Here is a 114,426-nt window from a genome sequence, read left to right as displayed (position 1 = left end):
ACGGCGAACGGTACGAACGGCACCGGGCGGCGGCGCGGGCGTTCCGCCGAGACCGGTGCCGGCACCTCCGGCGAGGGCACGGGTGCGGCCGGGAACGGCGTGAGCGAGGGTGCCGTGGTGACCGCGGCCGAGCATGCCGCGGGGGCCGCCGCCTCCGGTACGGGGCTCGGCGGTGCCGTGCCCCCGCAGGGCGTGCCCGCGCCCACAGGACGGCGCGCCCGGCGTGACTCCGGCGAGCCGCAGGCGGCCCTGCCGCCCGCGCTGCCCGCGGTCGCGGGCGGCGACGGGACGGGGCCGGACGGGGAACTCGTCCCGGCCGAAGGTGCGCAGCCGACGGGGCGGCGCCGCCGTGCGCTGGCCGCGGCGGCGGAGCGGGCCCAGGCCCAGGCGCAGGCCCAGGAGGCGGGCGGCCGTACGGTCTTCGCCCTGCCGCCGGCCGAGGCCGACCGCTCGCCCGGGTCCGCGGAGGCGGCGACGGCCACTGCTCCGGTGCCGGGTGCCGGCACCTCCGGCGACGGCCGCCATGACGCCGTACCGCTCGACCAGTCCGAGGACCACACTCCGCCGCAGCCGCATCCCGCCGCCGCGCCCACCGGCCGACGCCGGCGGTCCGTGGCACAGCCTGCGGGGGCCGCGCAGGGCGATGCTCCGGGTGTACCCGTGCAGGCGGGTGCCGCACAGGTGACTCCAGGTCAGGGCGGGCCGGGTCAGGTGACTCAGGCTCCGCAGGCGGCCGCCGCTCAGCAGGCTCCCGGCCACCCGACCCCGGGCCACGGCATTCCGGCGCAGGGCACGGCCGGCCAGGGCATCCCCGTCCAGATGCCTGCCCAGGTGCCTGGGCAGATGCCCGTGGCTCAGCCGGGTGCCGAGCCTCAGGCCGTCGGTGCGCCGCAGGCTGGTGTCGCGGCTCAGGCCATGCCCACCCCCGCCCCCGGTCAGCAGGCGCCGTCGGCCCACGCCGCCGTACCCGCACAGGGGACCGCCGGTCAGGGCGTCCCGGTTCCGGCCCAGGCGGTGACTCCCGGCCGACCTGTTCCGGCGCAGGGCATGCCCGGCCAGCCGGTTCCCGCACAGGGGACCGCTCCCGGCCAGCCGATCCCGGCCCAGATGCCGCCCGGTCAGCCCATCCCGGCCCAGGCCACCGCCGGCCAGCCGATCCCCATGCAGGTGCCGCCCGGCCAGCCGATCCCCGCGCAAGCCGCCGCCCCCGCGCTGCCGGCCCAGGCGCAGCAGCCCCCCGCCCCGCAGCCGCTTCCGGCGGAGGCCGGTACCGGTGCCGTGCCGGTGGGTCCGGCCGGTGGTACCCCCGCGGCCGGTGTCCCGCAGCAGTGGCCCGGCGCCGACGACACCTCCGGCGCGGGTACGCCCGCCCCGCAGGCGCCGCAGCCCGGTGCCGCCACCCCGGCCCCCGGTACCCCGCTGCCCGCGGAGCACACCGGTGTGCGGCCGTTGCGGGCCGCGCAGCCGTTGCCCGCCGAGGCCTCGGGGGCCGCGGTCGACCCGAACTCCACGCAGGGGCGGGCGATCAGCGTGCGGACGCTGGGGCAGGGCGTGCCGTTCGCCCGGCAGGCCGCGCAGGTGCAGCTGCCGACGGCGACCCCGCCCCCGCACGCGCCGGGCGGTTCCGGCCGCCGCCGCAAGCTGGGCACCCCGCCCGACCCGGCCGCGCGCTCGGAGGCACAGCCGGAGCAGGCGGCCCGTCCGCACCCGCCGGCCGAACCGATGCCCGCGCAGCCGTCGCTGGCCGGGCAGTCCCGGCTCGCCCCGGGCACCGAGGGCGGCGGGCGGTCGTACGCCATAGGGGCTCCGGACGCGAACGCCGCCGAGGGGCCCGAGCCGCTGGACGGTCCCGGCGGGGCCGTCGAGATCGCGGACACCCCGCGCCCGCAGCCGATGGACGACGAGCTGCCCCCGGAGCCGCTGGACAACCCGCGCCGGCTGCTGGTGTGGCCCGCGCCGGACGTGACGACCCAGCAGGCGCTGAGCGACCGCGGCTACCGGCCGGTCATCGTGAACTCCCGTGAGGAGGTCGACGCGCAGATCGCGGCGTTCCCCGCCGCGCTGTTCGTGGACCCGCTCACCGGGCCCATCACGCGGACGGCTCTGCAGTCGCTGCGGCAGGCGGCCGTCGCGGCCGAGGTGCCGGTGCTGGTCACGGCCGGGCTCGGGCAGGCGACGCGCGAGGCGGCGTACGGCGCCGATCCCGCCGTGCTCCTGAAGGCGCTGGCGCCGCGCGACAGCGAGCAGCATCCGCCGCGGGTGCTGCTGATCGAGGAGCACGCGGAGATCGCGCTCGCGCTGACCTCGACGCTGGAGCGGCGCGGGATGCAGGTGGCGCGGGCCGCGAGCGACGCCGACGCGGTGACGCTGGCGGGGCAGTTCCGGCCGAACCTCGTGGTGATGGATCTGATGCAGATGCACCCGCGGCAGGCCGGGTTCACCGGGATCATCGACTGGCTGCGCGCGAACGGGCAGCTCAACCGCACCCCGCTGGTCGTCTACACCGCCGCCGTCGACCAGGCCGAACTGCCGCGGCTGGCCTCGGGCGAGACGGTGCTGTTCCTCGCGGAGCGGTCCACCAGCCCCGAGGTGCAGACCCGGATCGTGGACCTGCTGGCGAGGATCGGCACGAACTAGGCGGACAGGCAGACCGGGCGGACAGAGCAGACAGGGCGAGGGCCGTCGGGCCCCCGCCCTGCTCGCGGGTCAGAGAGTCAGGCCGGTCAGAGCGTCGTCACGTCCAGATCGCCCTCCGCGTACTGCCTGCGCAGCACCTTCTTGTCGAACTTGCCCACGCTCGTCTTCGGCACGGACTCGATGACCGTCCAGCGCTCGGGGAGCTGCCAGCGGGCGATGCGGCCCTCCTCGGCGAGGAAGGTCCGCAGGGTCTCGAAGTCGGTGCTCGCGCCCTCCTTGAGGACGACCGTGGCCAGCGGGCGCTCGCCCCACTTGTCGTCGGGGACGGCGACCACGGCGGCCTCGGCGACGTCCGGGTGGGCCATCAGCGCGTTCTCCAGCTCCACCGAGGAGATCCACTCGCCGCCGGACTTGATGACGTCCTTGGCGCGGTCGGTGAGGGTGAGGAAGCCGTCGGAGGAGATGATGCCGACGTCGCCGGTCTTCAGCCAGCCGTCCTCGCTGAACTTGTCGGCGGGGCGCAGGGGTTCGGCGTCGGGGCCGTTGTAGTACGCGCCCGCGATCCAGGGGCCGCGGACCTCCAGCTCGCCGGCCGACTCGCCGTCCCAGGGGAGGCGTTCGCCACCGGGGCCGGTGAGGCGCGCCTCGACGCTCGCCGGGAAGCGGCCCTGGGTGAGGCGGTAGGCGAACTCCTCCTCGGTGCCGGCCGCGTGGGCCGGCGGGCGGGCCACCGTGCCGAGCGGGGAGGTCTCCGTCATGCCCCAGGCGTGGCAGACGCGCATGCCGAGCCGGTCGAAGGCCTCCATCAGGGAGGGCGGGCAGGCGGAGCCGCCGATGGTGACCTGGCCGAGGGTGGAGACGTCGCGGGGGCGGGCGGTGAGTTCGGCGAGCAGGCCCTGCCAGATGGTCGGGACGGCGGCCGCGTGCGTCGGCTTCTGGCTCTCGATCATCTCGGCGAGCGGGGCGGGCTGCAGGAAGCGGTCGGGCATCAGCATGTTGACGCCGGTCATGAAGGTGGCGTGCGGCAGGCCCCAGGCGTTGACGTGGAACTGGGGGACGACGACCAGCGAGGTGTCCTGGTCGGTCAGGCCCATCGACTGGGTCATGTTGACCTGCATGGAGTGCAGGTAGATCGAACGGTGGCTGTACACCACGCCCTTGGGGTCGCCGGTGGTGCCGGAGGTGTAGCACATGGCGGCGGCCCGGCGTTCGTCCAGCTCGGGCCAGTCGAACGTCTCCGGCTTGCCGGCGATCAGCTCCTCGTACTCGTGCACCCGCGCGCCGGCCTCCGCGAGCGGGGAGCGGTCGCCGGGGCCGGAGACGACGATGTGCTCCACCGTCGGCAGCTTGGGCAGCAGCGGCGCGAGCAGCGGGATCAGCGAGCCGTTGACGATGATCACGCGGTCGGCGGCGTGGTTGACGATCCACGCCAGCTGTTCTGCGGGCAGCCGCAGGTTGAGGGTGTGCAGCACCGCGCCCATGGAGGGGATCGCGAAGTACGCCTCGACGTGCTCGGCGTTGTTCCACATGAGCGTCGCGACCCGGTCGTCGCCCCGGACGCCGAGCTCGTCCCGCAGGGCGTGCGCCAGCTGGGCCGTACGGGCGCCGATCTCGGCGAAGGTACGGCGGTGGGGCTCGGCCTCACCGGTCCAGGTGGTGACCCGCGATGTTCCGTGGACCGTCGACCCGTGGGTCAGGATCCTGGAGATCAGCAGCGGTACGTCCTGCATGGTGCTCAGCACGGCGGTCCTCCCGGGCGACGTTGCCTACGCGGCGGTAGAGGGTTGCGTAGAGGGGTGCGCTGATTCTGCGCACATACCGCGCGGTATGTCACTAGGGAGTGCGCAACTGCGACTCGACCGTTTTCGGGGTCAGCGGACGAGTACCAGCTCAGGGTCCTCGCGCAGTTTGCCGAGCGCGCGCGACACCGCCGACTTCACCGTGCCCACCGACACCCCGAGCACATCGGCCGTCTGGGCCTCGCTGAGGTCCTCGTAGTACCTGAGGACGACCATGGCCCGCTGCCGCGCGGGGAGTTTGGCGATGGCGCGCCACATGGCGTCGTGCAGCGCCTGCCGCTCGGCGGGGTCGTCCCCGCCGGGCAGGGGCTCCGGCTCGGGCAGCTCGTCGCAGACGAACTCGTCGACTCTGCGCTTGCGCCACTGCGAGGTACGGGTGTTGAGCAGCGCCCGGCGCACATAGCCGTCGAGCGCCCGGTGGTCCTCGATCCGCTCCCAGGCGACGTACGTCTTGGCGAGCGCGGTCTGCAGCAGGTCCTCGGCGTCGCTCGGGTTCGCGGTCAGCGAGCGCGCGGTGCGCAGCAGGACGGGCTGGCGGGCCCGTACGTACGAGGAGAAGGACGGGTAGGCGTGAGTCTGCCGCGCTGGGGCGACGGCGGCCGAGGCGCTGGTGCAGACGGGTGTGGTCATGGCTCCACGCTAGGAGCGGACCATGCCGTGGCGGATCGGCCCCAGGTCCCGAAGGGGAGTCCCCCTCAGGTTGTAGGGGTGGTGCTGCCCCCACCTCCTGAAGGTGGACTGCGGGTGCGCCTCCTCTGCGGGTTCGACCCTGAGAGGTCAGCCGTCGGCCGCCAGGACCAGGCCGGATGTGGGCACCCCGGTGCCGGCCGTCACCAGGGTCCGGGACGCCCCGGGGATCTGGTTCACAGCCGTGCCGCGCAGCTGGCGCACCGCCTCCGCCACGCCGTTCATGCCGTGCAGGTACGCCTCTCCGAGCTGTCCCCCGTGCGTGTTCAGCGGCAGCCGCTCCCCGGCGACGAAGCCGGCCGCCTCCCCCTTCCCGCAGAACCCGAACTCCTCCAGCTGCATCAGCACGAACGGGGTGAAGTGGTCGTACAGGATCGCCACGTCGATGTCGGCCGGGCCCAGCCCCGAGGTCCGCCACAGCTGGCGGGCGACCACGCCCATCTCCGGGAGGCCGGTCAGATCGTCCCGGTAGAAGCTGGTCATCTGCTCCTGCGCCCGCCCGGACCCCTGGGCGGCCGCCGCGATCACGGCCGGCGGGTTGGGCAGGTCGCGGGCCCGCTCCAGGGAGGTCACCACGAGCGCCTGGCCGCCGTCCGTCTCCTGGCAGCAGTCCAGCAGGCGCAGCGGCTCGACGATCCAGCGGGAGGCGGCGTGCTCGGCGAGGGTGATCGGGCGGCCGTGGAAGTAGGCCGCCGGGTTCGTCGCCGCCCACTTGCGGTCCACGACGGCCACATGCCCGAACGCCTCCGGGGTCAGCCCGTACGTGTGCAGGTAGCGCTGGGCCGCCATCGCCACCCAGGAGGCCGGGGTGAGCAGCCCGAACGGCAGCGCCCAGCCGAGCGCCACCCCCTCCGCCGACGGCTCCCGGTGCGTCACGCCCGCACCGAACCTGCGGCCCGACCGCTCGTTGAAGGCCCGGTAGCAGACCACCACCTCCGCGACACCCGTCGCCACCGCGAGCGCCGCCTGCTGGACGGTCGCGCAGGCCGCCCCGCCGCCGTAGTGGACGCGGGAGAAGAACGACAGCTCGCCCATCCCGCAGGCCTGGGCCACCGTGATCTCCGGGCTGGTGTCCATCGTGAACGTCACCAGGCCGTCCACGTCTCCGGGAACGAGCCCCGCGTCGTCCAGCGCGGCCCGTACCGCCTCCACCGCCAGCCGCAGCTCGCTGCGCCCGGAGTCCTTGGAGAACTCGGTGGCCCCGATGCCGACGATCGCGGCCCGGCCGCCCAGGGTGTCGCGGGTGCGCAGGCTCATGGGGTGACCTCCGTACGGCTCATGGGGTGACCTCCCTGACCGTGAGTGTCACCGTGCCGCTCACATGCGTGCCGATGCCGTTGGTGCCGGTGACGCGCACGGTCACGGTGTCGCCGTCGACCTCCTCGATCCTGCCGGTCAGCACCATCGTGTCCCCCGGGTGGTTGGGCGCCCCCAGCCGGATGGCCACCTTGCGCAGCGTGGCCGCGGGGCCGAAGTGGTCGGTGATGTACCGGCCGACCAGGCCGTTCGTGGTCAGGATGTTCATGAACACGTCCGGGGAGCCGCGCCGCCGGGCCAGCTCCGGGTCGTGGTGCACGTCCTGGTAGTCCCGGGAGGCGATCGCGCCGGCCACGATGAGGGTGCGCGTGACCGGGATCTCCAGCGGGGGCAACTGCTCGCCGGCCCGCATCACCGCTCCACCACCCGGAACACCGGTACCGTCAGCTCCTCGTCGGGGGTCTGGAACTCCACTCGCACCGGCAGCCCGATGCGCACCTTGTCGTACGGCACCCCCACGACATTGCTCACCATCCGCACGCCCTCGGCGAGTTCGATCAGGCCGACGGCGTAGGGGCCCCCCGCGTCGGCGGCGTGATCGGATTCCGTGAAGGCCGGGAAGGGCGGGTGGTGCATCACCACGTACGAGTAGACCGTGCCCTCGCCGGTCGCCTCGACCGTGTCCCAGTCCGGGCAGCCGCAGGCGTTGCAGCCCGGCAGCCACGGGTGGCGCAGGGCCCCGCAGTGCGCGCAGCGCTGGATGAGGAGCCTGTGCTCGGCCACGCCCTCCCAGAAGCCGGCGTTGTCCCGGTTGACCACCGGGCGGGGACGCCGGGCCTTCGCCGTACTGCGCCGGGCCGGGGCGTACTTGAGGATGCGGAAGCGGTGCGTGCCCACCGGTTCGCCGTCCACCCGGACGTCCGTGCGGGTCGTGACGAAGTAGCCCGTTCCCAGCTTGGTGGTCTTGCGGCCGGAGACCGACTCGATCACCGTGTCGAAGGTGACCTCGTCGCCCGGGCGCAGGGGCCGCAGGTACTCCTGCTCGCAGTCGGTCGCCACCACGGACGTACAGCCCGACGCGTCGAGCAGGCCCAGGAGTTCGTCGTAGGCGCCGGTGCGACTCTGGTGGCCGCCGAGGCCGCTCATCGTCCAGGCCTGGAGCATGGTGGGCGGGGCGATGGCGTCGGGGCCCGTGTAGGCCGGGTTGGTGTCGCCCATCGCCTCGCACCAGTGCCGGATCATCGGCGCGTTCACCGGGTCCTTGCCGACGCCGGTCACGGCGGCGGGCCGCCCCTCGTACGCCTTGAGCCGCGCCCCCAGCTCGTCCGGTCCACCGCCCACCGCGGCCCCCTCACCACCCGACGGAACAGGTTTCTGACTGTCCGTCAGATTCTGGCTTCTGTCAAGGAACCCGTCGGCCCGCGAGCCAGGCACCGGGAAACGCCTGCGCGGCGGTACCGAAGTACCGCCGCGCCGACGCGTGACAACCCCGAAGCACACCCCACGAGGGCCCTCCCCACGAGGCCCCTCAGCCGAGGGTCACCACCACAGGGGGGTGAAGTGGATGGCCACGTTCTCGTTGCCCTGCTGGATGGCGGTCCACGCGGAGCCCCTCACCTGCGCGGTGTTGCTCTGGTTCGAGGCGCCGGAACCGACCGCGTTCTGCTGGGTGGTGGACGAGTTTCCGTTGTTGTTGCGGCCGACCCCGCTGCCGATGACGCTGGCCACGCCCGCGTTCGATCCGTCGTCCGCGATGGCGCCGTTGTCCGCGGCCGCCACGCCCGTGAACAGGGCGGCTGCGAGCGGCAGAGCGGAGACGGCGGCGAGAACGCGGGCGGTACGGATGCTTGCCATGTTGTTCCTCCAGAACCAAGCACTCAGGCCCAAGCGGCCGGAAGTACGTGAACTACGGCTTGCGTCAAGGCAGTTGGCCGACCGCCTCGACTTCGTGGACGACGTCGCGAATCCAGAGTTGCCCACCGAATCCCCGGCGAACCACACCGGAAGCCGCGATTAGCACGCAAGCGTGATGACAAGTCGATAAACCCCTATCGCCATTTTTAGATGGTTCTCGCCACAGGAATGGGCAGGACGGACCTTCATTCCCCAAGCGGCACAAGTGAGGAATCGTTCCCGCACTTTTCCGGCCAATTCGCCCCCGCACGGCGCGTCACGGCCGACCCCTCTTCCCTTTTTCGAACGTGCGTACGAACATGGAGGCATGGCCACCATCGACCGGCAGGCCACGACGCTGGCCCTCGCACACGCCCTGTCAGCCGCCGAACGCGGACTGGCCGTCATCCCCCTGTCCCGGACGAAACTCCCGGCCCTGCGCTCCCCGCACCGCGACGGCACCGGCCCCGTGGGACCGCCCTGCCACGGCGAGTGCGGCCGCTTCGGCCACGGCGTCTACGACGCCTCCACCGACCCCGTCCGCATCCGCGAGCTGTTCGCCGCCGCGCCCTGGGCCACCGGCTACGGCATCGCGTGCGGGCTGCCCCCGCACCACCTCATCGGCGTCGACCTCGACACCAAGACCGGCACCGACTCCTCCGCCGCCCTGCGCGAGCTGGCCCTGCGGCACCTGTTCACGATCCCCGAGACCGTCGTCGTCCTCACTCCCAGCGGCGGACGGCACCTGTGGCTGACCGGCCCGCCCGACGTCGTCGTCCCCAACTCCGCCGGCCGGCTCGCGCCCGGCATCGACATCCGGGGCGCCGGCGGCTACCTTGTCGGCCCCGGCTCCCGCACCGACCACGGCGTCTACGGCACCGCTCCCGGCACCGCCCGCCTCGCCCCCGCCGCCTGCTCGCCGGCCCTGCTCCGGCTGCTCATGCCCCCGCCCCGCACCGACCACCAGGCAGCGCCGCCGCACACCGGCGACCACGGCCGGGGCCTGGTCCACTTCGTCCTCACCGCCCACGAGGGCCAGCGCAACACCCGCCTGTTCTGGGCGGCTTGCCGCGCCTACGAGAACGGCATCGGCCCCGCCCTCACCGACCCCCTGGTCGAGGCCGCCCTCCACACCGGCCTGCCCGAGCGCGAGGCCCGCGCGACGATCGCGTCGGCGGCCCGGATGACGGGGCGCCGCCTGTGATGGACGCCGGGGAGACGCGGAAAGGGCGCCCCTCAGGCGAGGGGCGCCCTTCGCGATCGTGTGCGGGGCAGGTGGGCGACTACGGTGCGTAGACCTGCTCCAGCCGGTCGATGGAGCCGTCGGCGCCCGTCTCGTACTTGAACACCAGGCCGGAGTCGGGGTGCGCCTCGACCCAGTCGATCAGCTCCTGCACGCCGATGCGCTGGTTCGTGCTGCTGCTGACGATGGGGTTGGTGGCGGTGACGTACGCGGCCTGGTCCATGGCCCAGCGAGCGTCCTCACCGGTGACGACGAACGGCTTGCCGTCACCGTCCCCGCCGGCGCATCCCCAGGCGCCGTGCTGGATGACGAGGTTCACCTTGCCGGTGCTGCCGGGGAGTTCCTCGGTCCGGTACAGGGCGAACTCGTCGGGGTCGACGTGGTCCGGGTCCGGCGCCTTGGTGACGCAGTCGGCGGCCGGTGCCGCGCTCTTGCCCGATCCGGTGCCCTTGGAGCCGGGCGACGCGGCCGCGGTGGCACCCGTGCCCTTACCGGTGCCCGTGCCGGTGCCGGTACCCGTGCCCTTACCGGTACCCGTCCCCGTGCCCGTCCCCTTGGCCTTGTCCCCGCCCTTGCCGCCCGCCGTGCCCGGCGTCGAAGCGGCCGTCGTACCGGCGCTCGGCGTGCCGCCGGCCCCCGCGGCGGAGTCGTCTCCTTGGCACCCGGTGAGCACGGCGGCCAGCGCGGCGGCCGCGAGCGCGACGGCGACGGGTCTGAGGCGATTGGCGTTCATCTGGGACGTCCCCCCTGGTCATGTGGTCACGGGCGGCCCGAACGGCCGGCCCGGATCCGGACCGTAACGCCCTCCGGGTGCACGGCGCACCATCGAATCGGCCTGTGTCACGGGATCAGGACAATGCCGTCACGACGCACGGACCAAGTGACGTGCCCAGGCCGGAAGGGCCGGACCCCAAATGGCCCTCCCCCAGGGGAACATCGACGGCCCCGGACCGTCTCCCCGGTCCGGGGCCGTTCAACTGCGCGGAGGCGGTGGGATTTGAACCCACGGTGACATCGCTGCCACGACGGTTTTCAAGACCGTTCCCTTCGGCCGCTCGGGCACGCCTCCCCGCACCGCCCACCTGGGGCGGGGCGGGTACAGCGTACCGGGATCGGGGCCGGTCGTGGGGGCTGGGCGGGGCTCAGGCCGTAGGCGTGCGTGCTGCCGTGGCGGCCGTACCGCGTGTGTGAGGGGCGCCTCCCCCGAGAGAGGCGCCCCTCACGCGCGCGTGCGGGCCGGTGCGTCAGTTGTCGCCGACCCGGGAGCCCAGGGTCAGGGTCGCCGTGTGGTCCTGGCCGCCGCGCTTGTAGGTGACCGTGACCTTGTCGCCGGGCTTGTGGGTCCAGATCTCGCCGATCAGGGTCGGGCCGCTGTCGATCACGGAGTCGTCGAGCTTGGTGATGACGTCACCCGGCTTGAGGCCGGCCTCGTCGGCGGGGCCGCCGGACTCGACCGGTGAGGAGCCGCCCGCGCCCTGGTCGGTGATCTTCGCGCCGTCGGTGGACTCCTCCAGGGAGACGGAGGCGCCGATCTTGGCGTACACCGGCTTGCCGGTCTTGATCAGCTGCTGGGCGACGTACTTGGCCTGGTTGATCGGGATCGCGAAGCCCAGGCCGATGGAGCCGGACTGGCCGGAGCCGAAGCCGCCGCTGTTGGAGGACTGGATCGCCGAGTTGATCCCGATGACCGCGCCCGAGGCGTCCAGCAGCGGGCCGCCGGAGTTGCCCGGGTTGATCGACGCGTCGGTCTGCAGGGCGCTCATGTACGACGCCTTGCTGCTGGAGCTGCCGTCGCTGGAGGCCACCGGGCGGTTCTTGGCGCTGATGATGCCCGTGGTGACGGTGTTCGACAGGCCGAAGGGGGCACCGATGGCGATGGTCTCGTCACCGACGGCCACCTTGTCGGAGTTGCCGAGGGCGAGCGGCTTGAGGTCCGAGGGGGCGTTCTTGAGCTTGATGACGGCGACGTCGTAGCCCTGCGCGTGGCCGACGATCTCCGCGTCGTACTTCTTGCCGTTCGGGAACGTGGCCGTGAGCTTGCCGCCGTCGACGGCCTCGGCCACCACGTGGTTGTTCGTGACGATGTGGCCCTGGGTGTCGAAGACGAACCCGGTGCCGGTGCCGCCCTCGCCGTTGGTGCTCTCCGCCTCGATGGTGACGGTGCTGGGCAGCGCCTTGGAGGCCACGTTGGCGATCGTGCCGGGGGCGCGCTTGACCTGCGAGGCGCTGGTGTCGGAGGAGACGGTGGTGGAGCCCGTGCCGTCGTTGTCCTTGGCCAGGGTGTAGCCGATGCCGCCGCCGATGCCGCCCGCGACCAGCGCGGCCACCAGGACGGCCGCGATGAAGCCACCGCGGCCGTTGCGCGGCTTGGGGGCGGGCTGCTGGTACGACGCTCCCCAGCCGGTGCCCGCGGCACCGGAGCCGCCGTAGCCGGGCGTGGCGTGCGCGGCGGCGGGCGGGGGCGGCCAGGCGCCGGCGGGGGCCGGGCTGCCGTAGGGCTGCTGGGCGTCGGGGGCCGGGTGGCCGTAAGGCTGCTGCTGGGCCTCGGGGGCCGGGCTGCCGTAGGGGTGGTGCGCGTCGGGGGCCGGGCCTGCGGGCCGGGCCGCTTCGGGGCCGGTGGGTGCGGGGTCGCCGGCCGGGCTCGGATGGGCCTGAGCCGCCGGTGCCGCGCCCTGCTCCTGCGTGCCGGGGGTGCCCGGGGGCACCGGCGGCAGCTGGGCCGTCGGGGCTTCTCCCTCGGGCGCGGGGCCCTGCGGGGAAGCAGCGGGAGATTCCACCGGCACGGGAGGTGCGGACGGGGCCGGGGGTACCGCGTTGCCCTCGTTCTCGGTGCTCACAGCTCTTCTCCTCGATCCACGGCTGCTGTATGCAGTCAGCTTTTCCCACGGGCCGTCAGAGCACCATAAGCGGTGGCTGTGGGTCCGGCGCCACCCTTTATATAGAACTTTTCCGGCAAAAGTTACATAAGCGGGCAGAATGTATGCCCACGTTCGCCGCACGGACCGCCCACGCCGCCCCACGTACCCCGCGACGGTGGCACCATGACGCGGTGACCCACGCACCACAGCACCACATCCAGGTCGTCGCCCACCGGGGAGCCTCGGAAGACGCGCCCGAACACACCCTGGCCGCCTACCGGAAGGCGATCGAGGACGGTGCCGACGCCCTCGAGTGCGACGTACGACTCACCGCCGACGGCCATCTGGTCTGCGTCCACGACCGGCGTGTGAACCGTACCTCCAACGGCCGCGGCGCCGTCTCCGCCCTGGAGCTGGCCGATCTCGCCGCCCTGGACTTCGGCTCCCGGAAGTCGCGCGACGCCTGGCGCGGCCGGGACGAGGAGCCCGACTGGGAGCACCGGCCCGAGGACCGCGAGGAGACCTCCGTCCTCACCCTGGAGCGGCTGCTGGAGCTGGTCGCGGACGCCGGCCGGCGGGTGGAACTGGCCATCGAGACCAAGCACCCCACGCGCTGGGCGGGACAGGTCGAGGAGCGGCTGCTGCACCTGCTGAAGCGGTTCGGGCTGGACGCGCCGCCGTCGGCCGCCGAGTCGCCGGTGCGGATCATGAGCTTCTCGGCGCGCTCGCTGCACCGGGTGCGGGCCGCGTCGCCGACGCTGCCGACGGTCTATCTGGTCCAGTTCCTCTCGCCCCGGCTGCGCGACGGACGGCTGCCGGCGGGGGTGGGCATCGCGGGCCCCTCGATCCGGATCGTGCGCAGTCACCCGGGGTATGTGGAGCGGCTGAAACGAGCCGGCCACCAGGTGCATGTGTGGACCGTGAACGAGCCCGAGGACGTGGACCTCTGCGTCGAGCTGGGCATCGACGCCATCATCACCAACCGCCCGCGCGCGGTGCTGCGCCGACTCGGCCGCTGACGCGGGCGCGAGGGCGGCACAAGAGCGGGGTAAGGACCCGCTCGCGCCTCTTGACCCCGCCGCCGGGGCTCGGCCATTCTCCGTTCTCGGCCACACCATTGAAATCCAGCCACACGACGCCAGGACCCTCACGGGGAGTGCTCCGGCGCGTTCGGACCGTAGTCGCACGGTGCGAATGCGTCACCGGAAGAGGATTGGCCGGTTTCCGGTACAGGCCAATGGGGCATCCACACCGTGGCGTGGGGCAAAGGAGGTCTCGGGGGTGGCGTTGGTGGTGGCACAGGAGGTGCCCACGTCGTCGAGCATGGCCGTACCCCATGGCCCGGCGGGCGTGGGGAAGGCGAGACACCGGATGCGGGCGCAGCTGCGCAGCGGCGGTGTGTCGGAATCGGTCATCGACGACGCCGTACTGATTCTTTCCGAACTACTGAGCAACGCGTGCAAACACGGCCGCCCCCTGGGCGACGCGCTCGCCGGGGACGGCGCCGTCCGCGCCGCATGGCGGGTGGACGCGCGCGGGCGGCTCGTCGTGGAGGTGACGGACGGCGGCGGCCCGACCCGCCCCGCTCCGGCGACCCCGTCGGTCACCGCGCACGGCGGCCGCGGGCTGAACATCGTCGAGGCGCTCGCCGACGACTGGGGTGTACGGGACGACATCCAGGGCCAGGTGACGGTCTGGGTGGTGGTCCACGAGGACGTGCACGATCCCGACGCCGGGTGCCGCCGCGCCGGTTACGCTACGCGCGTCACGGCCTCCTCGGCCCCCGGGCTCAACGAGCTGGACTTCGCGGACGCCTTCGAGAACCTGGACTGAGCGGGCCGGAACCAGCGGGCCCGTCGCAACGGCGAGGTTGGTCCATCGGTTCACACCGTCGGCGCGGCCCGCGTGCCGGTTGTCCACAGGTTCCCGTCGGTCCGGGCTCGAACGGCTAGGCTCCCGCCGTACCAGAAGAGCCGTAACCGGGAGACACCCACGATGGCCAAGAAGCGACCCCAGACGAAGGCCAAGCGCCCGCAGATCACAGATGGAGAGATCCCGGTTGTCGGCGCCCGCGAACCCTGCCCCTGCGGCAGCGGCCGGCGCTACAAGGCGTGCCACGGCCGGGCCGCCGCGCACGCGGTGACCGAGCTGGTGCAGCGCCCGTTCGAGGGGCTGCCGGGCGAGTGCGACTGGGTGGCGCTGCGCGAGCTGGTCCCGGCCGCCACGGTCGAACTGACCCTGAAGGACGGGCTGCCCGAGGGCGTCCCGTCGGTCACGCTCGCCACGGTGCTCCCGATGGCCTGGCCCGCGCTGCGCCGCGACGACGGCTCGGTCCTGCTCGGCCTGCAGAACGACACGGCGTCCGGCGACATCAGCCGCGACCTCGCCGACACCCTCCAGCGCGCGCTGGAGGCGGAGCCCGGCACCCCGGTGCAGGGCCGCCGCGCCCCCGCCGGGGGTCCCCGGCTGCAGGAGGTGCTCGATCCCGAAGGCGCCTTCGAGCCAGTTGTGCACAGCGGCTTCGAGTTCTGGGTGCCGGACGCGGAGAACGCCACCCCGGAGGTGACCGCCTCCCTGGAGCGGGCCAACGCCGCCGCCATCCCGACGGTGAAGCTGTCCGGCGTGGACGCCGCGTACTGGTGCGAGACCCCGGAGAAGAACCACCTGCGCTGGGTCATGCCGCACCCGGAGGAGCAGCTTCTGGACGCTCTCGCCCGGCTGCACGCGGCGGGCCGCTCCAGCCTCGGCGAAGGCACCCGGCTCGTGGGGTCCTTCCGTGCTCACGGCCTCATCGTGCCGGTCTGGGACCTGCCGAGCGAGGTCCGCGCCGAGGACATCGAGAAGCCGGCCGCCGAGTTCGCCGAGCGCCTCGCCGCCGCCCTCGCCGCCACCGAGCCGCTCACGGCCGACGAGCGCCGCGCGCGCGGCGGACTGACCAACCGCCAGGTCACGCTCAGCTGACGCGGACGGAGGACACCGACGGCGGCTGACCGACCGGTCAGCCGCCGTCAGGACCCCGAGCCGGGGTGACTCCTGTCACAACTCCCGGCAAGAACAGGTAAATCGGTGTCCGAATAGCCGAGATCGAATTTGCGAACCGCCGATCTCTTGTTACCGTTCCAGTAGCCCGGTTGCTGGTGCATCCCCCGTCGCCAGCAACCGGGTCTTTCCATGTCCGCGTGCGCGGTACCGCGCGTCGCGATCGTCGACTCCCGCTCTGCTGCTCGTCAACTCCCGCTCTGCTGCTCGGAGTTGCTGCCCGAGCGCAGCAGCAGCGGCCCGTCGGCCCCGTGCCCGGCGAACTCGGTGACGGCCGTGTAGGCGTCCGGCCCGCCCCGGGTGCGCTCGCGCGGCGTCTCACAGGTGGCGGGCTCGTCGTCGGTACCGGTGGCACAGTGCGTCTGCACGGTCCGGCCGGCCGGTCCCATCAGGCTCAGCACGGAGTCCACGGCCTCGCCGGTGGTGTTGCGGTAGTAGGTGCGCGCCCAGGTGTCCTCGCCCTGTGTCAGCACACAGGTCTGCGCCTCGATGCCGTCGGGGGAGGAGAGTTCGGGCCCGCAGCGGGCGGCGGTGGCCAGGCCCAGACCGAGCAGACGGGGCGTGCCGGCGGGAGCGGCCGGGATGCCGGGGACCGTCCTGGCGTCGTCCCCCTCGGGCGCGTGGACGGGGGCCGGCGCGTCCTTTCCCGCGGTCCCCGTCGCCTCGCCCACCTGTCCCGTGGACGACACGGCCAGCGGCAGCGCGATCACGCCCGCCACGATGCCCACGAGGGCGAGCAATCGGAGCCTTCGGGGGTCCCGCCCGCCGTGGCGCGCCCGCCGGGTGCCTGGCCCCCCAGAAATTCGCAGCATGGGCGGAAGATAACGAGCGCGCAGGGACATCCAGGTCCGCCCGCGCCCGACACCCTTACAACTCGGGCGCGCTCACACCCGTACGAGTGAGGGCGTCGACCACGGCGTCCACCACGGCCTCCACATCGGGCACCCAGGGCGAGGCCGAGCCGGGCAGCGGGGCACGCTCCCAGCGGACCGCGCCCTGACCGGTCTCGGACGGGGGCATGGCGAGATAGCCGCCCTCGCCGTGGAAGCGCAGCGAGCCGGGCACGAAGTCCTTGGCGTAGAGCAGCTCGCCCAGCTGCTCCATGGAGTACGGCTTGACCAGCAGGAACCAGCGTGTCGGGGCGGCGATCACCGGGCCGAGGCGCATGCCCCGGCGGTCGAGCAGGTCGAGGGCACGGGCCGCGGCGGGCGCCGGCAGGCTGACCGCGCAGGGGGCCGTGCCGCCGGTCGCGAGGACGATCGGCGCGCCGGGGCGGTTGGTCCACCACCAGCGCACCATGCGCGCGTCGGTGGTGGCCGCGAGCAGCCCGGGGTCGAAGGGGTGCGCACCGGGCACCGTGCACTCCGGGTCGGGGCAGCCGCAGCGGGCCCGGCCCTGCGGGTCCGGGGCCACGCCCGGGAGTACGGGCCACTGCCATTCCGTCGCGAAGGTCAGGGCCGCGCTGATCAGCTCAGGCCTCCCGTCGTTCCGCCTGGACAGGAGCCTGCGTCGCCTTCCGAGGATCTCGCGCATGAGCGCTCGTTCCTTTCCGTTGCACCGCTGGCAACACCGTGGGCCACACCATGTGTCGATCACTTCACTGGGCGTACCTGTTGGCGCATCACACCCCTGCGCACGGCAGGGGGAACCCCTGGGGTTCGAGCATTGGCCGCGTCCGCGTCCGTCGTGCGTCTGCCGCGTCTATCAAAAGCACGGTTGCGGCGTGGGGGTGGCGAAGTCTGGCGTTTTGCCGTCGCGCGTGTTTCTCTCCGCCTCCGCCACGGGAGGATGGGGCTCGGCCGTCGGTGGCTATGACGCCCGGGTCCGTCGCCAGGTTCCGGGTGGCCCCCAACCACCCCTGGCCTTCACCGAGTACGTACCCATCACGACCGCTGTGACGCTCCGTGGAGCAAGCCCAGTCGACCGCAATGAACCGATACCCGAGGCAGTTTTCAGCCAACTTGGCAGTAAGGCAAGGGTTTCTGCGGAAACCCACTTCAGACCCATGGACACCAGGAATCCCGGCAGGACAATGCTGGACATCCCCTCACGAGTGCGTGTACATGTGGAGACACTGCTAGCGGCGCAGAATGACATGGGGGTTTGCGATGCTTTTGAGCAATACGCACCGGCCTGAAAGCCGGACGCCATGAACGCCCCGCACCCTCCGAAAGTGGCCGGAATCGATCCAACGGTTCCCACGCCCGCACACACTGTCGCGCCCGCCTCCCCCACGCACGACGCCGGACCCTCCGCGGACACCACCCCCTCCGTCCCCGCCCCGGCCGCCCCCGCGCCCGGCGCCCTGCTCCAGGACCGGCTGGCCGGCTGGGTCTCGGACCTCACGACCCTCCACGAACTCACCGAGCGCCTCTGCCGCACGGACGCGCTCGAACCGGCCCTCGAGGAACTGCTGCGCGCCGGATCCGCCCTCGTCGGTGCCCGCCGCGGCCTGGTCGTCCTGGAACCCGGCGACGGACTCGGCCCCCGCACCACCCTCGGCCTCGGCCTCGGCCGCGCCGACCTCGGCCACATGGAGACCGTGCCGCGCGGCTCCCTGCCCTACGGCGCCCTCCTCGACACCGGCGCGAACACCGGCAGCGGCACGAACACCGCCACCAGCACCGGCACCTCCGCCGAGATCGTGCACGCCGACCTGCTCGCCGAGGACGGCCTCGACCCCCGCCACCGCGAGGTGGCCGCCCGCCTCGGCTACGCCGCCAGCTACGCCCTCCCCCTGTCCGCCGCGTCCGGCCGCCTCGGCGCCGCCGTCTGGCTCTACGACGAGCCCGCCGAACCGGACGAGCACCGCCGCCACCTGATCGGCCTGTACGTCCGCCACGCCGCCGAGCACCTCGCCCTGCTGGTCGAGGTGGAACGCGCACGCGCGCGTACGGCGACCATCACCGAGGAGCTGCTCCCCTCCCGGCTGCCCCGCGTGCCCGGCGTCCAGCTCGCCGCCCGGCACCGCACCGGCCCGCGCGGCGGCGGCGACTGGTACGACGCGCTGCCGCTGCCCGACGCCGCCCTCGGCCTCTCCGTCGGCTCCGTCACCGGCTCCGGGCCCAGCGCGGTCGCCGCGATGGGCCGGCTGCGCGCCTCCCTGCGGGCCTACGCCGTGATGGAGGGCGAGGACCCGGTGGCCGTCCTGTCCGACCTGGAGCTGCTGCTGCGGCTGACCGAGCCCGCCCGCTCCGCCACCGCCCTGTTCGCCTACTGCGAGCCCGCCCTGCGCAAGGTCACCCTGGCCGGCGCCGGGCACAGCCCGCCGCTGCTGATCGGCGAGCGGCGCACCGAGTTCGCCGAGACCTCCGTCTCCGCCCCCCTGGGCATGCTCGCCTGCTGGGAGGCGCCCAGCGTGGAGGTCCAGGCCGAGGCCGGAGAGACGGTTCTGCTCTACACCGACGGGCTGCTGCACCGTACCGGCGACCCGATGGACCGCGCCTTCGCCCGGCTGCACGCGGCGGCCGCGAGCATCCCCCGCAGCCTGCGCTCCGACCCCGGGGCCATGGCCGACCACGTGCTGCGCACGGTCCTGCCGGGCGGCCTGGACGCGGCGGACAGCGAGGAGGACGTGGTGCTGCTGGCGGCGCGCTTCGACTGAGCGTCCGGACTGCATGACCGGGCATAACAGGTCATCCGGCCCGGGTCCACATGCGGTACGACCGTACGATGATGGAGGCCCCCGCGCGGTCACAGCCGCGAGCGCCGGGCCACCGGGGGAGATCACACGCCGTACCGAGGAGGATCACGTGGCCGACGAACTCACCCCGGAGACCCCGGAAACTGAGTCCGAGGAGCCCATCAAGCAGCGGAAGAACGGCCTGTACCCGGGCGTCTCCGACGAGCTTGCCGAGAACATGAAGTCCGGCTGGGCCGACACGGAGCTGCGTGACCTGAAGCCGATCCCGCAGGCCGCCGAGACCGCGCGCCGCCGCGCCGCGCTCTCCGCCCGCTTCCCGGGCGAGCGCCTGGTCGTCCCGGCGGGCAACCTGAAGACCCGCTCGAACGACACCGAGTACCCGTTCCGCTCGTCCGTCGAGTACGCGTACCTCACCGGCAACCAGACCGAGGACGGCGTCCTGGTCCTGGAGCCGAAGGGCGACGGCCACGAGGCGACGATCTACCTCCTGCCCCGCTCCGACCGCGAGAACGGCGAGTTCTGGCTCTCCGGCCAGGGCGAGCTGTGGGTCGGCCGCCGCCACTCCCTCACCGAGTCCGAGGCGCTGTACGGCATCCCGGCCTCCGACGTCCGCGAGCTCGCGGAGAAGCTGAAGGAAGCCACCGGCCCGGTCCGCGTGGTGCGCGGCTACGACGCCGGCATCGAGGCGGCCCTCACCGACAAGGTGACCGCCGAGCGCGACGAGGAGCTGCGCGTCTTCCTCTCCGAGGCCCGCCTGGTCAAGGACGACTTCGAGATCGGCGAGCTGCAGAAGGCCGTCGACTCGACCGTCCGCGGCTTCGAGGACGTCGTCAAGGTCCTCGACAAGGCCGAGGCGACCAGCGAGCGCTACATCGAGGGCACGTTCTTCCTCCGCGCGCGCGTGGAGGGCAACGACGTCGGCTACGGCTCCATCTGCGCCGCCGGCCCGCACGCCTGCACGCTGCACTGGGTGCGCAACGACGGCCCGGTCCGCTCCGGCGACCTGCTCCTGCTGGACGCGGGCGTGGAGACCCACACCCTGTACACCGCCGACGTCACGCGCACGCTGCCGATCAACGGCACGTACAGCGAGGTCCAGAAGAAGATCTACGACGCCGTGTACGAGGCCCAGGAGGCCGGTATCGAGGCCGTCAAGCCCGGCGCCAAGTACCGCGACTTCCACGACGCCGCCCAGCGCGTGCTCGCCGAGAAGATCGTGGAGTGGGGCCTGGTCGAGGGCCCGGTCGAGCGCGTCCTGGAGCTCGGCCTGCAGCGCCGCTGGACCCTGCACGGCACCGGCCACATGCTCGGCATGGACGTCCACGACTGCGCCGCCGCGCGGACCGAGACGTACGTGGAGGGTGTCCTGGAGCCGGGCATGGTGCTCACCGTCGAGCCGGGCCTGTACTTCCAGGCCGACGACCTGACGGTCCCCGAGGAGTACCGGGGCATCGGCGTCCGCATCGAGGACGACATCCTCGTCACCGAGGACGGCAACACGAACCTCTCGGCCGGCCTGCCGCGCCGCTCCGACGAGGTCGAGGCGTGGATGGCCGCCCTGAAGGGCTGACCGGGCGCTGACCGGGCTTCACGGCCGGGTGCTGGTGAGTTCCAGTACCCGGCCGTCTCGCGTCACAGACCGGGGGCGTGGTCGTGCAGGACACGCTGGAAGAGCCGGCAGTCCTGCCATCGGCCGTTGATGTGCAGGTACTTCGGGGCGAGCCCGATCGGTTCGAACCCGCACTTCCGCAGCACCCGCTGCGAGCCGGTGTTCCCGATGAGCGTGGACGCCTCGATGCGGTGCAGTCCGACCGAGTCCCGGGCGAGCAGGCAGACCCGCTCCACCGCGGCGGTGGCCAGGCCCCGGTTCTGCTGGTCGGCGGCCACCCAGTACCCGAGATAGGAGCTGCAGAAAGGCCCCCGGGTGATCCCGGACAGGGTGATCGCCCCGACGATCTGGTCGCCCTGCGCCTCGAACACCCAGGGCACCGCGGTTCCGTCGGCGCACTGGCGCAGCAGCCCCTCGATGCGGTCCGCCTGGCCCGCGGCGGTGAAGAAGGACTCCGGCCTGACCGGCTCCCACGGCTCCAGGTGCTTGCGGTTCTCCGTGTAGGCGGCGGCGAGCGCGGGGGCGTCGCCCCGGGTGAGACGGCGCATGGTCACGCCGACCGCTATCTCCTGGTCCGCGTGCTGGTTCTGAGGGGGTTCGGCATGCATGCGCGCACCCTAGCGGCGCGGCCTCCCTGCGGGGACCGTCATGCCGTCAGCAGGGACGGGTCCTTCTTCCACTTGAGGATCTTGTCGAAGCTGACCACCGTGCCGCCCCGGCCCGGCTTGGCGCCGATGTGCACATGATCGGCGAGCTCCCGGATCAGCCACAGGCCCCGGCCGTCCTCGGCTTCCGCGCGGGCCGGCCGGATGTCAAGGGCGCGGGCGAACCCGGGGCCCGAATCGGCCACCTCGATACGGCACTTCTCGCCGTCCAGATAGGCGGTCACCCGGTACGCCTCGGAGGTGCCCCCGCGCGCCGCGTCACCGCCGTGCTCGACGGCGTTCGCGCAGGCCTCACTGAGGGCGACGGACAGGTCGTAGGAGATGTCCGGGTCGACGCCCGCCGTCTCCATCGTGCCGATCAGCAGCCGACGGGCGAGCGGCACGCTCGCGGCCTCGCGGCGCAGATGGAGTGACCACCAGATGCTCATGCTCCAGCCTCCCGGCCGCGGCTCGACATACCGTTACGTATTGCCGTCCGTGCGCCCCTGTAAGCACCCCGTTGACGTGACTCGGCCCATATGGGCGATGCGCCCCGGGACGAATCGGTGTATGGGGGACGGCTCCCGGCAGCGTGCGTGGGGGCGCGCGGGGGCGCGTACCAGGGGCGCTCGATGGCTCGGCTCGCGACGGAGGGTGATCCTCCGAGCGGGGCGGAATCCCGGCTCGTGGCGAAATCCGGCGGGCCTGCCGCGTGGCGCGAGTGAGCGCAGTGCGATGATGAGCCCCGCCATGACAGCCCCCCACGCACGCACGACGCGCCCCGGACTCGAGGTCCGGATCCTGCGGGCCGCGGTGTTCGCCGCGGTCTGTGTCGTGCTGGCCGCGGCCGGGCACACCCTGGCCTCCTGCGCGCGCGTGCCTCTGTGGACGCTCGGCGCGGGCTTCCTGGGCTGTCTGCTGCTCGTCGTACCGCTCGCCGGGCGGGCCCGCTCGCTGCCGGGCATCGCCGCGCTCCTCGCGCTCGGCCAGACCGCGCTGCACACGCTGTTCGGGCTGGGCCAGCACGGGGCGGCGGCGGCCATGGCCTCCCAGATGCCGATGGGCTCGACAGGGGCCATGGGTTCGATGGGCTCGGCGGGGTCCATGGGCGGCTCGATGGGGTCCATGGGCGGCTCCATCGGATCGGCGGACGGAGCGCTGAGCGGCGGTGCGCTCGTGGAGCGGGCCGCACGGCTGCTGTGCGGGGACACCCCGTCGGCGCTCACCCCCGGGCACGCCTACCACCTCCTGCTCGACGCGCACCTCATCGACGCCTCGGGCCGGGCCGTCGGCAGCATGCCCGCCATGCACCACGCCGGCGACGCCACCGGATCCACGGCGGCACTGCTGCCGTCCCTGCCGATGCTGCTCGGCCACGTCCTCGCGGCCCTCGCCGCGGGCTGGCTGCTGCGCCGCGGCGACCTGGCCCTGCTGCGGCTCATCGAACTGTCGGCGCACGGCGTCGCGGAAGGAGTCGCGGAAGGGGCGCTCGTACGGTCCCTGCGCGCGGCGCTCGCGCTGGCGCACGCCCTGTGCGCCGGGCTGCTGCCCGCGCCCGGACCGGACTTGCGCGGCCCTCGTACCGACCGGGACGAGGTGCCCGCCCCGCACACCACCGCGCTCCAGCACACGGTGATCCGGCGCGGCCCGCCCGCCGTCGGCTTCGCTCTCGCCGCCTGACGCGACGCGACCACCCCTCCACCCCATCCGGCGGAGGAGAGAGGCCGCCGTCGCGTGGCCGCGCACGCGTGCGCCGACCGGCGCGACCCACCGACGAGTGGCCCGCCACGCGCACGCGTACCTCTCTTCATCACCGATCACCGGATCTCACTCAGAGTGGAGTGCTCCTGCCATGCAGGTTTCCCGTACCGCGTCCCGTGTCGCCACCCGCGTCGCCGCCGCCGCTGCCGTCGCGGGCTCGGCCGTCCTCGTCCTGTCGGCCCCCGCCTTCGCGCACGTCAGCGTGCAGCCCGAGGGCACCGCGGCCAAGGGCGGTTACGCGGTCGTCGACTTCAAGGTGCCCAACGAGCGCGACGACGCCTCGACCACCAAGCTCGAGGTGAACTTCCCCGCCGACCACCCGCTGGCCTCGGTCATGCCCGAGCCCATCGCCGGCTGGAGCGTGAAGGTCACCAAGTCCAAGCTGGACAAGCCGCTCACCCTGCACGGCGAGAAGATCGACGAGGCCGTCACCAAGGTCACCTGGACCGCCGACGGCAAGGGCATCGAGCCCGGCTACTTCCAGAAGTTCCCGCTCTCCCTCGGCGCCCTGCCCGAGGACACCGACCAGCTCGTCTTCAAGGCGCTCCAGACGTACTCCGACAACGAGGTCGTGCGCTGGATCGAGATGCAGCAGAAGGGCCAGGAGGAGCCGGAGAACCCGGCCCCGGTGCTGGAGCTGTCCGCCGCCGGCGACGACCACCACGGCGCCTCCTCCGACGACGACGCCTCGTCCGCCTCCGACGACTCCGACGCCGCCGGCGCCAAGACCGGCGACAAGACCGAGAAGACCGCTGCCTCAGACGACTCGAAGGGCGGCAGCGACACCACCGCGCGCGTGCTCGGCGTCGTCGGCATCGTCATCGGTGCCGCGGGCGTCGCCTACGGCGTCCTCGCCGGCCGCCGCCGCACCAACTGACCCACCGCTCCGCACCCGCACCGGGGTCGTGCGACGCTTTCGTACGACCCCGGTGCGGGCCGGACATTTCACATCTGGGACATTTTTCTATGCGCAAGAAGACGTTCGCCGCGGCCGCGCTGCTCGCCGCCGCCACCCTGACCCTCACCGCCTGCGGCAGCGGTGACGACGGCAAGACGCCCGTCGCCTCGGTCTCCGAGGAGAGCGGCTCGGGCAAGGCCTCCACCGTCCTCGACCAGCCGTTCGAGAAGCCCGACCTGGTCCTCACCGACACCCACGGCAAGAAGTACGACCTGCGCGCCGAGACCAAGGGCCACCCGACCCTGCTCTACTTCGGCTACACGCACTGCCCCGACATCTGCCCCACGACGATGAGCAACATCGCCGTCGCCAAGAAGGCGCTGCCCAAGGCCGATCAGGACGACCTCAGGGTCGTGTTCGTCACCACCGACCCCGGCCGCGACACCCCTGCCGAGCTGGGCAAGTGGCTCAAGGGCATCGACCCGGAGTTCGTCGGCCTGACCGGCGACTTCGCCACCATCCAGGCCGGCGCCCGCTCCGTCGGCATCGCCGTCGAGCCGACGTCGAAGGACAAGAACGGCAAGCTCGTCTCGATGCACGGCACCCAGGTCATCGTCTTCTCGCCGAAGACCGACGGCGGGTACGTCCTCTACGGCGAGGACGCCTCGGTCGACGAGTACACGAAGGACCTGCCCAAGCTCGTCAAGGGAGCGAACCCGTGAGGCGTACGGTCCTGAGCGCGGCCGTGCTGGCCGGCGCCCTGGCCCTCGCGGGCTGCGGAAACGGGGCGGACTCCGGGCCGGGAACCGACTCGGGCAAGGGCTCCGGCTCGGGCTCGGGTTCGGACGCCTCGAAGGCCGAGCTGTCCGTGAGCGCGTCGTACATGCCCCAGCCGGTCTCCGCCGACATGGCCGCCGGTTTCCTGACGATCAGCAACCAGGGCGGGGCGAAGGACGAGCTGACCTCGGTCACCAGCGACGTCGCCGGGCAGGTCACCATGCACAGCACCGTCGGCGGCGCCATGGAGGAGAAGACCTCCTTCGCCATACCCGCGCACGGTCGCCTCGTGTTCAGCAGCGGTGGCAACCACCTGATGTTCGAGCAGCTGAAGCGCAAGCCGGAGCAGGGCCAGACCGTCACCCTGAAGCTCGGCTTCGCCAGGTCCGGCCCCCTCACCGTCGAGATGCCGGTGAAGTCCGCCACGTACAACCCGTCGACCGGCCACTGAGGAAGGGACCACTGTGACGCGGACCATTGCCCCCCGCCTGCGGACCCTGGTGCTGCTGCTTCTCGCCGTGACCGGCGCGCTGCTCGCGGGCGCCGGGCCGGCCTCCGCGCACGCCGCGCTGACCGGCAGCGACCCCGCGCAGGGGGTGGTGGTCGACAAGGCACCCGCCCAGGTGTCGCTCACCTTCTCCGAGAAGGTGGCGATGAACGACGACTCGCTGCAGGTGCTCGACCCCAAGGGCGGGAAGGTCCAGGTCGGCTCGCCGGTCAACGTGAGCGGGACGACGTACGCCGTCAAGCTCAGGAGCGGCCTGGCCAAGGGCACCTACACGGTCGCCTACCAGGTCGTCTCGGCCGACAGCCATCCCGTCTCCGGCGCCTACACCTTCTCCATCGGGGCGCCCTCGGGGACCGTCGTCTCCGGCGTCGGGACCGCGGCCGGCGGCGGAGTCGTGGGCGGGCTCTACGCGTTCGGACGGTACGTGTCGTACGCCGGCTTCATCGTGCTGGCGGGCGGCGCCGCCTTCGTGCTGGCCTGCTGGCAGCGCGGCTCCGGCGTACGGGCCCTGCAGCGGCTCGTGGTCGGCGGCTGGCTCGCGCTCACCGCGGCCACCCTGTGGCTGCTGCTCCTGCGCGGCGCGTACACCACCTCCGGAAAGTTCGCGGACGTCTTCGACCTGGACCTGCTCGGCCAGGTGCTGCAGACCAAAACGGGCGCCGCGCTGGTCTCCCGGCTGCTGCTGCTCGCCGCCGCCGCACTGTTCATCGCCGTCCTCTTCGGCGCCTACAACCGGCGCGAGGAGGGCGAGGAGAAGCGGGACCTGAGCTTCGGGCTCGCCGTCGGCGGGGTGGTCGTCGCCGCCGGGCTCGCCGCGAGCTGGGCGATGGCCGAGCACGCCTCCACCGGGCTCCAGCCGGGCATCGCCATGCCCGTCGACGTCGTCCACCTGCTGGCCGTCGCCGCCTGGCTGGGCGGGCTCAGCGCCCTGCTCGTCGCCCTGTACCGGGCGCCCGCCGACGCCCCGATCGAGGCCGCCGCCGTACGCCGCTTCTCCCGGGTCGCCTTCGGTTCCGTGCTCGCGCTGGTCGCCACCGGCACCTACCAGTCCTGGCGCCAGCTGGGCTCCTGGTCGGCGTTCACCGACACCGGCTACGGGCAGCTGCTGCTGGTCAAGATCGGGCTGGTGGCGCTGCTGGTGGGCGTCGCGTGGATCTCCCGGCGGTGGACGGGACGACTCTCCGACGTCGCGGACAGGGTCGCCCGGAAGGTGAAGCAGCCCGAGAAGGAACCCGAGAAGGAACACGTCCCCGCGTCGAAGTCCGCGTCCGGTGACGCGAAGCCGGAGACCGGTGACGCGAAGGGGACCGGTAACGCGAAGGCGACCAATGACGGCAAGCGCGCCGCGCAGCTCGCCCGGCAGCGGGCCGCCATGGACGCCGCCCGGCAGAAGCGGCTCCGGAACGCCGACCGCAACCGGTTCGGGCTGCGCCGCTCGGTGTTCGCCGAGGCGGGCGTCGCGGTCGTGCTGCTCGCCGTCACCACCGCGCTGACCCAGACCGAGCCGGGCCGTACCGAAGAGGAGGCCAGGGCCGCCACCTCGTCCTCCGCCAGCTCCTCGGCGTCCTCGTCCTCGTCCGGCACGCTGACCCTGGACATGCCCTTCGACGCCGGCGGCACCGACGGCAAGGGCCTCGTCCGGGTCGACCTCGACCCCGCGCGCGTGGGCGGCAACGAGATGCACGTCTACGTGCAGCGGCCCAACGGCCGCGCCTTCGACATCCCCGAGGTGAAGGTCGCCTTCACGCTGGAGGCCAAGCAGATCGGGCCACTTCCCGTGAACCCGGACCACATCACCACCGGACACTGGTCGGCGAGCAGCGTGCAGATCCCCATGGCCGGCGACTGGAAGATCGCCGTGACCGTGCGGACCTCCGACATCGACCAGGTGACCGTCTCCAAGAACGCGCAGATCGGCTGACCCTCACCATGCCCGACCAGTCCATCCCCCAGGCCCGCACGCCCGAGTCCGACTCCGCCTCCGACTCCGGGGTGCGGAGGCCCGATTCCGGCGGCGGCCGGGGTGTCTCCCGGCGCGCCCTGCTCGGCACCGCCGGGGCCACCGGGCTCGTGCTCGGCGCGACGGGCGGGGCCGTCGGGTACGCCGCCGCGCCCGCGCAGGCCACCCCGCTGACCTCGCTCGGCGCCGGCCGCGCGATGTTTCACGGGAAACATCAGCCCGGCATCACCGAGGGACTGCAGGCCCGCGGCCATCTCGTCGCCTTCGACCTGGTGGCCGGAGCGGGCCGCAAGGAGGCGGCGGCCCTGCTGCGCCGCTGGTCGACGACGGCCGAGCGGCTGATGGCGGGCGAGGCGGCCCCGCATGACGACACCGACGTGGCCCGGGACGCGGGCCCGTCCTCGCTGACCGTCACCTTCGGCTTCGGCCACAGCTTCTTCGCGCGGACCGGCCTGGAGAAGCAGCGCCCGACCGCGCTGGACCCGCTGCCCGACTTCTCCTCCGACCAGCTCGACAAGGCGCGCAGCGACGGCGACCTGTGGGTGCAGATCGGCGCCGACGACGCCCTGGTCGCCTTCCACGCCCTGCGCGCGATCCAGAAGGAGGCGGGCGGCGCGGCCCGCGTCCGCTGGCAGATGAACGGCTTCAACCGCTCCCCGGGCGCCACCGCGCACCCCATGACCGCGCGCAATCTCATGGGCCAGATCGACGGCACCCGCAACCCCAAGCCCACCGACGCCGACTTCGCCAAGCGGATCTTCGTGCCCGCCTCCGGGGAGCCCGCGTGGATGGCGAACGGCTCCTACGCCGTCGTACGCCGTATCCGCATGCTCCTCGACGACTGGGAGAAGCTCTCGCTCACGGCCCAGGAGGCGGTCATCGGGCGCCGCAAGGCCGACGGGGCGCCGCTGTCCGGGGGCGGTGAGACGACGCCGATGGACCTGGAGAAGGCCGACGCCAAGGGCGAGTACGTCGTCCCGCTCAACGCCCACGCGCGGATCACCCGGCCCGACCGGAACAGCGGCGCGGCCATGCTGCGACGCCCGTTCTCCTACCACGACGGTTTCGACACGGACGGCACCCCCGACGCCGGGCTGCTGTTCGTCTGCTGGCAGGCGGACCCGCTGCGCGGATTCGTCCCGGTGCAGCGCAAGCTCGACCGGGGCGACGCGCTGTCGCGGTTCATCCGGCACGAGGCGAGCGGTCTGTTCGCGGTGCCCGGAGGCGCGGCGAAGGGGGAGTACGTGGGGCAGCGGCTGCTGGAAGGGTGAGCCGGGGACTCGTATCCGCATCGTCGGGGGGCGGGGGCGTATCCGGATCGTCCGGAGGGCCGTCTGAGTGGCGATCCGGGTTTGAAACCACCCGGTCGGGTGGCGTCCATGAGACGCGGGCGCCGCCTTCGCCGGTGGCCATTAGGGTGAGGACATGCCAGCGAGCTATGCGTATCTCGGTCCCGAAGGCACCTTCACCGAAGTCGCCCTGCGCACGCTTCCGGAGGCTGCCACCCGGGAGCTGATCCCGTACGTGTCGGTGCAGTCCGCGCTGGACGCGGTGCGGGCCGGCGAGGCCGAGGCCGCGTTCGTGCCGATCGAGAACTCCGTCGAGGGCGGCATCACCACCACCCTGGACGAACTGGTCGCGGGCGAACCGCTGATGATCTACCGCGAGGTGCTGCTGTCGATCACCTTCGCGCTGCTGGTCCGGCCGGGCACCGAGCTGTCCGACATCAAGACGGTCTCCGCGCATCCGGCCGCCCAGCCGCAGGTCCGCAACTGGCTCAGGAAGAACCTCCCGGACGCCCACTGGGAGTCGGCCGCCTCGAACGCGGACGCCGCGCGGCTGGTCCAAGAGGGTCAGTACGACGCCGCCTTCGCGGGCGAGTTCGCCGCCGCCCGGTACGGGCTGCGGGCCCTGGAGACCGGGATCCACGACGCGGAGAACGCGCAGACTCGGTTCGTGCTGGTCGGCCGGCCGGCCCGGCCCGCCGCGCCGACCGGTGCCGACAAGACCTCGGTGGTGCTGTGGCAGCGCGACGACCACCCCGGTGGCCTGCGCGATCTGCTCGGCGAATTCGCCACCCGTGGCATCAACCTCATGCTGCTGCAGTCCCGGCCGACCGGCGCGGGCATCGGCAACTACTGCTTCTGCATCGACGCCGAGGGGCATATCTCGGACCGGCGGGTGGCCGAGGCGCTGATGGGGCTGAAGCGAATCTGCCTCCAGGTGCGTTTCCTCGGCTCCTATCCGCGCGCGGACATCAAGCCGGACGAGGCCCCGCCGACCCGGCCTGGGACCTCCGACGGGGAGTTCATGGCGGCGTCGGACTGGGTGGCGCGCTGCCAGGACGGCCGGTTCTGACCGGTCGTACCTGCATATCTTCGTTATCCACAGAAGTTATCCACAGGTCCGCTTCTCGACCTGGGGACAAGTCGACAACAACGCACCACTCAGTCGACAAATCGCCCTAGAGGCTCCAAGAGAGGCCACCGGGGCGCACATCACCCTTCGTCCACTCGTTTCCTTAGATTCATCTTTTGGAGCGACGTCATTCCACCCAAAAGTGGGTGTCGTACCAGTTCAAGCCGGGAATTCTTCAGTCCGGTCAGCACTTCCGGAGTGATCAATTCCGGAATCCACAGACTTTCCGCACAGCCTGTGGATAACTCTTCTCGGGATGTGGATTCCTGTGGACAACCCCGCAGCCAAGTGCCGCTCTTCGCAAGGGAATCCGGTCAACCAGGGCCCGGCCGACTGCCCCGTTCCACGTAATGAGACGGTCTTTATTGACCTTGCCCGACACTCTGCGCAATTGCCTCATAACGCCACGTGCGGTGCGAGTCGCAATAGTGAGTCGTGGCCTGCGAGCCCGCAACGGTAGCCTTGGCCTCGTGATTGACCTTCGCCTGCTCCGTGAGGACCCCGACCGTGTGCGCGCGTCCCAGCGTGCCCGTGGAGAGGACGTCGCGCTCGTCGACTCCCTCCTGTCTGCCGACGAGCGGCGCAGGTCCTCCGGCGTCCGCTTCGACGAGCTGCGTGCCGAGCAGAAGCAGCTCGGCAAGCTGATCCCCAAGGCCTCCGCCGACGAGAAGGCCGAGCTGCTGGCGCGTGCCGAGCAGCTGAAGGCCGACGTCAAGGCCGCCGACGCCGAGCGCGACGCGGCCGACGCCGAGACCCAGCAGCTGCTGCTCCGGCTCGGCAACCTCGTCCACCCCGACGTCCCCGTCGGCGGCGAGGAGGACTTCGTCACGTTGGAGACGCACGGCACCATCCGCGACTTCGGCGCCGAGGGCTTCGAGCCCAAGGACCACCTGGAGCTGGGCCAGATCCTCGGCGCGATCGACGTCGAGCGCGGCGCCAAGGTCTCCGGCTCCCGCTTCTACTTCCTCACCGGCGTCGGCGCCCTGCTGGAGCTGGCCCTGGTGAACGCGGCGATCGCGCAGGCCACCGAGGCCGGCTTCACGCCGATGCTGACCCCGGCGCTGGTGCGCCCGCAGTCCATGGCCGGCACCGGCTTCCTCGGCCAGGCGGCCCAGGACGTCTACCACCTCGACAAGGACGACCTGTACCTGGTCGGCACCTCCGAGGTCCCGCTGGCGGCGTACCACATGGACGAGATCATCGACGCCGACCGGCTGCCGCTGCGCTACGCGGGCTTCTCCCCGTGCTTCCGCCGCGAGGCCGGCTCGCACGGCAAGGACACGCGCGGCATCTTCCGCGTGCACCAGTTCGACAAGGTCGAGATGTTCTCCTACGTCGCTCCGGAGGACTCGCAGGAGGAGCACAAGCGCCTGCTGGAGTGGGAGAAGCAGTGGCTGACCTCGCTGGAGCTGCCGTTCCGCGTCATCGACGTCGCCTCCGCCGACCTCGGCGCCTCGGCCTCCCGTAAGTACGACTGCGAGGCGTGGATCCCGACCCAGGGCAAGTACCGCGAGCTGACCTCGACCTCGGACTGCACCGAGTTCCAGTCCCGCCGGCTGCAGATCCGCGTCCGCGACGGCAAGCAGGTCAAGCCGCTGGCCACGCTCAACGGCACGCTGTGCGCCGTACCGCGCACGATCGTGGCGATCCTGGAGAACCACCAGCAGGCCGACGGCTCGGTGTACGTGCCCAAGGTGCTGCGCCCGTACCTGGGCGGCCGGGAGGTCCTGGAGCCGGTCGCCAAGTGACCGCCGGCTTCCCTTACAAGCTGATCGCCACCGACCTCGACGGAACGCTCCTGCGCTCCGACGAGTCGGTCTCGCAGCGCACCCGTGAGGCGCTCGCCGCGGCCACCGCGGCGGGCGCCGCGCACATCGTCGTCACCGGCCGCGCGGCCCCCTGGACCCGGCACATCCTCGACGACCTCGGCTACGAGGGCCTCGCCGTCTGCGGCCAGGGCGCCCAGGTGTACGACGCCGGGCAGCACCGCCTGCTGACGTCCGTGACCCTGGACCGGCAGCTGGCGGGCGTGGCCCTGGCGAAGATCGAGGCCGAGACGGGCCCGCTGTACCTGGCGGCGAGCCAGGACGGCCTGGACGGCGAGGTGCTGGTGGGGCCGGGTTACGCGGTCACGGGGCACCTCCCCGCCACGCCCTTCACGGACGCGTCCGACCTGTGGTCGGCACCCCTGAACAAGATCTACATCCAGCATCCGACGCTGAGCGACGACGAGCTGGTGGAGGTCGCCCGCCGGGCGGCCGGCGGTTTCGTCACGGTCGCCCTGGCGGGCGCGGGCATCGTGGAACTGCTGCCCCTCGGCCTCTCCAAGGCCACAGGCCTGTCCCTCGCGGCCCGCCGCCTGGGACTCAAGGCAGCCGACACGATCGCCTTCGGCGACATGCCCAACGACGTCCCGATGTTCGCCTGGGCCTCCCACGGCGTCGCCATGGCCAACGCCCACGAGGAACTGCGTGCGGTCGCCGACGAGGTGACGGCCTCCAACGAAGAGGACGGCATCGCCCTGGTCCTGGAACGCCTGCTGCTCTGAGCTGCCGTGAGCTGCCCTGAGGACGCACGGGGGTTCGCCGAGGGCCACTGCTACATTCGGCGGCCATGCGATCACGCGAGTACGACCTCGACTTCCGCGACCGCGCCTCCCGGACACGCGCCTGGGGCATCGCCCTGCTGGCCGTCGCGGGCCTGCTGTGGATCTGGTGCGCCGTCCTCCTGCTCACGCCGTACGACGTCGACCGGCACCCCGGCGACCAGTACCCCGACCACTGCGAGCCCCGTCTCCTGACCGACCGCGGCACCGCCAACGAGGGCCTCTACAAGGGCGACTACTGTGCCGACGAACGCGACTGGCCCGAGGCCCTCACCGTCCTGGGCCTCTCGATCCCGGCCTCGACCGCCGGCGTGGCCCTGTTCACCACAGGCACCCTGAGCCGCCGAATGAGCGCCCACGCGGAAGCGATGCGAGAACTGGACAGAATCGCAGACGAACGCGGCGTCTGAACGACGGAACCGACACCGCCGCCGAGGGCAGACAGCCGACCGCAAGGCATACCGCCAGCCGCATACCGGGGTGCCTCTTCTGGCATACCCCCAGCCCTGAATCCCGGCCAAGTCCCAGTGACAACGTCTCGCGGAGGATGCACGGATCGAACGTGCGCGGGGTCACCCCCGACCTTGGCTTAGCAAGCCAGTGCCTTACCACTCGGCCAATCCTCCGGGTGGGCGGCCCACGCGAGAGCGACATCGCGTGCTCGAAGCGGCCGCCCCGGGCAGTTCCCGTGGCTCTGCGGAGCGGTAACGGCTACTCCGGAGCCGGCCTCGGACTGCCCTGTCGGGAGCCGGGCGTACTGCCGTGCATCGACATCGCCCTGCTCCTCTCCCAGAATGCGGCGCCGGGACACTCCCGGCGGATGGGGCACAACCACTCTGCCCCGCCGCCGAGTTGGGCGCCACCGAATTAACCGGCGCCCACAACCGCCCTACCGGCGGCGCCACCTGCGCCGACGCGCCTTGCTGAAGAACCAGCCCGCCGGCGGCTCGTCGGAGCGCCATGGCTGCGGCTCCGGTTCCTCGGCGCGCCAGCGCGCGGCGAGCATCCGGGCCCGGGCGGACGGCTCGGAGGTCTCGGCGGACCGCATGAAGGCCTCGTCCAGGACCAGCTCGTCCCAGACATCACCGTCGGTCCGCCCGCGGGCACCGTGCTGCGGCGTCTCCTCTGCCATCTCTGCGGCCTCCCAGACCTGCCTCGACCCCTAGCCAGATGTCTGCTTTATCCAGTGTGTCCGGACCGAGGTGAAGCCCCCGTCAAGGCCGGGGCCGGTCACTCCTCGCCGGCGAGCGTCAGCGACCGCAGCTTCTGGCCGGCGTACCAGGTGGCGAGCACGGTGACCGCGACCAGCAGCACCGTCGCCGTGGGCAGTCCGACGTCCGAGGTCACCAGGTCTCCGCCGGCCACTTTGTGGGCGACGGCGAGCGACCACTGCTGGACGCTGAGGGTGCGTGCGCCGGACACCAGGGAGCCGAACAGGGCCTCCCAGACGAGTGCGTAGACGAGACCGAACACCACCGCGTGCCGGGACACCGTGCCGAGCAGCAGGAACATCGCCGCGTAGGCGATCGAGGCGACCAGTGCGGCCACGGTGTAGGCGACGGCGATCTGCTGCCCGTTGCCGTTGAGGATGAGGCCCGCGACGAGCGTCGGCAGGGCCGAGAACACCATCGTCACGGCGATCGCCACGATCAGCTTGGTGAAGATGATCGTCGGCCGCTTCACCGGCTTGGCCAGCAGGTACACCACCGAACCGTCGTCGATCTCCGGCCCGATCGCGCCCGTGCCCGCGATGACGCCGATGATCGGCACCATCGTGGCGAGCGCGAGCCCGCCCAGCAGGTCGGAGGCCGTCTGGTCGTCGGCACCCGCGAGACCGCGGACGACGACGGAGATCGCGATCAGCAGGACGGGCAGGGCGCCCAGGATGAGGGCTCGGCGGCGGCCGAGCAGGGCCCGGTAGGTGAGCCGGGCGACTGTGGGGTCGTACATCTTCGGCCTCCTACGCCGCGACCAGGTACGAGAAGACGGACTCGAGGGACTCGTCGGACGGCGAGACCGTGAGCAGCCGGATGCCGTGGTCGCGGGCGACCTTGGGCAGCAGGGCGGTGAAGCGGCCGAAGTCGACGGCCTGAATGCGCAGCGCGCCCTCGGTGACGTCCACCTCGATGCCGGACGTCGACGGGTCGGCGATCAGCGCGGCCGCGAGAGCGCGGTCGTCGCTGGAGCGCACCAGGTAGCGGTGCGGGCGGTCGGTCATCAGGCGGCGGATCCTGCGGAAGTCACCGCTGGCCGCATGCCGTCCGGCGACGACGACCTCGATGTGCCAGGCGAGCTGTTCGACCTCTTCGAGGATGTGGGACGAGAACAGCACCGTGCGGCCCTCGTCGCCCATCCGCCGCAGCAGCTCCATGAGCTGCATGCGCTGGCGCGGGTCCATGCCGTTGAAGGGCTCGTCCAGCAGGAGCAGCGACGGGTCGTGCACCAGGGCGCTCGCCATTTTCACGCGCTGGCGCATGCCCTTGGAGTACGTGGAGATCTTGCGGTCCTGCGCGTACTCCATCTCGACCGTGGCGAGGGCCCGTTGGGCGGCCTTCGCGCCCAGGCCGTGCAACTCGGCGTTGGCGACGACGAATTCGCGTCCGGTGAGGAAGTCGTACATCGCCTCGCGCTCGGGGACGATGCCGATGTGCTGGTAGATGGCCTCGTTGCGCCACACCGGCTGCCCGTCCAGGGTGACCGTGCCGGTGGAGGGGGCGAGGAAGCCGCCCATCATGTTGATGAGGGTGGACTTTCCGGCGCCGTTCGGGCCGAGCAGGCCGGTGACGCCGGGGCCGATGGTCATGGTGATGTCGTTGACGGCGACCACGTTGCCGAACCAGCGGGAGACGTGGTCGATGCTCAGCGTGGTCACAGGCCCACCTTCTTGTAGCGGCGGATGAGGAGGCCGTAGCAGGCGGCGACGAGGCCCAGGACGACGAGCACGTAGACCACGCCCTCCCCCTTCGTGGGACCGATCCCGCCGGGATACGACGAGGTCGCGCCGAGGAACGCGGACTGGACTCCGTCGATCAGCGTGACGGGCGAGAAGAGGCCGATCCACGGGATGGCGTTCGTGCTGTTCTGCGTCTCGGCGATGGCCTGGAGCGTGGAGACCGCCCCGTAGGAGATCGTCATGACGGCGATGACGGCCGCGATGCCGAAGCCGCGGCGCGGGGTGACCGAGGCGATGACCAGGCCGATGCCGGCGAAGAGCAGCGAGAGCAGCACCACGGAGACGACTCCCTGCGCGAATCCCTCGGTCTGGTCGGCGAAGTCGAGCTTGGCCAGCAGCGCGCCGATGTAGAGCACGAGCAGCGGGGCCGCGGTGAGGACGAACAGCGCGGAGGCCAGCGCCGCGTACTTCGCGCGCACGTAGTCGGCGGTCTCGATCGGCCGCGAGAAGTACAGCGGCACGGTCTTGAAGCGCAGGTCGCGCGAGACGGACTGGGGAGCCTGCGAGGCGACGTACAGGCTGATGACGGCCTGCATGATGATCGCGTAGCGGGTGTAGTCGACGGGCAGGTCCTTCGCCTTCGTGGCTACCGCGACGGCGACCATGATGGCGGCCGGCACGCACATCACCACGAACAGCAGCATCGGCAGCACCTTGGACTTGACCGAGCGGCCGAGGCCGTAGGAGCCGCGCAGGGACTGCGAGTAGAGGGAGCGGGTGGCGTAGGAGCGGCCGAGGCGGGGGCCGTCGTAATTGCGGTAGCCGATGTCGTGGATGCGGGTCTGGTCACCCGACGGCGCGACAGGTGTCCGCATGGGCTGCTCAACGGCCATGGCCGACCGCCTCCTTCCGCTGCTCTTCCTCGCTCCGGTCTTCCTCGCTCGTGAAGACCTCCGAGATGTGGTGCCGGCGCTGCTCCATGCGCACCAGGCCGAGGCCCAGGTCGGCGACGACGTCGCGCACCAGGTCGTACGTCTCCTCGCCCTGCGCGGTCAGCAGCAGGATGTGGCCGGCGCCCGGCAGGCCGCTGCCGGCCTCGACGGTCACCCCGCGCGCGTGGAGCGCCTCGCGGACCGCGTGGGTGCCGTCCGGGTGCTCGTCGCTGTCGGTGACCTCGATCGCGAGCGTCGTCGTGGTCTGGGTGAAGTCCGTGGTGGAGCTGGAGCGCAGCAGCTTGCCGCCGTCGATGACGACGACGTGGTCGCAGGTGCGCTCCAGTTCGCCCAGCAGATGGGAGGTGACCAGGACCGAGATGCCGAAGTCGGTGTGGATGCGGCGGATCAGGCCGAGCATCTCGTCGCGGCCGACCGGGTCGAGGCCGTTGGTCGGCTCGTCCAGGAAGACCAGCTTCGGGTCGTGCACCAGCGCCTGGGCGAGCTTCACGCGCTGCTTCATGCCGGTCGAGTAGCCGCCGATGGGGCGGTAGCGCTCCTCGTACAGACCGACATGGCGCAGGGTGTCCGCGGTGCGCTCGCGCGCGGCGGTGGGCGGCAGGCCGGACATGCGCGCCATGTGGACGACGAACTCGGTGGCCGAGACGTCGGGCGGCAGGCAGTCGTGCTCCGGCATGTAGCCCACGCGTTCGCGGATGTCGGCGCCCTTGGTGGCGACGTCGAGGCCGAGCACCTCGGCGCGGCCCTCCGTGGCGGGGGACAGACCCAGCAGGATCTTGATGAGGGTGGACTTGCCGGCGCCGTTGGCGCCGACGATTCCGGTCACACCGGGTCCGATGTCCACGGACAGCCGGTCGAGCGCGGTCACCCGGGGGAACCGCTTGCTCAGGCTTTCGGTCGCGATCACAGTCACGCCTTCGACGGTAGTGACCAAGACCACGCCAGTCGTCAGACCTCAGAGCCGTCTTCGCGTCAGTCTCGAGTATTACGGGCTCCTGCGCGGGGCCCTAAGGGACGCCCTGCGGGCCATCCCCGCCGGGCGTTGTCCAGGGCCCTTGATCCCGACCCTTGGTCCCGACCCTTGATCCCGCCTATTGACGCCGCCTCTAACAACTGCGACATTCACCAGTGTCAAGTTACGGACGCGTACCGCAGTCGACGGGACGGGGCGGGATGACGACGGCAGTGAACAGCGAACTCTCCGTGGAACTGCGAGGGTTCAGGCAGGTGCAGCGCCTCGCCTACGAGTGCGCGGAGGCCGTCGCGGCCCGCCTGGAGCCGGGCGTGACCGAGCGCGAGGCGGCGCGGATGCAGCGGGAGTGGCTGCGCGAGCGCGGGGTGCGGGACTGGTTCCACCTCCCCTTCGCCTGGTTCGGCGACCGCACGGCATTCGTGAACTTCCGCATCCCGCTGCAGTTCTTCCCGACCGACCGCGCCCTGGAGCCCGGGATGCCCTTCATCCTGGACATGGCCCCGGTCTACGAGGGCTGTGTCGCCGACATCGGCTACTCGGGCTCGCTCGGCCTCAACCCGGTGCAGGACCGGCTGATGGCCGATCTGGAGGCGCACCGCGAGCTGATCCTGCGCGAGGTGCGCGAGCGGCGCCCGCTGCGCGAGATCTACGAGGACGTGGACCGGCTCATGGTCCGCCAGGGCTACGCCAACCGGCACCGGGCCTACCCCTTCGGAGTGATCGCCCACAAGGTGGACCGGGTCAGGCCGCGGCGCTTCTCGCCGCATCTGTTCGGGTTCGGCACGCAGTCCCTGAAGGGACTCGCGAGCGACGCGCTGCACGGCCACCGCGAGGGCTGGTCGCCCCTGTGGTCGCCGTACCGCTTCTCCGACCACCCGCCGCAGCCGGGCCTGTGGGCGGTCGAACCCCACCTCGGCTTCCGGGGCACGGGCGCGAAGTTCGAGGAGATCCTGGTGGTCACCGACTCCCGGGACCCCGAGGAGAGCGCCTTCTGGCTGGACGACGATCTGCCGCACGTGCGGCGCTGGGCGGAGGACAAGTGACGCTGAAGGGCGCGCGTGAGCGCTGGGTGCGGACCGGCGGGATCGAGCTGTGCGTGGCCGAGCTGGGCGATCCCGGACAGCCGACGGTAGTGCTGGTGCACGGCTACCCGGACAGCAAGGAGGTCTGGTCGGAGGTCGCCGTCCGGCTCGCCGACCGCTTCCACGTCGTCCTCTACGACGTCCGGGGCCACGGCCGCTCCACGGCACCCCAGCCGCTGCGCGGCGGCTTCACCCTCGCCAAGCTCACCGACGACTTCCTGGCCGTCATCGACGCGGTCAGCCCGGACCGCCCGGTGCACCTCGTCGGGCACGACTGGGGCTCGGTGCAGTCCTGGGAGTTCGTGACGGTGGGCCGCACGGAGGGCCGTATCGCCTCCTTCACCTCGATGTCCGGCCCGTCCCTCGACCACTTCGGGCACTGGATCAACGCGCGCGTGAAGCGCCCCACGCCCCGCCGAGTGGGACAGCTCCTCGGCCAGGGCGCCAAGTCCTGGTACGTGTACCTGCTGCACACGCCCGCCCTCCCGGAGCTGGCCTGGCGCGGCCCCCTCGGCAGGCGCTGGCCGAAGATCCTCCAGCGGGTCGAGAAGGTCCCCGCCGGCGACTACCCGACCGCCTCCCTGCCCACCGACGCGGCGCACGGCGCCTGGCTGTACCGGGACAACGTGCGCGCCCGGCTGCTCCGTCCCCGCCCGGACGCGCACGCACACGCGCCCGTGCAGCTCATCACGCCCCAGGGAGACGCGTTCCTGTCGGAGCGGCTCTACGACGACCTGGAGCGGTGGGTCCCGCGGCTCACCCGGCGCACGCTTCCGGCCAAGCACTGGATCCCGCGCACGCGCCCCGACCAACTGGCCGACTGGATCGAGGAATTCGTGACCACCATCGAGGGAGGCCACACCGAGGTGAAGGCCACCGGCCGCCATGCCGACCGTTTCGGCGGGCAGTTGGTGCTCGTCACCGGCGCGGGCAGCGGCATCGGACGGGCGACCGCGTTCGCCTTCGCGGAGGCCGGCGCGCGCGTGGTGGCCGTCGACCGCGACGCGGAGGCCGCCGTCCGCACCGCCGAACTGTCCCGCCTGGTCGGCGCGTCCGAGGCCTGGGCGGAGACGGCCGACGTCTCCGACGAGCAGGCCATGGAGAAGCTCGCCGAAAAGGTCCACCGCGAGTACGGCGTGGTGGACGTGCTGATCAACAACGCGGGCATCGGCCTGTCCGGCTCCTTCTTCACCACCACGTCCGACGACTGGCGCAAGGTCCTGGACGTCAACCTGTGGGGTGTCATCCATGGTTGCCGCCTCTTCGGTGCGCGCATGGCCGAGCGCGGCCAGGGCGGCCACATCGTCAACATCGCGTCGGCGGCGGCCTATCAGCCCTCCCGCGCGCTGCCCGCCTACAGCACGTCCAAGGCGGCAGTGTTGATGCTCTCCGAGTGCCTGCGCGCCGAACTCGCCTCCCAGGACATCGGAGTTACCGCCGTCTGCCCCGGCTTCGTCAACACCAACATCACCTCCACGGCCCGCTTCACCGGCGTCGACGAAGAAGAGGCCCGCCGTCGCCAGAAGCGCTCCGCCCGCCTGTACGGTCTGCGCAACTACCCACCGGAGAAGGTCGCCGACGCCGTCCTCGACGCGATCGTCCGCAACACGGCGGTGGCACCGGTGACGCCGGAGGCCCGAGGCGCCCACTTCATGTCCCGCTTCATGCCTGGGGTGTTGCGAGGGATCGCCCGGGTGGAACCCAAGCTCTGACCGGAGTTGTGGCCGGGTGTGGGTTGCCAGACTCCGCCCGGCCTCGAACTCCCGTCGGATGCTGGCGGGTTGGACCGTCCTGTCTCTCCAGCCTCTCAAAGCACCAAAGTTGGCGAACACACTCAATTCGCCTGTCAGTTGTCCACACAATCGCCAAATCCCCCGTGGATAACCGCACTTGCTTGTGGATCAAACCTCGGATCGTAAATAACCTGCGTGATCCGCGTCTCTCCCTCACCCTGGTGATGTGAAAGAAGGAACAGAAGGAAAAGAAGGAGAGATGGACGACAGGCGCACCGTGAAGGTGTCGAAGTACCTCTCGAAGCACCTGCGCCACCAGCCCGAACGCATCGGCCTCACGCTCGACGAGGCCGGCTGGGTCGAGATCGACACCCTGATCGCCGCGGCCACCGCCCACGGCTTCCGGTTCACGCGCGAGGAGCTCGACCACGTGGTGGCCGTCAACGACAAGCGGCGGTTCGCGATCGAGGGCACCAGGATCCGCGCCAGCCAGGGCCACAGCATCGAGGTCGACCTCGGCCTGCCCCCGGCCACCCCGCCGGCGTACCTCTACCACGGCACCGTCGCCCGCAGCCTGGACACGATCCGCGCCGAGGGCCTCAGGCCCATGAGCAGGCACGACGTCCATCTGTCGGCGGACCGCGAGACCGCGACCCGGGTGGGCGCCCGGCGCGGCCGTCCCGTCATCCTCACCGTGGACGCGGGCGCCATGCACCGCGACGGCCATGTCTTCCACGTCAGCGCGAACGGCGTCTGGCTGACCCGGGCCGTACCGCCCCGCTACCTGCGCTTCCCCGGCCCGCACTGACCCCTGGCCCGCCCCGTGTGGCCTTGCCCGTGGGCCTCGCTCCGCCTCGCGCCGTGGCCGTCCGGCCCCGCTCCGTGACCGTTTCGTCCGTTGTCCGAGGCGCCCCGTACTCTCGGACCCATGAGTCTGCGACTGAGCGCCGTCATCCTGCCGTACCGCCGCTGGAGCGAAGGCGGCCGTTCGGCCTGGGTGCGGGCCGAGCAGCTCGGTTTCCACACCGCGTACACCTACGACCACCTGTCCTGGCGCAGCTTCCGCGACGGCCCCTGGTTCGGCGCCGTACCCACGCTGACCGCCGCCGCTGCCGCCACCGAGCGGCTCCGCCTCGGCACGCTGGTCACCTCCCCGAACTTCCGGCACCCGGTGACCCTCGCCAAGGAGCTGATCTCCCTGGACGACATCTCCGGCGGCCGGATCACCCTCGGCATCGGCGCGGGCGGCACCGGCTTCGACGCGACCGCCCTCGGCCAGGAGCCGTGGACACCGCGCGAACGCGCCGACCGGTTCGCCGAGTTCGTGCCTCTGCTCGACCGGCTGCTCACCGAGGACGCGGTGACCTACGAGGGCCGGTTCTACTCGGCGCACGAAGCGCGCAACATCCCCGGCTGTGTGCAGCGCCCCCGGCTGCCCTTCGCAGTGGCGGCCACCGGCCCGCGCGGCCTGAGGCTCGCCGCCCGGCACGGGCAGGCGTGGGTCACCACCGGGGACCCGAAGCTGTACGAGAACGGCACCCCGGAGCAGTCCGTCGAGGCGCTGCGCGGACAGTTGGGCAAGCTGTCCGCGGCGTGCGCCGAGGCCGGCCGGGACGTGGCGGAGCTGGACAAGGTGCTGCTCACCGGGTTCACCCCGGACCGCGGCAGGCCGCTCGAGTCCCTGGACGCCTTCGTGGACTTCGCGGGCCGCCACCGGGAGCTGGGCTTCACCGAGATCGTGATCCACTGGCCCATCCCGGACTCCGACTTCGCCGCGGACGAGAAGGTCTTCGAGCGGATCGCCATGGAGGCGCTCGCCCAACTGCCGTGACGGTCGCGGACGGGCTGCGGGACGCTCGCTGACTCGCCGCGTGACGAGTCGTGGACTCGCCGCCGTGACGAATCCGTCGACTCATATGTGCGGAGTCCCGCACGGTCGTGCTGGCATATGCGCGAGAATGGCCGGGTGACCTCAGCGACCAGACAGCCCGGGACTCCGGCCGCCCCCAAGCTCTCGACCTCGCTCGAACAGGGAACCACCACCGGCCCACCGCCGCGACTGATCGCCACCGACCTCGACGGAACGTTGCTGCGCGACGACAAGTCGGTCTCCCCGAGAACCGTCGCCGCGCTGGCCGCCGCCGAGGAGGCGGGCATCGAGGTCTTCTTCGTCACCGGCCGCCCGGCCCGCTGGATGAACGTCGTCAGCGACCACGTGCACGGCCACGGCCTGGCGATCTGCGGCAACGGCGCCGCCGTGGTCGACCTGCACGGCGGCCCCGGCTCCCACCGGTTCGTGAAGGTGCGCGAGCTGGCCAGAGAGAACGCGCTGACCACCGTACGGCTGCTGCGCGAGGCGGCGCCGGGCACGGTGTTCGCGGTCGAGCAGACGTACGGCTTCCACCAGGAGCCGGACTATCCCAAGCTGCACATGGAGATACCGGACAACCTCCTGCCCGCCGAGGCCCTCCTCGCGCCGGACGGCCCGGACGCCGACCAGCCCGTGCTCAAGATCCTCGCCTACCACCCCGACCTCGACCCCGACGCCTTCCTCACGCTCGCCCGCCTCGCGATCGGCGAGCACGCCAACGTCACCCGTTCCAGCCCCAGCGCCCTGCTGGAAGTCAGCGGCCCCGGCGTCTCCAAGGCCAGCACGCTGGAGCTGTGCTGCGCCGAGCGCGGCATCTCGCCCGAGGAGGTCGTGGCCTTCGGCGACATGCCCAACGACGTCGAGATGCTGACCTGGGCCGGCCGGTCGTACGCGATGGGCAACGCCCACCCCGCCGTCGTCGCCGCCGCCTCCGGCCGTACGGTCGCCAACAACGAGGACGGGGTCGCGGTCGTCATCGAGCGTCTGCTCGCCGACCGCCCCTGACCCCGATCCGCCGGCACGGACCTGCCTCGATCCGCCGGCACGGGCCTGCCTCGATCCGTGGGCACGGACCTGCCTCGATCCGCGGGGGCGGTGCTGTCACACCGCCCCCACCAGCGACTCCGCCTCCGCCTCCCGTCGCGCCATCGTGCGCAGCGGTCCGTCCGCCGCGACCAGCTCCGCGTACGGGCCCCGCTGCACCACCCGGCCCGCGTCCAGGACGACGACCTCGTCGACGGCGGAGAGCCCCGCGAGCCGGTGGGTGATCAGCAGGGTCGTACGGCCCTCGGTCGCGGCCAGCAGGTCCGCGGTGAGCGCGTCGGCCGTCGGCAGGTCCAGATGCTCGGCGGGCTCGTCCAGGACCAGCACCGGGAAGTCGGCGAGCAGCGCGCGGGCGAGTGCGAGGCGCTGCCGCTGGCCGCCGGAGAGCCGGGCCCCGTGCTCGCCGACGTGCGTGTCCAGGCCGTAGGGCAGGCCTTCCACCCACTCCAGCAGCCGGGCCCGGGCCAGCGCGTCGAGCAGGTCGGCCTCAGTGGCGTCCTTCCGCGCGATCAGCAGGTTCTCGCGCACGGTGCTGTCGAAGAGGTGCGCGTCCTGGGCGCACAGTCCGACGAGCCGTCGTACGTCGTCGCCGTCCAGCGCGTCCGCCGCCACCCCGGCGAGCGTGTACGTACCCGCGCTCGGGTCGAGGAAGCGCAGCAGCACCTGGGCGAGGGTCGTCTTGCCCGAGCCGGAGGGGCCGACCACGGCGACGCGCCGGCCCTGCTCCAGCGTGAGGTCGATTCCGGCGAGCGCGTCGCGGTGCTGTCCGTCGTGGCGGGCGGCCAGGTCCCGGACCACGACCGGGAAGGGTGAGGCGGGCGCCTGCCGGGGTCGCTCCGGCTCGTGCACGGGCTCCGGGGCGTCCAGCACCTCGTACACGCGCTCAGCGCTGCGGGCCGTCCGCTGCCGGTGGCGCACGGCGAGCGGCAGCCCGAGGACGGCCTCGAAGGCGGCCAGCGGAGTGAGGACGACCACCGCCATCAGCACTCCGCCGAGCCGGCCCGCGGCCACCGCCTGCGCGCCGAGCAGTGCGGTGGCGGTGACGGTGAGGCCGCACACCAGCGCGGTGAGGCCGTCGCCGAGCGCGGTGGCCCCTGCGGCCCGCGCGGCGATCCGGGTGAGCGTCCCGTCGGCCTCCTGGGCCGCTGCCGTACGGGCCGGGAGGGCACCGGCGACCGTCAGCTCGGCGGTGCCGGTGAGCACGTCGGTCACCCGGGTCGCGAGCACGCCCCGGGCGGGCGCCAGCCGCCGTTCGGTACGCCGGGCCGCCGCCGCGGTGATCAGGGGGACGCCGGCGCCCGCGACGAGCAGGCCGGCAGCGAGCGCGGCCCCGGCCTCGGGGAGCAGCCAGGCGGTGAAGCCGACCGAGGCGGCGGAGACGGCGACCGCGACACCGGCGGGCAGCAGCCAGCGCAGCCAGTAGTCCTGGAAGGCGTCCACGTCGGCGACCAGCCGGGTCAGCAGATCGCCGCGCCGGGTCGTCCGCAGCCCGGCGGGCGCCAGCCGCTCCAGCCGCCGGTAGACGGCGACCCGGGTGTCGGCCAGCATCCGCAGCACGGCGTCGTGGGACACCAGCCGCTCGGCGTACCGGAAGACTGCCCGCCCGATCCCGAAGGTCCGCGTCGCCGTCACGGCCACCATCAGATAGAGCACCGGCGGCTGCTGCGAGGCCCGCGAGATGAGCCATCCGGAGGTCGCCATCAGCCCGACGGCACTGCCGAGGGCCAGCGTCCCGAGCAGCAGCGCGAGGACGAGCCGCCCGCGCCGGGGACCGGCCAGCGCCCGCACGCGCGCGAGGACGCGGCCCTGAGATGCCGTCAGACCCGCATCGGGCTCCTGAGGCTCACCTGCCGCGGGCTTGCGTCGGGCTTCGGCGGGGCCGACCGCTTCGGGAATGCGGGTGCCGGCGGGTTCGGTGAGCGGTGCGCCCGGGGCCACGGGTGCGGCAGGCTCAGGCACGCGCACGTCGGCCGCGGTGGTCACCACCTCGGGGACACGCACGTCCAGCGGGGAAGCCGTGAGCCGGGAGGCGGACGCAGCAGGAAGGCGCAGCCGCACCACCCGGTCCGCCACCTCCAGCAGTGCCGGCCGGTGCACCACCAGCAGCACCGTGCGGCCCATCGCCAGGCGCCGCACCGCCGCCACGACATCGGCCTCGGTCGCCCCGTCCAGCGCGGCCGTCGGCTCGTCCAGCAGCAGCACGGGCCGGTCCGCGAGGAAGGCCCGGGCCAGCGCGAGGCGCTGCCGCTGGCCCGCGGACAGCCCGGCCCCGTCCTCCCCGAGCACCGTGTCGGCACCCTCGGGCAGCGCGTCCACGAACTCCAGCGCTCCGGCGTCCCGCAGCGCCCGGCGTACGGCGGTGTCGTCGGCGTCGGGCCGGGCCAGCCGGACGTTCTCCGCGATGGTGCCGGCGTACAGATGCGGCCGCTGCGGCACCCACGCGATCCGTGACCGCCATTCCCGCAGGTCGAGGTCGGCGAGATCGGCTCCCCCGATCCGCACCCGGCCCTCGGTGGGCCGTACGAACCCGAGCAGCACGTTCAGCAGCGTCGACTTGCCGACGCCGCTCGGTCCGACCAGGGCGACGGTCTCGCCCGGCTCGACGGTCAAGGACACGTCGGTCACGGCGTCCGTGGACCGACCCGGGTAGCGGACCGTCACCGCGTCGAAGGCCATCGCGCCGGTGGGCACCGCCGCGGTGCCGGACGTCGGGATCGGCGTCTCCAGCACGGTGAAGATCTCCTCGGCCGCGGCCAGCCCTTCCGCCGCCGCGTGGTACTGCGCGCCGACCTGGCGCAGCGGCAGATACGCCTCCGGCGCCAGCACCAGGATGACCAGGCCCACGTAGAGGTCCATGTCGCCGTGGACGAGCCGCATGCCGATCGTCACGGCGACCAGTGCGACCGACAGCGTGGCGAGCAGTTCCAGCGCGAAGGAGGAGAGGAAGGCGATCCGCAGGGTCCGCAGGGTGGCCTGGCGGTACTCGCCGGTGATCCTTCGGATGGACTCGGCCTGGGCCTTGGCCCGGCCGAACACCTTCAGCGTGGGCAGGCCCGCGACCACGTCCAGGAAGTGCCCGGACAGCCGGGACAGCAGCCCCCACTGACGGTCCATCCGGGCCTGGGTCGCCCAGCCGATGAGGATCATGAAGAGGGGGATGAGCGGCAGGGTGACGACGATGATCGCCGCCGACATCCAGTCCTCGGTGACGATCCGCGCCAGCACGGCGACCGGGACGACCACCGCGAGCCCCAGTTGCGGGAGGTAGCGCGAGAAGTAGTCGTCCAGGGCGTCGACCCCGCGCGTGGCCAGGGTGACCAGTGAGCCGGTCCGCTGTCCGCTCAGCCACCCGGGACCGAGCGCCGCCGCGCGGTCGAGCAGCCGCTCCCGCAGCTCGGACTTCACGGCCGCGCTGGCCCGGTGGGCCGCGAGTTCGGTCAGCCACGACACCAACCCGCGGCCGCACGCCACGGCAGCCAGCAGCGACAGGGGAGTGACCAGGTCACCGGCGGACCGGCCGTGCTGGAAGGCCCCGACCACCACCTCGGCGATGAGCATCGCCTGAGCGATGACCAGCCCGGCACCGACCCCGCCGAGGGCGATGACCGCCACGAGGAAGAAGCGTGTGGCGCGGGCGTATCGCAGGAGGCGGGGATCGATCGGTTTCACGTGAAACGTGTCCTTCAGTCCCGTGGGGTGCGTTTCACGTGAAACATACCCCTGGCGGTTTCAGTGTGCGGCGTCGGCGATGTGATGCGTACCGATCCGCTTGCGGAACACCCAGTAGGTCCAGCTCTGGTACAGCAGGACGAGCGGTGTGGCGATCCCCGCGCACCAGGTCATGATCTTCAGGGTGTACGGGCTCGACGAGGCGTTGGTGACCGTCAGGCTCCAGCTCGGGTCGAGCGTGGACGGCATGACGTTCGGGAAGAGCGAGAGGAAGAGCATCGCCACGGTGGCCACGATGGTGACTCCGGACAGGGCGAACGCCCATCCCTCGCGCCCGGCCCTGGTGACGACCAGGGCGGCCAGCAGGGCGGCGACCGCCACGATCAGCGCGACCAGGCTCTTGCCGTCCCCGCTGTGGGCCTGCGTCCACAGCAGGAAGCAGACCGCGACGACGGCGGTGACGACACCGACCCGCAGCGCCAGCTTCCGCGCCCGCAGCCGGATGTCCCCGACGGTCTTCAGCGCGGTGAACACCGCCCCGTGGAAGGTGAACAGGGTGAGCGTCACCAGGCCGCCGAGCAGGGCATAGGGGTTGAGCAGATCCGCTACGCCGCCGACGTACTCGAAGTGCCGGTCGATCTTCACGCCCCGCACAATGTTCCCGAAGGCCACGCCCCACAGGAAGGCCGGGAGCAGCGAGGTCCAGAAGATCGCCGTCTCCCAGTTGCGCTGCCAGTTCTCCTCGGGCCGCTTGGCCCGGTACTCGAAGGCCACGCCCCGGACGATCAGGCAGACCAGGATGGCGAGCAGCGGCAGGTAGAAGCCGGAGAAGAGGGTGGCGTACCACTCCGGGAAGGCGGCGAAGGTCGCGCCGCCCGCCGTGAGCAGCCACACCTCGTTGCCGTCCCAGACCGGCCCGATCGTGTTGATCAGTACCCGGCGCTCGGGCCGGTTCCGGGCGAGCAGCTTGGTGAGGATGCCGACCCCGAAGTCGAAGCCCTCCAGGAAGAAGTAGCCGGTCCACAGGACGGCGATCAAGACGAACCAGACGTCGTGAAGGTGCATGACTGTCCCCTCGGCCTAGTAGGAGAAGGCCATCGGCTTGTCGGCGCCACGCGGGTCGCCGCCGATCTTCGTGGGCGGGTTGAGGTCGTCCTCGGTCAGCTCCGGCGGGCCGGCCTTGACGTACTTCGCGAGCAGCCGGATCTCGACCACGGCGAGGATCGCGTACAGCACGGTGAAGACGATCATCGAGGTGACGACCTCGCCCTGGGAGACGCCGGGGGAGACCGCGTCCCGGGTCTGCAGGACGCCGTAGACGACCCATGGCTGGCGGCCCATCTCGGTGAAGATCCAGCCCCAGGAGTTGGCGATCAGCGGGAAGGCCATGGTCCAGGTCGCGATGCGCCAGTACCAGGGGGTCAGCTTCGAGCCGAGCGCCTTGTTCCTGAACAGGACCAGGTGCGGCACCTCGTCCTCACCGACCCGCAGGTGCTGCGGCAGCATGAACTTCTTGCGGGTCAGCCAGAGTCCGGCCAGGCCGATGGCGAAGGAGGCCATGCCGAAGCCGATCATCCAGCGGAAGCCCCAGAAGGTGACCGGGATGTTGGGCCGGTAGTCGCCGGGCCCGAACTTCTGCTGCTCGGCCTTGTTGACGTCGTTGATGCCGGGGACGTACGAGGTGAAGTCGTCGTTGGCGAGGAAGGACAGCAGGCCAGGGATCTCGATGGCCACGGTGTTGTGGCTCTTCTCGACGTCGCCGTAGGCGAAGACCGAGAACGGTGCCGGCTTCTGGCCGTCCCACAGGGCCTCGGCCGCGGCCATCTTCATCGGCTGCTGCTTGAACATGACCTTGCCGAGGGTGTCACCGCTGACTGCGGTGAGCAGGCCGGCGATGACCACGGTCACCAGGCCGAGCCGCAGCGAGGTCTTCATCTCGCGGATGTGCTTCTTGCGGGCCAGGTGGTAGGCGGAGATGCCCACCATGAAGGCGCCACCGGTCAGGAAGGCCGCCGAGAGCGTGTGGAAGGCCTGGGTGAGCGCGGTGTTCTGGGTCAGCACGGCCCAGAAGTCGGTCAGCTCGGCGCGCCCTCTCGCCTTGTCGATCCGGTAGCCGACGGGGTGCTGCATGAACGAGTTGGCCGCGAGGATGAAGTACGCGGACAGCACCGTGCCGAGCGAGACCATCCAGATGCAGGCCAGGTGGATCTTCTTGGGCAGCTTGTCCCAGCCGAAGATCCACAGGCCTATGAAGGTCGACTCGAAGAAGAACGCGATCAGCGCCTCGAAGGCGAGCGGGGCGCCGAAGATGTCACCGACGAAGCGCGAGTAGTCGGACCAGTTCATGCCGAACTGGAACTCCTGCACGATGCCGGTGACCACACCCATGGCGATGTTGATCAGGAAGAGCTTGCCCCAGAACTTGGTCGCCCTGAGGTACTTCTCCTTCTCCGTACGCACCCACGCGGTCTGCAGTCCGGCCGTGAGGGCGGCCAGCGAGATCGTCAGGGGGACGAACAGGAAGTGGTAGACGGTGGTGATGCCGAACTGCCAGCGCGCCAGTGTCTCTGGCGCCAGAGCCAGTTCCACGTCGTCACTCTCCTTACGTCGCCGTACCAAAGCGGCGGTTCGCCCCGTTTGCCAGGGGCAAACAGGGCAATCCGGCTGAGCTTGTGAACGCGTTCACATTCACAAGCCATTATGACGCACTGATTTTCGGCAACAGAAGGGGGGTGGCCCCTTTGCCGTCCCGTCAAGCCCTTGGACAGCGACTTCAACATCTTGTTGAATTGCGCGCCATGCAGATACGGATCTCCTGGCCCTCCGGCCATCTCACCGCGACGCTCGAGGACACACCGACCGCACGGGCCCTCAGCAAGGAGCTGCCGCTCGTCTCCACGGCCCACACATGGGGCGAGGAGGTGTATTTCGACACAGGCGTCTCTGTTTCACGTGAAACGGACGCCCGACAGGTGGTCGAACCCGGCACCGTGGCCTTCTGGACCGACGGCGACGCACTGGCCCTCCCCTACGGGCCCACGCCGATCTCGCGAGGCGACGAGTGCCGCCTGGCGAGCCCGTGCAATGTCCTGGGCCGGATCGAGGGAGACGTACGTCTCCTGGCGACGGTCCGGGACGGCGACCCGATACGCGTGGAACCGATCGACGGATAGGGCCCGGCTTGGACAAGCCAAGCCGTCCCGCCCGGGACGGGCCAAGCAGGCCCCCACCCGGGACGAGCCGAACAGGCCCGGCCCAGACGAGGAGAGCCCCGCACAAGGCGAGGCTCACCCGGATCCGCTTCGGGACTTCTCCCGAAGCCCGCTCAGACCTCCTTGCGGAACGCTTCCGCCACCTTCAGGAAGATGTCGTTCCCCTCGGTCTCCCCGACCGTCACCCGCACACCCTCGCCCAGGAACGGACGGACCACCACACCGTGCTCCTCACAGGCCGTCGCGAACGCCGCCGTCCGCTCCCCCAGCCGCATCCACACGAAGTTGGCCTGGGTCTCCGGCACCGTCCATCCCTGCTTGCGCAGCGCGTCGACCACGCGCGAACGCTCGCACACCAGTGAGCCGACCCGGCCCAGCAGTTCGTCCTCGGCCCGCAGCGAGGCGATCGCCGCCTCCTGGGCGAGCTGGCTGACGCCGAAGGGCACCGCCGTCTTGCGCAGCGCCGCCGCCACCGGCTCGTGGCCGATCGCGAAGCCGACGCGCAGCCCCGCGAGGCCGTACGCCTTGGAGAACGTGCGCAGAACGCAGACGTTGGGCCGCTTCCGGTACAGCTCGACGCCGTCGGGCACCTCGGGGTCGCGGATGAACTCCCGGTAGGCCTCGTCCAGCACCACCAGCACATCGGCCGGAACCCGGTCGAGGAACCGCTCCAGCTCGGCCCGCCGCACCACCGTGCCGGTCGGGTTGTTGGGGTTGCAGACGAAGATCAGGCGCGTCCGGTCGGTGATCGCGTCCGCCATCGCGTCCAGGTCGTGCACATCGCCCGGCGTGAGCGGAACCTGCACCGACCGGGCACCGCTGATCTGCGTGATGATCGGGTACGCCTCGAAGGACCGCCAGGCGTAGATCACCTCGTCGCCGGGTCCGCTGGTGGCCTGGATCAGCTGCTGGGCCACGCCGACCGAGCCGGTGCCCGTGGCCAGGTGGGAGACCGGTACGCCGAAGCGCTCCGACAGCTCGTTCATCAGCCCGGTGCAGGCCATGTCCGGGTAGCGGTTGAAGTTGCCCGCGGCCGCGGTGACGCTCTCCATCACGCCGGGCAGCGGGGGGTACGGGTTCTCGTTGGAGGACAGCTTGTAGGCGACCGGTCCGTCGGCCGCGGCGGGCTTGCCCGGCTTGTAGGTGGGGATACCCTCCAGCTCGGCGCGCAGCTTGGGGCTCGTCTCGCTCACCGCAGTCCTCCTCGCGACCACCGGCGGACCGTCGACGCCGCCGGCTTCCAATACTCCTCACCTTATGAGGATTCGGCGCGCTTGCGTACTGCCGGGGAGCCGCGGGGGCGCGAACCTCGTCCGTCCCACGGGCATCAGGGGCATCGCCGTACGAAGGCGTACGGATCGGGGGGCGCGCCGCACATATATCTATGCGCCGGTAGCTCACGCCGTGGCGCGCATCACCCGTGAAGGTGAGTTGAGACCTCTTCGAGACATCGGAGACTTGGCAGGTCCACATGCGCCGCCACGTCACGTCCTACCGACAAGGTGCTCAACTGACTTGTTTTCTAAGGTAGTTAGCCCCTGACGACCATGCAGAAACGTGCCTGTCAACGCGTGCATATGCGTCCGCACTACCCCACCGCATGAGCCCTACTATCGGCTCGCCATGACAGCAGCAGGGAAGCACCAGGTGAGCCGCGCGGAAACCTCACGTCGAGGCAGCCGGCCGGGCCGGGCGGGCATCAGGGACGTGGCCGCCGCCGCCGGGGTCTCCATCACGACCGTCTCCGATGCCCTCAACGGCAAGGGCCGGCTCCCGGATGCCACCCGGCGCCATGTCCGCGAGGTCGCCGACCGGCTGGGGTACCGCCCCTCGGCCGCCGCCCGCACCCTCCGTACCGGCAAGTCGGGACTGATCGGCCTGACCGTGACGACATACGGGGATGAACCTTTCACCTTCACCGAGTTCGCGTACTTCGCCGAGATGGCGCGGGCCGCCACCTCGGCCGCGCTCGCCCGCGGCTACGCGCTCGTCATCCTGCCCGCGACCTCCCGCCACGACGTCTGGTCCAACGTCGCCCTGGACGGCACGGTCGTCATCGACCCCTCCGACCAGGACCCGGTCGTCAGCGAACTGGTCCGGCAGGGGCTGCCCGTCGTCTCGGACGGCCGCCCGGCCGGCTCCCTGCCCGTCACCGCCTGGGTCGACAACGACCACGAAGCGGCCGTCCTCGGCATCCTCGACCACCTCGCCGACGCCGGCGCCCGCCGGATCGGCCTGCTCACCGGCACGACCACGGACACGTACACCCATCTGTCGACCACGGCCTACCTGCGCTGGTGCGAGCGCGTCGGCCAGGACCCGGTCTACGAGGCCTACCCGGCGCACGACCCGTGCGCGGGCGCCGTCGCCGCCGACCGCCTGCTCGCCCGCCCCGACCGGCCCGACGCCGTCTACGGCCTGTTCGACCCCAACGGCACCGACCTGCTCGCCGCCGCCCGCCGCTACGGACTGCGCGTCCCGGACGACCTGCTGCTGGTGTGCTGCAGCGAGTCCACGGTGTACGCCACCACCGAGCCGCCCATCACCACGCTCTCCCTGAAGCCGCGCCGCATCGGCACGGCGGTGGTCCAGCTCCTCATCGACGCCATCGAGGGGGTCGACTCCGACCAGCCCGTCGAGCAGGTGATACCGACCGAGCTGATCGTGCGTACCTCGTCCCAGCGACGTCCGCCACGCACCACGGTCAGCCCGCCGCGGGCGCCGGAGGAGGGGTAGCGCCGACGGCTGGCGGACGGCCCGCGCGCAGCCGGGGCCTCCGGTGCGCGGGCCTTACCGCCCCCCAACAGGCCGGGCGACCTCTTTCGGCGGGCGAGCGGCAGCGGATGGGCAACCGGGCGAACCCCTGCCCAAACGGGGCGAAAGCCGCGGTGAACAGGAGTCTTGCTCCGATTCACCACCCCTGGGTCATCACACGGCGCGACGCGCATTCCTATGATGGGCCCACGACACCGCGGGCCGCTGCGACCAGGCAGTCCGAAGCGGTGCAGCTGCGGCGCGATGGTGGAGGGGTCTGATGACTCAGGGGGCCGGTCAGGGACCCGAGGTGGAGCGGACGGCGACGTTGCGCGACTTCCGGGTACCCGCGTACGTCCACGAGACCGGTCCGCACGTCGACACCCACCCCGGCGACACCCTCCCGCCCGTCGACGAGACCTACCCCGAGGGCTACACGCCCACGCAGCGCGACCTGCCCGTCATCAACCGCGGCGACACGCTCCAGGTCCCCGTCGAACCGGCTCCCGCCGCCCCGGCCCCGCAGCCCGCGACCGGCCTCGGCCCGCTCTACGTCGTCGGCGACGTCCACGGCTACCTCGACGAACTGGTGGCCGCCCTGGAGGAGAAGGGTCTGATCGACGCCTCGGGCCAGTGGTGCGCGGGCACCACCCGGCTGTGGTTCCTCGGCGACTTCACCGACCGCGGCCCGGACGGCATCGGCGTCATCGACCTCGTGATGCGGCTGTCCGCCGAGGCCGCCGCGGCCGGCGGCTACTGCAAGGCCCTCATGGGCAACCACGAGCTGCTCCTGCTCGGCGCCAAGCGGTTCGGCGACACCCCCGTCAACTCCGGCGCAGGCACCGCCACCTTCCAGGCGGCCTGGCTGCTCAACGGCGGCCAGAAGACCGACATGGACCGCCTCCAGGACCACCATCTGCAGTGGATGGCACGCCTGGACGCCGTCGAGGAGGTCGACGGCTATCTGCTCGTGCACTCCGACACCACCGCCTATCTCGACTACGGCGACTCGATCGAAGCGGTCAACGACACCGTCCGCGAGACGCTCACCCGCAACGACGCGGACGAGTGCTGGGACCTGTTCCGCAAGTTCACCAAGCGCTTCTCCTTCCGTGACGAGGGCGGCGCCGACGCCGTGCGCTCCCTGCTCGATACGTACGGCGGCACCCGGATCGTTCACGGCCACAGCCCGATCCCCTATCTGCTCGGCGAGGTCGGCTCCGAGGACGGCGAGGAGGGCGGCCGCCCCCTCGTCGAGGGACCGCACGTCTACGCCGACGGGCTCGCCATCGCCATGGACGGCGGCGTGACCATGTCCGGAAAGCTGCTGGTCCAGCAACTTCCCCTGGACACCTGAGGATTCACCGCTCCGCTCCCCTCCGACCCGTCCCGGCCGGGCGGGCGCGGGCCGACCACCCCAATTTCCGGCAACCCCCTGTCACCGTGTGCCGTCACGGCTCTACCATCGGCTTATCCGTAGCAGGCTCCCCTCCGTTTCTGCCCGACGGCTCGCCGGCGTGCGAGCCCCAAGCCCTACGGAGCATCGGGGGATGCACATGAACAGCGTTCCGCAGCACCTGCTGAGCGAGGACCGCCAGGAATTCGAGCGGATCCTCGATGAGGCGCTGCGCTCCGCACCACACCGCCCGGAACTGTCCGCTGTCGGACAGCGGCTCAACCCCGAACAACTGCGCACCATGGCGCTCAACGCCACCGCCCTCATCACGACGGCCGCGGCGGCCGAGTACCAGCACTATGTGAAGGTCCGCGAGGAACTGCGCCATCCGGCGCCGTCCACCCTCTCGTCCACCGACTCCGATTCCGATTCCGCGGAACCGGGTTCGGGCGCGATGGGGCTCGCCACCACCCTCGGCGAGACCGCCGAGCCCACCGGCGCGGGCGCCGTCGCGGTCGTCGCCGTGCTGGCCCCCGTCCTCGCCGGAACCGCCGCCGCGATCTTCCTGCTCGTGGGCTACATCCTGAAGATGCTGGCCCCCGAACAGGCCTTCGCACGGACCATGCTCACCGCCGGGTGGGTCTTCGGCGCCCTGACCGCGGGCGCGATCCTCGTCGCCGCAGCCGGACTGCTGCTCACCGCCCTGCGCAACAGCGCCGCCGCGGAGGCCCAGTCCCACAACGAGGCGAGCCGCGAGGTGGACAGGGCCAGAGAGGCCTGGCGGGACGCCCTGCTGGAGCGCGGCATCCTGCCGTTCCTCCGGGACGCCCTCGCCCAGCCCGACACGGCCGCCCTGCACCGCACGGCGCCCGCGGCCCCGACCGGCAGAATGCCGCGCCTGGGCTACGGCCGCCCCGGCTTCAGCAGCCCCGACGACGGCACCGCTTCCGGCCGTCCGAGCTTCACCAGCCCGGACTACACGAGCCCCGACTTCGGCGGCCCGGAACACCAGCCGGAATGACCCCCGGCCTGCGCCCCTGACCGGGGCGCGGCCGGACACCGGCCACCCGCGGACGCCGGTTGGCGCCGGGGCCACGGAACTCCGCCGGCGCTGCCCCCCGGACACATAGGCCTCAGGAAGCAGCCCCGACCGCAGTGCGTCAGTCCGCCATCGGCAGGTACACGCGGTTGCCCGCGGCCGCGAACTCCTTCGACTTCTGGGCCATGCCCTCCTCGATCTCGGCCTTGCTGCTGCCGTGTTCGCGGCGGATGTCCTGCGAGATCTTCATGCTGCAGAACTTCGGCCCGCACATCGAGCAGAAGTGGGCCGTCTTGGCGGGCTCGGCCGGCAGGGTCTCGTCGTGGAACTCCCGCGCGGTGTCCGGGTCGAGGGCGAGGTTGAACTGGTCCTCCCACCGGAACTCGAACCGGGCGTCCGACAGCGCGTCGTCCCATTCCTGCGCACCCGGGTGCCCCTTCGCGAGGTCGGCTGCGTGGGCGGCGATCTTGTAGGTGATGACGCCGGTCTTGACGTCGTCACGGTTGGGCAGGCCCAAGTGCTCCTTGGGCGTGACGTAGCAGAGCATCGCCGTGCCCCACCAGGCGATCATCGCGGCACCGATGCCGGAGGTGATGTGGTCGTACGCCGGCGCGATGTCCGTGGTCAGCGGGCCGAGCGTATAGAACGGAGCTTCATCGCAGATCTCCTGCTGAAGGTCGATGTTCTCCTTGATCTTGTGCATCGGGACGTGACCGGGGCCCTCGATCATCGTCTGTACGTGGAAACGCTTCGCGATCCGGTTGAGTTCCCCGAGAGTCCGGAGTTCCGCGAACTGCGCCTCGTCGTTGGCGTCCGCGATCGAGCCGGGACGCAGGCCGTCGCCCAGCGAGTAGGTGACGTCGTAGGCGGCGAGGATCTCGCAGAGCTCCTCGAAGTTCTCGTACAGGAACGATTCCTTGTGGTGCGCCAGGCACCACGCGGCCATGATCGAACCACCCCGCGAGACGATGCCGGTCTTGCGGTTGGCGGTGAGCGGGACGTACGGCAGGCGCACGCCGGCGTGGACGGTCATGTAGTCCACGCCCTGCTCGGCCTGCTCGATGACCGTGTCCTTGTAGATCTCCCAGGTCAGTTCCTCGGCCTTGCCGTCGACCTTCTCCAGGGCCTGGTAGAGCGGCACCGTGCCGATGGGGACGGGGGAGTTGCGCAGCACCCACTCGCGGGTGGTGTGGATGTTGCGGCCGGTGGAGAGATCCATGACCGTGTCGGCGCCCCAGCGGGTCGCCCAGGTCATCTTCTCGACCTCCTCCTCGATCGAGGAGGTGACGGCGGAGTTGCCGATGTTGGCGTTGACCTTCACCAGGAACCGCTTGCCGATGATCATCGGCTCGATCTCCGGGTGATTGACGTTCGCGGGCAGGACCGCACGGCCCGCCGCGATCTCCTCGCGGACGACCTCGGGCGACACGTTCTCCCGGAGGGCCACGAACTCCATCTCGGGCGTGATCTCGCCCCGGCGCGCGTACGCCAGCTGCGTCACCGCCTGACCGTCACGGCCCCGGCGCGGCTGACGCGGGCGTCCCGGGAAGACCGCGTCCAGGTTGCGCAGCCCACCGCGCGGGGAGGTGTGCTTGATCCCGTCGTCCTCGGGGCGCACGGGACGGCCCGCGTACTCCTCGGTGTCACCGCGGGCGATGATCCAGTTCTCCCGCAGCGGCGGCAGGCCCCTGCGGACGTCGGTGTCGGCGAGTGGATCGGTGTACGGGCCCGATGTGTCGTACAACGTGACCGACTGCCCGTTGGTGAGGTGCACCTGACGGACCGGCACGCGCAGGTCGGGGCGCGAACCCTCGACGTACGACTTGTGCCAGCCGATGGACTTCCCGGCCCCCGCGTCCGTCGACCCGGCGGTCGCGTTCTGCGTGGAGGCAGGCGTGCGTGCGTCCTTGTTGGTCATGAGACCTACTCCCTACGCCGGCATTACCCGGTAACAGGTTCGGCGGTCGACGCAGCGGTTTCCGTCTGCTGATGTTTCCCGTGAAACCACGTTCCACGTGAAACATCGCGAATACGGAGGTCAGCGCCCTCTCAGCCCGGTGCTCCGAGCTCCCGCGTGTGCAAAGGTGCCTCCACGCTAGCGTCATATGTGGCGTGATGAACAGTGGGCCTCCGCCGTTCTTGCAATGATCGGGCCGTGACCACGACACACCAGCCCCCGAACCCACCGCCCGGCCCACCTGGCCCACCCCACCGGCACGGCCCCGAAAACGGTGGCGGCCATGGTGCCGCAAACGGACATGGCTCCGGCGGCGGGCACGGCCACACGCACAGCCACAGCCACAGCCACGGACCCGCCGCGCCGGTCTCGAAGCATCTGCGCAAGGTCATCGCGGCGATCCTGGTCCCGTTCACCGCGGCCGTCGTGGTGGGCCTCGTGGTGCTGTGGCCCGGCGGAGCCCCGTCGCACCAGCGCACCGGCGTCGGCTTCGACCGCCAGACCCAGCAGGCCACGGTCACCAGGGTGGTCGAGGTGAGCTGCAAGTCGGTCAACGCCTCGGGGGAGACCCCGACCGGCGACACCTCCACCGCCGAGGGCAACGCGGCGCAGCAGGAGGCGAACGGCACCTGCAAGAAGGCGACGGTCCGGGTCGACAGCGGCAAGGACAAGGGCCGTACGTTCACCGAGATCGTGCAGCCGGACCAGTCACGGCAGTTGCACCAGGGCGAGAAGGTCGTGGTCGCCTACGAGCCCTCGGCGCCGAGGGATCTGCAGTACTCGGTCACCGATGTGAACCGGAAGTTCCCCATGGCGCTGCTCGCCGGGATCTTCGCGCTCGCCGTCGTGGTGGTGGGCCGGCTGCGGGGTGTCATGGCGCTGGTCGCGCTGGCCGTCAGCTTCCTGGTGCTGACCCTCTTCATCCTGCCCGCGATACTTCAGGGCTCGAATCCGCTGCTCGTGGCGGTGGTCGGGTCGAGCGCCATCATGCTCATCGCGCTCTACATGTGCCACGGACTGTCCGCCCGTACGTCGGTCGCGGTGCTCGGCACGCTGGTCTCGCTCCTGCTGATCGGCGTCCTCGGCTCCGAGTTCATCGACTGGGCCGCGCTCACCGGCAACACGGACGACAACACCGGCCTCATCCACGGCCTGTATCCGTCGATCGACATGAGCGGTCTGCTGCTGGCCGGCGTCATCATCGGTTCGCTGGGCGTGCTGGACGACGTGACGGTGACCCAGACCTCGGCGGTGTGGGAGCTGCACGAGGCCAATCCTGCGATGGGCTGGCGGGGGCTGTACCGGGCGGGCATCCGGATCGGCCGCGACCACATCGCGTCCGTGGTCAACACCCTTGTCCTCGCCTACGCCGGTGCCGCGCTGCCGCTGCTGCTGCTGTTCTCGATCGCGCGGAGCAGCGTGGGGGACGTGGCCAACAGCGAGCTGGTGGCGGAGGAGATCGTGCGCACGCTGGTGGGCTCGATCGGCCTGGTCGCCTCGGTGCCGGTCACCACCGCCCTCGCCGCCCTCGTGGTGTCGGCCGACCGGCCGTCCTCGGGCACGGCGGCTCCCGCCGGCGCCCAGCCCCCCGCGGCGCGTGGCGGCAGGGGGCGGCGCCGGAAGCGGTGAGCGCGGTCCCAGGCCCGCCACGTCGACGAGAGCCCGACATCCCACGCAGAAGCGTTTCTGCGCAGCTTCACGCGACACTGCGGACCCCCTGGGGCTCGGTTGCCGCAACGCTTCAGCCGGCGCTCTGCTCCTCGGCCAGGATGCGATCCAGGGCCTCGTCGAGGTGGGCGTCGAAGTCGGCCAGCGCACCCTCCTGACCGAGCGGCACCAACTTGTCCGTACGGTCGAGGAAGGCCACGAGCGGCGGCGCCGAGGAGCGGAACAGCGCCTGGTCGCCGCCCACCTGAAGCCGGATCAGCACCTCGCCCAGCACCTCGGAGTCGGCCGGGGCGATGTGCACGTCCCCCTCCCCGCACGGCCGGCCGACCCCGTCGATCATCAGCTCCCGCCCGAAGGCCCAGGTCACCGGGGCATCGCCGGGCAGATGGAAGGTGAGCCGCACCGCATAGGGATCAGTGGTCTCGTAGCGCAACTCCACCGGGATGCGGAAGGAGAGCTCCTCCGAGACGAGAAAGCTCATCATGACTTCTGCCTGTACGGACTCGCGCATCGCCTACCCCGTCGTATGACGTCGACTGGCCGGGATTGATCGCCCGACCGTGGTCAAATCTTGCTGAACGTGCACACCAGATCACAAGGAGTAAGTTTTCAGATACTGATAGAGAGGGCCAGAGACCCGAGATGACGCCCGATCTCGGCCTGCAACCGCTGGGCGGCGGGTACCAGCCGGTCGGACTGCTGGAGGGGGAGCGAGATCGCCATCGTGGCCGCCATGGTGCCGACCGTGATGGGAACCGCCGCGCAGACCGTGCCGAGGGCGTACTCCTGGCGCTCCACCACCAGATCCATGCGCCGCATCCGGGCCAGCCGCCGCAGCAGGGCCTCGTCGTCACGCACGGTGTACGGCGTGATGGGTCGCACGGGATACCGGGCGAGGTGGTCGCGGCGGGCGTCCTCGTCCAGCTGGGAGAGCAGGCACTGGCCGATCGCGTGGGCGTGTCCGGTCTCGCGGAAGTCGGCCCACTCCTCGACCGCGGGCGTCTCACGTGTCTCGGAGACGCACATGACCTCGATCTCGCCGTCCCGGTACATGGCGTAGTACACGGGCACACCGATGGAATCGCGCCACTGCGCGAGCGTGTCGGCCACCGTGCTGCGACGTTTCTGCTGTGCTCCGCTGCTGCTGAGCCGATCGACCGCGTCGCCGAGGAGGAACAGCCCCTTCTCGCGGCGCAGATAGCCCTCGTGCACGAGGGTGCGCAGCAGGTGATAGGCCGTGGGCAGGGCGAGGCCGGTCTCGCGTGCGAGCTGTTTGGCGGGGGCGCCGTACTCGTGCGCGGCGACGGCCTCCAGCAGGCGCAGGGCGCGCTGGACGGATCCGATGAGGGTCGCGGAGTGCTTGTCGGGGCCGGTCGCGACGGGCGGGCGCTGCATGGGGGGTGTGCAGGACCGCGGCGGGGCGGGCGGTGTGTGGGGTTCTGCCGGTGCGGTGTCAACCGTGGCCAAGGGGTCACTCCCGAAGGCGAGGGTGGGCTGCCCGTGCGGGGAGACACGGGTGGGGGTGCGTGCCGCCCGAGGGGTCCGGGCCCCACGGGGAGTTCCGGACTCTAACCGTCCGCCACCGCGCGCAGACGGCCTGCCGGGGAAACTTCCCTCCCCCGAGGGAACCGGTGCCTTCTGTTACCGCTCACCGGCTCCCGCGCGCCTCACCAGTCGCCGCGCGACGAGGAGTTCGAGGTGAACTTCCGTACGACGTAGATGAGCCCGCCGACCAGGGCGACGAAGACCAGCACCTTGAAGAGCAGGCCGATCACGAAGGCGACCACGGCCCCTATCAGGCTGCCGAACACGACCAGGGCGATGACCGGCACCGCGACCCACTTCACCCACCACGGCAGCCCCGCGAAGATCTCTCGCATCGCCTCGTCCTTTACGTCGGCAGTTCTCGATGTCTGCTCTCGATGCTAGGGCCGCGAGGGGGCCCCGCGGGGGCCTCGCACCCCTTGTCCTCCCCTGAACCACCCCTGAGGGAACCCTGAGGGCCGCGCTCACGCCTCAGGCGGAGAGAAGACCACCAGAACCCTCAGGTCCTCGCTGATGTGGTGGAACTTGTGCGCCACACCGGCCGGCACGTACACCACGCTGCCCCGTGCCACCTGCGTGGTCTCCAGACCGACCGTGATCGACGCGCGGCCGCTGACGACGAAGTACACCTCGTCCTGGTTGTGCGGCTTCTGCGGGTCGTGCTCGCCCGCGTTGAGGGCGTACAGGCCGACCGACATGTTCCGCTCCCGCAGGAACTGAAGGTAGGCCCCCTCGTTGGCGGCGCGTTCCGCCTCCAGTTCGTCCAGCCGGAATGCCTTCATCTCAGTTGTCCGCCCTCGCTCCCTGCTCAGCATCGATCTGGTCTGCCACGATCAGACACATGAAGAATTTCGTAGTCAAGACGATCGCCAACGCGGGCGCCCTGGCGGTCGCCGTGTGGCTGCTCGACAAGATCACCCTCACCGGTGGCAGCACCGGCAAGAAGATCGGCACGCTGATCCTTGTCGCACTGGTCTTCGGCCTGGTGAACTTCTTGGTCAAGCCGATCGTGAAGGTGCTCACCTTCCCACTGTTCATCCTGACCCTCGGGCTGATCACCCTGGTCGTCAACGCGCTGATGCTGCTGCTGACCTCCTGGGTGTGCGGCAAGCTCGACCTGAGCTTCCACGTGGACGGCTTCTGGACGGCCGTGCTGGGCGGTCTGATCATCTCCATCGTCTCGTGGGCGCTGCACCTCGTGCTGCCCGACGAGGACTGAACGCGTCATGGCCTACCGCGTCTGTTTCGTGTGCACCGGGAACATCTGCCGCTCGCCGATGGCCGAATCGGTCTTCCGCGCGCGTGTGGCGGAGGCCGGGCTCGAGGACCTGGTCGAGGTCGACAGCGCCGGCACCGGCGGCTGGCACGAGGGCGAGAGCGCCGACCCGCGCACCGTCTCGGTCCTCGACGAGCACGGCTACGGCACCGAGCACACCGCGCGGCAGTTCCAGCCCTCCTGGTTCGCCGACCGCGACCTCGTGATCGCCCTCGACACCGGCCATCTCAAGGCCCTGCGCCGCCTCGCGCCCACCGAGGAGGACGCCCTGAAGGTGCGCCTGCTGCGTTCCTATGACCCCGTGGCCGGTGGCGACCTCGACGTGCCGGACCCGTACTACGGGGGCCGGGACGGCTTCGAGGAGTGCCTTGCGATGGTGGAGGAGGCGAGCACCGGACTGCTCGCCTCCGTACGGGAGCAGCTGGAGGGACGGCCCGGATGAGTGACGCCCCCAAGGACACGAAGCACACCGGTGACGGCACGCGCGCGGTGCGCGCGGGCCTGCCCGAGCCGGTCAAGCACGAGCCGACCCTGCCCGGACCGGTGTTCGCCGCGCACTTCCACCTGCCGGGTGAGGTGACGGGTCCGTACGCGTACGGCAGGGACGACAACCCGACCTGGACGCTCCTGGAGCGTGCCATCGGCGAGCTGGAGGCGCCCGGGCGGGACGACGTCGAGACCCTGGTGTTCGCCTCCGGCATGGCGGCGATCTCCTCGGTGCTGTTCTCCCAGCTGCGCGCCGGTGACGCCGTCGTGCTGCCCTCCGACGGCTACCAGGTGCTGCCGCTGGTCCGCGCGCAGCTGGAGGCGTACGGCATCGAGGTGCGCACCGCGCCCACGGCCGGCGACGCCCAGCTGGACGCGCTCGACGGGGCGCGGCTGCTGTGGATCGAGTCGCCGTCGAACCCGGGACTCGACGTGTGCGACATCCGGCGGCTGGTGGAGGCGGCCCACGCGCGGGGCGCCCTGGTGGCCGTGGACAACACCCTCGCCACCCCGCTCGGGCAGCGCCCGCTGGAGCTGGGCGCCGACTTCTCGGTGGCCAGCGGCACCAAGCAGCTGACCGGGCACGGGGACATCCTGCTGGGCTACGTCGCCGGGAGCGATGCCGGGGCGATGGGCGCCGTGCGCCGCTGGCGGAAGATCGTCGGGGCGATCTCCGGGCCGATGGAGGCCTGGCTCGCGCACCGGTCCATCGCCACCCTCCAACTGCGTGTCGACCGGCAGAACGCCACCGCTCTCGCGGTGGCCGAGGCGCTGCGGCAGCGGCCCGAGATCTCCGGGCTGCGCCACCCGGGGCTGCCCGACGACCCTGCGCACAAGATCGCCTCGCAGCAGATGCGCCGCTACGGCTGCGTGGTCTCCTTCACGCTGCCCACGCGCGCGCGTGCCGAGCGTTTCCTGGCGGCGCTGCGCCTGGTCGAGGACGCGACGAGCTTCGGCGGGGTGCGCTCCACGGCCGAACGACGTGCCCGCTGGGGCGGGGATCCGGTCCCGGAGGGCTTCATCCGTATGTCCGTGGGCGCCGAGGATCCCGAGGACCTGGTGGCGGACATACTGCGCGCCCTGGACGAGTCCGCCGAGTGAGCCAGGCGGCGTCCCGCGCCCGGGACGCCCGTACGGGACGGTCCGAGCCTCCCCCCTCGTGGCTCGGACCGTCTACGGTTCTGCGCGCGAAGAACCGCGCCACCAAGGCTAGTTGACTCTGCGTCAGTGTCCAATCACGGTAACGACAGAGACCTATCGACTTATTTATAGTTGGGGCCTGCCTGGGGGGCTGGAGGAAGGCAGGGAAGGGGAGGGGCCTGCCATGGATCTGGCCTTGCTGCGCACCTTCGTCACCGTGCACCGGGCCGGTTCTTTCACCCGAGCCGCCGCCCTGCTGGGCCTGTCCCAGCCCGCCGTCACCTCCCAGATCCGCACCCTGGAGCGCCAGCTGGGCCGCCCCCTGTTCCTGCGCCAGGCCCGCGGGGTGACGCCCACGACGATGGGCGACGAACTCGCCCACAAGGCCGCGCCCCATCTCGACGCCCTGGTGGAGATAGCCGAGAGCGGCCTGGACGACGAGTCCTCGCTGCGCACGCTGCACCTGGCCGGCCCCCCTGAGTTCACCGCCGAACGCGCCCTTCCCGCCCTCACGGAACTCACCGGCGACGACGGCCAGGGTTTCGCGCTGCGGGCCTCCTTCGGCACCGCCGAGGAGGCACTGGAGGGGCTGGCCGCCGGCCATCACGATCTGGCCATCAGCACCGCCCGGCCGCGCGGGGCCCTGCTCACGGCCAGCCCCCTGTGCGACGAGGAGCATGTGCTGGTCGCCGCCCCGCGCTGGGCTGAGCGGATCGGCCCGGAGGCGCTGCGGCTCAAGGGCGCACCCGCTCTGGAGAACCTGCCCGTCGTCGAGGTCCACGAGTCGCTGCCCCTCGTCTCGCGGTACTGGGCCTCCGTCTTCGACTCACGCCCGGCCGCCTCGGGCACCGTCATCGTCCCCGATCTCCGCGCGGTGCTCGCCTGCGCGAGCGCGGGCGCGGGCCTGGCGGTACTGCCCCGCTACCTCTGCGCCCCCGCCCTCGACCGCGACGAGGTCGTGATGCTGCACGACCCGGCGGTCCCGCCGCTGAGGACGTACTTCCTGGTGGTGCGCACCGGCACCCTCGCCATGCCGCACATCGCGCGAGCGCACGAGTGGCTCCACCGGGCGGCCGTGGGCTGGGGCTGAGCGACCCCTCCCGGCAGTCACCCGTGCACTCGAGCGACAGCACCATGCGATGTTTCACGTGGAACCAGCCGGGCCACATTTCTCCCATGACCGTCCGACCCGTGGTCAAGCGCACCGCCCGTGCCGTCCTCCTCGACGGTGACGACCTGATCCTGATCAAGCGCACCAAGCCCGGCATCGATCCCTACTGGGTCACCCCCGGTGGCGGAGTCGAACCCGAGGACCCGACCGTCGTCGACGCCCTGCACCGCGAGGTGTACGAGGAACTCGGCGCCAAGATCACCGATGTGGTGCCCTGCTTCGTGGACACCGTGGAGCACATCGGTGAGGACGGCGGCGCGACCGGTGTGAAGGTGCAGCACTTCTTCGTCTGCCGGCTGGAATCCATGGACCCGTCGCTGCGCCACGGCCCCGAAGTGGACGCGCCGGCCGGCGAGTACGAGATCGTCCGTGTCCCGTTCACCCGGGTCGGCATCGCCTCCGTCCACCTCGTCCCGCTGTCGCTGCGCCACTACCTGGACGGCAACATCGAAGGCGTCCGCGCCATGCACGCCCCCGACCTCGGATAGCCCCCGGCCGGTCAGGCGTCGGTGACGATCGGCTCCTCGACCGGGTCGTGGTCGGTGACGGGAGCGATCTCGGCCATCGCGCGGCGAACGACTACCCGGGACGGCTCACCAGTTCGTAGGCATCCCACAGGTCCCGTCCCGCGTACGAGTGGGTGGCGAGTCCTGCCAGATGCCCGTCGGCGTTGACGGCGACGGACACCGGTACGGCGGCGAACAGATCTTTGTCCGATGACGAGTCGCCGTACGCGACACAGTCCGCTCGGGTCACACCGAACTCCTCGCAGAGCCGGTCCGCGATGGTCACCTTGGCAGCGGCGCTGAGCACCCCGGCCGGGTCGACGGGCTCGGTGAACGGCACGGCGGGAAAGCGGGATCCGTAGGCCGCGTGCGCACCCCAGCCAAGGAGGCGTTCGACGAAGAAGGAGGGGCGAGAGGGACACCACGGCGCAGTAGTCACCGGCGTCTCGGATCTCCGCCCAGACCTCGCGGATACGGGCCAGCCAGGGCGCCGCCTCGAAGGCCGCGGTCACATGCGCCTCGGTCAGGTCGGCCCACAGGTCGTACACCTGGGTCGCGTACTCCGGCGGACCTATCCTCCCCTCAGCGATCGCCCGGTCCAGTGCCACGGTCTCCGCCTCCCGTCCCAACTGGCGGGAAATCTCCACCGGAGCAGTGGTCCCGTGGAGCAATGTGCCGTCGAGATCGAAGAGATGAAGTCTCGCCATGGGCCCGTAGGCTAATGGGCTCGCGATGTTTCACGTGAAACGCCCCTGAATCCTGCCTGTCCGGGAACTGTGCGCCGGGCCACGGCATGGCCAAAAGCGCCTGCGTCTACGTCGAAACGGGTGGACGCCGAGGGTGCCTGTCGGACAGCCTGACCTGCGTGTCGACTCCTTCCCTCGCCGCTCTGCCCATCCGCCGTCTGACGCCACGCGACCTGACCGCCTGCGCCGACCTGTCCGAAGACCGGGGGTGGCCACGCGAGGAACACAAGTGGGGCCTCCTCCTCACGGCCGGACAGGGGTACGGCATCGACGATCCGGACGGCGGACTCGTCGCCGCATGCGCCGTCACGACGTACGGCTCCTGGGGACGGCCGGATCTCGGCGCCATCGGCATGGTCCTCGTCGCCGAGCGTCATGCCCGCAAGGGCGTGGGGCGCCGCCTGATGCGGCATGTCGTAGCGACCATGGGCACCACGCCCCTGACCCTGCACGCCACGCCCAACGGCCGACCGCTGTACGAGGAGCTGGGGTTCAAGGTCACGGGCCGGGCGGAAATGCTGCGAGGCCACTTCGTGCCGGGCGGGCCGGAGACACGGGTGGCGACCCGTGCCGCCACCGCCGAGGACCTGCCCGCGATCCTGCGTCTCGACGAGGAGGTGTTCGGCGCCGACCGCACTCCCCTCATCACCCGCCTGCCCGCCTTCGCCGACCAGTTGCGCGTGGCGGAAGACGGTGGCCGGATCATCGGCTACGCCGCCGCCTGGCCCAACATGGAGACGCATGTCGTAGGGCCGCTGATCGCCCGCGACACGGACACGGCCAAGGCTCTCGTCGCCTCGCTGGCCGCCCACACCGACCGGCCGCTGCGCACCGACATCGACGTACGGCACGAGGAGCTTCTTGCCTGGACGAAGGAGCGGGGACTGGAGTCCGTGGCCTTCAACGCCGTCATGACCTACGGCATCACGGACCTTCCCGGGGACTGGACGCGCCGGTTCGCCCCGCTGACGGTGGCCGCGGGCTGACCTTCCGCACGACGAACGCCGGCCCCCGCTCCAGGGCGGGGGCCGGCGTCGTCATGGTGTGCGGGTCGCGATCAGACGAGCGCCCGCACGGCCGTGGTGGCGAAGCCGTGGTCCTGCTCGGGCGCACCGCCGCCGACGCCGATCGCGCCGATCAGACGGCCGTCCCGGTGGACGGGGACACCGCCGGCGATGAACAGCAGGGGCCGGTCCAGGGCCGTGGGCAGCGTGTGGAAGAGGCCGCCGGGCTGCACGGCGTCGACCAGGTCGGCAGTGGCCGTGTTCAGCTGGAGCGCCGTGTAGGCCTTGCGGGTGCTGGTCTCGCCGGAGATCAGCACGGCCCGGTCGTCCCGCCGGAAGGCGAGCAGATGCCCGCCGGCGTCCAGGACGGTGACGCTGACGGTCACTCCGGCGTCCTCTGCCGCGCGCCGGGCCGTGGCGACGAGCAGCTCGGCGTCCTCGATGGTGAGCGGGGCGACGGTGGTGGTGCTCATGGCTGGTTCTCCTTGGGTGGTACTGGGTTGAACTCAGGTGTTGCCGGTGTGAGGTGGAGTGGTGCCGGCGGGCTCGGTGGTGGACCGGCGTCCCCATGCCCGGGGGGACTCAGTGGTTTGCCGGGGGCTCAGTGGTGGACCGGCGTGCGCTGATCTGCGGGCGTTCCGGAGGCCACGACGGTGCCGGTCGCGCCCTCGCGGCGCTCCAGGGCGGCCGAGAGGACGGCCAGGACCAGGGCGGCCGCGGCAAGGGCGGCGCCGACCCAGTTGGGGGCGGTGTAGCCGAAGCCGGCCGCGATGACCATGCCGCCGAGCCAGGCGGAGAGGGCGTTGCCCAGGTTGAAGGCGCCGATGTTCACGGCCGAGGCGAGGGTAGGGGCGCCGTGCGCCTGGTCGAGGACGCGCTTCTGCAGGGGCGGGACGGTCGCGAAGCCCAGGGCGCCGATCAGGGCGATGGTCACGGCGGCCGCGGTCTTGTTGTGCGCGGTGAGCGTGAAGAGGGCGAGGACGACGGCCAGGGCGCCCAGGGAGACGTAGAGCATCGGCATCAGGGCACGGTCGGCGAACCTGCCGCCGATCAGGTTGCCGCCGACCATGCCGAGGCCGAACAGGACCAGCAGCCAGGTGACCGAGCCGTCGGCGAAGCCGGCGATGTGGGTCATCATCGGGGCGATGTAGGTGATGGCCGCGAAGACGCCGCCGAAGCCGAGGACGGTCATCGCCATGGCGAGCAGGACCTGGGCGTTCTTGAAGGCGGCCAGCTCGTGCCGCAGGTGCACACCTTCGGGTCTCGGCATCTCCGGCACCAGCCTGGCGATGCCGGCGAGGCCGACGACGCCCAGAGCGGCGACGATGCCGAAGGTGACGCGCCAGCCGACGTGCTGCCCGATGAGGGTGCCCAGCGGGACGCCGACGACATTGGCGACGGTCAGTCCGGTGAACATCATCGCGATGGCGCCGGCCTTCTTGTCCGGGGCCACCAGGTCGGCCGCGACGACCGAGCCGATGCCGAAGAAGGCGCCATGGGCGAGGGAGGCGACCACGCGTCCGATGAGCATGACCGAGAAGGCGGGGGCCACGGCCGAGATCAGATTCCCCGCGACGAACAGGACCATCAGCAGCATCAGCATCCGCTTGCGCGAGACCTTGGTGCCGAGGGCGGTCATCAGCGGGGCGCCGACGACCACGCCGAGGGCATAGCCGGTCACCAGCAGGCCCGCCGTGGGGATGGAGACGCCGAAGTCACCCGCGACCTCGGGCAGCAGACCCATGATCACAAACTCGGTCGTTCCGATTCCGAAGGCCCCGATCGCGAGGGCCAAAAGCGCGAGAGGCATGGAGGGGTACACCTTCCCAGACGATTGCAGGAGCGCTTTGCGTTCGTTCACAATAGTTGCAGACGCGCTCTAAGTGCAACCGCTGGATATTGCGGCCGTGCTCTACTCTGGAGGTGAGCCGCTCCGGGACGGAGGAGAACGCCCATGACTGCGACAGACCCCGCGCTCACCGCCCTCGCCCAGGGCTGGTGCGCCCTCTCCCTGCTGCACGGGAGGATCGAGGCGCACATCGAGCGCGCCCTGCAGGCCAAGCACGACCTCAGCGTGCGCGAGTACTCCCTGCTCGACGTGCTCAGCCGGCAGCACGACGACGAGGGCGGCCATCTTCAGATGAAGCAGGTCGCCGACGCGGTCGTGCTCAGCCAGAGCGCCACCACACGGCTCGTGACCCGCCTGGAGGACCGCGGTCTGCTGGAGCGCTATCTGTGCCCCACCGACCGTCGCGGCATCTACACGAACGTCACCGATGCGGGCCTCAAGCTCCTGGAGGAGGCGCGGCCCACCAATGACGCCGCTTTGCGCGAGGCATTGGACCAGGCGGCCACGCAGCCCGAACTGGCGCCGCTGGTGCGGGTCGTGGAGACCCTGAACGTGCCCGCGTAGGGTGCGGGTCATGGGAGATCTTGAAATACGGCGGGCGACCGAGGACGACGTCCCGGCGATCGTCGCCATGCTCGCCGACGATCCACTGGGCGCCCAGCGGGAGTCACCCGACGACCTGACGCCCTACCTGGCGGCGTTCAAACGCCTGGAGACGGACCCCAACCAGCATCTCGTCGTCGCCGTCCGCGAGGACCGCGTGATCGGAACGCTGCAGCTCACGCTCGTCCCCGGGCTCTCCCATCAGGGAGCGACCCGAGCGATCGTCGAGGCCGTCCGCATCCACGCCGACGAGCGCGGCAGCGGGCTGGGAAGCGAACTCGTCCGGTGGGCGATCGACACCGCGCGGCGCCTCGACTGCCACCTGGTGCAGCTCACGTCCGACAAGTCGCGCACCGACGCACACCGCTTCTACGAGCGGCTCGGCTTCACCGCGTCCCACGAAGGCTTCAAGCTGCGCTTCTGACCGCCCGCGCGGGGCACCACTAGGAGGACCTGGGGTGCCCAGGGCACCCTGGGCACCCACGCGCGGCACACAAAGCAATGAGCGGCCTGTTTCACGTGAAACAGGCCGCTTTGCGTTGGCCGCTGTCGGCTACGACCGCCCGATCCCCCGCCATCCCTGCGGATCCACTCCACCGGGCACGGGAGCCTCCGGGTCGTACGGCTGCCGGGTGAACACGAATGACCCGAGGTCGAGATGGCTCACCGACCCGTCCGGGCGCCGCACGGGCCGCAGCAACTCCCCGGCGTAATAACCCTCCAGGCCCGTCCACGTGCCGTCACCGTTCGATCGGAAGCGGGCCCTGCGGCCGCCCCCGGTCAGCGGAGCCAACGCGATGACGCCGTCGGCACTCACGCGCAGAGCGACGGCTTGCGTACCCCAATACCAGGGACCGGCCAATTCCAGGACGGCCGGGTCGACTTCGGCAAGCGGGCGCCACGGCTCGGGGATGCGCGGCTCGGCCTCGGCGACGATCCGGACCAGATCGGCGCCCACGGCTCCGAGCAGCGGGCCGCTGGTGCAGTTGGCCAGCACCACCGCGGCCACGTCGTCGTCCACGCTGATGGTGAGGTTCGCCAGGAAGCCCGGCAGCGAGCCGGAGTGGCCGACCAGAAGCCGGCCGGCGCGGTGCTGGATCTGCAGGCCCAGGCCGTAGGTGGCCCCGTCCACCACGTCCATGGCCTCCGCGGGTGCCGCGGGGGTGCGCATCTCCCGTACCGACTCCGCGCTCAGCACGCGGTCGTCTCCCGTGGCGAGGAAGGCGGCGAACCGCGCGAGGTCACCGGTGGTTGACCACAGCTGCCCGGCCGGTGCCATCCGGCCGAGATCCTCCAGCGGCTCGGGCAGCAGCGCGTCGGCCCAGGGGTGCACCGCCCAGCCGCCCGCGTGCGGTGCCTGCGGCTGGGCGCTCGTGCGGTGCAGGCCCAGCGGTTCGAGTACCTCGGCGCGCAGCACCTCCTCCCAGGGGGCGCCGCGCAGCTCCTCCACGAGTGCGCCGAGCAGGGTGTAGCCGGGGTTGGAGTAGTGGTGGCGGCGCCCGACGGGATGCAGGAGGGGCTGTGCACCGAGGACATCGCTCAGCTCGGGCCGCAGCGAGCCCGGGGTCCGCTCCCACCAAGGCGCGGGCGATTCGGCCGCCAGCCCGGCGGTGTGGGCGAGCAGTTCGGCGATGGTCGCCTCGCCGGCTCCGGTGCCGGGCAGATGCTTCTCCAGCGGGTCACCGAGATCCAGCAGTCCGTCGTCGCGCAGCCGCAGCACCAGCACGGCGGTGAAGGTCTTGGTGATGGAGCCGATCCGGTACTGCACGTTCTCGTCCGGCCCATGGCCGTCCACCGAGGTCCGTGCCCCGTGCCACACGGCCCGTCCGCCCCGCACGACCGCGGCGACCAGCGAGGGCGCCCGTCCTTCGGCCTGCGCGACGGCGATCCGGTGCACCAGCGCCCGGCGGGTCGCGGGGAGAAGCTCTTCCTGGGATGTCGTCATGCGCCCAGTCCATCCGCTGCGGCGGCGCGCGTCGAGTTCATTTCGCCACCCGCTGCGTTTGCCCCGCAGCAGGCCATTTTCCCGGCCGCCGGTCGGGATCAGGTCTGTGCCATGTCCACGAAACGGGAGTAGTGGCCCTGGAAGGCGACCGTGATCGTCGCCGTGGGGCCGTTTCGGTGCTTGGCGACGATCAGGTCGGCCTCACCCGCGCGTGGGGACTCCTTCTCGTAGGCGTCCTCGCGGTGCAGCAGGATGACCATGTCCGCGTCCTGCTCGATGGATCCCGACTCACGCAGGTCGGAGACCATCGGCTTCTTGTCGGTGCGCTGCTCGGGGCCACGGTTGAGCTGGGACAGCGCGATGACCGGGATCTCCAGCTCCTTGGCGAGGAGCTTGAGGTTACGGGACATGTCCGAGACCTCCTGCTGGCGGCTCTCGGCGCGCTTGGAGCCGCCGGACTGCATCAGCTGGAGGTAGTCGATGACGACCAGCTTCAGGTCGTTGCGCTGCTTCAGGCGCCGGCACTTGGCGCGGATCTCCATCATCGACAGGTTCGGGGAGTCGTCGATGTAGAGCGGGGCGGCCGAGACGTCCGGCATCCGGCGGGCCAGGCGCGTCCAGTCCTCGTCGGTCATCGTGCCGGACCGCATGTGGTGCAGGGCGACGCGTGCCTCGGCGGAGAGCAGGCGCATCGCGATCTCGTTGCGGCCCATTTCGAGGGAGAAGATGACGCTCGGAAGGTTGTGCTTGATCGACGCGGCCCGCGCGAAGTCCAGCGCGAGAGTGGACTTACCCATGGCGGGACGCGCGGCGATGACGATCATCTGGCCCGGGTGCAGACCGTTGGTCAGGGAGTCGAAGTCCGTGAAGCCCGTGGGCACACCGGTCATCTCGCCGCTGCGCGAGCCGATCGCCTCGATCTCGTCGAGGGCGCCCTCCATGATGTCGCCGAGCGGCAGATAGTCCTCGCTGGTGCGCTGCTCGGTGACGGCGTAGATCTCGGCCTGGGCGCTGTTGACGATCTCGTCGACGTCGCCGTCGGCCGCGTATCCCATCTGCGTGATCCGGGTGCCGGCCTCCACGAGACGGCGCAGGACGGCCCGTTCGTGGACGATCTCCGCGTAGTACTCGGCGTTCGCCGCCGTCGGCACGGTCTGGACGAGCGTGTGCAGATACGCGGCGCCGCCGACCCTGTTGATCTCGCCGCGCTTGGTGAGTTCGGCGGCGATGGTGATGGGGTCGGCCGGCTCGCCCTTCGCGTAGACGTCCAGGATCGCCTGGTAGATCGTCTCGTGCGCGGGCTTGTAGAAGTCGTGGCCCTTGAGGATCTCGACGACGTCGGCGATGGCGTCCTTGGACAGCAGCATGCCGCCCAGGACGGACTGCTCGGCGTCCAGGTCCTGCGGCGGAACCCGCTCGAAGGAGGATCCCCCGCCGTCCCAGCCGCCGTTCTCCCGGCCGCGGTCGTGCTGTTCGTCACGGCCGCGGACGTCACCGCGCCGGCGGGAGGCGGGCAGACGATCGCTGGGTCCGCTGTCGGCCCACGGATCGTCCAAGGGCTCGGAAATGCTCACCGAGCCACCTCCTCCCGTCCGCGCGGCGGACCTCGCCATGCCCTCTTTTGTACGGCACGGCACTGACAAATTGAGAGGCCCAACTCCGGTTCTGCCACGTCGGATTTGTGACGTTTCCGAGGCCGAGGCAAGGAGCGGGCGCCGGACAACGGTAGGCCCGTCGGAGGCGTCAGCCAATCTGGTTATCCACAGGCCATGTGGACGACGGGCCCGATGCTGTGGAGAACTCGCCGAAACCTGTGCACGACCCGGTGGACAGCCTTGTGAACAAGCCCTCTCCCGCATTGACGACACCGCTCTGACCAGCCCCTTTACCGTCCACCGGCTGTGCAGAAGAAAAACTTCCCCAGTCGGGCCAAGATCGCTTCGAACGCTGCGCGAAGCGACACGCTCCGCGACCGATCGTAAGGGGCACTCATCAATTGCATCTCTTACCTGTGGACGATTAGATTAGTGCTCATGACACAGGCTCCAGCGATCCCCCAGGCCACCGGCCGACGGCACGATCGAGAGATCGTCGCGCTGGCGATCCCGGCCTTCGGCGCGCTGGTCGCCGAGCCCCTCTTCGTCATGGCCGACAGCGCGATCGTCGGCCACCTCGGCACCGCTCAGCTCGCCGGCCTCGGCGTGGCTTCGGCCCTCCTCACCACCGCCGTGAGCGTCTTCGTCTTCCTCGCCTACGCCACCACGGCCGCCGTGGCCCGCCGCGTCGGCGCCGGCGATCTGCGGGCGGCTCTCCGCCAGGGCATGGACGGCATCTGGCTGGCGCTGCTCCTCGGCGCCGCCGTCATCGCGCTCGTCCTGCCCCTGACACCCGGCATCGTGGACGCCTTCGGCGCCTCCGCCACCGCCGCCCCCTACGCGACCACCTACCTGCGCATCTCGGCACTGGGCATACCGGCGATGCTGACCGTTCTCGCCGCCACCGGTGTACTGCGCGGTCTGCAGAACACCAGAACGCCGCTGTACGTCGCCGTCGCCGGGTTCATCGCCAACGCCGCGCTCAACGTAGTCCTCGTCTACGGCGCCGGACTCGGCATCGCGGGCTCGGCCTGGGGCACGGTCATCACACAGTGCGGCATGGCGGCCGTCTATCTCCGTGTGGTCGTGCGCGGAGCGCGGCGTCACCGGGCTTCGCTGCGTCCGGACCTCGCCGGCATCAGAGCCTCGGCCCAGGCCGGTGCTCCGCTGCTCGTCCGCACGTTGTCCCTGCGGGCGATTCTTATGATCGCCACGGCCATGGCCGCGCGCCTCGGCGACGCCGACATCGCCGCCCATCAGATCGTCCTGTCCCTGTGGAACCTGCTGGCCTTCGCCCTCGACGCGATCGCGATCGCCGGTCAGGCCATCATCGGGCGCTACCTCGGCGCGAACGACTCCCGAGGTGCCCGCGAGGCCTGCCGCCGGATGGTCCAGTGGGGCATCGCGACCGGTGTCGCCCTCGGCCTGCTCGTGGTGGCCGCCCGGCCGCTCTTCCTCCCGCTGTTCACCAGCGACTCCGTGGTCAAGGACGCGGCTCTGCCCGCGCTCCTTCTCGTGGCGCTCGCCCAGCCCCTGTGCGGGATCGTGTTCGTCCTGGACGGCGTCCTGATGGGCGCCGGTGACGGCCCCTACCTGGCCCGGGCGATGGTCCTGACCCTGGTGGTGTTCGCGCCGGCGGCGCTGCTCGTGCCCACGCTCGGCGGCGGACTCACGACGCTCTGGGCGGCCATGACGCTCATGATGGCGGTCCGGATGCTGACCCTCTGGCTGCGCGCCCGTTCGGGCCGGTGGATCGTGACAGGCGCGACCCGCTGAGCGGACCAGCCGGCCCACACCGTCCCGCCGTCCCGGTTTCACGTGAAACATGCCGTGCCCAGCCGGACCCCCCGCACCGAACGCGGGATGAACCCGGGCACCGAACACGAGACGACCCGGCACCGAACGCGAAGAGGGGCCGCCCCGCAGGGGCGACCCCTCTCTCAGCTGCTCAGACCGAGCGCAGCGTCACGCCGCGACGACCTCGATGCTGACCTTGGCGGCCACCTCGGGGTGCAGACGCACGGACGTCTCGTGGGCGCCCAGGGTCTTGATCGGGGCGGCCAGCTCGATGCGGCGCTTGTCGACCTCGGGGCCACCGGAAGCCTTGATCGCGGAAGCGATGTCGGCCGGGGTGACGGAACCGAAGAGACGACCGGCGTCGCCGGAGCGGACGGCCAGGCGGACCTTGACGCCCTCGAGCTGGGCCTTCACAGCGTTGGCCTGCTCGATGGTCTGGATCTCGTGGATCTTGCGGGCGCGGCGGATCTGCTCGACGTCCTTCTCGCCACCCTTGGTCCAGCGGATAGCGAACTTCCGCGGGATCAGGTAGTTGCGAGCGTAACCGTCCTTGACGTCGACGACGTCGCCGGCGGCACCGAGGCCGGAGACCTCGTGGGTGAGGATGATCTTCATGAGTCGGTCACCCTTCCCTTAGCGCGCGGTGGACGTGTAGGGCAGCAGCGCCATCTCACGGCTGTTCTTCACGGCCGTGGCGACGTCACGCTGGTGCTGCGTGCAGTTGCCGGTCACGCGGCGGGCACGGATCTTGCCGCGGTCGGAAATGAACTTCCGCAGCATGTTCGTGTCCTTGTAGTCCACGTACGTGACCTTGTCCTTGCAGAAAGCGCAGACCTTCTTCTTCGGCTTGCGCACAGGCGGCTTCGCCATGGTGTTTCTCCTGTGTGATCAAGAAGTTTGGGTACGACCCGCCCTCGGTCCGAGGACCTAGAAGGGGGGCTCGTCCGAGTAGCCGCCACCGCCGCCGGAGCCACCGCCCCAGCCGCCGCCACCCTGCTGGCCACCGGCGGGAGCGCCGGTCGCCCACGGGTCGTCGGCAGGAGCGCCGCCCTGCTGGCCGCCACCGGGGCCACCGCCCCAGCCGCCGCCCTGCTGGCCGCCACCGCCGCCGTAACCGCCCTGGCCACCGCGCGCGCCACCACCGGCGGTCTTGGTGACCTTGGCCGTGGCGTTGCGCAGGCTGGCGCCGACTTCCTCGACGTCCAGTTCGTAGACCGTGCGCTTGACGCCCTCACGGTCCTCGTAGGACCGCTGCTTCAGCCGGCCCTGCACGATGACGCGCATGCCTCGCTGGAGCGACTCGGCGACGTTCTCCGCCGCCTGACGCCAGACCGAGCAGGTCAGGAACAGGCTCTCGCCGTCCTTCCACTCGTTCGTCTGGCGGTCGAAGGTGCGGGGAGTGGACGCGACGCGGAACTTCGCGACCGCCGCACCGGACGGGGTGAAGCGCAGCTCGGGGTCATCGACAAGATTGCCGACGACCGTGATGACGGTCTCGCCTGCCATGGGGAACCTCTCGGCGGGTTTGCTCTGGCTGCTTGCTTGCTACTCGAATCCCGAGATCAGCTGAGCGGGAGAGCTCAGTGGGTCTCGGGGCGGAGGACCTTGGTCCGGAGGACCGACTCGTTCAGGTTCATCTGGCGGTCGAGCTCCTTCACGACCGCAGGCTCGGCCTGCAGGTCGATGACCGAGTAGATGCCCTCGGGCTTCTTCTTGATCTCGTACGCGAGACGACGACGGCCCCAGGTGTCGACCTTCTCCACCTTGCCGTTGCCCTCACGGATGACGGAGAGGAAGTTCTCGATCAGGGGGGCGACAGCGCGCTCCTCCAGATCGGGGTCGAGGATGACCATCACCTCGTAGTGACGCATGTGGAACCCACCTCCTTTGGACTCAGCGGCCACGGTCGTTCCGTGGCAGGAGGGTTGTGATGCGTACGCAACGGTATCGGCCACCACTGACAATCGGGGGGCTCCGCTGGGGATCCCCGCAGTGACCTGGGAAGGTCTGGGCAGACACCGGTGCAGACGGTACAGACTACCTGCACAGCGGCTTCCGGTTGAAATCCGGCGGTGGGGACCGCCAATCTGTACACATCGGGTGTGTATGGCGCTACAGTGCGCCGCGATCCGCAGGAGGTGCCACATGGCACAGCAGGCATTGCGACCCAACACCGTCGGATCCTTGTTCGCCACCGACGGCAAGCCCCATCCGCTCCAGGACACCCTGATGGCGATCACGCTGGTCCTGGGCGTGCTGTCGTTCGTCACTTCGTTCTTCCACAGCCTCCACCTCCTCACCTCCTGGGCCGGCCTGGTGGGGATCGTGGTCGGCGCGTACGGACAGTGGGTCTCGGAGACCACGCGCGAGCGGACCGGTCTGATCCTGGGTCTCGGTGCCTCGGGGGTCGGCTTCCTGATCGGCATGGCGAACGGCGGGCTCTTCGGCGGCGTCATCGGCAGCTGAGGCCGCCCGTCGCCACCCTGACGGCACCTTCGTCCACGCCACGGCACGCCCCGGCGGCCCGCGAGGCCGGGGCGAAGGTGCCGTACGCCCAGTCGGGGCGCTCGCACGGCGCAGTAGGCTTCGGCGCGAGAGCCGGAGCCCCTGACCCCATGGGGACACACCAGCCCGAGGAGCGCCCCGACATGAGCCTGACCCTGAGGACCATCAGCCGCGAGCAACATCTGGCCTACATCCAGAGCCTGCCGGCGGCGAGCCACATGCAGGTCCCGGCCTGGGCCGACGTGAAGGCGGAGTGGCGTTCGGAGAACCTCGGCTGGTTCGACGAGCGCACCGGCGAGATGGTCGGCGCGGGCCTGGTCCTGTACCGCCAGCTGCCCAAGATCAAGCGCTACCTCGCGTACCTCCCCGAGGGTCCGGTCATCAACTGGTTCGCGCCGAACCTCGACGACTGGATCCAGCCGATGCTGGCCCACCTCAAGCAGCAGGGCGCCTTCTCCGTGAAGATGGGTCCGCCGGTGATCATCCGTCGCTGGAACGCGGACACCATCAAGAAGGGCATCCAGGACCAGGACGTGAAGCGCCTGCGCGACATGGAGGCCGACTTCATCGAGCCGCGCGCCTTCGAGGTGGCCGACAAGCTGCGCCGCATGGGCTGGCAGCAGGGCGAGGACGGCGGCGCCGGCTTCGGCGACGTGCAGCCCCGCTACGTCTTCCAGGTGCCGCTCGCCAACCGCTCCCTGGAAGAGGTCCACAAGAACTTCAACCAGCTGTGGCGCCGCAACATCAAGAAGGCCGAGAAGGCCGGCGTCGAGGTGGTCCAGGGCGGCTACCAGGACCTGGCGGAGTGGCAGCGGCTGTACGAGATCACCGCCGTGCGCGACCACTTCCGGCCGCGCCCGCTGTCGTACTTCCAGCGCATGTGGACGGCCCTCAACACCGAGGACCCCAACCGCATGCGGCTGTACTTCGCCCGCCACAACGGCGTGAACCTCTCCGCGGCGACCATGCTGATCGTCGGCGGGCACGTCTGGTACTCCTACGGCGCCTCCGACAACATCGGCCGCGAGGTGCGGCCGTCGAACGCGATGCAGTGGCGGATGCTGCGCGACGCCTACGCGCTCGGCGGCACCGTCTACGACCTGCGCGGCATCTCCGACTCGCTGGACGAGACCGACCACCTCTTCGGTCTGATCCAGTTCAAGGTGGGCACCGGTGGGCAGGCGGCCGAGTACCTCGGCGAGTGGGACTTCCCGCTGAACAAGCTGCTCCACAAGGCGCTCGACATCTACATGTCGCGCCGTTGAGCCCGGGCGTTTGATTCCATAGCCTTCACAGTTCTCATCCCTCTCCACCACCGCAGCCACGAGAAAGGTTCCGGGTCCGGCCATGGCGCTCACGCTCTACGTCGACACCGCGCGCTGGCGGGCGCACCACAAGCACGTGCAGGAGCAGTTCCCGGGCCTCGTCCCGGTCTGCAAGGGCAACGGCTACGGCTTCGGACACGAACGGCTGGCGGAGGAGGCCACGCGTCTGGGCACGGACGTCCTCGCCGTCGGCACCACGTACGAGGCCGCACGCGTCAAGGACTTCTTCGGCGGTGACCTGCTGGTGCTGACGCCGTACCGGCGCGGTGAGGAGCCCGTGCCGCTGCCGGACCGGGTGATCCGCTCGGTGTCGTCGGTCGACGGCGTGTACGGCCTCGTGGGCGCCCGTGTCGTCATCGAGGTGATGTCCTCGATGAAGCGGCACGGCATCAGCGAGCAGGACCTGCCGCAGCTCCACCAGGCCATCGAGAACGTCCGCCTGGAGGGCTTCGCGATCCATCTGCCGCTGGACCGCACCGACGGCTCGGACGCCGTCGAGGAGGTCATCGGCTGGATGGACCGGCTGCGCGCGGCCCGGCTGCCGCTGCACACGATGTTCGTCAGCCACCTCAAGGCCGAGGAACTCGCCCGGCTCCAGCAGCAGTTCCCGCAGACCCGCTTCCGCGCCCGTATCGGCACGCGGCTGTGGCTGGGGGACCACGAGGCCACCGAGTACCGCGGCGCGGTCCTGGACGTCACGCGCGTGGCGAAGGGCGACCGGTTCGGCTACCGGCAGCAGAAGGCGGCCTCGGACGGCTTCCTGGTGGTCGTGGCGGGCGGTACGTCGCACGGGGTGGGCCTGGAGGCCCCGAAGGCCCTGCACGGCGTCATGCCGCGCGCCAAGGGCGTCGCACGGGCCGGCCTCGCCACGGTGAACCGGAACCTTTCCCCGTTCGTCTGGGGCGGCAAGCAGCGCTGGTTCGCCGAGCCGCCGCACATGCAGGTGTCGATCCTGTTCGTGCCCGCCGACGCCCCCGAGCCGAAGGTCGGCGACGAGCTGGTGGCCCATCTGCGGCACACCACCACGCAGTTCGACCGGCTCGTGGACCACTAGTCCGGGCGCCGCCGCAGCCCCGCGACCGCCGCAGCCCCGCAACCGCCGCGACCGAGAAAAGGCCGTGCACGCATCGCTCGTGCACGGCCTTCTTCATACCCCTGGGGGACGGAGCGGGTTCGCTCAGAGCGAACGGTCCTCGTGCGGCGGCGGTTCCGGGTGCCCCCAGTCCACCTGAGGCGCCTGGACATACGCGGCGTGCCGCGGGGGATGGGCCGCCGCGCCGAACACGAAGACGTCCTCCGCGCCGTCGAGGACCCCGCCCGAGGGATCGTCGTCCCCGGACCGGCGCACCACGTCCCGCTCCGGCATGAGGATGTCCCGTACGACGACGGCGCACAGGTACATCGTGCCCAGCAGGTGCAGCGCGATCGCCCACTGGTAGCCGTGCGTCGGCAGGCCCTTGTGGGCGTCGCCGCTGGTCGTGTAGGCGAGGTACGTCCAGATGCCCAGGAAGTACGCCACCTCGCACGCCTGCCAGATGAGGAAGTCCCGCCACTTGGGCCGGGCGAGGGCCGCCAGCGGGACCAGCCACAGGACGTACTGCGGGGAGTAGACCTTGTTGGTGAGGATGAAGGCCGCCACCATCAGGAACGCGAGCTGGGCGAAACGCGGGCGGCGCGGGGCGGTCAGCGTCAGCGCTCCGATGCCGAGGAAGCACAGGATCACCAGCGCCGTGGCCGTGTTGTTCACGAAGCCGGTGGTGGGCGGGTCGTTGGAGTTCTGCGCCCAGATCAGCCAGAAGGAGCCGAAGTCGACGCCCCGGTCATGGCTGAACGTGTAGAACTTCGACCAGCCCTTGAAGGCGAACAGCATCACCGGCAGGTTCACCACGAGCCACGCGACGACGGCACCGCCCAGAGCCTGGAAGAACTCCCGCCATTTGCCGGCCCGCCAGCACAGCACGAACAGCGGGCCGAGCAGGACGACGGGATAGAGCTTGGCGGCCGTGGCGAGCCCCAGCAGCACGCCGAAGGCAAGGGCACGGCCCCGCGACCACATGAGCATCGCGGCGGCCGTCAGTGCCACCGCCAGCAGGTCCCAGTTGATGGTGGCGGTCAGGGCGAAAGCGGGCGCGAGGGCGACCAGCAGCCCGTCCCAGGGGCGCCGGCGATGCGTACGGGCCACACAGACGGCGATGACCGCCGCGCAGACCATCAGCATCCCGGCGTTGACGAACCAGTACCACTGCTCCTGTTCCTGGATGCTGCCGCTGCCCGGTGTGAGCCAGGCGGCGACCTCCATGAACACACCGGTCAGCACCGGGTATTCGAGGTAGTCCATGTCGCCGGGGAGCCGGTCGAAGTACGGCACGAGCCCGTCGGCGAAGCCACGCCCCTGGTAGAGGTGCGGGATGTCCGAGTAGCAGGCGTGCGTGTACTGGGAGCTGGCACCGAAGAACCAGCCGCTGTTGTAGCAGGGCGCCTTCTGGACCAGGCCGAGGGCGAACATGCCGATCGCCACGAGGGCGACGATCCGTACGGGCGTCCACCAGGACGTCCCGAGCAGGGCACGCCGCCCGATGGGGCCGCCGATCAGCTCGCTGCCGGCTGCGGCGACCTCGTCCTCCCGGGTCGGCCGTACCGGTTCCGGCTCGTGCACGCGCGCGGGCGTCGTTTCTGCACTGGGCATGCACCACATCCTGCCGTACCTGCCTGAGAAAACGCCGAGGGCCGCCACACCTCGTCGGTGCGGCGGCCCTTGTTTCACGTGAAACACCCGTGCCGGTCGAAATGACCGCCAACCGGTCGGGCGGCCGGGCTAGCCGGTCTGGCCTCCGAAGATGCCTCCTCCGTTGCCATTGCCCTTGGTGGTGCCGGTCCCGGTCGAATCACTGACGGAGGGACTGGGGGTCACACCTCCGGTCGTGCCGCCCGTGTCCGTGCCTCCGGTGGTGGGGTCGCACTTCCAGTTCCAGCTGTTGCACGTCTTGCTCGCCGAGGGCGAGGGAGTGATCGTCTCGCTCTGCGACGGGCTCGGCGTGTCACTCGGGGACTGGCTCGGCGTGATGGTGACCGACGGGGTCGGGGACGGGGCGCCGGCCTCGTCCTGGATCGTGCCGATCTTGGTGGGCTCGGGGAAGCCCGGGTCGTTCTGGTTCTTCAGCGCGTCCAGCATGTACTCGGTCCACACCGAGGTCGGGATGTCACCACCGTGAATGGAGTCCACTCCCGCCGTGCCGTTCATGGAGAGCAGCTCGTGGTCCTTGGGGTTCTCACGGAACATCGCCACCGAGGTCGACAGCTGCTGGGTGTACCCGACGAACCAGGCCGACTTGTTCTTGTCGGTGGTACCGGTCTTGCCCGCCGCCGTACGGCCCAGGGCCTTGGCGTTCTTACCCGTACCGTTCTGGATGACGTTCTGCAGGACGTCCGTGACGTTGTCGGCCACGGCCGACTCCATCGCCTGCTTGGTCTTCGGCTTGGTGAAGCCCGGCAGTTCCGTGCCGTCGTGCTTCACGGCGGTGACCGAGTAGGGGTCCGTCTGCTTGCCGGAGGCGGCGAACGTCGCGTAGGCGTCGGCCATGCGGATGGCGCTGGGGGTGGAGGTACCGATGGCGAAGGACGGGTTCAGGTCCTTCGACATGCTCTGGTCGAGGATGCCGGCCGAGCGCGCGACATCCCGCACCCTGGCCATCCCCACATCGACACCGAGCTGCACGAACGGGGTGTTGATGGACTGCTCCATCGCCTTGCGCAGGGTGATGTAGCCCCAGGGGTGGGGACTCTCGTTCTTCTGGTAGAAGATCGAGTTGTCCTTGTTGAGGTAGTACGACCCGTCCGGCCTTCTGACCTTGAGGTGGTCGTTGCCGTTGTACTTGCTCAGCGGGGAGACGGGCTGGCCGTCGGACTTGTACGTGCCGTACTCCATGGCCGCGGCCAGCACGAACGGCTTCCACGTCGAACCGACGGGGACACCCGAGGTGTCCGCGTTGTTGGTGAAGTGGCCGTTCTCGTAGCCGTCACCGCCGTAGAGGGCGACGATCGCCCCGTCCTTGGGCCGCACCGACGCCGCGCCGAACTGGACGTACTTGTCCTTGGGCTCGGTCTTGGGGTGGAGGCGTTCCTTCTGGATCTTCTTGACGGCGTCGGACAGGGCGTTGACCTTGTTCTTCTCGAAGGTCGTGTAGATCTCGTAGCCGCCCTGGTCGAACGCCTGCTCCGAGATGTCGGAGTGGTTCAGCACGTACTTCTTGGCCGTGTCGACCAGGTAGCTGACCTGGCCGGTCATGCCCTTGGTCGCTTTGCGGCCCTGAGGCATCGGATACCCCTTGCTGATGGCCTCCTGGTACTGGGCGTCGGTGAGGTGCTTGTCCTTGTGCATCTCGCCGAGGATCCAGGACCAGCGCTCCTCCGAGCGCTTGCGGTTGGCCGACGCGCTCGCGTTCGGGTCGAGGTCCGCGTTACCGGCCGGGTCGTAGTACGTCGGGCCCTTCAGCAGCGCCGCCAGGAAGGCGCACTCGGACGGCTGGAGCTTGACCGCGTCCTTGCCGTAGTACGTCTGCGCGGCGGCCTGGATGCCGTAGGCACCACGGCCGTAGTACGAGGTGTTCAGGTAGCCCTGCAGGATCTGCGGCTTGGAGAACTTCGTGCCCACCTTGATGGAGATGAACATCTCCTTGAACTTGCGGGTGACCGTCTGGTCCTGGCTGAGGTACGTGTTCTTGACGAACTGCTGGGTGATGGTCGAACCACCCTGCGTCTGACCGCCTCGCGCCATGTTGGCCAGGGCGCGCGCGATACCCATGGGGTCGACGCCCGAGTCCTGGTAGAAGCTCTTGTTCTCCGCCGAGATCACGGCCCACTGCATGGCCTGGGGGATCTTGTCGATGGTGACGTTCTGGCGGTTCACACCGGTGCCGGTGGCCACCATCCGGGTGTGGTCGGCCCAGTAGTAGACGTTGTTCTGCGACTGGGCGGCGATGTTCTCGTTGGGGACCTGCACCATCGCGAAGCCGATGCCGGCGATGGCGACCAGGCTCCCCACGAAGCCGATGAACAGCCCGGAGACGAGCTTCCAGGACGGTACCCAGCGGTGCCAGCCGTACTTGCCCGCGCGGGGGTAGTCGATGAACCGCTTCTTGGCGGGCGCCGCCGCCCCACGGCCTCGGCCCCGCCCGGGACCTGTCCCACCCGGACCCGCGTTGTTGGCGGCCCTGCGCCGGCCGCCGCCTCTCTGCGCCGCCCGGCGTGCCTCGGCACGGCCGCCGTAGGCGCGCTCCTCACCCCCTGAGGCGCGCGAGCCCGATCCATAGGAACCGGCCCCATAGGAATCGGCGGAAGACCCGGTGGCGCCTCGCGGTGCCGCACGGCGGCCGGAGGACGGACCGGGCTGGCCGCGTCGGGCCGCGGCACGTCCGCCTCCCTGCGGCTGCGGCGGTTTGCGACGGTGCTCGCTCATCGAACGATTACTCCTCGGGCAGGCGCACCCGTGCGCGCCTGGAAACGGCAGTGGTTTCCGGTCCCCCCGAAGTACGGATGCGGTCGTTGCTGCATTCACCCGTACTGCACCGGGGACCACGACGCTCCCCAGGCGCCGCTTGGTTCCCGGTGGTGTGCATGCCGCACAGACTACGCACCGCCAAAACCCTCCGAGCCCCGAAGTTCACCCCAAAACAGGCAACTCGCCTCCTACGAATCGGTGATGTGATCCCGTTCACCGTCCTCCCTCTTGTCGCATCCGGAAGGCCGTTCTATCGTGCTGATGTATCGAGTCGATACATCAGCACGAGATAAAGACGCGGTGGGCCGAGAGGAGGCGCTCATGAGCCGGCGTTCCGGCATCCTTGAGTTCGCCGTACTCGGACTGCTGCGCGAGTCACCCATGCACGGCTATGAGCTGCGCAAACGACTCAATACGTCCCTGGGTGTGTTCCGCGCGTTCAGCTACGGGACCCTCTACCCCTGCCTCAAGACGCTGGTCGCCAACGGCTGGTTGATCGAGGAGCCGGGCAGCACCCACGAGGACGCCGCGCCCCTCGCCGGACGCCGGGCAAAGATCGTGTACCGATTGACGGCAGAAGGTAAGGAGCACTTCGAGCAGCTGCTCTCACAGACGGGTCCCGACGCGTACGAGGACGAGCACTTCGCCGCGCGGTTCGCCTTCTTCGGGCAGACGTCGCGCGATGTGCGCATGCGCGTGCTGGAGGGCCGGCGCAGCCGCCTGGAGGAGCGCCTGGAGAAGATGCGCGCCTCCCTGGCACGCACGAGGGAGCGCCTCGACGACTACACGCTTGAGCTCCAGCGCCACGGAATGGAGTCCGTGGAGCGCGAAGTGCGCTGGCTGAACGAGCTCATCGAGAGCGAGCGGGCCGGGCGGGACCTGAGGGGTTCCGCGTCCGGGGGGTCCGCTCAGCAGGACACCACACATGGATCGACGGGCGGCCTGCCCCGTCCCGGGGACATCCCCCGGACGGATACGCCCGACGACACCGCCACGTGACGGCTCAATCAGGGCCTCACTCGTACACACAGGGAGCAACCGGAATGGGTTCGGTTCGCGTAGCCATCGTCGGCGTGGGCAACTGCGCCGCGTCGCTGGTGCAGGGAGTCGAGTACTACAAGGACGCCGACCCGGCGTCCAAGGTCCCCGGCCTGATGCACGTGCAGTTCGGTGACTACCACGTGCGCGACGTCGAGTTCGTCGCCGCGTTCGACGTCGACGCCAAGAAGGTCGGCCTCGACCTGGCGGACGCCATCGGCGCCTCCGAGAACAACACCATCAAGATCTGCGACGTGCCCTCCACCGGTGTCACCGTCCAGCGCGGCCACACCCTCGACGGCCTCGGCAAGTACTACCGCGCCACCATCGAGGAGTCGGACGCCGAGCCGGTCGACGTCGTCCAGGTCCTGAAGGACAAGCAGGTCGACGTCCTGGTCTGCTACCTCCCCGTGGGCTCCGAGGACGCGGCGAAGTTCTACGCGCAGTGCGCCATCGACGCCAAGGTCGCCTTCGTCAACGCCCTTCCGGTCTTCATCGCCGGCACCAAGGAGTGGGCGGACAAGTTCACCGAGGCGGGCGTCCCGATCGTCGGTGACGACATCAAGTCCCAGGTCGGCGCCACCATCACGCACCGCGTCATGGCGAAGCTGTTCGAGGACCGGGGTGTCATCCTGGACCGCACGATGCAGCTGAACGTCGGCGGCAACATGGACTTCAAGAACATGCTCGAGCGCGAGCGCCTGGAGTCCAAGAAGATCTCCAAGACGCAGGCCGTCACCTCCCAGATCCCCGACCGGGACCTCGGCGAGAAGAACGTCCACATCGGCCCGTCCGACTACGTCGCCTGGCTCGACGACCGCAAGTGGGCCTACGTCCGCCTCGAGGGCCGCGCGTTCGGCGACGTCCCGCTGAACCTGGAGTACAAGCTCGAGGTCTGGGACTCCCCGAACTCCGCGGGTGTCATCATCGACGCGCTGCGCGCCGCGAAGATCGCCAAGGACCGCGGCATCGGCGGCCCCATCCTGTCCGCGTCCTCGTACTTCATGAAGTCCCCGCCGGTCCAGTACTTCGACGACGAGGCCCGCGAGAACGTCGAGAAGTTCATCCGCGGAGAGGTCGAGCGCTAGCTCGGCACACGGCGCGCACCACGCGCCGGTGAGAACGCTCCTGCCAGGGCGGTGAGGGTCCCCGGGGTTCCGACCCGGGGACCCTCCGCATATGTGAGGCTGTGCCCCATGCCCGTCGTCCGTGACCTGCGCGTCCTGCTGCGCCTGCGGGACTTCCGGCGCCTGCTGTACATCCGCCTCCTGTCCCAGGGCGCCGACGGTGTGTACCAGGTCGCGCTCGCCGCGTACGTCGTCTTCTCCCCGGAGAAGCAGACCTCGCCGACGGCGATCGCCTCCGCGATGGCGGTCCTGCTGCTTCCCTATTCGCTGATCGGCCCCTTCGCGGGCGTCCTGCTGGACCGCTGGCGGCGCCGGCAGGTCTTCCTCTACGGCAACGTGCTGCGCGCCCTGCTGGCGGCGGCCACCGCCGTGCTGATGGTCACTCACGTACCGGACTGGCTCTTCTACGTCTCCGCGCTGTGTGTCACGGCCGTCAACCGCTTCGTCCTGGCGGGCCTGTCCGCCGCGCTGCCGCGCGTGGTCGACGCCGAGCGCCTGGTGCTGGCCAACTCCCTGTCCCCGACCGCCGGAACGCTCGCCGCGACCCTCGGCGGAGGTCTGGCCTTCCTCGTACGGCTCGTGGTGTCGGACTCCGACGCAGCAGTCGTGCTGCTGGGCGCCCTCCTCTACCTGTGCGCGGGCCTGACGGCCCTGAGCCTGGCTCCCACGCTGCTCGGTCCCGACCGGGGAGCGGCGCGGCCGCACCTGCGGACCGCGCTCGCCGACACGGCCCGCGAACTGTTCGCGGCCGTCCGGCATCTGGGAGCCCCTCGGCGCAGGGAGGCGGCCTGGGCGCTCGCTTCGATGACTCTCATGCGCTTCTGCTACGGAGCGCTGCTGGTCCTGCTGCTCATGCTGTGCCGGTACCACCTCGCCGCGACCCCCGAGGAAGGGCTCCGACTGCTGGGCCTCGCGGTGGCCGTGTCCGGTGCGGGCTTCTTCGCCGCGGCCGTGGTGACGCCGTGGACGGCGGGCCGGCTCGGACCCGGGTGGTGGATCGTGGTGTGCGCCGCGTCCGCCGCTCTGCTGGAGCCCGCCCTCGGTCTTCCGTTCGCCACCGGCCCGCTACTGGTCGCTGCCTTCGTGCTGGGTCTGATCACCCAGGGCGCCAAGATCTCCACCGACACGATCGTCCAGGCGTCGGTCGAGGACGGCTTCCGGGGCCGTGTCTTCTCCGTCTACGACGTCCTCTTCAATGTCGCCTTCGTCGGCGCAGCCGGCGTGGCCGCCCTGATACTCCCGCCGGACGGCCGCTCGGCGCCGCTGGTGATCCTCGTCGCCCTCCTCTATGGGACGGTCGCGGTGGCCATGGCGCGCTTCGAGCGGGGCAAGGACAGCAAGAGGGGCGATGTTTCACGTGAAACATCGCCCCCTCGATAAGGCTGGACGGCTGCCGGGTCATGTTTCACGTGAAACATGACCCTCTCTCCGGACTCAGCCCTGCTCGGTCCACCACTCCTTGAGGGCCGCCACCGCCTCGTCGTGCTCCATCGGGCCGTTCTCCAGGCGCAGCTCCAGCATGTGCTTGTACGCCTTGCCGATGACGGGGCCGGGACCGACGCCCAGGATCTCCATGATCTGGTTCCCGTCGAGGTCCGGGCGGATCGCGTCCAGCTCCTCCTGCTCTTTCAGCTGCGCGATGCGCTCCTCCAGGCCGTCATAGGCCCGGGACAGCGCGGCAGCCTTGCGCTTGTTGCGGGTGGTGCAGTCGGAGCGGGTCAGCTTGTGCAGGCGGTCCAGCAGCGGGCCGGCGTCACGGACATAGCGGCGCACCGCCGAGTCCGTCCACTCCCCGGTGCCGTAGCCGTGGAAGCGCAGGTGAAGTTCGACCAGCCGTGAGACATCCTTCACCAGCTCGTTGGAGTACTTCAGGGCCGTCATCCGCTTCTTGGTCATCTTCGCCCCGACCACCTCGTGGTGGTGGAACGAGACCCGGCCGTCCTTCTCGAAGCGGCGCGTGCGCGGCTTGCCGATGTCGTGCAGCAGCGCGGCCAAGCGCAGCGTGAGGTCGGGACCCGCCTCTTCGAGCTCGATCGCCTGTTCCAGCACGATCAGCGTGTGCTCGTAGACGTCCTTGTGCCGGTGGTGCTCGTCACGCTCCAGGCGCAGGGCCGGCAGCTCGGGCAGAACGTGATCGGCGAGCCCGGTCTCGACCATCAGGGTCAGTCCCGTGCGCGGGTGGGCCGAGAGGATCAGCTTGTTCAGCTCGTCCCGGACCCGCTCGGCCGAGACGATCTCGAGACGCCCGGACATCTCCTTCATCGCGGTGACGACCTCGGGGGCGACCTCGAAGTCCAGCTGGGCGGCGAACCGGGCGGCCCGCATCATCCGCAGCGGATCGTCCGAGAACGACTCCTCCGGCGTGCCGGGCGTACGCAGCACCCGGGCGGCGAGGTCCTCCAGACCCCGGTGCGGGTCGATGAACTCCTTCTCCGGCAGCGCCACGGCCATCGCGTTGACCGTGAAGTCGCGGCGGACCAGGTCCTCCTCGATGGAGTCGCCGTACGACACCTCGGGCTTGCGCGAGGTGCGGTCGTAGGCCTCCGACCGGTAGGTGGTGATCTCGATCTGGAAGCACCAGTCGGCATCCCCGACGCGGGCCTGCTTCTGCGCGCCGACCGTGCCGAAGGCGATCCCGACCTCCCAGACGGCGTCCGCCCATGGTCGGACGATCTTCAGTACGTCCTCGGGGCGCGCGTCCGTGGTGAAGTCCAGGTCGTTCCCGAGCCGGCCAAGCAGCGCGTCCCGGACCGAGCCGCCCACCAGGGCGAGCGAGAACCCGGCGTCCTGGAATCGGCGGGCGAGGTCGTCGGCGACGGGGGCCACCCGCAGCAGCTCGCTCACCGCGCGCTGCTGCGCCTGGCTCAGGGCAGCGGGAGTGTCATCGTTGGGGTTCGGCACAACAGAAGAGGGTACGTGGCCCGGCCGCCCCGAGGCGCCCCCAATATGAGCGGAGCGGACGCCTCCCGCCATACCGCACAAGGGCTGCGCTTGCGGCATACGCCTGCTCTCGGCCCGATACTGGATCCATCCGCCTGCTCTCGACCGAATACTGGACAGAGAGGATGGGTCGCCGCCGTTCCCCGATCTTGTGGAGCACTCCGCGGCACTTCCTCTCAGCAGGCATCGTTACCATGCGGGGACGCACATTCCGACGACCACTGACGACGAGGGACGGGCGAGCGCGTGGCCGAGGCGGCTGACTTCCAGGGGACCAGTGCCTCACCTGCGCGCCGGTGGCTGCGGCGCACGGGAGCGCTGCTCGCCGGGGCACCCTTGCTGGCCGGGCTGCTGCAGCTGCCCGCGGCGGCCCCCGCGCAGGCCGCCTCCGCGGACACCGTTTCCGTCTCGCTGGACTCGCTCAGCCCCAGCGCCCCCACCGACGGGGACACGCTGACGGTGTCCGGCACGGTGACCAACACCGGCAAGCAGACCGTCACCGACGCCCATGTGGACCTGCGGCTGGGCTCCCCGCTGACCACCCGCTCCGCGATCGACTCCGTCTCCCGGCACTCCGACGATCTCCAGTACGGCACCGGGACCCCGGTCGACAGCAAGTACGAGGAGAAGTTCGACAAGCTGGCCCCGGGCGTCGCCGAGCACTTCAGCATCGCCGTCCCGGTGGACAAGCTCGACCTCGGCGAGGACGGCGTCTACCCCGTCGGGGTCGCCCTGTCCGGCCAGACCTCCGCCCAGCCCTGGGAGCAGGTGCTCGGCATCCAGCGGACGTTCCTGCCCTGGCAGCCGTCCGACGCCGACACGAAGACGAAGACCACGTTCCTGTGGCCGCTCCTGTCCACGGTCCACATGACGGCCCGCACGGGCCCCGGAGAGCTCCAGACGCCGGTCTTCCTCGACGACGACCTCGCCAAGGACTTCGCGCCGGGCGGCCGGCTGGCCCGGATGGTGGAACTGGGCAAGGACCTCGACGTCACCTGGGTGATCGACCCGGACCTGCTGGCCTCCGCCGACTACATGGTGAAGGGCTACCGCCTGCAGGGCCCCGACGGCACCAGCACGCCCGGCCCCAGGGACCACCAGGCGCTCGCCAAGCAGTGGCTGGCCGACCTGCAGAAGGCCGTGGCGGGCAAGGAAGTCGTGGCGCTGCCCTTCGCCGACCCCGACCTGGCCTCCCTCGCGCACATCGGCACCAGCGTCACGGGCTCGCTCAGCCACCTCAAGGACGCCACCGACGTCGCCGCCTCGACCGTGCAGACCGTGCTCCACGTCACACCGAGCACCGACTTCGCCTGGCCCGTGGAGGGCGCCGTCGATCCGTCGATCATCAAGGTCGCGACCTCCGCGGGCGCCGACCGGGTGATCGCCCGCAGCGACAGCCTCCAGGAGACCGCCGGACTGTCCTACACGCCCTCCGCCGCCCGCCCGATCGGCGGCGGCACGACGGCCGTGGTCGCCGACTCCCGGCTGTCCACGGCCTTCGAGGACGATCTCACCCAGGCCGGCTCGGCCACGCTCGCCGTGCAGGAGTTCCTGGCACAGAGCCTCGAGGTGAACGCACAGTCGGACACGCAGCGCAGCATCGTGGTCGCCCCCCAGCGCATGCCGTCCGGAAGCCAGGCGCAGGCGATGGCGGCGGCCGTGAAGACGCTCCAGACCGGGACCTGGTCCCAGGCCCAGGACCTGACCGCCGCCGCCAAGGCCAAGCCCGACCCGAACGCCACCACGCGCATCCCGTCGACGTCCGTCTACCCGTCCTCGCTGCGCCGGCAGGAGCTGCCGCGGACCGCCTTCGAGCAGATCGCGCGCACGCAGGACAAGCTCGACAACTTCCAGGTGATCCTCACCGACCCCTCCCGCGTGGTCACCCCGTTCGGACGGGCCATAAACCGGGGGATGTCCACGTCGTGGCGGGGTCACGGCAGTGAGGCGGAGAGCTACCGCGGCGACGTGGAGGCGTGGCTCGACGAACTCGCCGACCAGGTCAAGCTGATCGACAAGTCCGAGACCAAGCTCTCCGGACGCAGCGCCACCATCCCGGTGACCGTCCAGAACAACCTCGTCCAGCCCGTGAGCCACCTGGTCCTGCGGCTCACCTCGACGATGCCGACCCGCCTCAAGATCGGCGGCAAGGCCTACTACGAACAGCCCGTCGAGGTCTCCGGCGGCCACAGCCAGTCCGTGAAGTTCACCACCTCCGCCAACGCCAACGGCCGCGTCGGAGTCATCGCCCAGCTGTTCACCGAGGACGGCCAGGAGTACGGCGACCCGGTCAGCTTCGACGTGAAGGTCACCGAGGTCACGCCCACCGTGATGCTGGTCATCGGCGGCGGTGTGCTCCTGCTGGTCCTCGCCGGCTTCCGGATGTACACCCAGCGCAAGCGGGCGGCCGCCCGCCAGGCCGAGGAGGACGGCCCCGACGCGACGGGGGAGGACACCCCTGACGAGCCCGGGAACCCCGACGCCCCCGGAGACCGTCTCCCGGAGGAGTCCGACGCTCCTTCCGGGGAAGACGACCCGGACCAGCCGAGTGACCCTGCACCGGACACCGCATCGGAAAGCGCCGACCCGTCCGCGACGGGTGAGAGAGTGGACCGTTGAGCGATGTCGTGGCCGGTGTGGCCCGGGACGATGAGGTGGGGTAACCATGAACGCGCCGTACGACGGTGACCGCGGCCAGGGCGCGGCCGGCTCGGGCTACCCCGAGACCCCGCCCGAGCCCGGCCAGGTGCCGCCGCAGCAAGCGGCGGACATGTACCTCCAGGACGCCTACGACCAGGACCCCTACCGGGCGCACGACCTGACCGCCCAGGACCCGGTGGCCGAGGCGCTCTACGACCGTGCCGCGCACCCCCCGCCGCCCCCGGGCACCCACGAGCGGCAGCAGCCGTTGTACGCCCCGCCGGCCCAGTCACCGCACGCCCCCGACCCGCGCGTGTGGGCCCAGACCCCGGCACCCGAGCCGGACGGCGACGCCACCCAGTACCTGCCCTACGGCGACGACCCCCGCCGGACCCAGTTCGTGGGCGTGGACGACCTGGTCTCGCACTCCGGCGAGGAGTACCACGAGCCGGACGCCTTCGCGCACCTCTTCCGGGACCAGCAGCACAGCGGCGTGCCCGGGCCCGTGGAGCCTCCGGCCGTCCCCGGACCGGCCGCGGCCCCCGGATACGGACAGGCCCCCGCAGGGCAGTACGCGCCGCCTGCGGGGCCCTACGCGGCGTCCGGAGGCCCCTACCCGGCGCCCCAGGCCCAGACTCCTCAGCACCCGGGCCAGGACGCCGGGGTCGCGTACCCGGCGGGCGGTCCCGCCGGCGGCGCCCCGATGCAGCCGCCCGTGCCCGCTCCGGCCCCGGTCCCCTACGCCACCGGCCCGTCCGGTCCCGCCAGTGCGGCCCGTCCGTCCGGTCCCGCCGAGGCTCCCTCGGCCGCCGCTCCCGCCGCGAAGAAGGGCGGGCGCGCCTCCGGGCTGCTGAAGTCCAGCGCCGTCATGGCGGCGGGCACGATGGTGTCCCGGCTCACCGGCTTCATCCGCTCCGCGCTGATCGCCGCCGCCCTGGGCCTCGGCTTCCTCGCCGACTCGTTCCAGGTGGCCTACCAGCTGCCGACGATGATCTACATCCTCACCGTCGGCGGCGGTCTCAACTCCGTCTTCGTGCCGCAGCTGGTGCGGTCCATGAAGGAGGACGAGGACGGCGGCGAGGCCTTCGCCAACCGGCTGCTGACCCTCGTGATGGTGGCCCTGGCCGCGCTGACCGGTCTCGCGATGTTCGCGGCACCGCTGCTGGTGCGGTTCCTGTCCACCTCGGTCGCCGACAACGCGCAGGCCAACGAGGTGGCGGTCACGTTCACCCGCTACTTCCTGCCCTCGATCTTCTTCATGGGCATCCACGTGGTGATGGGTCAGATCCTCAACGCGCGCGGCAAGTTCGGCGCGATGATGTGGACGCCGGTCCTGAACAACATCGTCATCATCGTGACGCTGGGCATGTTCATCTGGGTCTACGGCACGTCCGCCAACTCCCACATGACCGTCGACAACATCCCGCCGGAGGGCCAGCGGCTCCTCGGTGTCGGTGTGCTGCTCGGCCTGGTCGTCCAAGCCCTCGCGATGATCCCCTACCTGCGCGAGACCGGCTTCCGGATCCGGCTGCGGTTCGACTGGCGCGGCCACGGCCTGGGCAAGGCCGCGATGCTCGCCAAGTGGACGATCCTGTTCGTCCTCGCCAACCAGATCGGCGCCATGGTCGTGACGCAGCTCTCCACGGCGGCCGGCGACGCCTCCGGCATCAAGGGCACCAGCTTCGCCGCCTACGCCAACGCCCAGCTGATCTGGGGCCTGCCTCAGGCCATCATCACGGTGTCCCTCATGGCCGCCCTGCTGCCGCGCATCTCCCGCTCGGCCGCCGAGGGCGACGGTGGTGCCGTCCGCGACGACATCTCCCACGGCCTGCGGACGACGGCGGTCGCCATCGTCCCCATCGCCTTCGGCTTCGTGGCGCTCGGCATCCCGATGTGCACGCTGATCTTCGGCTCCGCGGGCACGGGTGCCGCCACCAACATGGGCTACATGCTGATGGCCTTCGGCCTCGGCCTGATCCCGTACTCGGTGCAGTACGTCGTGCTGCGCGCCTTCTACGCCTACGAAGACACCCGCACGCCGTTCTACAACACCGTGATCGTGGCGGCCGTCAACGCGGGCGCTTCCGGGCTCTGCTACTTCCTGCTGCCGGCCCGCTGGGCGGTCGCGGGCATGGCCGCCGCGTACGGCCTCGCTTACGCCATCGGCGTCGGTGTCGCCTGGCAGCGGCTGCGCAAGCGGCTCGGCGGCGACCTGGACGGCGCACGGGTGCTGCGGACCTACGCGCGGCTCGGCATCGCCTCGGTGCCGGCGGCCCTGCTCAGCGGCGCGGCCTGCTACGGCATCGGGCACACCCTCGGCCAGGGGGTCGTCGGCTCCTTCGCCGCACTCGTCGTCGGCGGCGCCGTCCTGTTCGGCGTCTTCTTCGTCGCCGCCCGCCGGATGCGGATCGACGAACTCAACTCGCTCGTGGGCATGGTGCGCGGGCGTCTGGGGCGCTGAGTCGGGGGTAGGCGCACAACCATCGTCCGCGGCTGTGTGTCGTGCATAGCAGCGGACTGTGGGCACAATTGGTTTCGGCGTCGGACAGCGTGCAACAGATGGGGAGGCAGGGACGACGGTGGCGGAACGGAGCACGGCTGCCGTCGACGTGGCAGACAACAGCGGTGACCAGCCGCTGACCGCCAAGGCGGACCAGTCCACGGCCGACGGGGTGGCCCAGAACCCGGAGCGGGACACGGACAGCGACGAGGGGCAGGGGAGCGACGCGACCGAGCATCCCGCGAAGAAGTCCGCGCCTCCCGAGCTGCACAGCGGTCACAAACTCGCCAGACGCTACCGTCTCGAGGAGTGCGTCACCCGTCTGGACGGATTCAGCAGTTGGCGTGCGGTCGACGAGAAACTCCGTCGTGCCGTCGGCGTCCACATCCTGCCCGCGGACCACCCGCGAGCGCGTTCAGTCCTGGCGGCCGCCCGTTCCTCGGCGCTGCTCGGCGACCCCCGCTTCGTCCAGGTCCTCGACGCCGTCGAGGAGAACGACCTCGTCTACGTCGTGCACGAGTGGCTGCCCGACGCCACCGAACTGACCGCGCTGCTCGCGGCCGGCCCGCTGGAGCCGCACGACGCCTACCAGATGGTCAGTCAGATCGCCTCCGCCATGGCCGCAGCGCACCGCGAGGGCCTCGCCCATCTGCGGCTGAACCCGAACGCCGTGCTGCGCACCTCCACCGGGCAGTGGCGCATCCGTGGCCTCGCCGTGAACGCGGCCCTGCGCGGCATCAGCTCCGACACCCCGCAGCGCACCGACACCGAGGCGATCGGCGCCCTGCTGTACGCCGCCCTGACGCAGCGCTGGCCGTACGAGAACGACGCCTACGGCCTGTCCGGCCTGCCCAAGACGATCGGCCTGATCGCACCGGACCAGGTGCGTGCCGGTGTCCACCGGGGCCTGTCCGAACTCGCGATGCGGGCCCTCGTCAACGACGGGGCCACCGCCTCCCGCCACGAGGCTCCGTGCACCACGCCGGAGGAACTGGTCAAGGTGATCGGTGAGATGCCCCGCATCCGCCCGCCGGAGCCCGCGTTCACGGCACCGCCGGAGTACCAGCGCACGACGTACCAGCAGGGCAGCTACGGCCGCCCGGCGCCACACCCCGGCGTGGCCCAGCCGATCACGCCTCCGCCGCCCCCGCTGCAGAGCCGCACCGGCAAGGCCCTGAAGTGGGCGGTCTCCGCCCTCCTCATCGCCGCCCTCGGCCTGGGCAGCTGGCAGCTGGCGGACGCGCTGATGGGCGACAAGTCGAACAACACCAACAACACCCAGACGCAGGACGGCGGCGACAAGAACGCCAAGAAGCCGGCGTCCAGCAAGCCGATCGCCATCCAGGGCGCCCGTGACTTCGACCCGTTCAGCAAGGACCAGACCGAAAAGCCGGGCGACATAAGCAAGGCCTACGACAACAGCCCGGCCACGTACTGGCAGACGGACTTCTACCTGAGTCCGAAGTTCGGCAACCTCAAGTCGGGCGTCGGCATGATCCTCGACCTCGGCAAGGTCCAGCAGGTCGGCAAGGTGACGGTCACCTTCGTGGGGCAGACCTCGGTTGAACTGCGGGCGGCAGGATCGGACGCGGGATCGGAGCCGACGTCCTTCGACGCCTACACCAAGGTCGCCGACGGATCGGGCACGACAGTGGTTCTGCATCCCGGCAAGTCCCTCAAGACGCAGTACCTGCTGGTGTGGCTGACCGAGCTGCCCGCCGACGGTGTGAGCCACTGGCGGGGCAGGGTGGCCGACATCAAGGTCACCAGCTAGGTTCCCCCCGGGGAGGGGAAGATGGCAGACGGCGCCGGATACGACGGGGTGAGCGACCGGGACCTGCTCGCCCGCCATGTGGAAGGCGACCCCGAAGCCTTCGGTGAGATCGTGCGGCGGCACCGGGATCGGCTCTGGGCTGTCGCGCTGCGGACGCTGGGGGACCGGGAAGAGGCCGCCGACGCCGTTCAGGATGCGCTCGTGTCGGCGTATCGGGCCGCCCACACCTTCAGGGGGCAGTCGGCCGTCACGACCTGGCTGCACCGGATCACCGTGAACGCCTGCCTGGACCGCGCGCGGAAGGCGGCCTCGCGGAAGACCGCCCCGGTCGACGACACCGAGCGGCTGGAGCAGCTGCTGGAGCCGCACGAATCGGCCTCGGCCCCGGCCGAGCGCAACGATCTGCACCGTCAGCTCCTGGAGGCGCTCGGCACGCTTCCGTACGAGCAGCGTGCGGCTCTGGTCCTGGTGGACATGCAGGGATACCCGGTCGCGGAAGCCGCCCGGATTCTGGATGTGCCCACGGGGACGGTGAAGAGCCGGTGCGCCCGAGGACGCGCCCGGCTTCTCCCGCTGATCAGTCATCTACGGCCAGGTGACCCCGATGACGGAAACGGACCCGCGCCGGGACGGAACCGGGTGCAGGGGACATCCGTCCCACCTGCGACAGGGTCTCCGGGCAAGGCTCCCGGAGATGCGGGGTCTAGCGATTCAGCCGTAGTGAAGGGCGGAGGTGGGCGAGCGTGACTTCCTCGACAGACACGGCCGGGCACCACCCGGACGTCGCCGAGATCTCCGACCTCACCGAAGGCCTCCTTCCGCCGGACCGCAGCGCGGACGTACAGCGCCATCTGGAGGGCTGCGAGCTGTGCGCGGACGTCCACACCTCCCTGGAGGAGATCAGGGGGCTGCTGGGCAGCGTGCCGGCGCCGGAGCCCATGCCGCCGGACGTCGCGGCCCGCATCGATGCCGCCCTGGCCGCCGAGGTGCCGGCCGGAGCGAGGATCGAGGGGCATGTTTCACGTGAAACATCGGCCCCAGCCGACCGCACCAACGATCGCACCGCCGACCGCACCATCGATCGCACCGCCGACCGTCCAGCCGATCGCACCGCCGACCGTCCCGCCGGACGTTCGCGCGCGGCCACCGGACCCGGGCGCAAGGATCACGGTCGGGGCCGCCGCAGGCGGAGGGTCGCGTTGGGCGCCGTCCTCACCGCGGCGGTGCTCGGGGCCGGGTCCCTGCTTCTGCAGTCGCTCGGCACCGGATCCTCCGACACGACGGCTCACAGGGCGCCGTCACCGTCCGCCGGCACCTTCTCAGGGGCCAGCGTCCAGAGCCAGGTCAAGGATCTGCTCGCGACGAAGAGGGGCATGCAGCAGGACTCCGAGCGACCGCGGAAGGGCACGGAGACCGAGCAGGGCACGCCCGGGTCGACGGAGAGCGCGAACACCCTGATCCAGAGCCAGGTCCCCGTCCCCGACTGTGTCCGGCAGGCGGTCGGCTCCGGCGGTGACGTCCTCGGCGCGAAGACCGGAACCTACGCGGGTAAAGAGGCGTATCTCGTCGTCGTGCCCGACACCAAGGACCGCGCTCAGGTCACCGCCTACGTCGTCGACGCCTCCTGCGTCGGACGGCAGCCGGTGTCCCCCGGCACGGTGCTGCTGAAGCAGTCTCTCGCCCGTCACTGAAACGGGCGGGGGCACGCCTCGTCCTGTCCGTCATCCGTACTCCTTGCGATCCCCCGTGTGCCCCGACACACCGGGAATGCGGGCCCCGTAGGATCCGTTGGGTGGGGTGAGAGTCCCGAAAGGGACTCCCACCGGTCGACTGACGCAGACCAGAGACGAGGAATCAAGCCGTGAGCGACGTCCGTAACGTGATCATCATCGGCTCCGGGCCCGCCGGCTACACCGCGGCGCTGTACACCGCGCGTGCGTCGCTGAAGCCCCTGGTGTTCGAGGGCGCCGTCACCGCCGGCGGTGCGCTGATGAACACCACCGAGGTGGAGAACTTCCCCGGCTTCCGCGACGGCATCATGGGTCCCGAACTGATGGACAACATGCGGGCGCAGGCCGAGCGCTTCGGCGCCGAGCTCATCCCGGACGACATCGTCTCGGTCGACCTCAACGGTGAGATCAAGACCGTCACCGACACCGCGGGCACGGTCCACCGGGCGAAGGCCATCATCGTCGCCACCGGTTCCCAGCACCGCAAGCTCGGCCTCCCCAACGAGGACGCGCTCTCCGGCCGTGGTGTCTCCTGGTGCGCCACCTGTGACGGGTTCTTCTTCCGCGAGCAGGACATCGCGGTGATCGGCGGTGGCGACACCGCGCTGGAAGAGGCCACCTTCCTCTCCCGGTTCGCCAGGTCCGTGACGGTCGTCCACCGCCGGGACACCCTGCGCGCCTCCAAGGCGATGCAGGAGCGCGCCTTCAACGACCCGAAGATCAAGTTCGTCTGGGACAGCGAGGTCGCGGAGATCCAGGGCGACCAGAAGCTCTCCGGGCTCAAGCTGCGCAACGTCAAGACCGGCGAGCTGTCGGAGCTGCCGGTGACGGGCCTGTTCATCGCGATCGGCCACGACCCGCGCACCGAGCTGTTCAAGGGCCAGCTGGAGCTGGACGAGGAGGGCTACCTGAAGGTCGACTCCCCGTCCACCCGCACCAACGTGACCGGTGTCTTCGCCGCCGGTGACGTGGTCGACCACACCTACCGGCAGGCCATCACCGCCGCCGGCACCGGCTGCTCCTCCGCCCTCGACGCCGAGCGCTTCCTCGCCGCCCTGGCGGACGAGGACCAGGCCGAGGCCCAGAAGACCGCCGTCTGATCTTTCGTCCCCCGCCCCACCGCATGATCAAGTGAAGGAGCCCGCCGTGGCCGACCTGAAGAACGTGACCGACGCTTCCTTCGACGAGGACGTCCTCAAGAGCGACAAGCCCGTACTGGTGGACTTCTGGGCCGCCTGGTGCGGTCCCTGCCGCCAGATCGCCCCGTCGCTCGAGGCGATCGCCAAGGAGCACGGCGACAAGATCGAGGTCGTGAAGCTCAACATCGACGAGAACCCGGGTACGGCCGCCAAGTACGGCGTCATGTCCATCCCGACGCTGAACGTGTACCAGAACGGCGAGGTCGCCAAGACGATCGTCGGCGCCAAGCCGAAGGCTGCGCTGGAGCGGGACCTCGCGGACTTCATCGCCGAGTGACGTGACGCAGCCGTCGAGCCGACGGCGCATGTTTCACGTGAAACACGAATGGGCCAACCCAACCGGGTTGGCCCATTCGCTTGAGCGCGGTCGTCACATCAGAACAGTCGACGCATCAGAGCGGCCGCAGCGCCGGCTCCTTCTGGACGGCCCCCAGCAGCCGATCGAGGGCATGCTCCACGTCTTCCTTCCAGGACAGCGTCGAGCGCAGCTCCAGACGCAGACGGGGATGCGTGGGGTGCTGCCGGACCGTCTTGAAGCCGACCGCCAGGAGATGGTCGGCGGGCAGAAGGCAGGCGGGCTCCCTCCAGCGGGCGTCACCGAACGCCTCGATCGCCTTGAAGCCCCGGCGCAACAGATCCTTGGCGACCGTCTGGACCAGCACCCGGCCCAGTCCCTGCCCCTGGTAGCCGGGCATGACGAAGGCGGTCATGAGCTGTACGGCGTCCGGGGAGACCGGGCTCGTGGGGAACGCCGTCGAGCGGGGGACATAGGCCGGCGGCGCGTAGAGCACGAAGCCCACCGGGGCGTCGTCGACATAGACCACCCGGCCGCACGATCCCCAGTCCAGCAGGACGGCGGAGATCCAGGACTCCTTCTCCAGCGCGGCGGTGCCCGCCCTTACCGCGGCCTCGCCGCTGACGGGGTCGAGCTCCCAGAAGACACACGAGCGACAACGCTTGGGAAGGTCCTGAAGGTTGTCCAGCGTGAGCGGTACGAGCCGGCGCCCCATGAAGGCTGTTCCTCGCTTCCTTCGCCCGCCGCGTCGCGAGCGGCCGTCAGAGCGCTCCGTTCCCTGAGCAGGCTGCCGACGAATCCGCCGACGGCTCCGAGGCCCAGTCCCGCGCTCACCAGTCCGGTGCGGCTCATCGATCGCATGGCCTCCGTCTCCCCACTCAGAGATGCCTTGCCGGGTGGATGCGCCATACCCGATCGCATCGTATCCACGATGTGATGGCCTCGATAGCGGCTCAAAGCAAAGAGCGGACCGTGTTCCGGTACGCACCGGGCACGATCCGCTCTCAGCCGCCTTGAGGCGAGCTCCGAGGGTCAGGCGTCCTGTTCCTCGGACTCGGCTTCCGCCTCTTGGTGGCTCTTCTGCAGGATCGGCCCCTCGCCCGGGGCGAGGGTGCTGAGGATCCGCTCGAGGTCCTCCACGGAGGCGAACTCGACGGTGATCTTGCCCTTCTTCTGACCGAGGTCGACCTTCACCCGGGTCTCGAAGCGGTCGGACAGACGCGTGGCCAGCTCGCTCAGCGCCGGACTGACCAGCGTGCCGGCCCGCGGCCCCTTGGAGCGCTGAGGCGTCTGGGGCCGCGACCCCATGAGAGTCACGATCTCCTCGACGGCCCGCACCGAGAGCCCCTCGGCCACGATCCGGTGAGCCAGCCGGTCCTGCTCCTCCGAGTCCTCGACGGACAGCAGCGCCCGGGCGTGCCCGGCGGAGAGAACCCCGGCCGCGACCCGGCGCTGGACCGCTGGCGAGAGCTTCAGCAGCCGCAGCGTGTTGGAGACCTGGGGACGGGAACGCCCGATCCGGTCGGCCAGCTGGTCGTGCGTGCAGTTGAAGTCCTTCAGCAGCTGGTCGTAGGCGGCCGCCTCTTCCAGCGGGTTCAGCTGCGCACGGTGCAGGTTCTCCAGCAGCGCGTCCAGGAGGAGCTTCTCGTCGTCCGTGGCCCGCACGATCGCCGGGATGGCCTCGAGGCCGGCCTGACGGCAGGCCCGCCAGCGCCGCTCGCCCATGATCAGCTCATAGCGGCCCGGGCTCAGCTGTCGTACGACGACGGGCTGAAGGAGACCGACCTCCTCGATGGAGGTCACCAGTTCCTGGAGCGCGTCCTCGTCGAAGACCTCACGCGGCTGACGTGGGTTCGGCGTGATGGAGTCGAGGGGGACCTCGGCGAAGTAGGCACCCATCGACGGTGAAGCCGTCTCCACGGCCGAAATCGCCGCGGGCTCCTCAGTCTCCTGCTCCGGGGCGACGGGCGGCAGCGTGGCCACCTTGGCCGCTGCCACTCCGCGGTCGCCCGTCAGCACCGGTACGGATGCGGGGGACGTGGATGCGCCACTGCCCATCGCGGCCGACGCCGGCGACTTCTCGGTCGGGGCAGCCGGGATCAGTGCGGCGAGACCACGACCCAGCCCCCTCCGTCGTTCGTTCACTGGATCCCCTCCACCATGTTCCGGTCGTTCTGAGCGCCGATGTGGGCCTGGGTCGGGTCATAGCTGACCCCCACACCCTTCAGCGCGATTTCTCGGGCCGCCTCAAGATAGGAGAGGGCACCGCTCGATCCAGGATCGTAAGTCAGCACCGTCTGCCCGTAGCTCGGCGCCTCGGAGATACGGACCGAGCGGGGAATGCTCGTCCGCAGCACCTCGTCACCGAAGTGGGTGCGCACCTCTTCCGCGACCTGCGAGGCGAGACGCGTCCGGCCGTCGTACATGGTGAGCAGGATGGTCGACACATGCAGGGTGGGGTTGAGGTGTCCCCGCACCAGGTCGACGTTACGGAGCAGCTGGCCCAGTCCCTCCAGCGCGTAGTACTCGCACTGGATGGGGATGAGGACCTCCTGGCCCGCGACGAGCGCATTGACCGTCAGCAGGCCCAGCGACGGCGGGCAGTCGATGAGGATGTAGTCCAGCGGCTGCTCGTACGCCTGGATCGCCCGCTGCAGCCGGCTCTCGCGCGCCACCAGCGACACCAACTCGATCTCCGCACCGGCGAGATCGATAGTGGCGGGGGCACAGAAGAGGCCTTCGACGTCCGGAACCGGCTGGACAACCTCGGCGAGAGGCTTGCTCTCCACCAACACGTCATAGATGGACGGAACTTCGGCGTGATGGTCGATCCCCAGCGCCGTGGATGCGTTGCCCTGCGGGTCGAGGTCGATCACCAGGACACGGCCACCGTGCAGAGCCAGCGAAGCGGCAAGGTTGACGGTCGTCGTCGTCTTGCCCACGCCGCCCTTCTGGTTGGCGACCACGATGACCCGGGTCTGCTCGGGCCGTGGCAGACCTTCGCCGGCGCGGCCGAGAGCTTCCACCGCCAGTTGGGCAGCACGACCGATGGGAGTGTCGTCCATCGGAGGCGGTGTTTCACGTGAAACATCCGCCCCCATCGACTCGGTACGGGGACCGGGGACCGGATCGGTCATCGGTCCCGCGATGTTGGCGTCGGACCGCAAGGATTCACTCTCCTCGACTTCAGGCTCGCAATGAACAGAGCCTCCCATGCCTTCGGGGTCGTGAACCAGTGAGCCCTGGTCTTCTGTGGAGAATTCCACCTCTGTGGACAACTCCGTTACCTCTCCGAGCGACCCGAGAGGCCTACGGTCGCGAGGTTCGGCCGCAGCGCGGCCCCGACTGATGATGCCGTGCAGCAGTGAGCGACGTTTCACGTGAAACACGATGCACAGCCGCGGCGGCCGGACCTTCGCGACACTCCGACCTGCGTAGGTTTGGCAGCTTGTGTGGAGTACGTCTCAACGACGCCGGCGGGCACGGCCCGTCCGTGCCGCCTTGGCCCGCTTGGCCGCGAACCGCACACCGCCGGGGCTCTCGCCGACCTCCACCCGCACGACGGTGGACGGCGGATCGACCACACCCTCACCCACATGCAGGATGGACGTCGACACCGCACCGAGCTTGCTCAGCGCCGTGCTCGCCGCCTTCAGCTCCTCCTCGGCGGTGTCCCCCTTCAGCGCGAGCATCTCGCCGTACGGGCGCAGCAACGGGATGCCCCAGGTGGCCAGCCGGTCCAGCGGAGCCACGGCGCGGGCGGTCACCACATGAACCGGCTGCACCTTGCCCAGCATCTCCTCGGCCCGCCCCCGGACGACGGTGACATGGTCGAGCCCCAGCAGCTCCACCACCTCGGTGAGGAACGTCGTGCGCCGCAGCAGCGGCTCCAGCAGGGTGATGTTGAGGTCGTCGCGCACCAGGGCCAGCGGGATGCCCGGCAGACCGGCGCCCGAACCGACGTCGCACACCGTCACCCCCTCGGGGACAGCCTCCGAAAGCACCGCGCAGTTGAGCAGGTGCCGCTCCCACAGGCGTGGCACTTCCCGCGGGCCGATCAGGCCACGCTGCACACCGGCCTCGGCCAGCAGCTCCGCGTAGCGGACCGCATCGGCGAAGCGATCGCCAAACACTTCCCGCGCCTGCTCGGGCGCGGGGGGAAGCTCCGCTGCCTCCGTCACGGGGACCGTCCTTCCGTACAGCGCCGGTGCTTCACGCGACCGGCCACCAGAACTACAGGCTGACAAAGTTCGGCCCCGTCTGCAGGCAGACGGGGCCGGTGGAACGAAAGGGCCGATCAGGCCGGCAGTACGACGACGAACCGCTGCGGCTCCTCGCCCTCGGACTCGCTGCGCAGTCCCGCGGCCTTGATCGCGTCGTGCACGACCTTGCGCTCGAAGGGGGTCATGGGCTTGAGCTTCACGGCCTCGCCCGTGCTCTTGACCTCGGCGGCGGCCTTGGCGCCCAGCTCGGACAGCTCGGCACGCTTCTTGGCGCGGTAGCCGGCGATGTCCAGCATCAGCCGACTGCGGTCACCGGTCTCCCGGTGCACGGCCAGGCGGGTCAGCTCCTGGAGTGCCTCCAGCACCTCGCCGTCCCGGCCGACCAGCTTCTGCAGGTCACGGCTGCCGGTGTCACTGATGATCGACACGGAGGCGCGGTCGGCCTCGACGTCCATGTCGATGTCGCCGTCGAGGTCGGCGATGTCCAGCAGACCCTCCAGGTAGTCCGCCGCGATCTCACCCTCCTGCTCCAGGCGGGTGAGGGTGTCTGCACCCTCGGCAGCGGCGGAGGTGGTGCCTTCCGTCACGGATGGGCTCCTTCTTACTTCTTGGACGGGGACTTGGGCCGCTGCGGGCCGCCCTTGCGCTGGCCGGACTGGGCCCTGCTGCGGGTGCCGGAGCTGGGCTTCTCGGGCTGCTTGGCAGCGGCGGGCTTGGTGTCCTGCGGCTCGTCGGACTTCTCCAGCGAGGTGGCCGACTTCTCCAGCGAGGTGGCCGAGCCGGTGTCACCCTGCTTGGCACCGGACTGGCGCTGGGCCTTGGTCTGGCGCTTGGGCTGCTGGCGCCGGGCGGCGGCCGTGGTGGTCGTACCGTCCTCGGTCTCGACCAAGGCCTGGCTCTCGCTCTTCACCACGGTGCCGTCGGCCTGGGCGGCGAGGCCGGCCTTGCCCAGGGCGTTGATGAACTTGCGCTCGAACTCGTTGCGGTCGCGGCCCTTGGCGACGATCGCCTTGACGATGGTCTTCTCGCTGCGGCGGCGGACCTTGCCGTGCTGCGTGACGTGCTTGGTCAGACGGTCCAGGTAGGAGGCCTGAGCCTTGGAACCCGGGGTCGGGTTGTTGTGGATGACGTACATCTGCTGGCCCATGGTCCACACGTTGGTGGTCAGCCAGTAGACGAGGACACCGACCGGGAAGTTGATACCGAAGACGGCGAACATGACCGGGAAGACGTACATCAGCATCTTCTGCTGCTGCATGAACGGCGTCTTCACCGTCGTGTCGACGTTCTTCGTCATCAGCTGGCGCTGCGTGTAGAACTGCGACGCCGACATCAGGACGATCATGATCGCGGTGACGACCCGGACGTCGGTCAGCGTGGCGCCGAGCGCGGCGACCTTGTCGGAGCTGTCCGTGAACTTCGCGGCCAGCGGGGCCCCGAAGATGTGCGCCTTACGGGCGCTGGCGAGCAGCGGGTCGTTGATGACGCCGATCGTCTTGCCCGTCGCGATGCCGTTCAGCACGTGGTACAGGGCGAAGAAGAACGGAGACTGCGCCAGGATGGGAAGGCACGAGGAGAGCGGGTTGGTGCCCGTCTCCTTGTACAGCTTCATCATCTCTTCGGACTGGCGCTGCCGGTCGTTCTTGTAGCGCTCCTGGATCTTCTTCATCTCCGGCTGGAGCGTCTGCATCGCGCGCGTCGACTTGATCTGCTTCACGAAGAGCGGGATCAGGCAGATGCGGATCAGGATCACCAGGGACACGATGGACAGGCCCCAGGCCCACCCGGTGTCGGCACCGAAGATCGCGCCGTACATCTTGTGGAACTGGACGATGACCCAGGAAACGGGTGTCGTGATGAAGCTGAAGAGGCTGGCAATCGTGTCCACTAATCATGCTCCTTGGGCATGGGACGAAGTCTCTGCGGCCGGGCTCGAAGGAAGCTCGGAGGACGTGCTCCCGGGCTTCTCCTCGGTGGCCGGTTCGGCGGCGGAGGGCCCGCCCCTGCGTGCGCGCCAGGCGTCGCGCAGCATTTCGTGCCACCGCGGGCGCTTGCGCGGTGGGACATGGTCCACACCGCCCAGCGACCAGGGGTTGCACCGGAGGATGCGCCAGGCGGTGAGTGCCGTTCCCTTGATCGCACCGTGCCGGTCGATGGCCGTGTAGCCGTAGTGGGAGCACGACGGGTAGTACTTGCACACCGGCCCGAGCAGCGGACTGATCGTCCACTGGTACAGCTTGATCAGTGCCAGCAGTGGGTACTTCATCGCGCGCCCCCTCCCAGCAGCCGCTGAAGGGCGGCATCCAGGTCTTGGGCCAGCTGTGCGTGCTCCGCGTCGCCCGCTCCGGGCAGCGCTCGTACGACTACCAGGCTACCGGGGGGAAACAGGACGATTCGGTCACGCATCAGATGACGCAGTCTGCGCTTCACTTTGTTGCGCACGACCGCGCCACCCACGGCCTTGCTCACGACGAAACCCGCACGCGTCGAGGGAGCGCTCTCCCCAGGCGCGTGCGGGTCCGTGGCACCGCTACGAAGGTGGACGACGAGGGTCGGGCGGCCTGCCCGGCGACCCCGTCGTACCGCGGTCGCGAAGTCCTCGCGCCGCCTCAGCCGGTTCTCGGTGGGCAGCACGACGTCATGACCTGACCGGGATCAGGCGGACAGACGGGCGCGACCCTTGCTACGGCGGGACGCGAGAATCGCGCGGCCGGCACGGGTGCGCATACGCAGCCGGAAGCCGTGGGTCTTCGCGCGACGACGGTTGTTCGGCTGGAAGGTGCGCTTGCTCACTCGGGGGCTCCAGAAATCAATCGGTGGTGGCGGGGTGCCGTCCTGGCTGTCACCGTGCGCCCACGAGTAGCTCGCGTCACGCCCGAGTGCACCGCTTCCCGATCACCTGCAGTGATCTGTGCCCATCGGAGGCAGGCGGCAGCAGCCATCGACAACTCGACCTGGTTACGGTACGCGGGGCTGCGCCATCCGGTCAAACCAGGGGTCACCGAGAGACACTATCCACAGGCTGGGGACAACAACTTGAACCGCACCCGCCACGCTGACTACCGTGGCTGGACTCCGATTCGTTCCCTTATCCCCGCCCGACCCGATTTTGATCCCGACCCGTCCCACAACCACACGTTCGTGGGACCTGCGAGAGAGCGTGCCCTGTGGCTGACGTACCTGCCGATCTTGCCGCAGTGTGGCCACGAGTACTCGAGCAGCTCCTCGGCGAGGGCCGCGGACAGGGTGTCGAGGCGAAGGACGAGCACTGGATCCGCCGCTGCCAGCCGCTCGCGCTGGTCGCGGACACCGCCCTGCTCGCCGTACCGAACGAATTCGCGAAGAACGTGCTGGAAGGCCGTCTCGCGCCGATCGTCAGCGAGACCCTGAGCCGCGAGTGCGGCCGCCCCATCCGCATCGCGATCACCGTGGACGACTCCGCGGGCGAGCCGCCCGCTCCCGCGGCCCCGCCCGCCCCGCAGCCGCGCTACGAGGAGCCCGAGCTGCCCTCGGGACCGTACGAGGGCTACGGCCGCCACCGCGCCGCCGACCAGCTTCCGCCCGGCGAGCCCCCGTCCCGCGCGGAGCAGCCGCCCGCCGGCCGCGGCGACCAGCTGCCCACCGCCCGTCCCGCCTATCCGTCCGAGTACCAGCGCCCCGAGCCGGGCGCCTGGCCGCGGCCCGCGCAGGACGAGTACAGCTGGCAGCAGCCGCGCCTCGGCTTCCCCGAGCGCGACCCGTACGCCTCCCCGTCCCAGGACGGCTACGGCCCGTCCCCCCAGGACCCCTACGGCACCCCGAAGCCGGACTACCGGGGCCCGGGCCGCGAGCGCCCGCCGTACGACCAGCAGCGCGGCGACTACGACGCCCCACGCCCGGAGTACGAACCGCCCCGCCCGGACTACGACTCCGGCCGCCCCGAGTACGAACCGCGCTCCGAGTACGAGCCCTCACGGGCCGAGTACGACCAGCGCGACCCCGTCCGCCGGGAACTGCCCGAGGGACCGGCCGGCGCGGGCCCCGCGCACCGCGGCGGCCCCGGCCGCCCGGACCTGCCGCCGGGCGGCGGGAGCGGCACGCCCGGTTCCCTGGCCGCCACGCCCGCGCCCGCGGGCGGTGCCGGTGAGCCGACCGCGCGGCTGAACCCGAAGTACCTCTTCGACACGTTCGTCATCGGCGCGTCCAACCGCTTCGCGCACGCGGCCGCGGTGGCCGTCGCCGAGGCGCCCGCGAAGGCGTACAACCCCCTCTTCATCTATGGGGAGTCGGGGCTCGGCAAGACGCACCTGCTGCACGCCATCGGGCACTACGCGCGCAGCCTCTACCCGGGCACGCGCGTGCGGTACGTCAGCTCGGAGGAGTTCACCAACGAGTTCATCAACTCCATCCGCGACGGCAAGGGCGACAGCTTCCGCAAGCGGTACAGGGAGATGGACATCCTTCTTGTGGACGACATCCAGTTCCTCGCGGACAAGGAGTCGACGCAGGAGGAGTTCTTCCACACCTTCAACACGCTCCACAACGCCAACAAGCAGATCGTGCTGTCCTCCGACCGGCCGCCCAAGCAGCTCGTCACGCTGGAGGACCGGCTGCGGAACCGTTTCGAGTGGGGTCTGATCACCGACGTCCAGCCGCCCGAGCTGGAGACGCGTATCGCGATCCTGCGCAAGAAGGCGGTGCAGGAGCAGCTCAACGCCCCGCCGGAGGTACTGGAGTTCATCGCCTCCCGGATCTCGCGGAACATCCGTGAGCTGGAGGGCGCGCTGATCCGGGTGACGGCGTTCGCCTCGCTCAACCGGCAGCCGGTGGACCTCGGCCTGACGGAGATCGTCCTCAAGGACCTGATCCCCGGCGGCGAGGACACCGCCCCCGAGATCACGGCGACGGCCATCATGGCGGCCACCGCGGACTACTTCGGGCTGACGGTGGAGGACCTGTGCGGCACCTCGCGCGGCCGCGCGCTGGTCACCGCCCGGCAGATCGCCATGTATCTGTGCCGGGAGCTGACGGATCTGTCGCTGCCGAAGATCGGCGCGCAGTTCGGTGGCCGCGACCACACGACCGTCATGCACGCCGACCGCAAGATCCGGGCGCTGATGGCCGAGCGGCGCTCGATCTACAACCAGGTGACCGAGCTGACGAACCGCATCAAGAACGGCTGAGGCACGGCTGAGGCACGGCCGACACCAGCCGTACACGGACGCTGAGGGCGCCTTCGGGATACGCATCCCGGGGGCGCCCTTCGGCGTTCCGGCCGGCAGCCACGGCGGCCCGGCCCCGCCTCCTCCCTTCCCCTGCTGCCCCTCCCCGGCCACCCGCTGTTCGATTACCTGCCTGGTTACGGCCACTCTCCACAGATTCGGGGACTTTCTTCCGTCCACATGCTGGGGACTGCGAAGTTGTCCCGAACTGCGTCCACAGGGAACCTGGGGAAGCACCGTCGACGCAGCTCAGCGGCCTGTGGAATCGTGGACGAAGAATCTCCACAGACTGTGGACAGAGGGAAGATCCACAGGGTGTGCACGGAGTTGTCCACCGACGACCCACAGGCCGGGGGCGGTTGTCCCCAGCGATCCCCGGCTTCTCCACATGGCTGTCCACTGTTCGGCAATCCGACGCACCCGCTCACCGCGTCGAGTGAAAGGCGTCACACGAAGGTGCCGGATTGGGGTGTGGGAAACGTGGGTAAACCTGGGGACACAGCTGGGGAGAACTGCCCCTGCCCTGTGGGCGGTGTGTGCAGAACTTTCCGTTCTCCACAGACGGCCCTGGTTGTCCACCACCTCCACCCACAGGGCCAGTGGACAAAATTTGGGCTCTGAGCTGGGCAAACGTGGTTATCCACGGTATCCACAGGCCCTACTACTACTCCCGACTAGAGAGAGCCTGGCAATCGCTTTGAAGCGGGGGCTGTGCACAACTCGCCGTCTCGAGCCCGGCTGCCCCTCGGAGCGACTTGACCCCGACCGGCACCTACTGTCAGTGCGGTGCGTCAGACTGGTCCCCGGTGTCCTTCCCTTCGCAGTGGGCGGTGACACCGAGTCGGAGGACTCAGTAGCAACAGCAGGAGGCGGCTTACGGTGAAGATCCGGGTGGAACGCGACGTACTCGCGGAGGCAGTGGCCTGGGCGGCACGCAGCCTTCCGGCCCGTCCGCCGGCGCCTGTCCTCGCCGGCCTGCTGCTGAAGGCCGAGGACGGCCAGCTGAGCCTGTCGAGCTTCGACTACGAGGTCTCCGCGCGCGTCAGCGTCGAGGCGGAGGTCGAGGAGGAGGGCACGGTGCTCGTCTCCGGCCGCCTGCTCGCCGACATCTCCCGCGCGCTCCCCAACCGTCCGGTGGAGATTTCCACAGACGGTGTACGGGCGACCGTGGTCTGCGGCTCCTCGCGGTTCACCCTCCACACCCTGCCTGTGGAGGAGTACCCGGCGCTGCCGCAGATGCCGAGCGCCACGGGCACCGTGCCCGGCGAGGTCTTCGCGGCCGCCGTGTCCCAGGTGGCCATCGCCGCCGGCCGTGACGACACGCTGCCCGTCCTCACCGGTGTGCGCATCGAGATCGAGGGCGACACGGTCACCCTGGCCTCCACCGACCGCTACCGCTTCGCGGTCCGCGAGTTCCTGTGGAAGCCGGAGAACCCGGACGCCTCCGCGGTCGCCCTGGTCCCGGCCAAGACGCTCCTGGACACCGCCAAGTCGCTGGGCGCCGGTGACAGCGTCACGCTGGCGCTGTCCGGCTCGGGCGCGGGCGAGGGCCTGATCGGCTTCGAGGGCGCGGGCCGTCGCACGACCACGCGGCTCCTCGAGGGCGACCTGCCGAAGTACCGCACGCTGTTCCCGACCGAGTTCAACTCCGTCGCCGTGATCGAGACCGCCCCCTTCGTGGAGGCCGTCAAGCGTGTGGCCCTGGTCGCCGAGCGGAACACCCCGGTGCGGCTGAGCTTCGAGCAGGGCGTGCTGATCCTGGAGGCCGGTTCCAGCGACGACGCACAGGCTGTGGAAAGGGTGGACGCGCAGCTGGAGGGCGACGACATCTCGATCGCCTTCAACCCGACCTTCCTGCTGGACGGTCTGAGCGCGATCGACTCCCCGGTGGCCCAGCTGTCGTTCACGACGTCCACGAAGCCCGCGCTGCTGAGCGGCAAGCCTGCCGTGGACGCCGAGGCGGACGAGGCGTACAAGTACCTGATCATGCCGGTCCGGCTGAGCGGCTGAGCAGCCGAGCGGCCGGGTCCGTCCACAGGCTGTGCGTCACCGGCCGGGTCGGTCGGCCCGACTGCGCCCGGACGGAGAAGTCCCAGGTGAGGGCATACGTATGAGCGCGTATGCCCACAGCTGTGCGTGAGGGTCCGGGGCTAGGCTCGGACCGGGTACGCGGGTACCCCACACGCCACACAGCGACCTAAGGAACACAACTGATGGAGCTCGGTCTCGTCGGCCTCGGCAAGATGGGCGGCAACATGCGCGAGCGGATCCGCCGCGCGGGCCACACCGTCATCGGATACGACCGCAACGCGGACCTCGCGGATGTCCACAGCCTGGAAGAGCTTGTGGGCAAGCTCAGCGCCCCGCGCGTGGTCTGGGTGATGGTCCCGGCCGGCGAGCCCACCCAGTCGACCGTCGACCAGCTCGCCGAGCTGCTGGAGCCCGGTGACGTGGTCGTGGACGGCGGCAACTCCCGCTGGACGGACGACGAGAAGCACGCCGAGGAGCTGGCCGCCAAGGGCATAGGCTTCGTCGACTGCGGCGTCTCGGGCGGCGTCTGGGGCCTGGAGAACGGCTACGCGCTGATGTACGGCGGCGACGCCGAGAACGTCGCCAAGGTGCAGCCGGTCTTCGACGCGCTCAAGCCGGAGGGCGACTTCGGTTCGGTGCACGCCGGCAAGGTCGGCGCGGGTCACTTTGCGAAGATGGTCCACAACGGCATCGAGTACGCGATGATGCAGGCCTACGCCGAGGGCTGGGAGCTGCTGGAGAAGGTCGACTCCGTGGAGAACGTCCGCGAGGTCTTCCGTTCCTGGCAGGAGGGTACGGTCATCCGTTCCTGGCTGCTGGACCTCGCGGTGAACGCCCTGGACGAGGACGAGCACCTCGACCAGCTGCGCGGTTATGCACAGGACTCCGGTGAGGGACGCTGGACTGTGGAAGCCGCCATCGACAACGCGGTCCCGCTGCCCGCGATCACCGCGTCGCTGTTCGCGCGGTTCGCCTCCCGCCAGGAGGACTCGCCGCAGATGAAGATGATCGCCGCGCTGCGCAACCAGTTCGGCGGCCACGCCGTAGAGAAGAAGTAATCCACAGGGTCGCCCGGCGATCCACAAGCCATCACCACACTGGGGGAGGTCGGCGAACGACCATGCACGTCACGCATCTTTCGCTGGCCGACTTCCGCTCGTACGCCCGGGCCGAGGTCCCGCTCGACCCGGGCGTCACCGCCTTCGTCGGCCCCAACGGCCAGGGCAAGACCAACCTGGTGGAGGCGGTCGGCTACCTCGCCACCCTCGGCAGCCACCGGGTCGCCTCCGACGCCCCGCTGGTCCGCATGGGCGCCGAGCGGGCCGTGATCCGGGCGCAGGTCAGGCAGGGCGAGCGGCAGCAGCTGGTCGAGCTGGAGCTGAACCCCGGCCGGGCCAACCGCGCCCGCATCAACCGGTCCTCGCAGGTCAGGCCGCGGGACGTGCTGGGGATCGTGCGGACCGTGCTGTTCGCGCCCGAGGACCTCGCGCTGGTCAAGGGCGATCCGGGCGAGCGGCGCCGGTTCCTGGACGAGCTGATCACCGCGCGCTCGCCGCGCATGGCGGGGGTGCGCTCGGACTACGAGCGGGTGCTCAAGCAGCGCAACACGCTCCTGAAGACCGCCGCCCTCGCGCGCAGGCACGGCGGCCGCTCCATGGACCTGTCCACCCTGGACGTGTGGGACCAGCACCTCGCGCGCGCGGGTGCCGAGCTGCTGGCCCAGCGGCTGGACCTGATCGCCGCGCTGCAGCCGCTGGCCGACAAGGCGTACGAGCAGCTGGCGCCCGGCGGCGGCCCGATCGCGCTGGAGTACAAGCCGTCGGCGCCGGGTGAGGCGCACACGCGCGAGGATCTGTACGCCCAGCTGATGGCGGCGCTCGCGGAGGCACGCAAGCAGGAGATCGAGCGGGGCGTGACCCTCGTGGGCCCGCACCGGGACGATGTGCTGCTCAAGCTCGGTCAGCTGCCCGCCAAGGGGTACGCGTCCCACGGCGAGTCCTGGTCCTACGCGCTCGCCCTGCGTCTTGCGTCGTACGACCTGCTGCGGGCCGAGGGCAATGAGCCGGTGCTGATCCTGGACGACGTCTTCGCCGAGCTGGACGCCCGCCGCCGGGAGCGGCTGGCCGAGCTGGTCGCGCCCGGCGAGCAGGTGCTGGTCACCGCCGCGGTGGAAGACGACGTGCCGCATGTGCTGGCCGGCGCCCGGTACGCGGTGGCCGGCGGGACGGTGGAGCGCGTATGAGCACCGACGACCCCACCCCCAGGAGCCCGAAGCCGGCCTCCACGAGCCCGACGCCGTCCTCCGCGAACTCGAAGCCGGCCTCCACGAGCTCGAAGAAGTCTGCCGAGCCCTCCGGTGTCGACCTCGCGCGCGTGGCGTTGCGTGCCGCGAAGGAGCAGGCACGCGCGCGTGGGGACGCGGCACGGCAGAAGAAGCAGGCGCAGCGCGGCGGCGGTCTGCGCTCCGGGGCGCGCGCGGACGGCCGCGACCCCATGGCGCTCGGCGCGGCGATCAACCGGCTGATCAACGAGCGTGGCTGGGAGACCCCGGCCGCGGTGGGCGGGGTGATGGGCCGCTGGCCGCAGATCGTGGGCGAGGACCTGGCCAAGCACTGCGTGCCGCAGCGGTACGACGAGGACGAGCGGGTGCTGTCCGTGCAGTGCGACTCGACGGCGTGGGCGACCCAGTTGCGGCTGCTCGCCCCGGCGCTGGTGGCCCGGCTCAACGAGGACCTCGGGCACGGCACGGTCCGGCTGATCAAGGTGAACGGTCCCGGCGGCCCGGCCCGGCGTTACGGCCCGCTGCGGGCTCCGGGGAGCACGGGCCCGGGCGACACCTACGGGTGACGTACATCACGCCAGGGGGGTGGCGGCGGGGTGTCGTCGTACCCCTGTGGACCAGCCGCGCCCGGATGTGGATCACGAGCTGACCCCGAAGTAGCCAAGGGTTGACGGCCCGAAGCGCTGAGTGCCGCTGTGAGCCGCTTGGAGCCCCCTTCCGCATATCGGTACCCGGCCGAGACCGGTTGAGGGCGGCACATGGGGACTCAGGTACCGGCAAGCCCCCATTACTGTCGGCGCTACCGGTAGACTGGAGGCCAATCCCGCCCCAACGTGGGGACCGCCCGGGAAAAGCTGAGCAACGCTGATCAAGGCTTACCAACGCAACATGCCGCAGCCGCTCCGGCAACCTGCCGGTGAGCCCGGCTCGTGCTGTGCCAGAAAGGGCGCTTCGTGGCCGATTCCGGCAACCCCAACGAGAACATCCCGTCCACCGACGCCGGCGTGAACGCCGAGGCCACGGCCTCGGCTTCGTACGACGCCAGCGCCATCACCGTGCTCGAAGGGCTGGACGCGGTCCGCAAGCGGCCCGGCATGTACATCGGCTCCACCGGCGAGCGCGGTCTGCACCACCTGGTGTACGAGGTCGTCGACAACTCGGTCGACGAGGCGCTGGCCGGGTACGCGGACACGATCGACGTGACGATCCTCGCCGACGGCGGCGTGCGCGTCGTCGACAACGGCCGTGGCATCCCGGTGGGCATCGTGCCCTCCGAGGGCAAGCCGGCCGTCGAGGTCGTGCTGACCGTGCTGCACGCGGGCGGCAAGTTCGGCGGCGGCGGTTACGCCGTCTCCGGTGGTCTTCACGGTGTCGGTGTGTCCGTCGTGAACGCGCTGTCCACGAAGGTCGCCGTCGAGATCAGGACCGACGGCCACCGCTGGACGCAGGACTACAAGCTCGGCGTCCCGACGGCCCCGCTCGACCAGCACGAGGCGACGGACGAGACCGGTACCTCGGTCACCTTCTGGGCCGACCCGGACATCTTCGAGACCACCGAGTACTCCTTCGAGACGCTGTCGCGGCGTTTCCAGGAGATGGCGTTCCTCAACAAGGGTTTGACGATCAAACTCACCGACGAGCGCGAGTCGGCGAAGGCGACCAGCGGTGCGGACGAGGCGGGTGCCGACGAGAAGGCCGAGGTCAAGACCGTCACGTACCACTACGAGGGCGGCATCGTCGACTTCGTGAAGTACCTCAACTCCCGCAAGGGAGAAGCGGTGCACCCCACGATCATCGACCTGGAGGCCGAGGACAAGGACAAGAGCCTGTCCCTCGAGGTCGCGATGCAGTGGAACAGCGGTTACAGCGAGGGTGTGTACTCCTTCGCGAACATCATCCACACCCACGAGGGCGGTACCCACGAGGAGGGCTTCCGCGCCGCGCTGACGTCGCTGATCAACAAGTACGCGCGCGACAA

General features: G+C 70.7%; 101 protein-coding genes, 2 tRNA genes, 1 pseudogene and 1 riboswitch (2 of these 105 running past the window's edge). Of the genes and pseudogenes, 55 read left to right on the top strand and 49 right to left on the bottom strand.

Going from position 1 to position 114,426, the window contains the following annotated elements:
• Positions 1–2,637: the 3' portion of a PAS domain-containing protein gene (locus ABZ865_RS18155; protein ID WP_361231021.1), read on the top strand. 1,932 nt of this gene lie to the left of the window's left edge; 2,637 of the gene's 4,569 nt are visible here — the last part of the coding sequence; the start codon falls outside the window, past its left edge; its stop codon occupies positions 2,635–2,637.
• Positions 2,638–2,723: 86 nt separating this feature from the next.
• Here the strand turns inward: ABZ865_RS18155 and ABZ865_RS18150 are convergent, their stop codons facing one another.
• From ABZ865_RS18150 to ABZ865_RS18125, 6 genes are all read right to left on the bottom strand, one after another.
• The gene (locus ABZ865_RS18150) at positions 2,724–4,379 is read right to left on the bottom strand and encodes a long-chain fatty acid--CoA ligase (protein ID WP_361231019.1); all 1,656 of its coding nucleotides are present in this window, start codon (positions 4,377–4,379) and stop codon (positions 2,724–2,726) included.
• Positions 4,380–4,508: 129 nt separating this feature from the next.
• Entirely contained in the window at positions 4,509–5,066 is a 558-nt protein-coding gene (locus ABZ865_RS18145; RefSeq protein WP_361231017.1) for a SigE family RNA polymerase sigma factor, read from the bottom strand.
• A gap of 147 nt (positions 5,067–5,213) precedes the next feature.
• Positions 5,214–6,380: a lipid-transfer protein gene (locus ABZ865_RS18140; RefSeq protein ID WP_361231015.1), complete on the bottom strand. Its 1,167-nt coding sequence runs from the start codon at positions 6,378–6,380 to the stop codon at positions 5,214–5,216.
• Positions 6,381–6,399: 19 nt separating this feature from the next.
• On the bottom strand, positions 6,400–6,792 hold the full coding sequence (locus tag ABZ865_RS18135; protein WP_361231013.1) for a MaoC family dehydratase: 393 nt from the start codon (positions 6,790–6,792) through the stop codon (positions 6,400–6,402).
• The gene (locus tag ABZ865_RS18130; RefSeq protein ID WP_361231011.1) at positions 6,792–7,721 is read right to left on the bottom strand and encodes an OB-fold domain-containing protein; all 930 of its coding nucleotides are present in this window, start codon (positions 7,719–7,721) and stop codon (positions 6,792–6,794) included. Before ABZ865_RS18130 ends, ABZ865_RS18135 begins: the two co-directional genes overlap by 1 nt.
• Positions 7,722–7,919: 198 nt before the next feature.
• Positions 7,920–8,234 (bottom strand): hypothetical protein, encoded by a 315-nt coding sequence (locus ABZ865_RS18125; protein ID WP_361231009.1) that lies wholly within the window; start codon positions 8,232–8,234, stop codon positions 7,920–7,922.
• A 367-nt stretch (positions 8,235–8,601) separates the two neighbouring features.
• Here ABZ865_RS18125 and ABZ865_RS18120 point away from each other — a divergent pair, with 367 nt between their 5' ends.
• A complete protein-coding gene (locus ABZ865_RS18120; RefSeq protein ID WP_361231007.1) occupies positions 8,602–9,477 on the top strand; it encodes a bifunctional DNA primase/polymerase in 876 nt (291 codons plus the stop codon).
• Positions 9,478–9,556: 79 nt separating this feature from the next.
• Here the strand turns inward: ABZ865_RS18120 and ABZ865_RS18115 are convergent, their stop codons facing one another.
• The 3 genes from ABZ865_RS18115 to ABZ865_RS18105 all read right to left on the bottom strand — a co-directional run bounded on the left by ABZ865_RS18115 (position 9,557) and on the right by ABZ865_RS18105 (position 12,353).
• A complete protein-coding gene (locus ABZ865_RS18115) occupies positions 9,557–10,249 on the bottom strand; it encodes a hypothetical protein (RefSeq protein ID WP_361231005.1) in 693 nt (230 codons plus the stop codon).
• A 249-nt stretch (positions 10,250–10,498) separates the two neighbouring features.
• Positions 10,499–10,585 (bottom strand) — tRNA-Ser (locus ABZ865_RS18110).
• 175 nt (positions 10,586–10,760) lie between these two features.
• A complete protein-coding gene (locus tag ABZ865_RS18105; protein WP_361231003.1) occupies positions 10,761–12,353 on the bottom strand; it encodes a trypsin-like peptidase domain-containing protein in 1,593 nt (530 codons plus the stop codon).
• A 212-nt stretch (positions 12,354–12,565) separates the two neighbouring features.
• On the opposite strand from ABZ865_RS18105, the gene ABZ865_RS18100 reads away from it, so the two are divergent.
• From ABZ865_RS18100 to ABZ865_RS18090, 3 genes are all read left to right on the top strand, one after another.
• On the top strand, positions 12,566–13,393 hold the full coding sequence (locus ABZ865_RS18100; protein ID WP_361231000.1) for a glycerophosphodiester phosphodiesterase: 828 nt from the start codon (positions 12,566–12,568) through the stop codon (positions 13,391–13,393).
• 175 nt (positions 13,394–13,568) lie between these two features.
• Positions 13,569–14,207, top strand: coding sequence for an ATP-binding protein (locus ABZ865_RS18095; protein ID WP_361230998.1), 639 nt, complete (start codon positions 13,569–13,571; stop codon positions 14,205–14,207).
• 162 nt (positions 14,208–14,369) lie between these two features.
• The gene (locus ABZ865_RS18090) at positions 14,370–15,335 is read left to right on the top strand and encodes a DUF5926 family protein (RefSeq protein WP_361230996.1); all 966 of its coding nucleotides are present in this window, start codon (positions 14,370–14,372) and stop codon (positions 15,333–15,335) included.
• Positions 15,336–15,601: 266 nt separating this feature from the next.
• Here the strand turns inward: ABZ865_RS18090 and ABZ865_RS18085 are convergent, their stop codons facing one another.
• Positions 15,602–16,123 (bottom strand): hypothetical protein, encoded by a 522-nt coding sequence (locus tag ABZ865_RS18085; protein ID WP_361231215.1) that lies wholly within the window; start codon positions 16,121–16,123, stop codon positions 15,602–15,604.
• 157 nt (positions 16,124–16,280) lie between these two features.
• Complete coding sequence (locus tag ABZ865_RS18080; protein WP_361230994.1) at positions 16,281–16,946, bottom strand: bifunctional DNA primase/polymerase; 666 nt, start codon at positions 16,944–16,946, stop codon at positions 16,281–16,283.
• Between the two features lie 616 nt (positions 16,947–17,562).
• Here ABZ865_RS18080 and ABZ865_RS18075 point away from each other — a divergent pair.
• The gene (locus tag ABZ865_RS18075) at positions 17,563–19,017 is read left to right on the top strand and encodes a PP2C family protein-serine/threonine phosphatase (RefSeq protein ID WP_361230991.1); all 1,455 of its coding nucleotides are present in this window, start codon (positions 17,563–17,565) and stop codon (positions 19,015–19,017) included.
• Between the two features lie 148 nt (positions 19,018–19,165).
• Positions 19,166–20,626 (top strand): aminopeptidase P family protein, encoded by a 1,461-nt coding sequence (locus ABZ865_RS18070; protein WP_361230989.1) that lies wholly within the window; start codon positions 19,166–19,168, stop codon positions 20,624–20,626.
• A 62-nt stretch (positions 20,627–20,688) separates the two neighbouring features.
• Here the strand turns inward: ABZ865_RS18070 and ABZ865_RS18065 are convergent, their stop codons facing one another.
• Together ABZ865_RS18065 and ABZ865_RS18060 are read right to left on the bottom strand one after the other, a co-directional pair.
• Positions 20,689–21,213 (bottom strand): GNAT family protein, encoded by a 525-nt coding sequence (locus ABZ865_RS18065; protein WP_361231213.1) that lies wholly within the window; start codon positions 21,211–21,213, stop codon positions 20,689–20,691.
• Positions 21,214–21,311: 98 nt separating this feature from the next.
• On the bottom strand, positions 21,312–21,758 hold the full coding sequence (locus tag ABZ865_RS18060) for an ATP-binding protein (RefSeq protein ID WP_361230987.1): 447 nt from the start codon (positions 21,756–21,758) through the stop codon (positions 21,312–21,314).
• A 301-nt stretch (positions 21,759–22,059) separates the two neighbouring features.
• Between ABZ865_RS18060 and ABZ865_RS18055 the strand changes: the two genes are divergently transcribed.
• From ABZ865_RS18055 to ABZ865_RS18010, 10 genes are all read left to right on the top strand, one after another.
• On the top strand, positions 22,060–22,989 hold the full coding sequence (locus ABZ865_RS18055; protein ID WP_361230985.1) for a hypothetical protein: 930 nt from the start codon (positions 22,060–22,062) through the stop codon (positions 22,987–22,989).
• A gap of 172 nt (positions 22,990–23,161) precedes the next feature.
• Complete coding sequence (locus tag ABZ865_RS18050; RefSeq protein ID WP_361230983.1) at positions 23,162–23,947, top strand: YcnI family protein; 786 nt, start codon at positions 23,162–23,164, stop codon at positions 23,945–23,947.
• Between the two features lie 89 nt (positions 23,948–24,036).
• A complete protein-coding gene (locus ABZ865_RS18045) occupies positions 24,037–24,690 on the top strand; it encodes an SCO family protein (RefSeq protein WP_361230981.1) in 654 nt (217 codons plus the stop codon).
• Positions 24,687–25,196 (top strand): copper chaperone PCu(A)C, encoded by a 510-nt coding sequence (locus tag ABZ865_RS18040; RefSeq protein WP_361230979.1) that lies wholly within the window; start codon positions 24,687–24,689, stop codon positions 25,194–25,196. The genes ABZ865_RS18045 and ABZ865_RS18040 overlap by 4 nt, the downstream gene beginning before the upstream one ends.
• A 13-nt stretch (positions 25,197–25,209) precedes the next feature.
• Positions 25,210–27,174: a copper resistance protein CopC gene (locus ABZ865_RS18035; protein WP_361230977.1), complete on the top strand. Its 1,965-nt coding sequence runs from the start codon at positions 25,210–25,212 to the stop codon at positions 27,172–27,174.
• An 8-nt stretch (positions 27,175–27,182) separates the two neighbouring features.
• Positions 27,183–28,484, top strand: coding sequence for an iron uptake transporter deferrochelatase/peroxidase subunit (efeB, locus tag ABZ865_RS18030; protein ID WP_361230975.1), 1,302 nt, complete (start codon positions 27,183–27,185; stop codon positions 28,482–28,484).
• 154 nt (positions 28,485–28,638) lie between these two features.
• A complete protein-coding gene (gene pheA / locus ABZ865_RS18025; RefSeq protein WP_361230973.1) occupies positions 28,639–29,571 on the top strand; it encodes a prephenate dehydratase in 933 nt (310 codons plus the stop codon).
• A gap of 530 nt (positions 29,572–30,101) precedes the next feature.
• Positions 30,102–31,379, top strand: coding sequence for a serine--tRNA ligase (serS, locus tag ABZ865_RS18020; protein ID WP_361230971.1), 1,278 nt, complete (start codon positions 30,102–30,104; stop codon positions 31,377–31,379).
• On the top strand, positions 31,376–32,179 hold the full coding sequence (locus tag ABZ865_RS18015) for an HAD family hydrolase (RefSeq protein WP_361230969.1): 804 nt from the start codon (positions 31,376–31,378) through the stop codon (positions 32,177–32,179). Before serS ends, ABZ865_RS18015 begins: the two co-directional genes overlap by 4 nt.
• 65 nt (positions 32,180–32,244) lie before the next feature.
• Positions 32,245–32,646: a hypothetical protein gene (locus ABZ865_RS18010; RefSeq protein WP_361230967.1), complete on the top strand. Its 402-nt coding sequence runs from the start codon at positions 32,245–32,247 to the stop codon at positions 32,644–32,646.
• 131 nt (positions 32,647–32,777) lie between these two features.
• Here ABZ865_RS18010 and ABZ865_RS18005 read toward each other — a convergent pair.
• The 6 genes from ABZ865_RS18005 to ABZ865_RS17980 all read right to left on the bottom strand — a co-directional run bounded on the left by ABZ865_RS18005 (position 32,778) and on the right by ABZ865_RS17980 (position 36,989).
• A tRNA-Ser gene (locus ABZ865_RS18005) sits at positions 32,778–32,862 on the bottom strand.
• A gap of 263 nt (positions 32,863–33,125) precedes the next feature.
• Positions 33,126–33,368, bottom strand: a complete 243-nt coding sequence (locus ABZ865_RS18000; RefSeq protein ID WP_361230965.1) for a hypothetical protein — start codon at positions 33,366–33,368, stop codon at positions 33,126–33,128.
• Positions 33,369–33,466: 98 nt separating this feature from the next.
• Positions 33,467–34,186 carry an ABC transporter permease gene (locus tag ABZ865_RS17995; protein ID WP_361230962.1) on the bottom strand — a complete coding sequence of 240 codons (720 nt, stop codon included), beginning with the start codon at positions 34,184–34,186 and terminating at the stop codon, positions 33,467–33,469.
• 10 nt (positions 34,187–34,196) lie between these two features.
• The gene (locus ABZ865_RS17990; RefSeq protein ID WP_361230960.1) at positions 34,197–35,108 is read right to left on the bottom strand and encodes an ABC transporter ATP-binding protein; all 912 of its coding nucleotides are present in this window, start codon (positions 35,106–35,108) and stop codon (positions 34,197–34,199) included.
• Complete coding sequence (locus ABZ865_RS17985) at positions 35,105–36,022, bottom strand: ABC transporter permease (protein ID WP_361230958.1); 918 nt, start codon at positions 36,020–36,022, stop codon at positions 35,105–35,107. Before ABZ865_RS17985 ends, ABZ865_RS17990 begins: the two co-directional genes overlap by 4 nt.
• Positions 36,012–36,989, bottom strand: coding sequence for an ABC transporter ATP-binding protein (locus ABZ865_RS17980; RefSeq protein ID WP_361231211.1), 978 nt, complete (start codon positions 36,987–36,989; stop codon positions 36,012–36,014). The genes ABZ865_RS17985 and ABZ865_RS17980 overlap by 11 nt, the downstream gene beginning before the upstream one ends.
• A gap of 266 nt (positions 36,990–37,255) precedes the next feature.
• Here ABZ865_RS17980 and ABZ865_RS17975 point away from each other — a divergent pair, with 266 nt between their 5' ends.
• The 5 genes from ABZ865_RS17975 to ABZ865_RS17955 all read left to right on the top strand — a co-directional run bounded on the left by ABZ865_RS17975 (position 37,256) and on the right by ABZ865_RS17955 (position 42,745).
• A complete protein-coding gene (locus tag ABZ865_RS17975) occupies positions 37,256–38,098 on the top strand; it encodes a M24 family metallopeptidase (protein WP_361230956.1) in 843 nt (280 codons plus the stop codon).
• Positions 38,095–39,849: an SDR family oxidoreductase gene (locus tag ABZ865_RS17970; RefSeq protein ID WP_361230954.1), complete on the top strand. Its 1,755-nt coding sequence runs from the start codon at positions 38,095–38,097 to the stop codon at positions 39,847–39,849. The genes ABZ865_RS17975 and ABZ865_RS17970 overlap by 4 nt, the downstream gene beginning before the upstream one ends.
• A 280-nt stretch (positions 39,850–40,129) precedes the next feature.
• Positions 40,130–40,678, top strand: coding sequence for an RNA 2'-phosphotransferase (locus ABZ865_RS17965; RefSeq protein WP_361230952.1), 549 nt, complete (start codon positions 40,130–40,132; stop codon positions 40,676–40,678).
• Positions 40,679–40,798: 120 nt separating this feature from the next.
• Positions 40,799–41,701 carry an LLM class flavin-dependent oxidoreductase gene (locus ABZ865_RS17960; RefSeq protein ID WP_361230950.1) on the top strand — a complete coding sequence of 301 codons (903 nt, stop codon included), beginning with the start codon at positions 40,799–40,801 and terminating at the stop codon, positions 41,699–41,701.
• A 117-nt stretch (positions 41,702–41,818) separates the two neighbouring features.
• Positions 41,819–42,745, top strand: coding sequence for a Cof-type HAD-IIB family hydrolase (locus ABZ865_RS17955; protein WP_361230948.1), 927 nt, complete (start codon positions 41,819–41,821; stop codon positions 42,743–42,745).
• Between the two features lie 96 nt (positions 42,746–42,841).
• Here ABZ865_RS17955 and cydD read toward each other — a convergent pair whose 3' ends face one another.
• The 3 genes from cydD to ABZ865_RS17940 are packed head-to-tail and all read right to left on the bottom strand — an operon-like array spanning position 42,842 to position 49,042.
• Positions 42,842–46,453: a thiol reductant ABC exporter subunit CydD gene (gene cydD, locus ABZ865_RS17950; protein ID WP_361230946.1), complete on the bottom strand. Its 3,612-nt coding sequence runs from the start codon at positions 46,451–46,453 to the stop codon at positions 42,842–42,844.
• Between the two features lie 60 nt (positions 46,454–46,513).
• Entirely contained in the window at positions 46,514–47,518 is a 1,005-nt protein-coding gene (gene cydB, locus ABZ865_RS17945; RefSeq protein WP_361230944.1) for a cytochrome d ubiquinol oxidase subunit II, read from the bottom strand.
• A 15-nt stretch (positions 47,519–47,533) separates the two neighbouring features.
• A complete protein-coding gene (locus ABZ865_RS17940; protein ID WP_361230942.1) occupies positions 47,534–49,042 on the bottom strand; it encodes a cytochrome ubiquinol oxidase subunit I in 1,509 nt (502 codons plus the stop codon).
• A gap of 209 nt (positions 49,043–49,251) precedes the next feature.
• Here ABZ865_RS17940 and ABZ865_RS17935 point away from each other — a divergent pair, with 209 nt between their 5' ends.
• Positions 49,252–49,626, top strand: a complete 375-nt coding sequence (locus ABZ865_RS17935) for a cyclophilin-like fold protein (protein WP_361230940.1) — start codon at positions 49,252–49,254, stop codon at positions 49,624–49,626.
• Between the two features lie 152 nt (positions 49,627–49,778).
• On the opposite strand, the gene hisC is transcribed toward ABZ865_RS17935, so the two are convergent.
• Positions 49,779–50,858, bottom strand: a complete 1,080-nt coding sequence (hisC, locus tag ABZ865_RS17930; protein WP_361230938.1) for a histidinol-phosphate transaminase — start codon at positions 50,856–50,858, stop codon at positions 49,779–49,781.
• A 430-nt stretch (positions 50,859–51,288) separates the two neighbouring features.
• On the opposite strand from hisC, the gene ABZ865_RS17925 reads away from it, so the two are divergent.
• The 3 genes from ABZ865_RS17925 to ABZ865_RS17915 all read left to right on the top strand — a co-directional run bounded on the left by ABZ865_RS17925 (position 51,289) and on the right by ABZ865_RS17915 (position 54,836).
• Positions 51,289–52,401 (top strand): LacI family DNA-binding transcriptional regulator, encoded by a 1,113-nt coding sequence (locus tag ABZ865_RS17925; protein WP_361230936.1) that lies wholly within the window; start codon positions 51,289–51,291, stop codon positions 52,399–52,401.
• 298 nt (positions 52,402–52,699) lie between these two features.
• A complete protein-coding gene (locus tag ABZ865_RS17920) occupies positions 52,700–53,776 on the top strand; it encodes a metallophosphoesterase (protein ID WP_361230934.1) in 1,077 nt (358 codons plus the stop codon).
• Between the two features lie 193 nt (positions 53,777–53,969).
• Positions 53,970–54,836, top strand: coding sequence for a hypothetical protein (locus ABZ865_RS17915; protein ID WP_361230932.1), 867 nt, complete (start codon positions 53,970–53,972; stop codon positions 54,834–54,836).
• 139 nt (positions 54,837–54,975) lie between these two features.
• Here the strand turns inward: ABZ865_RS17915 and thiC are convergent, their stop codons facing one another.
• The gene (gene thiC / locus ABZ865_RS17910) at positions 54,976–56,772 is read right to left on the bottom strand and encodes a phosphomethylpyrimidine synthase ThiC (protein WP_361230930.1); all 1,797 of its coding nucleotides are present in this window, start codon (positions 56,770–56,772) and stop codon (positions 54,976–54,978) included.
• A riboswitch (TPP riboswitch) is annotated at positions 56,765–56,938 on the bottom strand. It overlaps the preceding gene by 8 nt.
• Positions 56,939–57,009: 71 nt before the next feature.
• Between thiC and ABZ865_RS17905 the strand changes: the two genes are divergently transcribed.
• Positions 57,010–58,440 carry a YibE/F family protein gene (locus tag ABZ865_RS17905; protein WP_361230928.1) on the top strand — a complete coding sequence of 477 codons (1,431 nt, stop codon included), beginning with the start codon at positions 57,010–57,012 and terminating at the stop codon, positions 58,438–58,440.
• Positions 58,441–58,552: 112 nt separating this feature from the next.
• Here the strand turns inward: ABZ865_RS17905 and ABZ865_RS17900 are convergent, their stop codons facing one another.
• From ABZ865_RS17900 to ABZ865_RS17885, 4 genes are all read right to left on the bottom strand, one after another.
• Positions 58,553–58,990, bottom strand: a complete 438-nt coding sequence (locus ABZ865_RS17900) for an SsgA family sporulation/cell division regulator (RefSeq protein ID WP_100827152.1) — start codon at positions 58,988–58,990, stop codon at positions 58,553–58,555.
• 98 nt (positions 58,991–59,088) lie between these two features.
• Positions 59,089–59,874 carry an IclR family transcriptional regulator C-terminal domain-containing protein gene (locus ABZ865_RS17895; RefSeq protein ID WP_361230925.1) on the bottom strand — a complete coding sequence of 262 codons (786 nt, stop codon included), beginning with the start codon at positions 59,872–59,874 and terminating at the stop codon, positions 59,089–59,091.
• Positions 59,875–60,146: 272 nt separating this feature from the next.
• Positions 60,147–60,359: a DUF5326 family protein gene (locus tag ABZ865_RS17890; RefSeq protein ID WP_361230923.1), complete on the bottom strand. Its 213-nt coding sequence runs from the start codon at positions 60,357–60,359 to the stop codon at positions 60,147–60,149.
• Between the two features lie 129 nt (positions 60,360–60,488).
• Positions 60,489–60,806 (bottom strand): cupin domain-containing protein, encoded by a 318-nt coding sequence (locus tag ABZ865_RS17885; protein ID WP_100827154.1) that lies wholly within the window; start codon positions 60,804–60,806, stop codon positions 60,489–60,491.
• A gap of 59 nt (positions 60,807–60,865) precedes the next feature.
• Between ABZ865_RS17885 and ABZ865_RS17880 the strand changes: the two genes are divergently transcribed.
• The 5 genes from ABZ865_RS17880 to ABZ865_RS17860 all read left to right on the top strand — a co-directional run bounded on the left by ABZ865_RS17880 (position 60,866) and on the right by ABZ865_RS17860 (position 64,585).
• Entirely contained in the window at positions 60,866–61,243 is a 378-nt protein-coding gene (locus ABZ865_RS17880; protein WP_361230921.1) for a phage holin family protein, read from the top strand.
• 7 nt (positions 61,244–61,250) lie between these two features.
• Positions 61,251–61,742 carry a low molecular weight protein-tyrosine-phosphatase gene (locus ABZ865_RS17875; RefSeq protein WP_361230919.1) on the top strand — a complete coding sequence of 164 codons (492 nt, stop codon included), beginning with the start codon at positions 61,251–61,253 and terminating at the stop codon, positions 61,740–61,742.
• Positions 61,739–62,887: a cystathionine gamma-lyase gene (locus ABZ865_RS17870; protein WP_361230917.1), complete on the top strand. Its 1,149-nt coding sequence runs from the start codon at positions 61,739–61,741 to the stop codon at positions 62,885–62,887. The genes ABZ865_RS17875 and ABZ865_RS17870 overlap by 4 nt, the downstream gene beginning before the upstream one ends.
• A gap of 223 nt (positions 62,888–63,110) precedes the next feature.
• The gene (locus ABZ865_RS17865) at positions 63,111–64,016 is read left to right on the top strand and encodes a LysR family transcriptional regulator (protein ID WP_361230915.1); all 906 of its coding nucleotides are present in this window, start codon (positions 63,111–63,113) and stop codon (positions 64,014–64,016) included.
• Between the two features lie 86 nt (positions 64,017–64,102).
• Positions 64,103–64,585, top strand: coding sequence for an NUDIX hydrolase (locus tag ABZ865_RS17860; RefSeq protein WP_361230913.1), 483 nt, complete (start codon positions 64,103–64,105; stop codon positions 64,583–64,585).
• Positions 64,586–64,676: 91 nt separating this feature from the next.
• Here ABZ865_RS17860 and ABZ865_RS17855 read toward each other — a convergent pair.
• Positions 64,677–65,310: pseudogene (locus ABZ865_RS17855) on the bottom strand (HAD-IB family phosphatase).
• Between the two features lie 158 nt (positions 65,311–65,468).
• Here ABZ865_RS17855 and ABZ865_RS17850 point away from each other — a divergent pair.
• Positions 65,469–66,335, top strand: a complete 867-nt coding sequence (locus tag ABZ865_RS17850; protein WP_361230911.1) for a GNAT family N-acetyltransferase — start codon at positions 65,469–65,471, stop codon at positions 66,333–66,335.
• 71 nt (positions 66,336–66,406) lie between these two features.
• Here ABZ865_RS17850 and ABZ865_RS17845 read toward each other — a convergent pair whose 3' ends face one another.
• The gene (locus ABZ865_RS17845; protein WP_361230909.1) at positions 66,407–66,826 is read right to left on the bottom strand and encodes a heme-binding protein; all 420 of its coding nucleotides are present in this window, start codon (positions 66,824–66,826) and stop codon (positions 66,407–66,409) included.
• 128 nt (positions 66,827–66,954) lie between these two features.
• A complete protein-coding gene (locus ABZ865_RS17840; protein WP_361230907.1) occupies positions 66,955–68,163 on the bottom strand; it encodes an MFS transporter in 1,209 nt (402 codons plus the stop codon).
• A 144-nt stretch (positions 68,164–68,307) separates the two neighbouring features.
• Here ABZ865_RS17840 and ABZ865_RS17835 point away from each other — a divergent pair, with 144 nt between their 5' ends.
• Positions 68,308–68,766: a MarR family transcriptional regulator gene (locus ABZ865_RS17835; RefSeq protein WP_361230905.1), complete on the top strand. Its 459-nt coding sequence runs from the start codon at positions 68,308–68,310 to the stop codon at positions 68,764–68,766.
• A gap of 10 nt (positions 68,767–68,776) precedes the next feature.
• Positions 68,777–69,229 carry a GNAT family N-acetyltransferase gene (locus tag ABZ865_RS17830; protein ID WP_361230903.1) on the top strand — a complete coding sequence of 151 codons (453 nt, stop codon included), beginning with the start codon at positions 68,777–68,779 and terminating at the stop codon, positions 69,227–69,229.
• A gap of 129 nt (positions 69,230–69,358) precedes the next feature.
• Here ABZ865_RS17830 and ABZ865_RS17825 read toward each other — a convergent pair whose 3' ends face one another.
• Positions 69,359–70,750: a serine hydrolase domain-containing protein gene (locus tag ABZ865_RS17825; protein WP_361230901.1), complete on the bottom strand. Its 1,392-nt coding sequence runs from the start codon at positions 70,748–70,750 to the stop codon at positions 69,359–69,361.
• A 98-nt stretch (positions 70,751–70,848) separates the two neighbouring features.
• Entirely contained in the window at positions 70,849–72,324 is a 1,476-nt protein-coding gene (dnaB, locus tag ABZ865_RS17820; RefSeq protein WP_100827168.1) for a replicative DNA helicase, read from the bottom strand.
• A 459-nt stretch (positions 72,325–72,783) separates the two neighbouring features.
• Here dnaB and ABZ865_RS17815 point away from each other — a divergent pair, with 459 nt between their 5' ends.
• Entirely contained in the window at positions 72,784–74,121 is a 1,338-nt protein-coding gene (locus tag ABZ865_RS17815; RefSeq protein ID WP_361230898.1) for an MATE family efflux transporter, read from the top strand.
• A gap of 189 nt (positions 74,122–74,310) precedes the next feature.
• Here ABZ865_RS17815 and rplI read toward each other — a convergent pair whose 3' ends face one another.
• The 4 genes from rplI to rpsF all read right to left on the bottom strand — a co-directional run bounded on the left by rplI (position 74,311) and on the right by rpsF (position 76,013).
• Positions 74,311–74,757 (bottom strand): 50S ribosomal protein L9, encoded by a 447-nt coding sequence (gene rplI / locus ABZ865_RS17810; RefSeq protein WP_361230896.1) that lies wholly within the window; start codon positions 74,755–74,757, stop codon positions 74,311–74,313.
• Between the two features lie 18 nt (positions 74,758–74,775).
• Entirely contained in the window at positions 74,776–75,012 is a 237-nt protein-coding gene (rpsR, locus tag ABZ865_RS17805; RefSeq protein ID WP_003949403.1) for a 30S ribosomal protein S18, read from the bottom strand.
• 57 nt (positions 75,013–75,069) lie between these two features.
• Positions 75,070–75,648, bottom strand: a complete 579-nt coding sequence (locus tag ABZ865_RS17800; RefSeq protein ID WP_361230893.1) for a single-stranded DNA-binding protein — start codon at positions 75,646–75,648, stop codon at positions 75,070–75,072.
• 74 nt (positions 75,649–75,722) lie between these two features.
• Positions 75,723–76,013 (bottom strand): 30S ribosomal protein S6, encoded by a 291-nt coding sequence (gene rpsF / locus ABZ865_RS17795; RefSeq protein ID WP_361230891.1) that lies wholly within the window; start codon positions 76,011–76,013, stop codon positions 75,723–75,725.
• A gap of 274 nt (positions 76,014–76,287) precedes the next feature.
• On the opposite strand from rpsF, the gene ABZ865_RS17790 reads away from it, so the two are divergent.
• The 3 genes from ABZ865_RS17790 to ABZ865_RS17780 all read left to right on the top strand — a co-directional run bounded on the left by ABZ865_RS17790 (position 76,288) and on the right by ABZ865_RS17780 (position 79,026).
• A complete protein-coding gene (locus ABZ865_RS17790; protein WP_361230889.1) occupies positions 76,288–76,608 on the top strand; it encodes a hypothetical protein in 321 nt (106 codons plus the stop codon).
• A gap of 182 nt (positions 76,609–76,790) precedes the next feature.
• Positions 76,791–77,912, top strand: a complete 1,122-nt coding sequence (femX, locus tag ABZ865_RS17785; RefSeq protein WP_100827174.1) for a peptidoglycan bridge formation glycyltransferase FemX — start codon at positions 76,791–76,793, stop codon at positions 77,910–77,912.
• An 82-nt stretch (positions 77,913–77,994) separates the two neighbouring features.
• A complete protein-coding gene (locus ABZ865_RS17780) occupies positions 77,995–79,026 on the top strand; it encodes an alanine racemase (RefSeq protein WP_361230887.1) in 1,032 nt (343 codons plus the stop codon).
• A gap of 123 nt (positions 79,027–79,149) precedes the next feature.
• Here the strand turns inward: ABZ865_RS17780 and ABZ865_RS17775 are convergent, their stop codons facing one another.
• Positions 79,150–80,658 carry a glycosyltransferase 87 family protein gene (locus ABZ865_RS17775; protein WP_361230885.1) on the bottom strand — a complete coding sequence of 503 codons (1,509 nt, stop codon included), beginning with the start codon at positions 80,656–80,658 and terminating at the stop codon, positions 79,150–79,152.
• Positions 80,659–80,787: 129 nt separating this feature from the next.
• Entirely contained in the window at positions 80,788–83,427 is a 2,640-nt protein-coding gene (locus tag ABZ865_RS17770) for a transglycosylase domain-containing protein (protein ID WP_361230883.1), read from the bottom strand.
• Positions 83,428–83,790: 363 nt separating this feature from the next.
• Between ABZ865_RS17770 and ABZ865_RS17765 the strand changes: the two genes are divergently transcribed.
• The 3 genes from ABZ865_RS17765 (at position 83,791) to ABZ865_RS17755 (ending at position 87,014) form a co-directional block, all read left to right on the top strand.
• Positions 83,791–84,468, top strand: a complete 678-nt coding sequence (locus ABZ865_RS17765; RefSeq protein ID WP_361230881.1) for a helix-turn-helix transcriptional regulator — start codon at positions 83,791–83,793, stop codon at positions 84,466–84,468.
• A 44-nt stretch (positions 84,469–84,512) separates the two neighbouring features.
• On the top strand, positions 84,513–85,595 hold the full coding sequence (locus ABZ865_RS17760) for an inositol-3-phosphate synthase (protein WP_361230879.1): 1,083 nt from the start codon (positions 84,513–84,515) through the stop codon (positions 85,593–85,595).
• 108 nt (positions 85,596–85,703) lie between these two features.
• On the top strand, positions 85,704–87,014 hold the full coding sequence (locus ABZ865_RS17755; RefSeq protein ID WP_361230877.1) for an MFS transporter: 1,311 nt from the start codon (positions 85,704–85,706) through the stop codon (positions 87,012–87,014).
• A 54-nt stretch (positions 87,015–87,068) separates the two neighbouring features.
• Here the strand turns inward: ABZ865_RS17755 and ABZ865_RS17750 are convergent, their stop codons facing one another.
• Positions 87,069–88,535 (bottom strand): CCA tRNA nucleotidyltransferase, encoded by a 1,467-nt coding sequence (locus ABZ865_RS17750; protein ID WP_361230875.1) that lies wholly within the window; start codon positions 88,533–88,535, stop codon positions 87,069–87,071.
• Positions 88,536–88,820: 285 nt separating this feature from the next.
• Between ABZ865_RS17750 and ABZ865_RS17745 the strand changes: the two genes are divergently transcribed.
• From ABZ865_RS17745 to trxA, 7 genes are all read left to right on the top strand, one after another.
• Positions 88,821–91,193 carry a DUF6049 family protein gene (locus tag ABZ865_RS17745; protein ID WP_361230873.1) on the top strand — a complete coding sequence of 791 codons (2,373 nt, stop codon included), beginning with the start codon at positions 88,821–88,823 and terminating at the stop codon, positions 91,191–91,193.
• Positions 91,194–91,239: 46 nt separating this feature from the next.
• On the top strand, positions 91,240–93,675 hold the full coding sequence (gene murJ / locus ABZ865_RS17740; RefSeq protein ID WP_361230871.1) for a murein biosynthesis integral membrane protein MurJ: 2,436 nt from the start codon (positions 91,240–91,242) through the stop codon (positions 93,673–93,675).
• Positions 93,676–93,793: 118 nt separating this feature from the next.
• Positions 93,794–95,488 (top strand): protein kinase family protein, encoded by a 1,695-nt coding sequence (locus ABZ865_RS17735; protein ID WP_361230869.1) that lies wholly within the window; start codon positions 93,794–93,796, stop codon positions 95,486–95,488.
• Between the two features lie 21 nt (positions 95,489–95,509).
• Entirely contained in the window at positions 95,510–96,235 is a 726-nt protein-coding gene (gene sigM, locus ABZ865_RS17730) for an RNA polymerase sigma factor SigM (RefSeq protein WP_361230867.1), read from the top strand.
• Entirely contained in the window at positions 96,232–97,179 is a 948-nt protein-coding gene (locus ABZ865_RS17725; protein ID WP_361230865.1) for a hypothetical protein, read from the top strand. The genes sigM and ABZ865_RS17725 overlap by 4 nt, the downstream gene beginning before the upstream one ends.
• A 170-nt stretch (positions 97,180–97,349) precedes the next feature.
• The gene (trxB, locus tag ABZ865_RS17720) at positions 97,350–98,318 is read left to right on the top strand and encodes a thioredoxin-disulfide reductase (protein WP_361230863.1); all 969 of its coding nucleotides are present in this window, start codon (positions 97,350–97,352) and stop codon (positions 98,316–98,318) included.
• 46 nt (positions 98,319–98,364) lie between these two features.
• Positions 98,365–98,694: a thioredoxin gene (gene trxA, locus ABZ865_RS17715; RefSeq protein ID WP_100830622.1), complete on the top strand. Its 330-nt coding sequence runs from the start codon at positions 98,365–98,367 to the stop codon at positions 98,692–98,694.
• 115 nt (positions 98,695–98,809) lie between these two features.
• Here trxA and ABZ865_RS17710 read toward each other — a convergent pair whose 3' ends face one another.
• The 9 genes from ABZ865_RS17710 to rpmH all read right to left on the bottom strand — a co-directional run bounded on the left by ABZ865_RS17710 (position 98,810) and on the right by rpmH (position 105,728).
• A complete protein-coding gene (locus tag ABZ865_RS17710; RefSeq protein WP_361230860.1) occupies positions 98,810–99,427 on the bottom strand; it encodes a GNAT family N-acetyltransferase in 618 nt (205 codons plus the stop codon).
• Between the two features lie 317 nt (positions 99,428–99,744).
• Complete coding sequence (locus tag ABZ865_RS17705; RefSeq protein WP_361230858.1) at positions 99,745–100,857, bottom strand: ParB/RepB/Spo0J family partition protein; 1,113 nt, start codon at positions 100,855–100,857, stop codon at positions 99,745–99,747.
• Positions 100,854–101,927, bottom strand: a complete 1,074-nt coding sequence (locus tag ABZ865_RS17700; protein WP_361231209.1) for a ParA family protein — start codon at positions 101,925–101,927, stop codon at positions 100,854–100,856. The genes ABZ865_RS17705 and ABZ865_RS17700 overlap by 4 nt, the downstream gene beginning before the upstream one ends.
• Positions 101,928–102,176: 249 nt before the next feature.
• Entirely contained in the window at positions 102,177–102,893 is a 717-nt protein-coding gene (rsmG, locus tag ABZ865_RS17695; protein ID WP_361230856.1) for a 16S rRNA (guanine(527)-N(7))-methyltransferase RsmG, read from the bottom strand.
• A gap of 116 nt (positions 102,894–103,009) precedes the next feature.
• Positions 103,010–103,522 carry a R3H domain-containing nucleic acid-binding protein gene (locus ABZ865_RS17690; protein ID WP_361230854.1) on the bottom strand — a complete coding sequence of 171 codons (513 nt, stop codon included), beginning with the start codon at positions 103,520–103,522 and terminating at the stop codon, positions 103,010–103,012.
• 14 nt (positions 103,523–103,536) lie between these two features.
• Entirely contained in the window at positions 103,537–104,823 is a 1,287-nt protein-coding gene (gene yidC / locus ABZ865_RS17685) for a membrane protein insertase YidC (protein WP_361230852.1), read from the bottom strand.
• 3 nt (positions 104,824–104,826) lie between these two features.
• Entirely contained in the window at positions 104,827–105,201 is a 375-nt protein-coding gene (gene yidD / locus ABZ865_RS17680; RefSeq protein ID WP_361230850.1) for a membrane protein insertion efficiency factor YidD, read from the bottom strand.
• Positions 105,198–105,569: a ribonuclease P protein component gene (gene rnpA / locus ABZ865_RS17675; protein WP_361230848.1), complete on the bottom strand. Its 372-nt coding sequence runs from the start codon at positions 105,567–105,569 to the stop codon at positions 105,198–105,200. The genes yidD and rnpA overlap by 4 nt, the downstream gene beginning before the upstream one ends.
• 21 nt (positions 105,570–105,590) lie before the next feature.
• Positions 105,591–105,728, bottom strand: coding sequence for a 50S ribosomal protein L34 (gene rpmH, locus ABZ865_RS17670; protein WP_003956500.1), 138 nt, complete (start codon positions 105,726–105,728; stop codon positions 105,591–105,593).
• A gap of 374 nt (positions 105,729–106,102) precedes the next feature.
• Between rpmH and dnaA the strand changes: the two genes are divergently transcribed.
• The 6 genes from dnaA to gyrB all read left to right on the top strand — a co-directional run.
• The gene (dnaA, locus tag ABZ865_RS17665) at positions 106,103–108,097 is read left to right on the top strand and encodes a chromosomal replication initiator protein DnaA (RefSeq protein ID WP_361230846.1); all 1,995 of its coding nucleotides are present in this window, start codon (positions 106,103–106,105) and stop codon (positions 108,095–108,097) included.
• 918 nt (positions 108,098–109,015) lie between these two features.
• The gene (gene dnaN / locus ABZ865_RS17660; protein WP_100827195.1) at positions 109,016–110,146 is read left to right on the top strand and encodes a DNA polymerase III subunit beta; all 1,131 of its coding nucleotides are present in this window, start codon (positions 109,016–109,018) and stop codon (positions 110,144–110,146) included.
• A gap of 203 nt (positions 110,147–110,349) precedes the next feature.
• Positions 110,350–111,225 (top strand): phosphogluconate dehydrogenase (NAD(+)-dependent, decarboxylating), encoded by an 876-nt coding sequence (gnd, locus tag ABZ865_RS17655; RefSeq protein ID WP_361230843.1) that lies wholly within the window; start codon positions 110,350–110,352, stop codon positions 111,223–111,225.
• Positions 111,226–111,287: 62 nt separating this feature from the next.
• A complete protein-coding gene (gene recF, locus ABZ865_RS17650; RefSeq protein ID WP_361230841.1) occupies positions 111,288–112,409 on the top strand; it encodes a DNA replication/repair protein RecF in 1,122 nt (373 codons plus the stop codon).
• Positions 112,406–113,014 carry a DciA family protein gene (locus ABZ865_RS17645; protein ID WP_361230839.1) on the top strand — a complete coding sequence of 203 codons (609 nt, stop codon included), beginning with the start codon at positions 112,406–112,408 and terminating at the stop codon, positions 113,012–113,014. Before recF ends, ABZ865_RS17645 begins: the two co-directional genes overlap by 4 nt.
• 363 nt (positions 113,015–113,377) lie before the next feature.
• A protein-coding gene (gene gyrB, locus ABZ865_RS17640; protein WP_361230837.1) for a DNA topoisomerase (ATP-hydrolyzing) subunit B crosses the window boundary here: on the top strand, positions 113,378–114,426 show its 5' portion. The gene runs 1,021 nt beyond the window's last position; only the first 1,049 of its 2,070 coding nucleotides appear in the window; its start codon is at positions 113,378–113,380; the stop codon falls past the right edge of the window.

It is taken from the genome of Streptomyces sp. NPDC047085 (assembly GCF_040643735.1).
Lineage (GTDB): Bacteria > Actinomycetota > Actinomycetes > Streptomycetales > Streptomycetaceae > Streptomyces.
Note: the sequence above shows the minus strand (reverse complement) of the source record. Positions and strands in the feature narration are given on the sequence as shown.

Bases quoted from the DNA above. Each gene is read 5' to 3' on its own strand.
- ABZ865_RS18145 (WP_361231017.1), bottom strand. From the start codon at position 5,066: ATGACCACACCCGTCTGCACCAGCGCCTCGGCCGCCGTCGCCCCAGCG.
- ABZ865_RS18140 (WP_361231015.1), bottom strand. From the start codon at position 6,380: ATGAGCCTGCGCACCCGCGACACCCTGGGCGGCCGGGCCGCGATCGTC.
- ABZ865_RS18135 (WP_361231013.1), bottom strand. From the start codon at position 6,792: ATGCGGGCCGGCGAGCAGTTGCCCCCGCTGGAGATCCCGGTCACGCGC.
- ABZ865_RS18125 (WP_361231009.1), bottom strand. From the start codon at position 8,234: ATGGCAAGCATCCGTACCGCCCGCGTTCTCGCCGCCGTCTCCGCTCTG.
- ABZ865_RS18120 (WP_361231007.1), top strand. From the start codon at position 8,602: ATGGCCACCATCGACCGGCAGGCCACGACGCTGGCCCTCGCACACGCC.
- ABZ865_RS18115 (WP_361231005.1), bottom strand. From the start codon at position 10,249: ATGAACGCCAATCGCCTCAGACCCGTCGCCGTCGCGCTCGCGGCCGCC.
- ABZ865_RS18095 (WP_361230998.1), top strand. From the start codon at position 13,569: ATGCGTCACCGGAAGAGGATTGGCCGGTTTCCGGTACAGGCCAATGGG.
- ABZ865_RS18090 (WP_361230996.1), top strand. From the start codon at position 14,370: ATGGCCAAGAAGCGACCCCAGACGAAGGCCAAGCGCCCGCAGATCACA.
- ABZ865_RS18080 (WP_361230994.1), bottom strand. From the start codon at position 16,946: ATGCGCGAGATCCTCGGAAGGCGACGCAGGCTCCTGTCCAGGCGGAAC.
- ABZ865_RS18075 (WP_361230991.1), top strand. From the start codon at position 17,563: ATGAACGCCCCGCACCCTCCGAAAGTGGCCGGAATCGATCCAACGGTT.
- ABZ865_RS18065 (WP_361231213.1), bottom strand. From the start codon at position 21,213: ATGCGCCGTCTCACCCGGGGCGACGCCCCCGCGCTCGCCGCCGCCTAC.
- ABZ865_RS18060 (WP_361230987.1), bottom strand. From the start codon at position 21,758: ATGAGCATCTGGTGGTCACTCCATCTGCGCCGCGAGGCCGCGAGCGTG.
- ABZ865_RS18055 (WP_361230985.1), top strand. From the start codon at position 22,060: ATGACAGCCCCCCACGCACGCACGACGCGCCCCGGACTCGAGGTCCGG.
- ABZ865_RS18050 (WP_361230983.1), top strand. From the start codon at position 23,162: ATGCAGGTTTCCCGTACCGCGTCCCGTGTCGCCACCCGCGTCGCCGCC.
- ABZ865_RS18045 (WP_361230981.1), top strand. From the start codon at position 24,037: ATGCGCAAGAAGACGTTCGCCGCGGCCGCGCTGCTCGCCGCCGCCACC.
- efeB (WP_361230975.1), top strand. From the start codon at position 27,183: ATGCCCGACCAGTCCATCCCCCAGGCCCGCACGCCCGAGTCCGACTCC.
- pheA (WP_361230973.1), top strand. From the start codon at position 28,639: ATGCCAGCGAGCTATGCGTATCTCGGTCCCGAAGGCACCTTCACCGAA.
- ABZ865_RS18010 (WP_361230967.1), top strand. From the start codon at position 32,245: ATGCGATCACGCGAGTACGACCTCGACTTCCGCGACCGCGCCTCCCGG.
- ABZ865_RS18000 (WP_361230965.1), bottom strand. From the start codon at position 33,368: ATGGCAGAGGAGACGCCGCAGCACGGTGCCCGCGGGCGGACCGACGGT.
- ABZ865_RS17995 (WP_361230962.1), bottom strand. From the start codon at position 34,186: ATGTACGACCCCACAGTCGCCCGGCTCACCTACCGGGCCCTGCTCGGC.
- ABZ865_RS17985 (WP_361230958.1), bottom strand. From the start codon at position 36,022: ATGGCCGTTGAGCAGCCCATGCGGACACCTGTCGCGCCGTCGGGTGAC.
- ABZ865_RS17975 (WP_361230956.1), top strand. From the start codon at position 37,256: ATGACGACGGCAGTGAACAGCGAACTCTCCGTGGAACTGCGAGGGTTC.
- ABZ865_RS17965 (WP_361230952.1), top strand. From the start codon at position 40,130: ATGGACGACAGGCGCACCGTGAAGGTGTCGAAGTACCTCTCGAAGCAC.
- ABZ865_RS17960 (WP_361230950.1), top strand. From the start codon at position 40,799: ATGAGTCTGCGACTGAGCGCCGTCATCCTGCCGTACCGCCGCTGGAGC.
- ABZ865_RS17955 (WP_361230948.1), top strand. From the start codon at position 41,819: ATGCGCGAGAATGGCCGGGTGACCTCAGCGACCAGACAGCCCGGGACT.
- cydB (WP_361230944.1), bottom strand. From the start codon at position 47,518: ATGCACCTTCACGACGTCTGGTTCGTCTTGATCGCCGTCCTGTGGACC.
- ABZ865_RS17935 (WP_361230940.1), top strand. From the start codon at position 49,252: ATGCAGATACGGATCTCCTGGCCCTCCGGCCATCTCACCGCGACGCTC.
- ABZ865_RS17925 (WP_361230936.1), top strand. From the start codon at position 51,289: ATGACAGCAGCAGGGAAGCACCAGGTGAGCCGCGCGGAAACCTCACGT.
- ABZ865_RS17920 (WP_361230934.1), top strand. From the start codon at position 52,700: ATGACTCAGGGGGCCGGTCAGGGACCCGAGGTGGAGCGGACGGCGACG.
- ABZ865_RS17915 (WP_361230932.1), top strand. From the start codon at position 53,970: ATGCACATGAACAGCGTTCCGCAGCACCTGCTGAGCGAGGACCGCCAG.
- thiC (WP_361230930.1), bottom strand. From the start codon at position 56,772: ATGACCAACAAGGACGCACGCACGCCTGCCTCCACGCAGAACGCGACC.
- ABZ865_RS17900 (WP_100827152.1), bottom strand. From the start codon at position 58,990: ATGCGCGAGTCCGTACAGGCAGAAGTCATGATGAGCTTTCTCGTCTCG.
- ABZ865_RS17895 (WP_361230925.1), bottom strand. From the start codon at position 59,874: ATGCAGCGCCCGCCCGTCGCGACCGGCCCCGACAAGCACTCCGCGACC.
- ABZ865_RS17890 (WP_361230923.1), bottom strand. From the start codon at position 60,359: ATGCGAGAGATCTTCGCGGGGCTGCCGTGGTGGGTGAAGTGGGTCGCG.
- ABZ865_RS17885 (WP_100827154.1), bottom strand. From the start codon at position 60,806: ATGAAGGCATTCCGGCTGGACGAACTGGAGGCGGAACGCGCCGCCAAC.
- ABZ865_RS17880 (WP_361230921.1), top strand. From the start codon at position 60,866: ATGAAGAATTTCGTAGTCAAGACGATCGCCAACGCGGGCGCCCTGGCG.
- ABZ865_RS17875 (WP_361230919.1), top strand. From the start codon at position 61,251: ATGGCCTACCGCGTCTGTTTCGTGTGCACCGGGAACATCTGCCGCTCG.
- ABZ865_RS17870 (WP_361230917.1), top strand. From the start codon at position 61,739: ATGAGTGACGCCCCCAAGGACACGAAGCACACCGGTGACGGCACGCGC.
- ABZ865_RS17865 (WP_361230915.1), top strand. From the start codon at position 63,111: ATGGATCTGGCCTTGCTGCGCACCTTCGTCACCGTGCACCGGGCCGGT.
- ABZ865_RS17860 (WP_361230913.1), top strand. From the start codon at position 64,103: ATGACCGTCCGACCCGTGGTCAAGCGCACCGCCCGTGCCGTCCTCCTC.
- ABZ865_RS17845 (WP_361230909.1), bottom strand. From the start codon at position 66,826: ATGAGCACCACCACCGTCGCCCCGCTCACCATCGAGGACGCCGAGCTG.
- ABZ865_RS17840 (WP_361230907.1), bottom strand. From the start codon at position 68,163: ATGCCTCTCGCGCTTTTGGCCCTCGCGATCGGGGCCTTCGGAATCGGA.
- ABZ865_RS17835 (WP_361230905.1), top strand. From the start codon at position 68,308: ATGACTGCGACAGACCCCGCGCTCACCGCCCTCGCCCAGGGCTGGTGC.
- ABZ865_RS17830 (WP_361230903.1), top strand. From the start codon at position 68,777: ATGGGAGATCTTGAAATACGGCGGGCGACCGAGGACGACGTCCCGGCG.
- ABZ865_RS17825 (WP_361230901.1), bottom strand. From the start codon at position 70,750: ATGACGACATCCCAGGAAGAGCTTCTCCCCGCGACCCGCCGGGCGCTG.
- ABZ865_RS17815 (WP_361230898.1), top strand. From the start codon at position 72,784: ATGACACAGGCTCCAGCGATCCCCCAGGCCACCGGCCGACGGCACGAT.
- rplI (WP_361230896.1), bottom strand. From the start codon at position 74,757: ATGAAGATCATCCTCACCCACGAGGTCTCCGGCCTCGGTGCCGCCGGC.
- rpsR (WP_003949403.1), bottom strand. From the start codon at position 75,012: ATGGCGAAGCCGCCTGTGCGCAAGCCGAAGAAGAAGGTCTGCGCTTTC.
- ABZ865_RS17800 (WP_361230893.1), bottom strand. From the start codon at position 75,648: ATGGCAGGCGAGACCGTCATCACGGTCGTCGGCAATCTTGTCGATGAC.
- rpsF (WP_361230891.1), bottom strand. From the start codon at position 76,013: ATGCGTCACTACGAGGTGATGGTCATCCTCGACCCCGATCTGGAGGAG.
- ABZ865_RS17790 (WP_361230889.1), top strand. From the start codon at position 76,288: ATGGCACAGCAGGCATTGCGACCCAACACCGTCGGATCCTTGTTCGCC.
- femX (WP_100827174.1), top strand. From the start codon at position 76,791: ATGAGCCTGACCCTGAGGACCATCAGCCGCGAGCAACATCTGGCCTAC.
- ABZ865_RS17780 (WP_361230887.1), top strand. From the start codon at position 77,995: ATGGCGCTCACGCTCTACGTCGACACCGCGCGCTGGCGGGCGCACCAC.
- ABZ865_RS17775 (WP_361230885.1), bottom strand. From the start codon at position 80,658: ATGCCCAGTGCAGAAACGACGCCCGCGCGCGTGCACGAGCCGGAACCG.
- ABZ865_RS17770 (WP_361230883.1), bottom strand. From the start codon at position 83,427: ATGAGCGAGCACCGTCGCAAACCGCCGCAGCCGCAGGGAGGCGGACGT.
- ABZ865_RS17765 (WP_361230881.1), top strand. From the start codon at position 83,791: ATGAGCCGGCGTTCCGGCATCCTTGAGTTCGCCGTACTCGGACTGCTG.
- ABZ865_RS17760 (WP_361230879.1), top strand. From the start codon at position 84,513: ATGGGTTCGGTTCGCGTAGCCATCGTCGGCGTGGGCAACTGCGCCGCG.
- ABZ865_RS17755 (WP_361230877.1), top strand. From the start codon at position 85,704: ATGCCCGTCGTCCGTGACCTGCGCGTCCTGCTGCGCCTGCGGGACTTC.
- murJ (WP_361230871.1), top strand. From the start codon at position 91,240: ATGAACGCGCCGTACGACGGTGACCGCGGCCAGGGCGCGGCCGGCTCG.
- sigM (WP_361230867.1), top strand. From the start codon at position 95,510: ATGGCAGACGGCGCCGGATACGACGGGGTGAGCGACCGGGACCTGCTC.
- ABZ865_RS17710 (WP_361230860.1), bottom strand. From the start codon at position 99,427: ATGGGGCGCCGGCTCGTACCGCTCACGCTGGACAACCTTCAGGACCTT.
- ABZ865_RS17700 (WP_361231209.1), bottom strand. From the start codon at position 101,927: ATGGGAGGCTCTGTTCATTGCGAGCCTGAAGTCGAGGAGAGTGAATCC.
- yidD (WP_361230850.1), bottom strand. From the start codon at position 105,201: ATGAAGTACCCACTGCTGGCACTGATCAAGCTGTACCAGTGGACGATC.
- gnd (WP_361230843.1), top strand. From the start codon at position 110,350: ATGGAGCTCGGTCTCGTCGGCCTCGGCAAGATGGGCGGCAACATGCGC.
- recF (WP_361230841.1), top strand. From the start codon at position 111,288: ATGCACGTCACGCATCTTTCGCTGGCCGACTTCCGCTCGTACGCCCGG.
- ABZ865_RS17645 (WP_361230839.1), top strand. From the start codon at position 112,406: ATGAGCACCGACGACCCCACCCCCAGGAGCCCGAAGCCGGCCTCCACG.